Source organism: Streptomyces sp. NPDC047982, from assembly GCF_043204165.1.
Lineage (GTDB): Bacteria > Actinomycetota > Actinomycetes > Streptomycetales > Streptomycetaceae > Streptomyces.
This window is the reverse complement of sequence record NZ_JBIDBS010000028.1, coordinates 1-97,146: the sequence shown is the minus strand read 5'-3', so window position 1 is coordinate 97,146 and position 97,146 is coordinate 1. Positions and strand designations below refer to the sequence as shown.

The following is a 97,146-nucleotide window of genomic DNA, read 5'->3' as shown; positions in this document are numbered from 1 at the left end:
AAGCGGTACTTGAACGCCCGCTTCACACAGCTCACGGTCACGCTCACAAACTAATGCACCCACACGTGAAGATCAAACCTGCTGGTCAGAGCACTACGATCCCCCCTGGCGGCGAATCGCAGCCCTTGCCCTGCTCCGCAGGATTCCATTTCCTCTCCGCCCTGAAGGGCGGAGTATCCACGGAGGAATCAGATGAATCGAACGGATCGGGCCCCGGTGGTCACGGGACTGCTGCTGGCCGCCGGCGGCGGGCGGCGGCTCGGCGGACACCCCAAGGCGCTGCTCGAACACCGCGGCCGCCCACTGGTGGAGCGTGCGGTGCGGGTGCTTCGGGCGGGCGGCTGCGACCGCGTCCATGTGGTGCTGGGCGCCTCGGCCGACGAGGTACGTGAGCGGGCCGACCTCACTGGGTGCGCGGTGACCGTCAATCCCGGGTGGACGGAGGGCATGGGCTCGTCACTGCGCGCGGGGCTCGGGGCCCTCACCGCCACGGACGCGGACGCGGCCCTGGTATTCCTGGTCGACCAGCCGGGCATCGGCCCGGAGGCGGTGGCCCGGGTGCGGACCGCGTGCGGTTCGCGCGGCGCTCTCGTCGCGGCCTCGTACGGCCGCGAGCGCGGACATCCGGTGCTGATCGGGGCCGACCGGTGGGCGGATGTCGTGGCGGAGGCGGTGGGCGACCGGGGAGCGCGCTCGTACCTGCGGGCGCACCGCGACGCGATCACGCTCGTCGAGTGTGCGGACGTGGCCGAGGCGTACGACATCGACGCTCCGGAAGACCTCGAACACCTCGCATGAGGCGCGAGGCGTGGAACGTGATCCGCGCGAGACGTGAGACGCATGGGACGCGAGGCATGAGGCCCAGGACGACGGCGGCACTTCGCGCCATCGCCCGGCTCCTTCTGTCGCCCTGAGAATCTCGACATCAACGTTGAACTTCCACCATGGGAAAAGTAACATCCGCACATCAGAATCTCTCCGCATGTCAGACAGCACCCCGACCCGTGTCCCGCAGCCCTGGCACGCCGTGCCGTGCAGGCCGGCGGCCGTGAGCGCCCGTCCGCGCCGCCCGCTGAAGGAGTGACAGCTCATGTCCGCACCAGCGCCGTCCCCGCCGTCCATCGTCGATGCCGAGCCGCTGCCCCGGCAGGACGACGTCCTGACCGACGCGGCCCTCGCGTTCGTGGCCGAGCTGCACCGCCGGTTCACGCCCCGTCGTGACGAGCTGCTCGCGCGCCGCACCGAGCGCCGCGCGGAGATCGCCCGCACCCGCACGCTGGACTTCCTGCCCGAGACGGCGGCGATCCGTGAGGACGACACCTGGCGGGTCGCGCCGGCCCCGGCCGCGCTGGACGACCGCCGTGTGGAGATCACCGGTCCGACCGACCGCAAGATGACCATCAACGCCCTCAACTCCGGCGCCCGGGTCTGGCTCGCCGACTTCGAGGACGCGTCCGCCCCGACGTGGCAGAACGTGGTCCTCGGTCAGCTCAATCTGATCGACGCCCACACCCGTTCCATCGACTTCACGGACCCGAGGACCGGCAAGTCGTACGCGCTGAGGCCCGCCGACGAACTGGCCACGGTCGTCACCCGTCCGCGCGGCTGGCACCTGAACGAACGCCACCTCCAACTGGACGGCATCCCGGTGCCGGGCGCGCTGGTCGACTTCGGCCTCTACTTCTTCCACAACGCCCAGCGCCTCATCGGCCTCGGCAAGGGTCCGTACTTCTATCTCCCGAAGACGGAGTCGCATCTGGAGGCCCGCCTCTGGAACGACATCTTCGTCTTCGCGCAGGACTACGTCGGCATCCCGCAGGGAACGGTCCGCGCCACCGTCCTCATCGAGACGATCACCGCCGCGTACGAGATGGAGGAGATCCTGTACGAGCTGCGCGACCACGCCTCCGGGCTGAACGCGGGCCGATGGGACTACCTTTTCTCCCTCGTCAAGAACTTCCGTGACGCAGGCGCCGAGTTCGTCCTCCCCGACCGCAACGCGGTGACGATGACCGCCCCGTTCATGCGCGCCTACACCGAACTCCTCGTCCGCACCTGCCACAAGCGCGGTGCGCACGCCATCGGCGGCATGGCGGCGTTCATCCCGTCCCGCCGCGACGCGGAGGTCGACAAGGTGGCCTTCGAGAAGGTCAAGGCGGACAAGGACCGCGAGGCCCGCGACGGCTTCGACGGCTCCTGGGTCGCCCACCCGGACCTCGTCCCGATCGCCATGGCCTCCTTCGACGCGGTCCTCGGCGAGAGGCCGAACCAGAAGGACCGCCTGCGCGAGGACGTTTCGGTGACCGCGGGCGACCTGATCGCCATCGCCACCCTGGAAGCCAAGCCCACGTACGAGGGCCTGCGCAACGCCGTCGCGGTCGGCATCCGCTACATCGAGGCGTGGCTGCGCGGCCAGGGCGCGGTCGCCATCTTCGACCTGATGGAGGACGCGGCCACCGCGGAGATCTCACGCTCGCAGATCTGGCAGTGGATCAACGCGGACGTGGTCTTCGAGAACGGCGAGCACGCCACCGCGGACCTGGCCCGCAAGGTCGCCGCCGAGGAACTGGCCACGATCCGCGCCGGGATCGGCGACGAGGCGTTCGCGGCCGGGCAATGGCAGCAGGCCCACGACCTGCTGCTCCAGGTCGCCCTGGACCAGGACTACACGGACTTCCTGACCCTGCCCGCATACGAGCGGCTGCGCTGAACCGCGCCGCGCCACCGCGCGCGACTTCGACCGGGCCGCGAGGCCCGCACTCGGCCGCCGCCACGACCAAGCATGGGACAGGTGTGCGAATTCGGCTCGGCAGTGGCTATGATCACGCATGGCAAGGCTGTAGCGCAGAGGTCGTCGCGCCCTAGCATCGAGCTGGAGGACGTCGGTTCGAATCCGACCGGCCTTGCCACCTTTTCGTGGAGCGGAGTCGATGGCGTCGGTTCGTCCCGAGCGGGCGGAGAACGCTGTCGTCCCCTCCGGGCCGGGTACCGACGGGGACCTGGGAGTAGTGATGTTGCAGCCGATGCCCGTGCGCTGTCCCGCGATCGAGCACCCGGACATTCCGCTCGCCGACCCGGCCCTGCTGGATCCGTTGCTGGAACGGCTCGGCTCAGCGCGTCCGGTCGAGGCGGACGAGAGCTTCGCGCTCGGTTCGTTGCGGACGGACGGCCGGGTCGACCTGTGCAAGCAGGGGCTCGGGGTGGCGGGTGCGGTCCGGGTGATGCCCGTCGCCGCGAAGTCCCCGCACGCCGCGCACGTACTGCTCGGCACCAACTCGCTGGGGGACGAGGGAGCGCGGGCGGTCGCCGACGCGCTCGCGGCCGACGGGCACGGCCTGCGCACCGTCTACCTCGGCTGCAACCGGATCGGAGCCGACGGGGCCTCGGCACTCGCCGACGCGCTCGCAGGGGACGACACCGTGCGGGCGCTGTGGCTGAAGCGTAACCCCGTGGGCGACGCCGGTGTCCGGGCGCTCGCGACGATGCTGTGCCGCAACACCGCGCTGCGCACCCTCGACCTGGTGAACACCGGTCTCTCCACGGAGGGGCTCGGCGTGCTGCTCTCCGTGCTCGCCGAACGGTCCCGGCCGGTCGAGCGGTTGTTCCTCGGCGGCAACGGGCTCGGCCCCGACGCCGCCCCGCTGCTCGCCGCCCTGATCCGGGACGCGGGGGTACGGGAGCTGTACCTGCCGTCCAACCACCTCGGTGACGCCGGCACCACCGTGCTCGCGGCCGCCACCGACGCCGCCCGGCCGGTCCGGCTCGGCCTCGGCGGCAACGGGATCGGGCCCGACGGCGCACGCGCCCTGGCCGACGCGCTCGATGGGATCGAGGCGCTCGACCTGGGCCGCCCACTGTCCGAACGGACCCTCGGGGCCAGCCCCAACGTCACCGGTGACGCCGGCGCCGACGCGCTGGCCGGGGCGCTGCACAGCAGTCCGCTGCGGCGGCTGGAGCTGCGCCACACCGGGCTCACCGGTCGGGGCGCGAAGACCCTGCTGGCCGCCGTCGACTCCCGCTCGCGCCTGGAGTACGTGGGGTTGGGCCCCGGTCTGCCCCGCCGGGTGAAGCGTTCCTTCGCGGCGCGGCTGCGTCCGGACCGCGGCGCCCACGCGGACCTGCTCGCGGTCAGGAGCGTCTACCGGTGAGCCCGGACGCGGTGAACCCCGGCGCGGTGAACGCGGAGGCGGGGACGAGGCTCTTCGATCCGGAGGAGACGGCGAGTCTGCGGCAGGTCCGCCGGTACGCGGTGCCCCGCTGGATGATCGAGGCGTCCGCCGAGCGGCGCGCGGCCGGTGACTGGCGGGGGGCCTGCGCGGCGGCCCTGTTCGACGTGGCCTTCGACCTGCCCGGGATCGCCTCGGCGTACGGGCCGGACGTGGCCGGGGCGCTCGGCGAGGATCTGCGCCATCTGGTGCCGGATCTGGTGCGCTGGCATCTGCCGCGCGTGCTGGGCGGGCGCTCCACCCTCGCCGCCGACCTGACCGTGGTTCTGGCGGGCTACGGCGCCGTGGAGGGCGCGCTCGAATCGGACGTCCCGTGCCTGTACGTGCGCACTCCCCCGATGGTCGAGGGTCCGCAGCGGATCTCGCTGAGGTTCGGGTCGGTGCGGCTCGACGGCTCCTCGCACGCCTTCCATCCGGGGGCCATGGACTGGCGTGCCTGCCGGTACCTGTGGGACGCGCGGCACACCGGTGAGCTGCGCGCGCGTGTCGGCGGTGCGGACCGGTTGCCGTTCCTCCGCGCCGACGGCACACCGCTCGGGGCGGACGAACTGCCCGGCACGGATCCCGGAACCGACGACCCGGTGGCCCACGCGGAGTGGGTGACCCTGCTGCACCAACGGGGGAAGGTGGCCGACTCCCTGGCGGCGGCCGGGATCGAACTGGACCCGACCGAGCCGGACACCCCGTCGTGGCACTCGGCTGAGCCGGAGGCGGCCCTGGGGCGGCTGGCGCTCGACGTTCCCCGCCTGGAGGCGGAGGCCCGCCGGTTCGCGGATCTGTGCGCGACGGACCGCCTCCAGATCAGTGGGGACTGGTACGCGCGCATCCTGCTGGAGTTCACGGGCGACGGCGGCGACAGACGGCTGCGGATCAGGCTCGTCGGCCGGGAGGCGGCCGCGGACGTGGCCTTCCTTCCCCCCGCGTCCTGGCGGCGGCTGCCGGACGTGGACCTGCTGCGGATCGGCGCGCTGGCTCCGGCGCAGTTGCATCCGCTGGTCGCCGGGGCCCTGTTCCCCGGTACGCCGACGGCGTCCGGGCCGCCCGGGCCGACGCCTCCAACACCCGTACGCGTCAGGTGCCGTGGTGAATGGCACGAGGTCGTCTTCCGCGACGGGAGGCTCGCGACCCCGCACAGTGCGCAGGAGCAGCAGCGCGAGAACGCGCTGCGGGCCTTCGGTGGCGCGGTCACCGGGTGCTTCGCGGCGGAACACTCCTGCACCACGGGCACGGGCCGACTCCCCAAGGCGCTGCGGGCCCAGCGGCGGGAGCTCTTCCTGCGCGCCCAGCACGGCGACACCCCCGGGGTGCTGGAGCTGCTGGACGCGGGCGTGGATCCTCGGGTGCGGGACGCCGGACGGCGCAGCCTGCTCCACGTGCTGCATTACCTGGACCATGAGCCGCTGCTGTCCCGGCTGCTGGACGCCGGTCTCGATCTGGAGGCCCTGGACCACCGGGAGCGCACCCCGCTCTGCGTGGCGGTCGCCGACCGCGGTTCGACGACGTTGGTGAGGGCGCTGGTCGAGGCCGGGGCACGGATCGACGTCGTCGACCAGACGGAGCTCTCGCTGGCCCAGCTGATCCGCATGTACCGCCGGACGGACCTGCAGTTCCTCCGGGAACGGGTGGAGAAGGAGCACCCGGGCGTCGGCGCGGAGTGGTGGGAGGAGTGGCAGCAGGAGCGGGAGGAGTACGGAAGTGAGGACGAGGACGAGTGAGCACCGCCGCCCGTGACACCGCGGGGCAGCCGCCCGCGGCGCCGTCCCCCGACGCCTCACCGGGCCGGCAGCCGTCTGCGGCGCCGTCCGACGCCGCCCCGGTCCCCGCGCCGGCAATGCCGCCCGCCGTGACGCCGCCACCGGCCTCCTCACCCGTGGCCCCGGCCGCGCCGTCGGTCCCGGCCGCAGCGTCGGGGCCTCTGGACGCCGCCGACGAGCTCAACCGTCGGCTGCGCTCGTCCCGCACGGAAGTCGCGAGCAACCCCCAGCTCGAGGCGCTGGCACTGGCGGTGACGGCGAATCAGCCCGTCCTGCTGTGGGGCGAGCCCGGGATCGGCAAGTCGGCGGGGATGGAGCAGCTCGCGGCCGGGCTCGGTCTCGGGCTGGAGACGGTCATCGCCAGCGTGCACGAGCCGTCCGACTTCGCCGGACTGCCGGTCGTCGGTGACGACCCGGCCGTGACCGGGGTGCCGATGGCTCCGCCGGACTGGGCGGTGCGACTGGCGCGCGCGGGCCGGGGGCTGCTGTTCTTCGACGAGTTGTCGTCCGCTCCCCCGGCGGTGCAGGCGGCCTTGCTGCGCGTCGTGCTGGAACGGCGGGTGGGCAGCCTGACGTTGCCCGAGTCGGTGCGCATCGTGGCCGCGGCGAACCCGCCGTCGAGCGCGGCGGACGGGTGGCACCTCAGCCCGCCGCTCGCCAACCGCTTCGTGCATCTGCACTGGACGCACGACCCGCGCACGGTGGCGCGCGGCATGGCCGGTACGTGGCCCGAGGTGACGGTCCCCGTCGTCGACGCCGCCCGCGTGCCGGGTTCGGCGGCACGGGCCCGCGGCGCGGTCTCCGGCTTCCTCACCGCGCGCCCCGGCCTCGTCCACCACATCCCGGCCGACGCGGAGAGCCGGGGCCGGGCCTGGCCGTCGCCCCGCACCTGGGACATGGCACTGCGACTGCTCGCCACCGGGTACGCGACGGGCGCCGGGCGTGAGGCGCTCGCCGCCGCGCTGGCCGGGGCGGTGGGGGACGGCGCGGGCATCGAGCTGCTGTCGTACCTGGAGAACCTCGACCTGCCCGACCCGGACCGGGTGCTGGCGAACCCCGACGCGTTCGCCCTGCCGGAGCGCGGCGACCGCCAACTGGCGTTCCTCATCGCGATCGTGGCGGCCGTCCAGGGTGATCTCACCCGGCAGCGCTGGGAGGCGGGCTGGGCGGTGCTGGCGAAGGCCGTGGACGCGGGCGTGCCCGACGTGGCGGCCAGGGCGGCGGTCGACCTGGCGTCGATGCGGGACACCGACTGGCCGGTGCCCGAGGGCATCGACGCGTTCGTGGAACTGCTCCGGCTGTCCGGCGCGCTGCCGCAGAGCGGCTGAGGCGGGTACGGCGGTGCCGGAACCGGAAGCCGCCCCGGGGCGGGCCCAGTTGGACATGACCAAGCTACTCGCCGCCCGCTACCGCGCGGCGACCGACCGGCCGTATCTGGCGTCGGCGCTGTACGCGCTGTCGGTGGTGCCGAGCACCGGGGTGCCGACGATGGGCGTGGACCGGCACTGGCGCTGCTACGTGTCGCCCGCCTTCGTGGAGGCGACGCCGGTGGCGGAGCTGGCCGGGGTGTGGCTGCACGAGGTGGCGCATCTGCTGCGGGACCACCACGGCCGCGCGGAGCGGCTGCCCGCCGCCGACCAGCGCGACCACCACCGGCTCAACGTGGCGCAGGACTGCGAGATCAACGACGACCTGATCGCGGACGGGCTGCCGCTGCCGGCCGGCCGGATGGAGCCCCGGCTCTTCGGCCTGCCGACAGGAGGGCTCTTCGAGGAATACCTGCCGTCGATCCCGCCGGGGGCACCGGCGCACGACTGCGGTTCGGGCGCGCACGGGCAGCCCGTGCCGTGGGAACTGCCCGGGAACGAGGGTCCGACGAGCCTCGGCCCGGTGGAGGCGCAGGCGCTGCGGCGGCACACCGCGGAGGCCATGCGCGCCCACCGGCGCAGCCGGGGCACGCTCCCGGCGGGCTGGGAGCGCTGGGCGGACGAGATCCTGGAGCCCAGCATCGACTGGCGGCAGGCGCTCGCGGGCGCCGTCCGCGAGGCGGCGGCCTGGGCGGCTGGGGCGATGGACTACACCTACCGGCGCCCGTCCCGGCGCAGTGCGGCGCTGCCTGGCGTGGTCCTGCCCAGCCTGCGTCGTCCGCTGCCCCGGGTCGCCGTCGTCATCGACACCTCCGGGTCCATGGGGGACGAGGAACTGGGCGCGGCCCTGGGCGAGGTCACCGGTGTGCTGCGGGAGGTGGGCGTCCGGGGCAACCGGGTCACCGTGCTGGCCTGCGACGCGGACGTGCAGGCCGTGTCGCGGGTGACGTCCGCCGAGCAGGTCGCCCTGGGCGGGGGCGGCGGCACCGACATGCGGGTGGGCATCGCCGCCGCGCTCGCGGCCCGGGACCGGCCGAACATCGTCGTCGTCCTCACCGACGGCTTCACCCCCTGGCCGTACGAGGCCCCCTCGTGCCGGCTGATCGCCGCGCTCATCGGTGCGGACGCCCCGCTGCCCCCGCAGTGGGTGGAGACCGTGCGCGTCACCGACTGACCGGGCCGTCATATCGCCCTGTGCGCCGCCGGTACGGACCGGCTCCGCCCGGCGACGCTCTGGGTGCGGCCTCGGCCGGGGGGCGCCCACCGGGCGGGGCTCATTCGTCCAGGACGACCGGGCGCCGGGCGGAGAAGTCACCCCACTTCCCGTCCGCCGGATTGGCGCGGATCTTGGTGCGGCGGAGGAAGTGACGTACGGTCGGCTGATGTTGTGCATACGCGGAGTCGTGCTGCCGGAGCGCGAGGAGCGGGTCTTCCGGATCGACGGCGAGGTACTGCGCGAGGGTCCTCCGGCGGGCGGACTCGAGGGCCGGGACAAGGAGTTGGTCGTCGACGGCGGCTGGCTGCTGCCCGGGCTCGTCGATGTGCACACGCATCCGGGTGCGCCGACGCCGGACGCTCCGTTCGACGAGGAGCTGCTGCGCGGGCAGTTGGCCGAGCACCGCGACGCCGGGGTGCTGGCGGTACGCACCCCGGGCACCACGGCGCGGATGCCCGCGTGGGTCGACGAGGACCCGGAGCTGCCGCGTGTGACGTCGGCGGGGCGGTGGCTGGCCACGCCCGGCCGGTTCTTCCCCGGCCTGGGGCGCGATGTGACCGAGGACGAACTGGTGCGAGCGGCCGTGGAGGAGGCGACCGCCTCGTCCGGCTGGTGCAAGGTGATCGGCGACTGGGCGCAGGACGAACCGGCCGTGCCGCTGCCGCTGTTGACCGCGACCGTGAAGGCGGTGCACGCGGTCGGCGGGAAGGTCGCGGTGCACTGCCAGACGCCCGAGGGCTCACGCAACGCCGTGCTCGCGGGCGCGGACAGTCTGGAGCACGGGATGCACCTGGACCCGGCACTGCTCGACCGCATGGCCGCGCAGGGCACGGCGTTCGTCCCGACGCTGGCCGCCTTCGGGGCGCGGGCGGACGAGATGCGGGCGCGGGAGCCGGGCGTGCGCCGCGACCGGTGGCTGGCCGGCTGGGACAGCATGCTCGGCACGGTGCGCGCCGCCCACGAGGCGGGCGTCACGGTCCTGGCGGGCACCGACTCCTTCCCGTGCGGAACGGTCGCGGGCGAGATGTCCTGGCTGGTACGGGCCGGGCTGCCGACCACGGCGGCGCTCGGCGCGGCGTCGTGGACGGCGCGGGCCTGGCTGGGACTGCCGGCGCTCGTGGACGGGGCGCCCGCCGATGTGGTCGCGTACGCGGCCGACCCGACCCTGGACCCGGCCGCTCTGGAGCATCCGAGCCGGATCGTGCTGCGGGGGCGTGTAGTGCGGTGAGCGCGGGCCCGCCACCGGAGACCGGGGACGCAGGAAAGCGAGAGTGAAGTCCGCACCGCGTGAAGCGACCTGCGGAGTCCGCACCACGTGACGGTACGCGTGAGGGTACGTATGAAGCGGGCGCCGCATCAAGGGTGGCGTATGGAGTCGGCGCCGTGACCGGGCCGGTCCCGGTGCTGCCCGTGATCCCTGCCGCGCCCCCGGCAAGCCTCCGCCCCACCGGCGCGAGGAGCGTGCGCGCCGTCTGCCGCGTACGCCGGTGCGCACGGCGTATGACCTGCGCTTTCATTCCTTCCGCGGAGATCGTCCGAGCCCGTGACCCGGCGGTCCGCGGCTCCGTTGGGGCTGGCGAACGGCTCACGCGGAGTGGGCCGGAGAACGGAGGAGAGAACCGCATGATGAAGAAGATGATGCTGGCCGCGGCGGCCCTGACCGCCGGTCTGGGACTGGCCTTCAGTCCCGCCGCGCTGGCCGTGCAGAGCCCGGTCGCCGCGCAGGCGGCGAAGGCACCGGCCGCCGTCTGTACCGTCAACGACAACGGGGTGAACTTCCGCGGCGGACCGGGCACGGACTACCCGGTCCTGGGGCAGGTGAACAAGGGCCAGAACCTCGAGAAGCGCGGCACGCAGGGGAACTGGGTCATGGGCGACCTGTGGGGCGGGCGCACCGGTGTCTGGATTCACACGGCCTACCTCAACTGCTGAGGCCGTCGCCCCCAGGCCCTCGACCGCTGAGGTCCGAGCACCCCGTCCCGCCCCGGCCCCGTACCGCGCCCACCGCGCGGTACGGGGCCTCGTGACGGTACGGGGGTGTGCACGCGCCCCGCGCCGGTCGCCGTGGACCCGGATCGGGTGCGCGGCTGTCGCCCGGTACGGGGAGTTCCGGGGTGTCAGGCCCCGGCGGCGATCCGCGCGAGGCGGCGTGCCTCGTCGCGGGTGGTACGGGCGATGGTCTCCTCGTCCGCGGTGATCAGGCGGCCGTCCTCGACGACCGGTCGGCCGTCGACGAGGGAGAGGGTGACCGGGGCGGCTGCGCCGAGGACGAGTGCGGTGACCGGGTCCGCGATGGAGGCGTGGGCGAGGGTGTCCAGGTTCCAGAGCACCAGGTCGGCGAGCTTGCCGGGTTCCAGGGAGCCGATCTGGTCGGCGCGGCCCAGTACCCGGGCGCCACCGTGTGTTGCCAGGCGCAGGGCCTGACGCGCGTTCAGGGCCTTCTCGCGGTGGGCGCCGAGGCGGTTGAGGAGGAGGGCGTTGCGCAGTTCGGTGTGGAGTTCGCCGGACTCGTTGGAGGCGGTGCCGTCGACGCCGAGGCCGACCGGGACACCGGCCGCGAGCATGTCGGGGACGCGGGCGATGCCCGCGGCGAGCCGGGCGTTGGACGAGGGGCAGTGCGCGACGCCGGTGCCGGTGCGGGCGAAGGCGGCGATGTCGGAGTCGTTCATGTGGACGCAGTGCGCCATCCACACGTCGTCGCCGAGCCAGCCGGTCGACGCGAAGTAGTCGGTCGGTCCCATCCCGAAGAGTTCGTGGCAGAACTTCTCCTCCTCCACCGTCTCCGAACCGTGGGTGTGCAGACGCACTCCCTTGCGGCGGGCCAGCTCCGCGCCCTCCTGGAGGAGTCGGGTGGAGATGGAGAACGGGGAACAGGGTGCGACGGCGATCCGGGTCATCGCGTCGAACGAGGGGTCGTGGTGGGCGTCGACGGTCGCCTCGGTGGCGACGAGCGCGCCGTCGAGGGTCTCCACGGCGAAGTCCGGGGGCAGTCCCCCGTCCGTCTCGCCCCGGTCCATGGAGCCCCGGGCGAGGGTGAACCGTACGCCCATGTCACGGGCGGCCCCGATGATGGCGCCGGACAGGTCACCGGCGCCCCGCGGGTAGACGTAGTGGTGGTCCATGGCGGTGGTGACACCGCCCCGGGCCATCATGGCGAGCGAGCCCTGCGCCGCGGCGCGGACCATCGGCTCGTCGATGCGCGCCCACGTCGGGTACAGGGCGACCAGCCAGTCGAACAGGTTGTGGTCGGTGGCGAGGCCCCGGGTGATCCACTGGTAGAAGTGGTGGTGCGTGTTGACCAGGCCGGGGGTGACCAGGTGCCCGGTGCCGTCGACGCGGCGCACGACGTTCTCCAGGCCCGCGGGCGCCCGGCCGGCGCCGACGGACTCGATGCGGTTGCCCGCGACGACGACGTGCCCGGAGGCGTACTCGGTGTCGTCGGCGTCGACGGTCGCGATCGCGCAGTTCTCGATGGCGATGCGTTGCACGTGCTCGGGGGCTGCCGTTGCGGCCATGGCGCTTCCCTTTCTGTCCGGCGGTACGGGCACGGCCGGACCCTGGGGACTGCCGCCGTCCGGCGGGAGGCCACGGGTGCCGGCTGTGCCATGGGGTTTTCCCTCCGGTCCGGCCGGCCCCCGACCGGGTGTGCGGGCGGGGCAACGGCACGGCGACGCGTCGGAGATCGGCTCAGAGGTTGGTCAAGTCGACCGGGATCCGCGGCTCGGCGCCGTCCCGCAGTACGGTGGCCTCGATCAGACCGTACGGGCGGTCCGCCGCGAAGTAGACCTCGTTGTCGTTCTCGAGACCGAACGGTTCCAGGTCCACGAGGAAGTGGTGCTTGTTCGGCAGCGAGAAGCGGATCTCGTCGATCTCGCTGCGATGGTCGATGACGCGCGAACCCATGTGGTAGAGCGTCTGCTGGAGGGAGAGGGAGTACGTCTCGGCGAACGCCTGGAGCATGTGCTCGCGGGTCTGCTCGTAGGACCTCTCCCAGTGGGGCATCCGCGATGCGTCGTCCGTCCAGTTGAACCGCCACCGCGCAAAGACCTCGGTGGCGAGGATCCGGTCGTACGCCTCCTTGAGCGTGGTGTACTCGTCCTTGACGTAGCCCCAGAACTCGGAGTGGGTGGAGTTCATCACCACGAGGTCCTTGAGCCCCGAGATGATCTCCCACTTCTCGCCGTCGTAGGTGATCTGGGCGGTGCGCGTCTCCTGGCCCCTGCGCACGAAGGAGTGCTCGGCCTCGTCGGCTCCTGTGAACCGCGCGTCGGCCTCCGAGGCCGCGATGCGCTCCCAGGCGTACTCCTCGATCCGGATCCGGGCGACCTCGATCGGCTCCTGCGACGTCACGAAGTGGCGGGCGAGGTGGATGCCGAACTGCTCGGCGGATTCGATGCCGTGCTTCTTGGCGAACGCGTACACCGTGTTCTTGGTGGTGTCGGTCGGCAGGACGTGGGCGTTGGAACCGGAGTAGTGGACGTCCTCCATGTCGCCGGAGAGGGCGACGGAGACGTTCAGGTCCTTGACGTGGTGGGTGTCGCCGTCCCGGGTGATCCTGACGACGCGGTTCTCCGCCTTGCCGTACTGGTTCTGGCCGAGGATCACAGGGCGGTTGCGGAAGGAATCGGCGGTCATGTCGGTGCTAGCTCCCTCGGTAGACGGAGTAGCCGAACGGGTTGAGCAGCAGTGGTACGTGATAGTGCTCGCCCGGGGTGACGGCGAACGTGATCGCCACCTCGGGGAAGAACACGCCGCCGTCCCTTGCGCGGGGGGCGTCCTGCTGCGCCTCGGTCGGCCCCGTGCCGGCGAAGTACGCCTCGGTGTCGAAGTCGAGCCGTGCATGGGTGGTGCCCTCCGGAAGTGCCGGCAGATCCTTGCAGCGCCCGTCGGCTTCGGTGACGGATCCGCCGAGGGCGGTCCACGGGGCCTGCCTCCCGCCACGGGCGGCGAGCCGAACGGCGACGGCCGCGGCGGGGCGGCCGACGCTGGTGTCCAGGATGTGGGTGGACACCGATGCGGTGACGGAGGTGCTCAAGACCTTCCCTCTCTTTCCAGGACGGGGGGTTGCGTGTCTTCCGCGACGAGGCGGGTGAGCCGGATGCGATTGATCTTGCCGAGTTCGATGCGCACGTGTCCGCGTTCCTCCTCCGGCGAGTTGCCGATCCGGGACTTCACGGCGTCGCGCATCTGTTCACCGGTGGCTCCGGTGGCGCAGATCAGGAAGACGTGTCCGAACCGTTCCCGGTAGGCCAGGTTCAGTTCGAGCATCTCGGCCCTGAGCTCCTCCGAGGCCCCGGTCATCCCCCGCTGTTCGCGGGAGGAGACCGGATCGCCGGGCTCCGGGCGGCCGATCGGCGGGTGACCGGCCATCGCCTCGGCCAGATCCTGCGCGGTCAGCGCGGCCGTGGCGGCGTCGCCGGCGCGAAGGAGGGCTTCGGTGCTGGTGTAGGGGCGTCGGGAGAGGACCGCTCTCCCCCATGCCGTACTGGCACACACCTCGTGCAACACGGCGGTGGCCTCGTCGTCCGCCAGGGTGTTGAACCGGGACAGGCCCGGTGTGGAGCTCGGAGTCACGGGAGCCTCCGTGGCTGTCTCGCGGTGCGAATCGTCGTTCCGCGCCGGTCGGGCTGCGCACAGCTAACGCCCTCCACACCACAACGTCAACACTTTGTTGAAAGTGCGCGAAAGCGCGAGGCCGCCGTCCGACGCCCCGGACGGCGGCCTCGCGCGCGTCACCGGCGGCCTCACCCGCCGGTTTCCCCACTACCCTTCTCCGGCGGCCTTTTCCCTGTTCAGATAGTTGTAGACGGTGAAGCGGCTGACGCCCAGCGCGCTCGCGACCGTCTCCACGCCATGGCGCACGGAGAACGCGCCGCGGGCCTCCAGGCTGCGCACCACCGCCTGCTTGGCCCTGCGGTCCAGCCCCGCGAGCGGCATGCCGTACCGGCGTTCCATGGCGGTCAGAATGTGGTCGAGCGACTCCGAGAGCTGGGGCAGCCGGACGGCGAGGACGTCCTCGCCCTCCCAGGCCAGCACCACGTCGTCGGCCCGGGCCTGGCCCGGCCCCAGCAGTTCGGCGCCCATGGCGTCGACGAGCGGCTTGACCGCCGCGACGAGGGGGTGGTCCGCGGGGCCGGTCACTTGGCGTCCTGTCCAATGACGTTGACCTGGAGCGACACCCGGGTCGCGCCCGCGGCGATGACCCTGCGCAGAAGGGTGTCCACCGTGTCGAGCACCTGGTCGGCGCCGCCCTCCACGGTGTTGCCGAAGGGGCCGACGTCCACGGCGTCCAGCGCGGCCGTCCGGACGACCTCGCGGGCCACGACCGCGTGGGCGGGCGCCTCGTCGAGGTCGAAGGGCTCGGTGGTGAACTCCACTCTCAGGCGCACTGTGCCTCCCCTGTGCGTTCGCCGCGTCCGGGCGGACCGGCGGTCCGGGGCCCGACCCTAACGCGTCCCCGACGGCGTACCGCGTCGGGCCGTTGTGCACCGCTACGCTGCCGAGGCCGACGGTCCGGGGACGGCCTCGCCCGGACGCCGCCCGGCACACCCGCACCCAGGGCACCGACCGGCGCGCTCGTCACCCCGGGCGCCATACTGGGCGCATGCTCATCCGTACCGCCCGCCTCTGCGACCTGCCGCTGCTCCAGGACATGGAACGGGCCGCCGGCGAACCGTTCCGTTCGCTCGGCATGGCCGCCGTCGCGGACGACGAACCCCTGCCGCTCGATGTGCTGGAGGACTACCGACGGGCGGGGCGCGCCTGGGTGGCGGTGGACGGCGACGACCGGCCGGTCGGCTATCTGATCGCCGACGAGGTCGACGGCGCGGCCCACATCGAGCAGGTCACCGTCCACCCGTCCGCCGCCCGGCGCCGCCTGGGCAGCCGGCTCATCGACCACCTCGCCCAGTGGGCGGCCGGCCGGGGCCTGGACGCGCTCACGCTGACGACATTCCGCCAGGTGCCGTGGAACGCCCCGTACTACGCGCGGCTCGGATTCCGTTTCCTCGACGAAGCCGAACTCACCGACGGGCTGCGGAAGATCAGGGCGGCGGAGGCGGAACACGGCCTGGACCGGTGGGCGAGGGTGTGCATGCGGCGCGCAACGGGGCACACCGGACGGCCCTCCCGACCCGCCGGAGCCGGACGACAACACTGAGTGCAATCGGTCACGTTCGGGCCATGGGCCACACATGTTCGGGGGATTGTCGGTGGTGGGCCTTAAGGTGGGGCACATGGCATTAACTCCACGACACACACCGTCCACCGACCCCTCGCACCCGGCCTGCTCGTCCCGTACGTCCGCCGCCGAGGCGAACCAGGCGATACGGGCGCTGGTCGACGCGCGGGCCGGGCAGGAGTGGTCCCCCGTGGAGTCCGCCGCCTACGAGGTACTGCTGATCGAGTGGGCGGCCGCGACCCGGGGTACGGCCGGCGACATCATCGAGGCCGCCTGACCGTCCCCCGGTCCGGCCGGGACCGCTGCGGCTCCTACGCGCCGTAGCCCTCGCGCAGTTCGATCTTCCGGACCTTCCCGCTGACCGTCATCGGGAAGGACTCCAGGACCCGCAGCCTTCGCGGGATCTTGTAGTGCGCAAGCTGTTCGCGGCAGTGCTCCGTCACCTCGTCCAGGGTCGGCGGGTCCGCCGGGTCCCTCGGGATGACGCAGGCGAGGACCTCCTCGCCGTAGGTGTCGTCCGGCACCCCCACCACCTGCACGTCCGCGATCTTCGGGTGGCCGTGGAGGAACTCCTCGACCTCCCGCGGGTACACGTTCTCGCCGCCCCGGATGATCACGTCCTTGATCCGGCCGACGATCTCCACGTAGCCGTCCTCGCGCATCACCGCGAGGTCCCCGGTGTGCATCCACCGGCCGGGGTCGATGACCTCGGCGGTGCGTTCGGGGTCCTGCCAGTAGCCGAGCATCACGCTGTAGCCGCGGGTGCACAGTTCGCCCGCCGTGCCACGCTCCAGGGTCACGCCCGTCACCGGGTCGACGACCTTGACCTCCAGATGCGGCATGACCCGGCCGACCGTTCCCGTGCGGCGTTCCAGGTCGTCGTCCCGGCGGGTCTGGGTGGAGACCGGCGAGGTCTCCGTCATCCCGTAGCAGATCGACACCTCCTCCATGTGCATCTCGCTGACGACCCGCTTCATCACCTCGACCGGGCACGGCGATCCGGCCATGATCCCGGTGCGCAGCGAGGACAGGTCGTACGAGGCGAAGTCGGGGAGGTTCAGCTCCGCGATGAACATCGTGGGCACACCGTAGAGCGAGGTGCAGCGCTCCTGCTCCACGGCGGCGAGCACCGCCGCGGGCTCGAAGGCGGGCGCCGGGATCACGATGCAGGCGCCGTGCGAGGTGGCGGCGAGATTGCCCATCACCATGCCGAAGCAGTGGTAGAACGGCACCGGCAGGCAGATCCGGTCCTGTTCGGTGTAGGCGACCATCTCCCCCACGAAATAACCGTTGTTGAGGATGCTGTGGTGGGAGAGCGTGGCCCCCTTGGGGAAGCCGGTGGTGCCGGAGGTGTACTGGATGTTGATCGGGTCGTCGCAGGACAGCTCGGCCGCGCGGGCGTCGAGCCGGCCGTCCGTCACGGACGCGGCGACGGCAAGCAGTTCGTCCCACGAGGGGTCGCCGATGTAGTGCACCGCACGCAGGTCGGGGCAGGCGGCACGGACCCGGCCGACGAGGGCGCGGTAGTCGCTGGTGCGGTGCGAGAGCGAGGAGATCAGGAGGGATATGCCGGCCTGTTTGAGCACATACTCCAGCTCGTGCGCCCGGTAGGCCGGGTTGATGTTGACCATGACGGCGCCGATCCGGGCCGTGGCGTACTGCGTGAACACCCACTCGGGGCAGTTGACCGCCCAGATCCCAACCCGGTCGCCCTTGGCCACCCCCGCACCCATCAGTGCGCGGGCCAGCTCGTCGACGGCCGCGCCGAACTCGGCGTACGTCCAGCGTCGTCCGGAGGCGACGTCGACCAACGCCTCGCGGTCGCCGAACGCCTCGACGGCGCGGGCGAGATTGCGGCCGATGGTGTCGCCCAGCAGCGGCGTGGTGCCGGTGCCGTGCGCGTAGGACAGTTCACTCATTCCAGGTCCCCCTCGATGTGCTCGGTTCCGGTGGCGTGCGCGCGGGACGGCCCGCTCATCGGAAGTCCCCCTCGGCGTACTCGGTACCTGCGACGGCGCCGCGGGCCGTGCGCTCGCGCAGTTCGATGCGGCGGATCTTGCCGGAGACGGTCTTGGGCAGGTCGGCGAACTCCAGCCGGCGGACCCGCTTGTAGGGGGCGAGCACCGACCGGGAATGCTCGAACAGCGCCTTCGCGGTGTCCGGGCCGGGCTCCCAGCCCGCCGCGAGCACGATGTACGCCTTCGGCACGGCGAGCCGCACCGGGTCGGGGGCCGGGACGACCGCGGCCTCGGCGACCGCCTCGTGCTCCAGCAGCGCGCTCTCCAGCTCGAACGGCGAGATCTTGTAGTCGGACGCCTTGAAGACGTCGTCGGCCCGGCCGACGTAGGTGATGTAGCCGTCCAGGTCCCGGGATCCGATGTCCCCGGTGCGGTAGTAGCCGCCCGCCATGGCCTCCGCGGTCCGCTCCGGGTCCCCGTGGTAGCTGGTCATCAGGCCCACCGGACGGTCCGACAGGTCGAGGGAGATCTCGCCCTCGACCGCGCCGGGCTCACCGGTCACCGGGTCGAGGAGCTCGATCCGGAATCCCGGGCTCGGCCGCCCCATCGATCCGGCCTTCAGCAGCTGGCCGGGGGTGTTGGCGACTTGTACGGAGGTCTCGGTCTGGCCGAAGCCGTCCCGGATGGTGACGCCCCAGACGCGCCGCACCGTCTCGATGACCTCCGGGTTCAGCGGCTCCCCGGCCGCGACGACCTCGCGCGGCGGGTTCTTCAGCTCGGAGAGGTCGGCCTGGATCAGCATCCGCCAGACGGTGGGAGGGGCGCAGAAGCTGGTGACCCCGGAGCGGTCCATCTCGGCCATCAGCCGTGCCGCGTCGAAGCGGGTGTAGTTGAAGATGAAGACGGTCGCCTCGGCGGTCCAGGGCGCGAACAGGTTCGACCAGGCGTGCTTGGCCCAGCCCGGCGAGGAGATGTTGAGGTGGACGTCCCCGGGCTTGAGGCCGATCCAGTACATCGTCGACAAGTGGCCCACGGGGTAGGAGGCGTGGGTGTGCTCGACGAGCTTGGGGCTGGCGGTCGTGCCGGAGGTGAAGTAGAGCATCAGCGGCTCGTCCGCGTCCGTCTCCCGGTCCGCCCGGAACGTCTCCGGCCGGTCGTCGGCGCCCGCGTACGACAGCCAGCCCGGCACGTCCGCGCCGACGGCGATCCGGGTGTAGCCGCCGGGCACCTCGTCGAACTTGGGGGTGTCGGCGTCCCGCACCAGGACGTGCCGGACCCGCCCGCGCTCCACCCGGTCCCGCAGGTCCGCCGGACCGAGGAGCGGGGTGGCGGGGATGACGACGGCGCGCAGCTTCATCGCGGCGAGGGCCGTCTCCCACAGCTCGACCTGGTTGCCGAGCATGACGAGGATCCGGTCCCCGGCCCGGACGCCCTGGGCTCGCAGCCAGTTCGCGACCTGGTCGGACCGCGCGGACATCCGGGCGAAGGACACCTCGGTGCGGCCGCCGTCCTCCTCCACGATGTGCAGGGCGGTGCGGTCGTTGTTCTCCGCGATCACGTCGAACCAGTCGAGCGCCCAGTTGAAGTGATCGGTCCTGGGCCAGCGGAAACCCTCGTAGGCCGCCTCGTAGTCCTCGCGGTGCCGCAGCAGAAAGTCCCGGGCGGCCCGGAACGTCTCCGTCGCGCTGGTTGCCGACATGTGCCCTCCTCATTGCGGACCGGACCGGTCGTTTAACATCATGTAAACAGTGACCCAGATCTCACCACCCCCGAACGGGGGTGCGCCGGACGGGTCGCCTAGGCCGTGTCTTCGAACCGACGGTGTTCGGCCGTCGGCCGGGCCGTACGACGTCCGGCGCGCGCGATCGCGAGGCGGAGCATCGTCCTCGCGCGCGACGAATCCGACAACGCCGCGAGCGCGTTCCGGACGCGGCACAGCAGTCGCCGGTTCGACGACACCGCCTAGCCCCTCCGGACAGAGAGGCGCCAGCGTGCCGGGAACCGACAACGCGGTCGACATGGGAGCAGCCCTGCTGCGGCTGCGCCGGACCAGTGGAATGCCCGTGGCCTTCGGCGGGCTGCTCTCCGACGCCCGCCATGCGCGGATCGCGGAGCTGAACGGGGCGCAGACCGGGGCCCTGCGCGGGCTCGTCATCTCGGCGGGCAGTGGTCTGGGCGGGAAGTCGATCGCCCTGTCCCGGCCGTGCGCGGTCACCGACTACCACGCCTCCCGCCACATCAGCCACGAGTACGACACGGCGGTCGCGGCGGAGGGACTGCGCTCCGTGGTCGCGGTGCCCGTCGTCGTACGGCGCAAGGTGCGCGGTCTGCTCTACGGGGCGCTGCGCGAGCCGGTCACCCTCGGGGACCGGGCGTTCGACGCGGCGGTGGCGGCGGCCCGCGACGTGGAGCAGGCCCTGGTCGTCCGGGACGAGGTACAGCGGCTCCTGGCCGTCACGCGGGAACAGCTCACCGCCCCCGGGGCCACGGCCCCGGGGGCGTGGGAGGACGTCCGCGAGGCCCATCGCGAACTGCGCACCCTGATCCCGAAGGTCGTCGACCCCGCGCTGCGCGACGAGTTGCTCGCGGTGTGCGGGCGGCTCGCCTCTGCGGCGGGGTCCGGGGCGGAGTCGTGGGCCCGGAAGCCGGGGCGGTGCGAGGTGCGGCTGGCGCCGCGCGAGCTGGACGTACTGGCCTGTGTGGCCGCGGGCACGACGAACGCGGTGGCTGCGGAGCGGCTGGGGCTGCGGCCGGAGACGGTGAAGGGGTATCTGCGTTCGGCGATGCGCAAGCTGGGGGCGCACACCCGGCTGGAGGCGGTGGTGGCGGCGCGTCGCGCGGGGCTGCTGCCGTGAGGCGCTCGCGGCCCGCGTGACCGGGCGGCATGTCGTCGGACGGCGCAGGACGGCCCCGGCCCGCGTGACCGGGCGGCACGTCGTCGCACGGGCTGAGGACCGCCCCGGCGCCGACAGGACGGCCCCGGCCCGCGTGACCGGGCGGCATGTCGTCGGACGGGCGCAGGACGGCCCCGGCGGACGCGGCGGGCGGTACGCCGTCGGAGCCGGGTGCGGGAGGCACGCCCGCGGCCGGGGGGCGCGGTCCCTGCGGCCCGCCGCGCCCCAGGGGCGTGGGACAGGGGATCGCGGGCCGCCCGCCCGCATCATGAGCGGGTGATCAGTGTCCTGTTCGCCGTCCTGACCGCGCTCACCAACGGCGCGGCCTCCGTCCTGCAGCGTCGGGCCGCGCGTACCGTCCCCGACAGCGAGGCGATGCGGCTGTCGCTGATCGGGCACCTGCTGCGTCGCCGGAGCTGGCTCGCCGGGATCGGGCTGGTGATCGTCGCGGCCGTCTGCCAGGCCGTGGCCCTGGCCACTGGGCCGATCTCCGTGGTCCAGCCGATCTTCGTGATCGAGCTGCCTGCCGCACTGCTGATGGCCGGGTTCGCCATGCGGGTCCGGCTGCCCGCCTCGCTCTGGTACGCGGTGGCGGGCATGACTCTGGGGCTGGCCCTGGGCATGGTCTCGGCGGCCCCGGAGGGCGACGGCGCCGCCGTGCGGGGCGCGGTCTGGATCCCGGCACTGATCCTGACGGGGGTCTTCGAGGCGGCGCTGATCGGCGCGGCGCTCGGCGTCCGCGGCAATGCCCGGGGCGCGTTGCTCGGTCTCGCCTCGGCGTGCGGGTACGCCCTCACGGCCGCGCTCATGAAGGACGCCATGGCGCGGCTCCAGGGCGGTGGCGCAGCGGTGGCGCTGCTGACGTCCTGGCAGCTGTACGCCACCGCCGCGGCGGGGGTGGGCGCGCTGTTCCTGCTCCAGAACGCCCTCCAGGCGGGCATGCTGGTCGCGGTCCAGCCGCCGCTGACCCTGGGAGACGCGCTGATCAGCGTGCTGTACGGGGTGACGCTGTTCGACGAGCGGCTGCGCACCGGGTGGTGGGTGCTGCCGGAACTGGTCGCGCTCGGTCTGATCACGGTGGGCAGCGTCGTGCTGGCCCGCTCCCCGCTGGCCTCCGGGACCGCGCCACCGCCCCCGCGCCGGCTCCGGTGAGCGGGCACGATTCCCGGACCGGGTCGCGCCGCGCCACGGCCGGGGCTATCCTCCGGTCGAGCCATGTGTGGCGACGGGCGAGGGGCCCGGTACTTTCTTGGGGGTTGGTGTGGTTTCTGGTCGTGTGGTGCGATTCGACAGCGCACGGGGATACGGTTTCATCGCGCCGGATCACGGCGGTGAGGACGTCTTCCTCCATGTGAACGACATGTTGATCCCGGAGTCCTATGTGCACACGGGCACCATGGTCGAGTTCGAGATCGAGGACGGCGACCGCGGGCTGAAGGCGTCGTCCGTCAGGCTCGCGGAAGGCCCTGACGGCAAGCCGCTGACTCCTCCGAGGCCCGCAGCCGCTCACGCGGCGTCGGCGGACGACGACGCCCTGTGCGATGTGCTCAGCTCGGCCGCGTACACCAGGGAGGTGACCGACATCCTGCTGGAGTCGGCACCGTCACTGACGGGCACTCAGATCCTTCAGATCCGGGGTGCTCTGCTGCAGTTCGCCAAGAACCACGGCTGGACCGAGGGCTGACCGGGAGGCTCACGCCGGTCCCGGCCCACGGCCGGTGACCCGTCCCGTAGCGACCGGGCGGGGCCCGTGCCGATGACGGGCCGCGCGACCGGGATCCCGTACGGGTAAGGCCCGCACGGAGACCGTTTCTCCGGGCGGGCCCCGGCGCGTCAGGTGCTCGGTTCGCGCACCACCAGCGGCGTGCCGAGGACCTGGTGTCCGCCACTGGCCAGCATGCGCACCTCTCCCCGGTCGCTGATCTCCGCGCGTATGATCCCGGTCTCGTCCTCGTAGATCGGGTACCCGCCCGCGCCCGAGTGCTCGGTGCGCCGGACGGTCACCGCGTCGTCCTCCACGGCGGACGACTGAAACACCAGCTCGTAGCTCTCCGGGTAATCCATGGCGGCTCTCCCGATACCGATGGGGCAGGACACGGCCCGCCTGCCACACCCCCATCGTCCCTCGGAGCGTCCGTCCGCGCCCAGGGGCGAACGGCTGCGGACTCCTGCCGGGGCCACTTATCCTGTACCCGTAAGGATGTTTCTACCCATAAGGACGCTTCAGCGATCTTGAGGCGCTTATCGCGCCTACGCCACAAGCGCGCACATTTCTGCGCGCACGACCTGTTTCGCCCGAGTCATGTGTCCGGCGCGCAGGGCCGGGGTCCCGAGAACCGGGAAGGGACAGACCATGAAGGACGCCGAGATGGGGGACGATGTCTACCAGCCCCAGCAGCCGGAGGCATCCGATCTCGTCGAGCAGCTCGACATCGAGGACACCCTCGACAATCGCGGGCTGACCGACCTGCTCGACGAGGGCTACTCCCCGCCCGAACGCCCGTGGGCGGTGGAGGACCGCGGCACCACGGCCGCCGAGCAGCACAGCGGCGAGTCCCTGGAGAGCCGTCTGGCACGGGAGCTCCCCGACATCACCGAGGTCGCCGGCGACGGTATGGGGGACCTCTCCGACAGTGACGGCGAGCTCTGGGACGGGGAGGTCGGCTCGGTACGCGCCGGGCGCCTGACCCGGGAGCTGGACATCGACGAGCCGGACACCCTGGCGGCGGAGGACGTCGGAATCGACGGGGCCGGGGCATCGGCCGAGGAGGCGGCCGTGCACGTGGTCCCGGACAGCCGGGTGTGAACGGGCGGCTCCCCGCCCCTCACGACAGGGCGGTGGTGGCCGCCTTCACCGAGAACGTCACGTACACCGCCTGCCGGCGGTGCACTCCGCGCCCGCCGTATGACGGCGCCGGGCCCGATCCCGACCTGCGTCCGCGACTGCGTCAGGCCGGTTCGTCGAGGAACCTCCCGCCCTCCAGCAGGGTCTTGAGCGTCGAGAGGATCATGGTCCAGCCGCTGCTGACGCCCTCCAGCATCTTGCTGTCCGGACTCTCGAAGCCGTCGTGGGTGAGCGTCAGCTTGATGCCCATCTCGGGCTCCTCGGCCGGCTCGATGTCGAAGGCGACCTTCGACCGTTCACGGACGGCCTTCTCCCACTCCTCGTCCGAGGCGAAGTCGAACATCTGGCGGTGCATGGGCTGCAGAGTGTGCCAGGTGTAGGCAAGTCGCCTGCCGGGCTCCGCCTCCAGGACGCACTGCCCCACCTCCTCGAACTCGCCGTCCGGGTCCATCTTCCAGCGGACCGGCGCGCCGGCCTCCCAGATCGAGTCCGGGCCGTACCCGCCCATGTAGATCTTGATGGACTCGGGGTCGGTCAGCGCCTGGTAGAGCTTCTCCGCCGTGGTCTGGATGTAGATGACGTAGACGAACTCGGGCTTGTCCATAACTGGTTCCTTCCGGGCCTGTTCCTTCCGGGCCTGTTCCTTCCGGGGTGCGTTCAGGGGGCGGCGCGGTCGGGCGGCGTTCGTAGTGGCCGTTCCGGCGGTCGGTGATCTCCTGGACCGGGGCCCGGGTCGAGGTGGCGCCGCGTCCGCCGCCCCGGCGCACGTCGGTGGCCGGCCGCGCCGCCCTCCGGCACCGCCTTGTGCTCGCCCCCGGGCCCGTCGGGGCGCGCCCCGGCCCACGGCACCTGCGCGGCCCGCCGACCGTTCGGAGTGCGCGCCGGGCGGGATCCGCGAGCCTTGCATGTCGCGTCCACCGCCCTCGTCGCACCCACAGTCGCCCGCCCGCGTTCCCGCCCACTCCCCTCCCACCGTAGGCAACCATCCGGCCGCACGCCGGGCGCGACCCGCCCCTGCGCCCTCAAGATCCGCGAACTGCCCGACCTCGTCGACCTGGACAGGGCCGCGTGAACCGCGTCGGCCAGCCGCCCGAGCGGGCCAGCCCCGCTCCGGACCGACTCCGTACCGCCGTGATCCCCGGCAAGGGCGTGTAGTCGCCAAACCCTCGCCCCTTCCGGGGCTTCCCTCCCATACCCGTCCACGGCACACGTGTGTGCCGCAGTGCACAGAGGTCCCGTCAGCATGCCACCGCACGACCCCACCACCACAATCCCCCGCCTCGAACCGACCACGGCCGCGCTGCCTACGTTCACCGGCTATCGGGACCTGCTCGGCCAACCCCAACGACCCACCAGCCGCACCCGTCGTCCGTTGATGTTGCCGTCAGCGTTGCCGTCAAACGACTCAGAAGCCCCACCGAAACTACTCTCGGCGGGGCTTCTGATATATCCCAGGACATTCCGTTTTGCTGTTGCTGAAATAGACGGATCAGAGCAGAGCTCTATCTATCAGTCCAGTTGATTCAGTTCCGCACGGATTCTTTCTGCTTCGGCGCGAGCAGCGGCCGCTTCGGCGGCGGCTCTCTGGCGATCTTCCGGATAGATGAGAACGCCGGCCAGTGAATCCAAAGCGTCTGCAATCCTTTCCCGCCACGCGGCAAAAGATTCAGTTTCACGCCCACCCGGAGGCCTTTCGGATCGCACTTCTCTCAATCTTTGAAGTGCGGCGCGCAACTCTGGAGAGACGGGCATGAGACTCACCCACGTCCACCGATTAGAGGCAAGAACCGCTGGCAGGCAGGGCATGGCGCGATCAGCTCGCCATGATTCTCAATTGGGAACGAATTCCCTCTACCGCCACCACCGATCATGACGGACTGAAATGTCGACCTTTCCAGTGGGATGCCAGCATTCTCGAACTGGATGGCACAGCCAACTTCCCCACATCCGCCATGGCGTCCGGAGTTGGCTACTGCCCTCGCTGTCTGCGGAGGCATTGCACCGCTACGCGTATCCGTCGCATAGGTGAAACGGACATGCTCTCCATCCGCAGAAGTAATCTTCGTCGCAACATTGGGTCGCGATTCCGGGCTCATACTCAGCGCCTCGTCTGCGAAGTCGAGCAAGTCATCATCGGCCTCACCACAGTTGTGAACGAGTACCGGCGTGGCCCCCGCGAGCACATAGTACGTGTGCTACGCGGCACCTCTCTACCTGCTTCTTTGCTGGTCAGCGCGGGTTTTGCGTTCCGCTGGCGTCCGTGGTTGTGCGGGGAAATCCGTGGATGTTGCCGTCGCTACTGCCGTCAGGGGGCGCGGGCGGCGGGCGCGGCGTGAGGACCTGCTACTGCCATGCGCCGGGTTCGGCGCGGAGGGTGGCGCGGGTGGTGCGGTGGTAGAAGTCGTGGCCGGTTTGGGCGCAGTGTTCGGCGATCCAGCGGGTCAGTCCGTCCTCGGTGTGCACTTCGCCGGAGGTGGCGCCGCAGTCGTGGTCTTCTCCGGTGACGCAGATGGCCTCGAAGGTGGGCAGGGTCATGGGGTCCACGACGGTGGTCACGTGGTACTCGCGGAAGCGGTAGTGCTTCCGGGCTGCCGTGCCGGTGTCAGGCATGCTCGGCCGCCTCTTCCTGCGGGTCCGGGATGCGCTGTCCGCGTGACTCGGCAACCCGGAGCGCGTCGGTAAGGGCTTCGGCCAGTCGGGAGGCGAGCCAGCGGTACTCGGTTGCCGACAGAGCTCGCGCGCCGGGGGCCAGGACCTCGCGGGCATGTTCCAGCAGTTGTTCGCCCATGCCGAGTTGGACAGCTTCGATGCTGTCGGCGAGTGTGGACAGGTAGCCCCTGCCGTCGGTGCTGAGGTAGCAGGGGTTCCCGTCCGGGGTGGTCCATGGGAGTAAGCGGGGGCCGGCCACGCCTGCCGCCGCGTCGTAAAGTTCCCGGCGCCGCATGCGGTCCGCGTCGCTCCTGGGTTTGGTCACCGTGCACCCCTGGCTGGGTAGCTGATAGGGACACGGTGACCATAGGAGCTGACTGGCCGTCACCCCATTTATGGACCAGGGCAGTTTGCGGCACAGAGTGCGCGAAGTGCTGCGCTGCGCGGTAGCTATCCGACGACGCCCAGGTAGGAGGCCATGTCGCGCATCTCGGCGGTGAGGGTCCGCTTGCGCTTCTTCAGGATCTCCTGCATGGTCTCGGCGGCCACGTGCTGGTGCCTGAGCCACTGTGGGGATGCTCGGCGTACTCCCGTCAGCTCGTCCATCGTCGCGGTCAGATCGCCGGTGCGGGCGTGGGCGCGTGCCACGTCCATGCGGTGGCGGTTCCAGTTGTCGTCACTCGGCCGCCCTGTGCTCTTCCATGCCTTGGGCGACAGGGCGTCCTCGCCAGCCTTGCGGACGACGGTACGCGCGTCCCCGACGACCATGGCGTCCTCCACGCCCTTCATACCGACGGTCAGCGGACCGAAGGTCGTCCAGTGCCGGAAGAACGACCCGGTGTGCTCACGCCTCACCGCCGATGCAGCTGTGGTGGCCACGCGGTGGTAGTGGCGGGCCTCCTGGGGGCGATTGTTGCGGCCTGCGGCAGCCGCAGCCCGAAGTGCCAGCCAGCCCCACGCCGCGCATTCGTCGGGGGTCGCCCTGGACAGCCTCGGCTCGATCATGTCGGCGGTCCGGGCGGCCAGGTGCTCGGCCTCGTCCAAGCGTCCCTGGCGCAGGAGCAGCCAGCACATGCCGATCACGCCGGACGCCGCGGTGAGGGTGCCTGCGGCACGGCGGGCGTCGGTGATCGCCCCGGCCAGGGCGGTGTAGCCGAGGTCGTACTGACGGACCTGCATCAGGTACCGCCCTGCCAGTTGCAGGGCTTCGGCTCGGGCCAGAAGCGCCTGGCGGTGTTCCTCACCGCTGTCGTAGGCATCCGAGCGCCGCATCGCGCTCCCGACCGAATGCATCCACTCCCTCAAGGAGCACAAGGAACAGCAGGACAAGGAGCGCGAGACGGCGCGGTCAGCCTGGAGAGACAGTGGACTCGTCTTCACCACGCCCACCGGCCGGCCTCTCGACCCGGCCAACCTCACCCGCCGCTTCCGCAGCTTCCTCGACCGGGCCGGCCTCCGACGCATCCGCTTCCACGACCTCCGCCACTCAACCGCCACCCTGCTCCTGGAACAAGGCGTCGACACTCTCGGCACCGCCCTCAGCCCGACGGACAACGCCCCCGACGACCCACGTGCCGCAGCCGTCGTCCGCTGACGTTGCCGTCAGCGTTGCCGTCAACACGGGAGAAGCCCCACCGGACTGACTCTCCGGTGGGACTTCTGCTCATTCATTCAGAAATACCTCGATGGCCCGAGCCGCCGACGCTGGGGTCGATTCATCACGTGGATCATCCATTCCGAGCATTGGTAGATCCAGCGCCACGCTTACCGACTCTCCGAATTCATCCCTCACTGCTCTGAGAGACTGGAGCACAGCATAGTAGGCAGGGCTGATTTGCTCGAAATCCTCCCTGATGGAGAATTCCCCGTCCCGTTCAACGATCGGACGAAACGGCGGGACGACAATCCACTCCGGCAAGCCGTCACCTCTCGAATTCGGCAAGACCTGTGCCGTCTCTCTGTTCGGCCTACCGCCGTAGCGGTCGAATGCCCAAACTCCAGACATCACAAGCACGTCAGCCCGAACCGAGCGGCTACTTTCGTTGACGAACTCGATCGCCATCGAATCAGGCAGCAGCCTCGACCAGCGGTCCAGGGTCGACTGCTGGAGGGACGTCACGTAGATCTTCATCGATTCACCTAAGGGATCGGCATGGAGGGAAGGATTCGAACTCGGCCGATCGTACTCATTGAATCCTCCCAGAGCGCGAAGGCATCAATTCCGCCACCCCCGTCCGCTAGATGCTCAATCCTGCTCTCCGCAGGAATGTGTTCAGTTCTAATCACGCCACGCACCAGCGTGTAAGCGCCTTCGTCCGGGAACTTCGCATGGGCGGACCTGGCGTAGAGAGCCGCACCCTCTGGAGTCGAAGAGAAGTACTTCGATTCGATACCCCGGGGATTCTGAAAGCGTCGAGTGTCCAAGAGTTGCTTCAACTCGTCGTCCTTCACGGCGCGGTAGACGTATTGCTCACCCTCTTTGAGCTTACTTCCCCCGCAATTGTGGACGAGGACGGGCGTGGCGCCTGCCAGCACATAGTACGCGTGGACGTCATCGATGGTCAGGTCGTGTGTGCGCTGACGCTCTGTGAAGAACCGCAGGCTCTTCACGGGGTAGGTTTTGCCCTCCGGGGTCTGAAGCAGCATGCCTGGCTTCAGATCGCCGGCGTCTACGAAACGATGCTCGTTCGCCACCCAGAAGGGGTGGGTGACCGTCGCGACAAGCGAGGAGTCGCCGTCGGGTGTGGCGACAGTGAGGTCGACGAACTCCTTGTCGTCCTCGGTGACGATGGTGCCGACGACCTTGCGGGTGAGCTTCTTACCGGTCTTCGGGTCTGTCGTGACGACTGTGTCGCCCAGTGCGACGTCTTCGATGTTCTTGCGTTTGCCGTCGGCCAGCTCCACTTGCGTGCCTGGAAGGAAGCTGTGACAGTCGCCCGCGAGTTTCGACTTCGCCGCGGCCCAGGCACCCTTGGCCTTGTCGTACGCCTTGGATGCCTTCCACATCTCTTGGGCGCTGTCGACCAAGTCGCCGACCAGACCGGTGACCCGCTTGATCAGCTTGTATGCCTTGTTCCAATTCCATGGTGCGCCGTACTTCGCGAGGAACTTGCCGGCGAGGCCGCCTGCGAAGCTGCCGGCGACATTCAGCGCCGTTTCGCCGCAGGCGCCCAGGTCGCCGCTGGAGAAGCAGTCCAGGGCCGCGGTGATGCCCAGCTCGTCCATGACGATCTTGGTGATCGCCTTGGCGGTCTGCTTGATGCGGTGCTTGGAACCGCTGAGGTTGCTCTCCGCCCTGTCCAGGTTGTCCTTGGCGTCATTGGCCTGCTGCTGATGTTTCGTTTCGCCGGTCTTGACGCGAAGGCCAGTGCAACTGCTGGGGTGCTGCTGGCAGTACGCCCGCTCGTCCGGGTCGTACAGACCCGTGGGGTCACTCGCCGAGACGGGACGGTTGTGCGCGTACGCGTACGCGTTCAGCTGCTGGGGATCGCTGGTGTCCACCACCGGGTCGGGCGAGATGAACTTGCCGAGGAAGGAGTCGTACTCCCGCGCCCCGATCGTCGTCAGGCCCGTGGAGGCATCGATCGTGCCGCCCACGAAGCCCTTCTCGCCCGGCCAAGCGCCTTGCCCGGGCTGGATGCCGCGGTTGTTTCCGTACGGGTCGAAGCGGCGCTGGGTGATCGCCCCTGTCGTCGCGTCGATCGACAGCTCGCCCGTGCCGTGGTGGTCCGCGGCGAGGAAGAAGAGCTTCTTGGTGTTGTCACGGACCGCGATCGTGGAGTCGCCGTACCCGTAGTAGCGGGTGGCCTTGACCGTCGACGTACCGGCGTCGAGGCGGAGTTCGGCGCCGGGCAGGTAGATCGTGGTGCCCGAGGGGTCCTTGCGCTGGATCCGGGCACCGTCGGCGTCGTAGAGATAACTGGTCTGCGATGCCTCGTTCTTGTCGGGGGTCGTGACGTCGTCGGGCCGGCTGTTCTTGATCACCTTGCCCGTGGCGTCGTACTCCAGGGTCTGGGTGTCGCCTCCGATGGTGCGGGTTTCGGTGTTGCCCGCGGCGTCGTAGGTGTACGCGTACTCACGGTCTCCGGTCGGAGCGTTCTCGACGACCTTGGACACCTGGTGCGTGCCCGGCTTGTAGGTCAGGTTGCGCTTGATGTCCTTGGCGGCGTCCAGGCCGGTGTCATGCACCGTCTCGGACAGCCGGTCGCCGACCTCGTCGAAGGTGTACGAGGTCCAGTAGGCCGCCGGGCCGCCGAGCGGGGAGCTGCCGGGCGTGCCGCCGCATGCGGCCGGGCGCGCGCCGTCGAGCGGGGTCTGGCTTCCGACGGTGCCGGATGCCTTGGCGGCGTCCTTGGTGGTCGCCGGGGTCCATGCCTCCGTCATCCGGTACTGGTAGTCATGGGCGAAGCACTGCAGGTCGGGAGTCCCGGTGCCCGCGGTGTCCGCGACCGACAGGATGTTGCCGATCTGGTCGTAGGAGTAGGTCGACTCCTTGGCCGGACCGGTGGTGGAACCCGCGACATCGACCACGGACCGGATGAGCCGGTCGGTGCCCGTCTCGTAGTCGAAGGTCTGCCAGGTCTTCTTTCCGCCGTTCGACAGCTCCAGCTGCTGGAGGAGGCTGCGTCCCGACCAGATGGTGTTGGTGACGTACGGCGTGGCGCCCCTCATCGTCCTCATGCGCTGCAGGTCGTCGTACCCGTAGCCGAGTACCTCGGCGTCAAGACCGCCGACCGCGGGGACTCCGTCGCTCTGCTTGGTGCCGTCCGGGTTGTACGTGGCGGTGTAGGTGTAGATACCGGCCAGCGCGTCTTGGGAGGCGGGGACCGAGTAGGCCGTCTGGAGCGGACGGTAGAAGTCGTCCATGGACTGCACGACCGTGGCGAAGTACTCGGTGCTGCTGATGTAGCGCAGCGAGGCGTATTCCTTGCCCAGCCACTTGGCCTTGTCGTAGCGCCGCTCGGTGAGCTTGGTGCCGGTGGTCGGCGCGCCGTCCCAGGTCGTCGTGACGCGGCCGAGCTTGTCGTAGACCGTGGAAATGATCTCGTTGCGGCTGTCTGTGGACGAGAGAACCCGGTCCGCGTCGTCGTAGGTGGTCTTCGTCGTTCCGGTGTCCGGGTCCTGCGCCTCGGTCCGCCGGCCTCGCTGGTCGTACGTGTATGTCCAGATGTTGCCCTTGGCGTCGGTCAGCTGCTTCAGCTGGCCCGCTGCCGTGTACGCGTACGTGGTGGTGTCGTAGCCCGAGGGCGGGCCTCCCGTGACAGGCGAGGCGCCCTTGTAGTGACGCATTTCCGTGGTCTGGCCACGGGCGTTCGTCAGGGTCGTCGTCGGCGTGCCGCCGACCGGCGGGTCGATGTGGGTGCGGTCGCCGCCGTGGGTGTAGGTGGTACGCCACTGCTCGGCGCCCGCGACCGCGAAGATCTCGGCGGTGGTGCGGCCCAGACCGTCGTACTCGTACTGGGTCTGCGCACCGACCTCGCCGTTGCGCACGATCAGCAGTTCGTCCGAGGGCCCCCCGGACGCGTTGTACGTGGCGTTGGTCTTGAGGATCTTGCCGGTGGCGTCGTAGAAGGTGTCGGCGACCATGCGGGTGCCACCGGGTCCTTCGGTCTGCTTCTGGCGGGGCCTCAGCAGTCCGTCGTACAGCTCGTACTCACTGCCGTACGAACCGCCCTCCTCGATCTTCTCCGTCTTGACCGCGACGACCTTGTCGCGGCGTACGTTGTACGCGTACTTGATGCTCGGGGTCTGGGTCTTGCCGCGATCCGGCAGCCAGACCGAGGTCAGCCGGCCCAGGCCGTCGAAGGCGAGGTCGGTGCGCTTGCCGTTCGCATCGGTCTGGCCGGTGGACTGGCCCCAGGCCGGGGCGAAGTCACTGGTCGTGACGTGCCCGAGCGCGTTGGTCACCTTCGTCTGCGAGATGAGGCCGTTGACATCGGTGTACGCGGTCTTGGTCTCCGCGCCGACGGCATCGGTCTGCGAGGTGGGTCGGCCGAAGGCGTCGTATGCCGTGGTGCCCGTCACCTGATAGGTCGCGGTGGTGCCGTCGTGCGACTTGAGGCGCTCGGTTTTCGTCGCGTTGCCCTTGGTGGGCGCGGCGCCGAAGGCTCCGCCGTCGTACGAGGTGCGCTCGTCGGAAATGACCTGACTCGTGCGGTCGGGCGTCACGGAGCACTTGACGGCGACCGTCTCGATCCGTGACGTCAGCTCCATCATGTTCGCCGCGGTGTTGTCCGCGTAGTAGGTACGGGTGCATGTGTCGTCGGCGGCGGTGGAGAGGTCACCGAGGTCCTCGGACTCGATCACGCGACCGGTGCCGTTGGACGTGTCGTACTTGGTGTTCTGCTCGGTCTCGCGGCGGCCGTCACCGCCCTCGGTGACGGTGTAGCCGCGCACCTTGGTCGTCTTGGTGATCGACGCCTTGGTGGTGCCCCAGGTGTTGGTGTCCGTCGCGGTGAAGTACCGCGCGGGGGTGTTGATCGACTTGGACACGAGCTTGTCGCCGTCGTAGGTCGCGGCCTCCAGCTCCTGACCGGTGAACTCCTTGTGGTCCGGGTACTTGGTGCCTTCGGAGTCGGTCACCTCCGCACTGCGCGTACCGCCTGCGGGGTCCTTGTCCCCGTCCATTCCCTGGAAGTACGTGTAGTCGACACGGGTGGACTGCTTGTTCTCGGTGCCACTGGTCACCTTGACCTTGCCGTAGCCCTGCCAGCCGCCCCACGTGAGGTACTTGTCCTCGGTGATCCCGTCCGGCTCGGCCTTCCGCCAGGCGGCCGGGCCCTGGTAGTCGTACCGCGTCACCAGCTTGTCGCCGCCGCCGGTGCGGTCGGTCTCGATGACCTCCGCGACGACGTACTTGTGGAACCAGTCCGTGATCGGGTCGATGTAGCCCGGCGGGGACCACTTGACCGGGTAGCAGCGCTTGGTCGACTCACCCGGCTTCGGCAGCGCGGCCTTGTTGCAATTGGTGGGCGCGTAGTTGACGTCCACCTGGGCGCCCGTCTCGCTCAGAACCGCGGCGAGCCGGAAGCGGTGGAAGGGGGCGATGTTGTCGCCGATCGCGTCCACGCGGTTGGCGAGCTGTATGCCGTAGAGCTCCAGCGAGGGAAGCTTGGCGACGGTGCCGACGCGGCCCTCGTGGTCGATCTTGGACAGCCACAGCGTCTTGGAGTCGTCGCCGTTGTCGGTGAACAGGTGGGTGAAGGTCCAGGCGTCCACGTCCTGGTACGTCGTGGCGTCCTTGCGGATCTGCGTGGTGACGCCGGCCAGCCGCTTGCGGGTCCAGAACGACGGCGCCACCTGCGAGGCGGTGCACTTGGTGTTCGCCGCGCAGTACCGGTCCATCGGGACGTCCGGCCAGTGAGCGGCGTTCGCCTTCTTGAAGTCGGCCGCCGCGCAGGTGAAGGTGTCGGTCGGCAGGCAGCGCTCTTGGGTGTTGAAGACGACCCGGGCGGGTGCCTTGGCGGCGTACACCTGGCCGTCGCGCTGGCCGTAGTCGATGCGCTTCAGGTAGCCGCCGGAGTGGTAGGCGGTGCCGTTGACGTCCGTCTTGCCGTTCAGCGCGTAGTGGTTGGTCTCCCGCTCGTAGAAGTACGAAAGGGCGTTGCCCTGCGGGTCCTTGACGTAGTCGAGGCTCCAACGCCAGGCCTGGTTGCAGTGGGCGCTGGTGAAGGTGGCGTTGTAGCAGGGCTCGCCGGAGTCGTCGCCGAAGACCGGGGTGGTCCAGACGGAGGCGCCGTCCGGCGGTAGGACACCTGCCGGCGCCGCCCCGGCGGTGGGTGCGCGTGGACCGGGACCGGGGCCGTCCGGCCCCTCCCGCCGCGGTGACCGCGACCATAGACTCCGCGATCATGACAACAGATGCGAGCATTCCGGACAGCGTGACCATTTCAGCCGACGCGATCACGACGGCCGACGGCATCACCGCCGACGGCGCCGTCACGGCGAGCGATGCGCCGAAGGACGCGGCCGGGGCCGGCGGACCGGCACTGTTCACCGTCATGTCCACCATGCGCGCCATGCGCCGCCTCAAGCCGGACCCGGTGCCCGACGAGATGCTGGAGCGGCTCGTGCAGGCCGCGGTCTGGGGGCCGAGCGGCGGCAACATGCAGTGCTACGAGTACGTGGTGGTGACGGATCGTGAGGTGATGGCCCGTCTCGCGCCCTTGTGGAAGCGGTGCGTGGACGCGTATCTGGCGACGACCGGGAAGCACGCGCCGAAGGGCATGGACGAGGCGGCGTACGGGCGGATGGTCGCCGCGATCGCGTACCAGCGCGACCACTTCGCGGACACTCCCGCGCTGATCATTCCGTGCTACCGGTTCCCGGAGCCGCGGGTCGACGAGGAGGGGCTGCGGGAGTCCGCGCGGGCGCTCGGCCCGGCCGCGACCGAGCACATGATGAACATCCAGGACCGGTTCCAGGCGCTCGCCGAAGGCTCGTGCGTCTACCCGGGGGTGCAGAACCTGCTGCTGGCCGCGCGGGCGCTGGGGCTCGCGGCGAACATCACCGTCTGGCACCTGATGCTGGAGCAGGAATGGAAGGCGGTGCTCGGCATCCCCGAGGACATGCACACCTTCGCGGTGATCCCGGTCGGCCTGCCGCTGGGCTCCTTCGGTCCGGTCCGGCGGCGTCCGGTGGCGGACGTCGTCCACCGCGACCGCTGGTAGCGGTGCCCGCCCGGCCCCATTCGTTCAGCAGGGGCCGGGCCTGCGGGCGTCCACGGCCCGGCCTCGAACCGCGCACCGCCCCGGCTCGGGCTTCGGGTTTCTCAGTGCGCGTCAGCTCCGTCGGAGTGAACGGGAGTGGGACACGCGGGCGCGATGATTGTCATGACCTGAACACATCATTACCCTGAGCGGCTCCGCGCCCCTCCCGCCCACCCGGGCCCGGAACGCACGCCTTCCCCCCACACAGAGCAGGAGCAGGTATGTCACGACGAGCCGCCTCCCACGCCAGGGTCCGTACCTCCGCTCTGGCGGCCCTCACCGCCACCGTCCTGGCCGCGGCGGGCGCCCCGGCCCTCGCCGCACCCGACGGCGGCCGGCCCATGAACCGGGCGTTCGCGCGGGCGGCCGAGGAGTTCGGCGTACCGCGCGACCTGCTCACCGCCGTCGGTTACGGCGAGACCCGTCTCGACGGCCATGCCGGGCGGCCCAGCCAGGCGGGCGGGTACGGGGTGATGCACCTGGTGAGCAACCCCGTGAACCGGACGCTGGAGCGGGCCGCCGCGCTCACCGGCGCCTCCCCGGCCGAGCTGCGCACCGACACCGCGGCCAACGTCCTGGGCGGCGCCGCGGTACTGCGGGCGTACGCCGACACGCTCGGCCTCGACGCCCGGGACCGCGACGACATCGACGCCTGGTACCCGGTCGTCGCCCGGTACGCCGGTACGGACGGACCGGCCGCGGCCCTGTACGCCGATGCCGTCTACGACATCCTGGCCGACGGCCTCGACGCCGTCGTCCCCGGCGGCGAGCGGGTCTCGGTGACGGGCCGTCGGGTCGCCCCGCGGAAGGGCTCGACGGCCTCCGCTCACGTACGGACGCAGAGCCCCGACTACCCGTCGGCGCTGTGGGTCCCGGCCCACGCCGACAACTTCGCCGGCGGACGCAGCGCGGAAATCGACAAGGTGATCATCCATGTCACGCAGGGCTCGTACGCGGGCTCGATCAACTGGTTCCGGGACCCGGCGTCGGGGGTGAGCGCGCACTACGTGGTGCGCTCCTCGGACGGCGAGATCACCCAGATGGTCCGCGACGCCGACACCGCGTACCACGCACGCAGCGCCAACGCCTCGACGCTCGGCGTCGAGCACGAGGGTTTCATCGACGACCCGTCCTGGTTCACGGACACGATGTACCGCTCGTCCGCCGCCCTGACCAGGCACCTGTGCGACCGGCACGGCATCCCGAAGGACCGGGCGCACATCATCGGGCACAGCGAGGCCCCCGGCAACGACCACACCGACCCCGGCCCGCACTGGGACTGGGAGCGGTACATGGAGCTGGTCGGCGCGGACTCCGGCACCCCGGCCGACGGGCTGAGCTTCGCCACGTACGACACCCTGCGCAGCGGTTCGACCGGTCCGCAGGTCGCGGCGGCGCAGCGGCTGCTGGGCGAGCGGGGCCACCCCGCGGGGGCGGAGGACGGCTCCTTCGGACCGGCCACGCTGAGCGCGGTCCGGGCGTACCAGACGGCCCTGGGACTGGACGCCGACGGCGTCGTGGGGGCGAGGACCTGGACCGCGCTGTTGTCGGGCGGCGCGACGCCGACGATCGGGCAGGGTGCCTCGGGCGACGCGGTGAAGCGGCTCCAGCGTGCGCTGACCGCGGCGCTGGGCTCGCCGCTCGCCGTCGACGGGAGCTTCGGCCCGGCGACGGCGACGGCGGTGCGCGCGTACCAGACGAGCCGGGGCCTGGCGGCCGACGGCGTCGTGGGCGCCGCCACCTGGGCGGCGCTGCAGGCCGGGCGCTGACCTGGTCCGCGCGGCCGGTTCCCGGTGCGCCCCCGGCCCGGTCCGGGTTCGGGGGCGCACCGGCCTCCGCTTCCGGCCACCGCCCGGACCACCGGCCACCGTCACTTTTCGGTAACCTGGCCGAAACCCTTGACGTTCCTCCCGGCGCGTTCTTAACCTCACTGCCTAGTAGCTAGTTCCAGCAGTTCACGTGCTGCGGCGCTTTCCGCAGTGTTTTGACAGGCACAGACACAGACCACCTGTCGGTGGCTTCGTCATGCCTGTTTCTGTGCTCCCCGTGCCGCCGACGGGTCTTCCTCGAAGGCGGACTCATGGCACAACGTCCGAGCGTCAGAGGCGTCGCCGACGTCGTTGCGCTCATCGATGGGCTGGGAAAGATCACCGGCCGGGCGCAGATCATCTGGTTCCTGGTGTTCGGCGGGCTCTTCCTCGACGCCTACTCCAACGCCGCGCTGAGCGCGGGCCTGGGGCCGATGACGTCCCAGATGGAGCTCACGAGCACCCAGGTCTCGATCCTCACGGCCACCGCTCCGGCCCTGGCGATCATCTTCAACCCGGTGGGCGGCTGGCTCGCCACCCGGATCGGCCGCGTCCCCCCGTTGCTCATCGCCAAGGTGTTCGCGATCGCGGGCGCCCTGATCGCCGCGTTCGCCGGTGACTTCACTGTCGTCTGGCTCGGCCGGGTCCTGGTGGGTGTCGCGTACGGCATCGACTTCGCGGTGGCCATGGCACTGCTCGCCGAGTACACGCCCGCGAAGCTGGGCGGCCGGCTCAACCTGTGGCAGGCCGTCTGGTACGTCGCCACCACCAGCAACCTCGCACTGGCCCTGTTCTTCTTCCACCTGGACGTCGGCGCGGACATCTGGCGCTGGTCGGTCGGCTCGGCCGCGGTCGTCGCCGCCGTGCTGCTGCTGGGCCAGGCGCTGATGCTCAAGGAGAGCCCCACCTGGCTGGCCAGCAAGGGGCGGCTGGAGGATTCCGTCGCCAACCTGGACCGGATCTACGGGATCAAGGCCGTCGCCGGTACGCCCGACGCGGCGACCCGCACCGCCGCCGAGGCGCCCGCCGTCGGGTTCCGCCAGGCCGGGCTGCTCTTCAAGGGCGCGTACCTGCCGCGCACGATCCTGTCCTCGGTGATCTCGCTCGGGCAGTCGATGCAGTACTTCGCGGTCGGCTGGTACCTGCCGCTGATCAGCCTGGCGATCTTCGGCGAGAGCTTCGAGAAGGCCACCATCGGGTCGATGGTGTTCAACGCCTTCGGCATCGCGGGCGGGCTGCTGTCCGCGTACTTCGGCCGACGCCTCGGGCTGCGGCTCAGCTCCGCCGCCGGTTTCGCCGGGGTCTTCGTGGCCCTGGTGGCGATGGGGCTGACCTTCGAGAAGGTGCCCACGGCCGTGGCGTTCCTGCTGCCGGTCCTGTTCATCCTGTGCCACTCGGCGGGTCCCGGCGCCAACGGCAAGTCCATCGCGGCGCTCTCGTACAGCAGCGACGTGCGTGCGCTGGGCACCGGTGTCACCGGCATGGTCGGCAGCTTCGGCAGTGTCGCCGGGCTGTATGTGTTCCCGCAGATCAAGGAATCGCTCGGGCTCGCCGACACCTTCCTGGCGCTGTCCGTCGTGCCGCTGCTCGGACTGATCACCTGTCTGCTGATCAAGTGGGACCCGATGAAGGCCGCCTCGCCCGACGAGGTCGCCGGTCAGGACCCCGACGCCGCCGCGCGGCCGGCCCGGTCCATGGCCGCTCGCTGATCCGCCGCATCCCACCACCGCTCCCCTCCCTTCCCCCGCTCCTTCCTTCTTCTCCGCACGGCTCGCTCGCGATGCCCGCAACGAAAGGGCTGCAATGACGCAGACGTTCCCCGGCGCCGCCCCACGGCGCGGAGTGCTGTCCATCGACGAGGGCACCACGGGCACCCGGGCCGGAGTCGTCCTCGACTCGGGCGCCGCCCACGAGGTGTTCTACCGGTCGATCGCGGTCGGCCACCCGGACGACCTCTCCGTCGAGCAGGACCCGATGGAGATCTGGACCGCCACCGTCGAGGTGGCGCGCCGGGCCGTCGACCGGGCCCGTGAGGAGGGCATCGAGATCACCGCGGTCGCGCTGTCCACACAGCGGGCCACGGCGATGCTGTGGGACCGGGTCACCGGCCGGCCGCTGCTGCCCGCGGTGGTGTGGCAGGACCGGCGGTACGCGCAGGAACTCACCGCGTACGAGGCGGAGTGGGACGCCGCCCTGCTGGCCCGGCAGGGCCGGCCGGTCGGAGCCCGCTCCCCGTTCCTCTGGGCCGCCCGGCAGATCGCCGCGCACCCCGAGGTGGCCGAGGCGCACCGGGCGGGGCGGCTGCTCTTCGGCACCGTCGACACCTGGCTGATCTGGCGGCTGACCGGCGGCGCCGTGCACGCCACCACCCCGACCAACGCCGCGTCCACCGGTGGCTATCTGCTGGAGCGGCACGCCTGGGACGAGGAGTGGATCGGCCACCTCGGCTTCCCCCTCGACCTGCTGCCGGAACTCCGCTCCGACGACGCCGGTTTCGGCACCACCGCCCCGGCCGTCCTCGGCGTCGCCGTCCCGCTGGCCGCCTCCATGGGCGACCAGCACGCCGCACTCGTCGCGCTCGGCGGGCTCGCCGCCGGGCAGGGCATGTGCGTGTACGGGACCGGCGCGTTCGTCGACGCGGCGACCGGCACCACGCCCGCCCTGCCCCGGCCGGACATCTCCGGGGTGCTCGCCCAGCCCGGCCGGCGGCAGGGCGACACCAGCCACTACAGCCTGGAGGCGTACACCTCCACCGCGGGCTCGGCGCTGCGCTGGCTCTGCGACGACCTGGGCCTGTTCGCGTCGCCGAGGGAGCTCGGTGAGGAGGCGGGCCGGGTCCCCACCCGGCCGGGCCGCACCCCGCGTTTCGTCCCGGCGCTCGCCGGGGTCCGTACGCCGGTCTGGCACCCGGAGGCCACCGCCGCCCTCACCGGGCTCACCCTCGCCACCACCCGCGCCGATCTCGCCCGCGCCGTGCTCGACGGGATCGCGCACTCGGTCTGCGACCTGATCGACGGCGTCGCCGACACCATGGGCACCCCGTTCACCCGGCTCCGGGTCGGCGGCGGCGTCTCCGGCAGCGACCCGCTGATGCGGATCCAGGCGGACCTGACGGGTCTGCCGCTGGAGCGGGTCTGCGACTCCGCGACCGCCAGCCTGCGTGGCACCGCCTATCTGGCCGGGGTCGCCCGCGGCCTGTGGTCCTCGCTGGAGGAGGTCGTCGAGGCGCAGCCGCACGGCCACGTCTTCGAACCGTCGCTCCCGGCGGACGAGCGCGCCGAGCAGCGCGCCGCCTGGCGCGAGGTGCTGATCGCGCATCTCGGCGACCCGGCGCTGCGCCCCCTCAACACGTCCACCCCCCACTGACGGCCCCCGGCCGTCGCACCGGCGGTCCGTCCCCCGACGACGCGGCCGCCGTACCGAAACACCAGGAGTTGATGTCGTGATCACCATGCCCGCCCGGAAACCGCGGCGGAACGCCGCGGCGACCCGCCGAACGCCCCTGCTGCTCGACCGGGCGGCCCTCAAGCGCCGGCTGGCCGACGACACGTACGACGTGCTCGTCGTCGGCGGCGGCATCACCGGGGCGTACGCCGTGCTGGACGCGGTCTCGCGCGGACTGCGCGCGGCGCTGATCGAGAAGGACGACTTCGCCTCCGGCACGTCGTCGAAGTCGTCGAAGATGGTGCACGGCGGCCTGCGCTACATCGAGCAGGGCAACGTCAACCTGGTCCGCCACTCGCTCCTGGAGCGCCACCGCTTCCGGAAGAACGCCCCGCACCTGGTGCACCGGCTGCCGTTCCTCTTCCCGATCCTGGAGAAGGAGGGCATCTTCGACGCCCGCCTCGCCAAGGGCTTCGAGGGCCTGCTGTGGACGTACGACCTGGTCGGCGGCTGGCGGATCGGCAAGCTCCACCAGCGGCTGACCGTCCCCGAGGTCCTCGCACAGGCGCCGACGCTGCGCGCCGAGAACCTCAAGGGCGGGCTGATGTACTTCGACGCCCGCACCGACGACGCCCGTCTCGTCCTCACCATCGTCCGCACCGCCGCCGCACTCGGCGCGACGGTCCTCAACGGGGCGAAGGCCGAGGGCCTGCTGATGCAGACGGGCAAGGTGTCCGGCGCCCGGGTCTGGGCGGACGGCGACACCATCGACATCCGCGCCCGCGCCGTCGTCAACGCCACCGGTGTGTGGACCGACGAACTGGACGCGAAGGCGGACGACGGCCACAGGCCACAGGTGAGGCCCGCCAAGGGCGTCCACATCGTGGTGCCGTGGGACAAGGTGCGGATCAACTGCACGGTCACCGTGCCGATCCCCGGCCGGGCCCGCCGTGCGACCTGCACCCGCTGGGGCAACAGCGTCGTCCTGGGCACCACCGACGAGGACTACCAGGGCTCCCCGGACGACGTGCACTGCACCCGCGAGGAGATGCACTTCCTGCTGGAGGGCGCCAACACCGCCTTCGAGGGGAAGCTCACCCCGGACGACGTGGTCGGCTCGATCGGCGGTCTGCGTCCGCTGGTCGGCGGCAAGGAGGGCGCCACCCTCGACATGCGCCGCGACCACCACATCACCATCGGCCGCACCGGCATGGTGACGGTGACCGGGGGCAAGCTCACCACCAGCCGGCACATGGGCGAACTCGTCATCGACAAGGTGATGACGGTCCTCGGCCGCAAGGCGAGGAGCCGTACCACCGACCTCCCGCTGCTGGGCGGCGCCGGTTACGACTCCGAGGCCGTCGCCGCGTCCGGCGGCATCGCCGCGCACCTCGGCGAACGCTTCGGCACCGAGGCCCGGTTCGTCGGCGACCTCATCCAGGACGACCCGTCGCTGGCCGAGCCGGTCGTCGCGGGACTCCCGTACACCAGGGCGGAGGTCGTGTACGCGGCCCGCGCCGAGCTGGCCCGTTCGGTCGACGACGTCCTCTCGCGCCGCACCCGCGCCCGGCTGTTCGCCCGGGACGCGTCCGTCGACGCCGCCGAGGCCGTCGGCGCGATCCTCGGCCAGGAACTGAACCTCACGCAGGCGCAGGTCGAGCGCTCGGTCGCCGAGTACCTCGCAGCCGTCCGTCACGAAAAGTCCGTACTCCTCGAAGGGACAGCAGCATGATCAGCCGTCAGACCATCACCCACCCGTTCAACCGGGGCAACTACACCGTCGGTGCGCCCAGCTTCGCCAAGTGGGCGCAGAACACCCCGATCGGCGACGGCGAGGCCGCTCTCCAGGTGGACCCGGTCGAGGTCCCCGAGGCCGTGGTCGAGGCACTGCGCGAGGTCGCGCACGCGGTGCACACCTCGCGCGAGGAGGTCGTCACCCGGACCCGTGACTGGTGGGCCGGTTCGATGATCGGCGAGACCGAGGGCCGCCCGGCGACCCCCGACGCCGTGATCGTCGAGGCCGCCGACGCCGACCAGGTCGCGGCCGTGATGCGGATCTGCCACGAGGCCGGCGTCCCGGTCACCCCGTCGGCGGGCCGCTCCAACGTCACGGGCGCCGCACTCCCCGTCTTCGGCGGCGTCGTCCTCGACCTGTGCAGGCTCGACGGGATCATCGGCTTCGACGCCGAGTCGAACATCGTGGACGTCCAGCCCGGCATGTTCGGGGACCTCTTCGAGAAGCAGCTCCAGGAGGAGTACGGCGTCACCACCGGCCACTGGCCGTCCGCGTTCGCCGTCTCCACCGTCGGCGGCTGGATCGCCTGCCGCGGCGCCGGCCAGCTCTCCACCCGGTACGGCAAGATCGAGGACATGGTCGTCGGTGTCGACGTCGTGCACGCGGACGGCACGCGGGCCACCTACGGCGACTACGCCCGTGCCGCGGTCGGTCCGGACCTGCGCCAGCTGTTCGTCGGTTCCGAGGGCACCCTCGGCGTCATCGTCTCGGCCCGGCTGCGGGTCCACCCGCTGCCGGAGTACGCCTCCGCCGCCGCGTACGGCTTCGCGACCTTCGCCGAGGGCCTGGACGCCTGCCGCCGGATCATGCAGCGCGGCGCCACCCCGGCCGTCCTGCGCCTGTACGACACCCTGGAGTCGGGCACCCACTTCGGCCACCCGGGGACCAACCTCCTGCTGATCGCGGACGAGGGCGACCCGGCGATCGTCGACGCCTCGATCAAGGTCGCCAAGGAGGTCTGCGAGGAGTACGGCCCCGAGCTGGACAGCCAGGCCGTCTTCGAGCGCTGGCTGGACGAGCGGATGCTGGTCGGCAAGTCCGCCGACGGCTTCGAGCCCGGTCCGGGCTTCGTCGCCGACACCCTGGAGATGGCCGCGTCCTGGACCGACCTGCCGGTGATCTACGACGAGGTGGTCGCCGCGATCCAGGCGGTGGACGGCACCCTGGCCGCCTCCGCCCACCAGTCGCACGCGTACACCGACGGCGCCTGCGTCTACTTCTCGCTGCGCGGGAACGTGGCCCCCGAGGCGCGCCGCGACTGGTACCGCGCGGTGTGGGACGCCGCCAACGCCGTACTGATCAAGCACGCGGCGGCGCTCAGCCACCACCACGGCTGCGGTCTGCTGCGCGGCCCCTACGTGGCGGACTCCCTCGGCGCGGGCTTCGCGGCCTTCGTCGCGGTGAAGAACGCCCTGGACCCGAAGGGCATTCTCAACCCTGGCAAACTGGGCCTTCCCAGCCGATTCGGTACGTCTCCGCTGAGCTGAGCCCAGCCGCCACGAACCCTCCCTCCCAGGCAGGTCCTTGCCATGAATCCTTCCCCGTCCCGGTCCGGCGCCGCGCTCGACCCCCGGCTCGCCTCCGCCCTCGCCGAGGTCCCGGTCGTCGCATCGGTCGTCGGCACCCAGCCGCTGCGCCAGTTCCTGACCGCGCCGGCCCGGGTGTGCATCGTCGCGTCGCTCGCGGTGGGCCAACTGCCCCAGGTCGTACCGGCGCTGGGCCGGGCGGGGAAGACCGTGTTCGTGAACGTCGACAGCAGCCCCGGCCTGGCCCAGGACAGGGGCGCGCTGGAGTTCATCAAGAACATGGGCGCCCACGGCGTGGTCAGCACCCGGCTCTCCCTCATAGAGAAGGGCCGCCCGCTCGGCCTGCTGACGATGATGAAGGTGTTCGTCACCGACCGGTCCAACCTGCGCCGCTCCACGGACGCGATCTCGCGCGGGGCGCCGGACCTGGTCGAGATCATGCCCGCCCCGATCGTCGCCCGGATGAGCGCGCAGGCGCAGCGCGCGATGTCCCCGTCGGTCGCCGCGGGCTTCGTGGAGACCCCCGCGGACGTGGCGCTGGCACTGGCCCTGGGCTCCGTCGCCGCCGCCACGTCCGACCCCCGCCTCTGGAGCCTGCGCCGCGACCAGCTGCCGCCGGTCCCGCCCGCCGCGCCGAAGAGGCCCACCGCACCCCCCCAGGAGTGAACCCCATGACCTACGTCGTTGTCGCCCGCTACCGCACCAAGGAGGGCGAGCAGGACACCGTCCTCCCCCTCCTGGACTCCATGGCCGCCGCCTCCCGCCGGGAGCCCGGCAACCTCGCCTACCGGGTCCACCAGGGCACGGAGGACCCGCGGGCGATCGTGCTGTACGAGGAGTACGCCTCCGAGGCCGACTTCACCGCCCACTGCGCCACCCCGCACTTCCAGCGGATCGTGCTCGGCGAGGTCGTCCCGCTGCTGGAGAGCCGCGACGTGCTGCGCTGCGCCCCGCGCCCGGAGACCCAGGCATGAGGACCCGCGCGGCGGTACTGCGCGGGGTGTCGACGGCCCGCCCCTACGCCACGACCCGCCCGGTGGAGGTGGAGGAGCTGGAACTGGGCGCGCCGCGCGAGGGCGAGGTGCTGGTGCGGATCGCGGCCGCCTCGCTCTGCCACTCGGACCTCTCGGTGGTCAATGGCGACCGGGTGCGCCCGCTGCCGATGGCGCTCGGTCACGAGGCGGTCGGCGTCGTGGAGGAGACAGGTCCGGGCGTCGGCCGGGTCTCCCCCGGCGACCACGTGGCGCTGGTCTTCGTGCCGAGCTGCGGTTTCTGCGCCGACTGCGCGGCGGGGCGGCCCGCCCTGTGCGAGCGCGCGGCGGCGGCGAACGGGACAGGGGCGCTGCTGCACGGCCCGTCGCTGCTGACCGACGCCTCGGGCGCCCCCGTCCACCACCAGCTGGGCGTCTCCGCGTTCTCCGAACACGTGGTGGTGGCCCAGGAGTCGGTGGTGCCGATACCCCGGGACGTCCCGTTCACGGTGGCGTCGATGTTCGGCTGCGCGGTCCTGACCGGCGCCGGGGCCGTCATCAACACGGCGGCCCTGCGCCCCGGCCAGTCGACGGTCGTCTACGGCCTGGGCGGCGTGGGCCTGTCCGCCGTGCTGGGGGCCCGCGCGGCGGGCGCGTACCCGATCATCGCGGTCGACCCGGTCCTGGAGAAGCGCGAACTGGCCCTCCAGCTGGGCGCGACCCACGCGTACGCCCCCGCCGACGCCGTCGAGGCGATCCGCGAACTCACCTCCGGCGGCGCCGAGGTGGCGATCGAGGCGGTGGGCAGCCCGAAGGTGATGGCCGAGTGCCTGACGGTCGTGGCCCGGGGCGGCAGGGTCGTCTCGGTGGGCCTGCCGGCCCCCGACCGGGTGCTGGAGGTGCCGGCGCTGGCGTTCGCGGGCGAGGGCAAGTCCCTGATCGGTTCGTACATGGGCGACGCGGTCCCGCGTCGCGACATCCCGCGGTTCCTGGACCTTTGGCGGGCGGGCCTGATGCCGGTGGAGCGGATGCACACCGGCACGCTGCCGCTGACCGGCATCAACGAGGCGTTGGAGGAGCTCGCCTCGGGCCGGGCGATCCGCCAGGTCATCGACACGTCGAGAACGCCTGCCGCCTGACCGGGCGACACCGACGGCGCCCCTTCCGGTCACGGAGGGGGCGCCGTCGATCGTGGGGCGCGGCGGTGCGTGCGCGACGGCTCACTCGGTGCGCTCGTCGGACCCGGTGGACGGGCGCCGTCCCGTGACCTCGCGGCGGCTGATGCGCCACCCGTTCGGGCCGCGCACGACGAGGTCGTCGTAGGTCACGCTTGCGCAGCTGCCGTCCGCCCTGACCCCGATCCCCTTGGACCGGGCCCGCACCCGGTCGCCGTCGACCGCGGTGAGGACGATGTTGGTCACGTGATGACCGAGCGGCCCGTGGTCCCGCATCGCCCGTGCGGTCTCCCGGACGGCCGCCGTCCCGTGCATCGTGCCGTGCCCCATGGCCGTGGCGTCATAGACCACGTCGGCGGTGAACAGCTCGTCCAAGCGGTCGAGTTCACCGTTGTCGACCAGGTGCCCATGCAGGCCGATCAGCTCCGTGACGGCCATGCGGTCCTCGGCTCCGAGTGTCATCGCCCGCCCTTTCTCCGGCTGTTCCGTTCTCATGACGACGCGCCCGTTATAAGGGGCGTGCGGCGTGTGACGGCCGGTGGAGCGGCCGGGGGACACCTCGTCGGCGCACGCAGTTCATTCCGGTGGAGCAGCCCGGAGCGGGACAGGGCCGGGCACCGGACCGGCGGGGCCCCTCGCGGTCAGCCCCTGCCCGGACCGTCGCGCCACACCAGCGTGTACCGCCAGAACAGCCTGCGCCTCGCCTCCGCGCCGGGCAGCACGTCACGTGCCTCGCGAACGATCTCACGGAACGTCATCCGGGCCGGCCGGGTCACGGCGGTCATCGATACCGGGCGCGGCGCCCTGCGGCCCCTGTTCCTGACCCAGCCCATGGCGACGTTCAGCGGGCTGGAGACGAGGGCCAGCAGGTGGTCGCCCCTGGTCTCCTCGCGGGCGAGGCCGACCACCACCAGGGTTCCGCCGGGCGCCAGACGCTCCCGGAATCCGGCGAGGGCCTCGGTGAACGGAAGGTGGTGGACGGTGGCGACGCATGTGATCACGTCGTACGGGCCGGCCGGCATCCCGGTCGGCGCCTCGGCGACGGTGAAGGTCAACGGGGCTGCGGGGCCGGTGAGTTCACGGGCCCGGGCCACGATGTCCGGGTCGGCGTCGACGGCGTGCACCGTCCTCGCCCGGGTCGTCAGGAGCCTGGCCAGGTCCCCGCTGCCGCAGCCGACGTCCAGGGCGCTGTCGCACCGGCGGGGGAGCTGTCGCAGGATCCAGCGGTGGAAGTGCGCGTTGTGGTCCCAGGGATGGGCGGTGTTGAAACGGTCGAGTGCCTGGAGGATCCGGTGCGCCGGCGTCGTCATGGCCCGCACCGTACGGGGCCCGCCGTGGCCCGTCGAGCCGTCCGGGCCTTGCTGTGGCGGTGCCCGGACGAGGACGGCGGGGGCGGCGTACGGTCCGCGCCCCGCGGGCCGCCGCCGCACCGCCCTCCACCGCACACCGCTCCTCCTGGTACGTTGACGCGCATGTTCCTCCCCCGTGCGTAGGACCCCGTTCCGGCCGCGCCCCCGTCCCACCGGGTGCGGGCCTTTGGTGTCCCCGCATGCCCGCGGCGCCGTTCCGCGCGTCGCCCTCACGAGGAACGTCCTCATGCTCCGGCCCTCCCCCGCGCCTTCGCGCGCCCCTTCGTACGCCGCCGTCCTGCGCACCCCGCACGCCGCCCCGACCTTCGGTGCCGCCCTCGTGGGGCGGCTGTCGTACGGGATGATCTCGCTCTCCCTGATGCTGGCGGTGAAGGACGCCACCGGCTCCTTCTCCGCGGCCGGTGTGGTCATGGCCCTGTTCGGGGCCACCAGCGTCCTTCTCTCCCCCGCTCGTGCCGCGTTGGTCGACCGGTACGGGCCGCGCCGGGCCCTGCCGCCGATGGCCGGTGTGTACGCGGTCCTGCTCACCGTCCTGGCGTACGCCACCTGGCGCCCGGGCGCCCCGGCGCCGGTGCTGGGGGTGCTCGCCGCCGCGGCGGGCGCGTGCACGCCGCCGCTGGGTCCGGTGATGCGGACCCTGTGGAGCCGTCTCGTCCCGGACCGGGAGCTGCTGCGGCGTGCGTACAGTCTGGACGGCGTCGCCGAGGAACTGCTGTTCGTCACCGGGCCGTTGCTGGTGGGTGTGGTGATCGGTCACACCGTCCCCGCGGCGGGCGTCGCGATCAGCGCCGCGCTGGTGCTGGCGGGCACGGGGGCGCTGGTGTGCTCGCCCGCGGTGCGTGGGACGCGCCCGGGGCCTTCGGCCGGTCGGGGCGCCGCGCCGGAGGCGGGGAGCGGCCGGCGGCGGTCGCCGCTCGGGCTCGCCGGGCTGCGGCACGCCGCGCTCGTGGCCGCCGCGGTGGGGTTGTGTCTGGGCGGCCTGGACCTGCTGGTGGTGGCGTTCGCCGAGCAGCACCACAGGGGCGGGTCGGTGGCGTGGGTGCTGGCGGCGCTGTCGGCGGGCAGCGCGGTCGGCGGGCTCGCGTACGGTGCGGTCCCCTGGCGTGCCCCGAACCGGGTGCGGCTGCCGGTCCTGGTCGCCGGCCTGGGCGTGGCCCTGGTCGTGGCCGGTCTCTCGCCCGGCGTGCCGGTGCTGGTCGCGGTGGTGGCGGCGGCCGGGGTCTTCGTCGCCCCGGCCCTGACGACGGCGTATCTCGTCGCGGACGAGTCCGTGGACGCGGGTGCGCGCACCCGGGCGGGTGCGTGGGTCAACACGGCGGTCAATGCCGGGTCCGCGCTGGGCAGCGCTGGGGCGGGTCTCCTGGTGGACCGGCTGCCGCCGCCCGTCTGTTTCGCGCTCGCGGCGCTGCCCGCGCTGGTGTGCGCCGCCGTGATGGCGCGCGGCGCGCTCGGCCGCCGCTGATCCGGGCCGCCTCGCCCCGGACGGTGTCGTCGGCCTCCTCGCCGGGGGCGAAGCTCTTCGTGTCGGGGACGCGGCCCGGAACGATTCGCTGCGGTTCGCCCGTGACGCACCACCGTTCACCTGCCCGTACAGTCGCGGGTCCGCCCGCGATCCACCGGAGCGCACAGGAGGGTTCAGGCCACGGACGTCGTCATCCCGGTCGGCGGCGGGCCGCCCTCGTGGTGGATGGGGGTGTGCGCCCCCCTGAGAGGTACGCCGCTGCCGCCGCGCAGGTCGGCGACGATCTCGGCGGCGATGGAGAGCGCGGTCTCCTCGGGGGTGCGGGCACCGAGGTCGAGGCCGATCGGGGAACGCAGCCTGGCCAGTTCCGACTCGGTGACACCGACTTCGCGCAGCCGTTCGATGCGTTCCAGGTGGGTGCGGCGCGACCCCATCGCTCCGACGTACGCCACCGGCAGCCGCAGCGCCCGTTCGAGCAGCGGGATGTCGAACCTCGGGTCGTGGGTGAGGACGCACAGGACCGTGCGGGGGTCGATGTCGGTCGCCGCGAGATAGCGGTGCGGCCAGTCGACGACCAGTTCGTCGGCGTCCGGGAACCGGGCGCGGGTGGTGAACACGGGGCGCGCGTCGCAGACGGTGACGTGGTATCCGAGGAACGTGCCCGCCCGTACGAGAGCCGCGGCGAAGTCGACGGCGCCGAAGACGATCATCCGGGGCGGCGGGACGCTCGACTCGACGAGCAGGGTGAGCGGTTGCCCGCAGCGCGATCCCTCGGCGCCGATGGTGAGGGGGCCGGTGCGGCCGGTGTCCAGCATCGCGCGGGTCTCGGCCGCCGCCGTGCGGTCCAGCTCCGGGGGCCCGCCGAGTCCGCCCTCGTACGAGCCGTCGGGGCGCACGAGCAGGGGGCGGCCGAGGAGCTGCGCGGGGCCGTCCGTGATCCGGGCCACGGCCGCCGCCTCCCCGCGTGCGGCGGCGTCGAGCGCGGCGGCGAACACCGCCCGCGCGGGGTCGTCCGCGCGGATCGGGGTCACCAGGACGTCGATGACGCCGCCGCAGGTCAGGCCGACCGCGAAGGCGTCGTCATCGCTGTAGCCGAACCGCTCGCGAACGGTCGTGCCGTCGTCCAGCGCCCGCTCGCACAGTGCGTACACCGCGCCCTCGACGCACCCGCCGGAGACCGCCCCGATCGCCGTGCCGTCGCGGTCGACGGCGAGCGCGGCACCCGGACCGCGGGGCGCGCTGCCGCCGACCGCGACGACGGTGGCGACGGCGAAGTCGCGTCCCCGCCCTGCCCAGCGGCTCAGTTCCTCGGCGATGTCCAGCATGGCGTTTCTCCTTGGCTGCGGGGCGGTCGGAGGAGTTGCGGGAGTCCGGCGGACGCTCGGCGGCGACGCGGCGGGCCGACGGAAGCGTACGGCCGGCGCCGCGGGTAGCGGGGCCACTCTCGCCCGGTCCGGGCGTGACGTACACGACGAACACCCCGGTCCCGGCCCCGTGGCGGCACGGAGTCTGCCCCGGGCCCCCGGGCGTGGGCGGGGGGTGCGGCGGCTCAGGTGCCCGTGAGGTGTTCGGGGCGCACCGGGGTCCTGTCGAGCTCCAGGCCCGTCGCGTTCCGGATCGCCGCGAGGACGGCCGGGGTCGACGACAGGGTGGGGGCCTCGCCGACGCCGCGCAGCCCGTACGGGGCGTGGTCGTCGGCGAGTTCGAGCACGTCGACGGGGATGGCCGGGGTGTCCAGGATGGTGGGGATCAGATAGTCCGTGAAGGAGGGGTTGCGCACCTTCGCGGTCAGCGGGTCGACGACGATCTCCTCCATGACGGCGATGCCCAGGCCCTGGGTGGTGCCGCCCTGGATCTGTCCCTCGACGGACAGCGGGTTGAGCGCCTTGCCGACGTCCTGGGCGCAGGCCAGTTCGACGACCTTGACCAGGCCGAGTTCGGTGTCGACCTCGACGACCGCGCGGTGGGCGGCGAAGGAGTACTGGACGTGTCCGTCGCCCTGTCCGGTGCGCAGGTCGAACGGTTCGGTGGGGCGGTGGCGCCACTCGAGTTCGGCCTCGACGCTCTCGCCCTCCAGCACGTCCGCCAGCGCGGCCAGCGCCTCGCCGCCGTCGGTGACGACCTTGCCGTCCTCCAGGCGCAGTTCGGCGGTGGCCCAGGCGGGGTGGTACGGGCCGAACCTGCGGCGGCCCAGCTCCAGGATCTTCTCGCGGACGGCCTCGCAGGCGTGTTTCACGGCGCCCCCGGTGACGTATGTCTGCCGGGACGCGGAGGTGGAGCCCGCCGAGCCGACCCGGGTGTCGGCGGGCTGGATGGTGACCCGGGCGACGCCGAGTTCGGTGCGGGCGATCTGGGCGTGGACGGTGACGCCGCCCTGGCCGACCTCCGCCATGGCGGTGTGCACGGTCGCGACGGGTTCGCCGCCGATGACCTGCATGCGGACCCGGGCGGTGGAGTAGTCGTCGAAGCCCTCGGAGAAACCGACGTTCTTGATGCCGACCGCGTAGCCGACCCCGCGTACGACGCCTTCGCCATGGGTGGTGTTGGACAGTCCGCCGGGCAGGGCCCGCACGTCGGGCCGCTCGCCGGCGCTCTCCCACTGGCGCTCGGGCGGCAGCGGCCTGGCCTTGACCCGGCGCAGCAGTTCGGCGACGGGGGCGGGCGAGTCGACGACCTGTCCGGTGGGCAGCACGCTGCCCTGCTCCATGGCGTTGATCTGCCGGAAATCGACGGGGTCCATGCCGAGCGCGGCGGCCAGCTTGTCCATCTGGGCCTCGTAGGCGAAGCACGCCTGGACGGCGCCGAAGCCGCGCATGGCCCCGCACGGCGGGTTGTTGGTGTAGAGGGCGATCGCCTCGATGTCGACGTCGTCGACGACGTACGGGCCGACGCCGAGCGAGGCGGCGTTGCCGACGACCGCCGGGGAGGAGGAGGCGTAGGCCCCGCCGTCCAGCACGATGCGGCACCTCACGTGGGTCAGCCTGCCGTCGCGGGTGGCCCCGTGCTCGTACCGGAGCCTGGCGGGGTGCCGGTGGACGTGTCCGAAGAAGGACTCGAAGCGGTTGTAGACCATCTTGACGGGTCTGCCGGTGCGCAGGGCGAGGAGGCAGGCGTGGATCTGCATCGAGAGGTCCTCGCGTCCGCCGAAGGCCCCGCCGACGCCGGAGAGCGTCATGCGGACCTTGTCCTCGGGCAGGCCGAGGACGGGGGCGATCTGCCGCCGGTCGGCGTGGAGCCACTGGGTGGCGACGTACAGATCGACGCCGCCGTCCTCGGCGGGCACGGCCAGCCCGGACTCGGGCCCGAGGAATGCCTGGTCCTGCATGCCGAAGACGTACTCGCCGCCGACCACGACATCGGCGCGGGCCGCCGCCGCGTCCGCGTCGCCGCGGACGATGGGCTGGCGGTGGACGACGTTGGGGTGCGGTACGTGTCCGGCGTGGTGGTCGGTGCGGTGCTCGTGGACGAGCGGGGCATCGGGGGCGAGCGCGGACGCCTCGTCGGTGACGACGGGCAGTTCGCGGTAGTCGATCCTGATCCTCGCGGCGGCGCGGCGGGCCGTCTCGGGGTGGTCGGCGGCGACGAGCGCCACGGGTTCGCCGTGGTGGCGGACCTTGCCGAGGGCGAGGGCCGGGGTGTCCTGGATCTCCAGCCCGTAGTTCTTGACGGGGGCGGGCAGGTCGTCGTGGGTGAGCACGGCGTGGACGCCGGGGGTGGCGAGCGCCTCCGTGATGTCGAGGGAGACGATCTCGGCATGCGCGACCGTGGAGCGCAGGGTGTGGCCCCAGAGCATGTCCTCGTGCCACATGTCGGAGGAGTACGCGAACTCTCCGGTGACCTTCAGGACGCCGTCGGGGCGCGGGGTGGACTCGCCGATGCCGCCCCGGGTGCGGGCGCCCTGGTCGATGCCGGTGGGATCGCCGGTGACGCCCATCGTCAGACCTCCCCTTCCGTGCGGGCGGCCGCGAGGCGGACCGCGTCCAGGATCTTCTCGTAACCGGTGCAGCGGCAGAGGTTCCCGGAGAGTGCCTCGCGGATGTCCGCGTCGGAGGGCCGCGGGTCGTGTTCGAGCAGCGCGTCGGCGGCGACGAGCAGGCCGGGGGTGCAAAAGCCGCACTGGACGGCCCCGGCGTCGATGAACGCCTTTTGGATCGGGGCGAGTTCGCCGCCGTCCCGGGGCTCGGGCCCGGCCGGTGCGGGCTGTGGCCGGGTCGCGTCGAGTGCGCTGCCGTCGCCGTCGGCACGTGCCCGGGAGCGCCGGGCGCGGAAGTCGGCGAGGCCCTCCACGGTGAGGATCTCGCGCCCCTCGGCCTGCCCTGCGGCGACCAGGCAGGAGCAGACCGGCACTCCGTCCAGGCGGACCGTGCACGACCCGCATTCGCCCTGTTCGCAGGCGTTCTTCGAGCCGGGCAGGCCCATCCGCTCCCGCAGGACGTGGAGCAGGGACTCGCCCTCCCAGACGTCGTCCGCCTCGCAGCGGCGGCCGTTGACGGTGAATGCGACACGCATGATCAGGCGGCTCCTTCGCTGCTGCGGCCGTCGCCGCGGTACGAGTCCCAGGTCCAGCCGAGGGTACGGCGGGCCATGACCCCGACCGCGTGTCTGCGGTAGCGCGCGGTGCCTCGCACGTCGTCGATCGGGTTGCAGGCGCCGGCGGCGAGGTCGGCGAACCGTCGGACGAGGGACGGGGCGAGGGCCGTGCGGCTGTCCCAGAACCCGCCCTCGTCGAGCGCGGCGTTCAGGAACTCCTCGGCCTCCTTCGCCCGGACGGGTGTGGGCGCGGCGGAGCCGATGCCGGTGCGGACCGTGCGGGTCGCGGGGTGCAGGGCCAGTCCGAAGGCGCAGACGGCGATGACCATGGCGTTGCGGGTGCCGACCTTGGAGTACTGCTGCGGCCCGTCGGCCCTTGTGACGTGCACGGCCCGGATCAGCTCGTCCGGGGCGAGAGCGTTGCGCTTGACGCCGGTGTAGAAGGCGTCGATCGGGATCATCCTGGTCCCGCGCACGGACGCGGCCTCCACCTCGGCGCCCGCGGCGAGCAGTGCCGGGTGGGCGTCCCCGGCGGGCGAGGCGGTGCCCAGGTTGCCGCCGACGCCGCCGCGGTTGCGGATCTGCGGGGAGGCGACGGTGTGCGCGGCGAGCGCCAGGCCCGGCAGCTCGGCGCTCAGGTGTTCGATGATCCGGCTGTACGGCACGGACGCGCCGAGCCGTACGCTCTCCTCGCCCACCTCCCATGCGGACAGCTCGTCGACGCGGCCGAGGTCCATGAGGTACTCGGGTCGCCGGTGGTCGAAGTTGATCTCGACCATCACGTCGGTGCCGCCCGCGATGGGCACGGCCGTCGGGTGCGCGGCCTTGGCGGCGAGCGCCTCCTGCCAGTCGGCGGGGCGAAGGAAGTCCATGGGCGGCTCTCTCCTCGATCGGGGTCGTCGCCCTCCGGCCCCGGGGCGGGAGGGCGAGGGCCGGAGCCCGAGGGCGGGGCGGCCGGTCCTCGTCGGGTCTTCCCTGTGTGGTTATCGCGGCACGGGGCCCAGTACACAAGCGGTGCTCCACCCGGTGCAGTCACCGAAACCATGAAGGCGTTGGCCGGTCGTTCTCGTCGTCTTGTAGATTCGAACGAATGGCGGGTATCGGTGGTCTCACCGCATCACCCGGTTGTCACCCGCACCAACGGAAGAGATCGGCGGCGACGAGATGCGGCTGCGCGCACTGCTGGAGACCGACGCGCTGGGGCTGCGGCTGCTCGGCGGCGAGGACGAGCTGGACCGGGCCGTACGGGGTGTGATGACCACGGACCTGCGCGACCCCAGCCGCTATCTGTCGGGCGGTGAGCTGGTCCTGACGGGGCTGGCCTGGCGTCGCGACGCGGCGGATTCGGAGCCGTTCGTGCGCATCCTGGTGGGTTCGGGGGTCGCCGGGCTCGCGGCCGGCGAGGCGGAGCTGGGGGCCGTTCCCGGCGATCTGGTCGACGCCTGCGCCCGGCACCGGCTGCCGCTCTTCGCCGTCCACGAGACCGTGGCGTTCGCGACGATCACCGAGCACGTGGTGCGCCAGGTGTCGGGCGAGCGCGCGGGCGATCTGGCCGCGGTCGTGGACCGGCACCGCAGGCTGATGACGTCGGGGCCGGCCGGTGGCGGCCCGGACGTGGTCCTCGATCTGCTCGGCTCCGACCTCGACCTGCGCGCCTGGGTGCTCTCCCCCACCGGGCGGCAGGTGGCGGGGGCCGGTGCCGCCCCGCTGCCGAGGCCGGTCGGCGCGGCGCTCGCCGGGCACCACCTGGCCGCCGCCCGCGGCGGCCACCGGCCCCCGCACCGGGCCGTGGTCGACGGCACCACGTACGCTCTCCTCCCGATCCGGAACACCGGGCGGGGCGCGGCCTCGATCTCCGGGGACGTGCGCGCGTCGTGGCTGTCCGACTGGCTGCTCGCGGTCGAGGCGGACCCGGGCGACTGGCCCGCGGCCCGACTGGATCTCCTTCAGGGCGTCACCCAGCTGATCGCGGTCGAACGGGACCGGCGCGACGCGGCCCGTGCGGTACGCCGAAGGCTCGCCCAGGAAGTCGTGGAGCTGGTCCAGACGGGGGCGCCGCCCGCCGAGATCGCCGCCCGGTTGCGGGTCGCCGCCCCGGTGCTGCTGCCAGGTCTGGGGGCGGCGCCGCGGTGGCAGGTCGTGGTGGCGCGCGTCGAACGGGACGGAGCCGGGGGCGAGGCCGCGACTCTCGGCGGCCCCGGGGCCGCCCTCACGGGTGGCGCGATCGCGCAGGCGCTGCTGGAGGAGATCCTGGCCGACCCGGCGGTCACCGGCGCCGACTTTGCCGACCGGACGGCCGTCGCCGACACGGGCGACGAGGCCGTGGCCCTCGTGCCCCTGCCTGCTCCCGCCGTGCCCGCCCAGGGTGCCGGTGGCGGCCCCGAGCCCGACGGCGAGGACGTCTCGCTGAACGCCGAGGTCCTGCTCGCGGCCGTCCGCGAACCCCTCTCCGCGGGCCTGGCCGACGACGGCCGGCTCACCCTCGGCGTCAGCGCGGCCGTGCACTCGCCCGAGGGGCTGCGCGGCGCGCTGGAGGAGGCCCGGCACGCGCGCCGGGTGGCGGCGGCCCGCCCGGGCCGGGTCTGCGCGGCCGGGCACCACGAACTGGCCTCGCACGTCCTGCTGCTGCCGTTCGTCCCGGACGACGTGCGCCGCGCGTTCACCGCACGGCTGCTCGACCCGCTGCGCGACTACGACCGCCGCCACCGCGCGGAGCTGATTCCGACGCTGGAGGCGTTCCTGGACTGCGACGGCTCCTGGACCCGCTGCGCCTCCCGGCTCCACCTCCACGTCAACACGCTGCGCTACCGGGTCGGGCGAATCGAGCAGTTGACGGGGCGTGACCTCTCGCGTCTGGAGGACAAGCTCGACTTCTTCCTCGCCCTGCGTATGAGCTGAGTCCCGGCCCCCGCCGGTCCTCCCGCGCCGGTGCCGTCGTTTGTGAAATCTTTCACCTGACATGGCTACGACCTCTTGGCCCGGCGTGCCCATCCGTGCTGAGATGCCGCCCAGACTCAACTGCTCGATGGCGCGCTAGGGGAGGGCAATGTGGCGCATACCGCCATGTCTGGTTCCGGCACGACAGCAGATGACGATCCGCCGCTCCAGACCGCGGTATGGCGACTGCGGTCCCGCGCCTGCTGGACGGACGCCGCCGCACTGCTCGAACACGACGCCGCCACGGACCCGGCCGCGGCACTCCAGCGGACCGCGCTGCTGACCGAGCGCTGCCTGTACACGGGGCAGGGCTGGACCGAGGCCGAGGACGCCCTGCGCACCGCCGAGGCGCTGGCCCACGACGACGCCGAGCGCGGCGCCGCGGCCTGCGAGCGCGGCCACCTGGCGTACGCGTCGACACTCCTGGGCGAGCGGGACCGGGCGGACGAGGCCAGTGTCGCCCTGAGCCGGGCCGCCGCGCTCCTCTCCCCGACCGCTCCGGGCCGCCCGCTGCTGGACTTCCGCCGCGGTCTGATCGCGCACAACATCGCCGACTCGCCCCAGGCGGCACGTGCCGCGTACCGCAGGGCCCACGCCGGTGCCACCGCCCAGGGCGACGCGTTATTGCTCTCCTCCACCTGGCGCCATCTCGCCCTGCTCGCCCTGCGGGAGGGCGAGAGGGCAAAGGCGCGGCACGGTTTCGCCGAATCCCTGCGGCTGCGTGAGGAGCTGGGCTACCTGATCGGTACGGCTCCGGCCCTCATCGCCCTCGCCGACGCCGAGCCGGAGCCCGAGACGGCGACCCGGCTGCGTACCGAGGCGGGGCGGCTGTTCCGTCTGCTCGGGGGCGTGCCGACCTGGCTGGCCCCGCATCTGGACCCGCCGTCCCCGAGGAGCGCCGAGGCGAACTGAGCCGCGCGGCACCGCTCACGCGCGGACGGCTCCGGGCCGCGCGGCGCCGTCCGGGGGCCGGGGCGCACGGGCCGTAACGGCTCATGTCCGTACCGGTTCAGCCCGCGGCTCCGCCGAAGTGACCGCGTACCAGCGACTGCACGGCCGTGAGGTCCTGGGCGATGAGCGCGTCGAGCAGCGCCGTGTGTTCGGCCGCGTCGGCCAGGAGGCCGGCGCGGCGGGTGGCGGGGTTGTCCGCGGCCGGCCACCGAGCACGGCGGTGCAGGTCGTCGGCGACCATCACCAGCTGTTCGTTGCCGCAGAGCGCGAGGACCGCGCCGTGGAAGGCCCGGTCGGACTCGGCGTAGCCCGCCCGGTCCCCCAGGGCGGCGGCGGTCGCGGTGGCCTCGGCGAGCGGGCGCAGGGCGCGCCAGCGGGCGGGCGGGACGGTCCGTGCCAGCCGCAGCACGACGGGGACCTCGATCAGGGCCCGCACCTCGGCCAGTTGGGCGAGTTCGCGCGGGTCCCGCAGCGTCACCCGGAAGCCGCGGTTCGGCACGACCTCGACAGCGCCCTCGGCGGCCAGTCGCTGCATCGCCTCGCGCACCGGGGTCGCGGAAACCCCGAAGCGGGCACCGAGGACCGGGGCGGAGTACACCTCCCCCGGTACGAGCTGACCGTCGGCCAGGGCGGCCCGCAGGGCGTCCAGCACCTGTCCGCGCACCGAGTGGCGCCGCACCGCCGGGCGCGGCGACGGCTGGGTGGACGGCTGGGCGGACACAACGGCCGGGGCCGGCTCGACGGGCGGGTCGGGCGGGCGGGCCCGGGACGGCTCGACGTGGGTGTGCTCGCCGCGCGCCTGGTCCGGCACGCGGTCGGGGCGCGGCTGCGCCCCCCGCGCCTGCCCGGGCACCCGTACGGACACGGGCAGGGACGGCGGACGCGCCTGCCCACACGCTCCGACCTGCTCCACTCGGACCTCCTCGGCCTGCCGCGGGCGCGGCTCGCGTGCGCCATGCCCCCCCCGTGCACGATAGGCGCAGCGGGCCTCGGTTCACACCTCGATCCACTCGGGTAAGGTAAGCCTTACCTGCAAGTATCGTGATTCGGCGGTCCCGCATGACCCTCCCCGCTCTGCATCCCGGCACCTCCGCGTCCGCCGTGGCGGACGCGTACACGCGTCTGGCCGAGGTCTTCCCCGGGCTGCGCGCGGACGTGCTGCCGGACGGCGAGGACGCGCCCCGGGGGCACGGCTGGGTGCGTGCGGACGAACTCGCGGCGGGCGGCGACGCGCTCGACGCGTTCCTCTCCTGGGACCGCGCACAGATGGTGCGGGACTACGGGCAGCAGCCCCGCCCGGACGTGGTCGCCGGCTTCGGACTGCACCGCTACGCCTGGCCCGCCTGCCTGCTGGTGACGGTGCCGTGGTTCCTGCACCGCCGGGTGCCCCGGATCCCCGTCGAGGACGTGGCGTTCCAACGGGCACTGGGCCGCATGACCGTCCGCGTCACGGAATTCGCCTGCCTCGCGGGCGATCCGGCGGCCGTGCTGCCGGGCGCCCGGGTCGTCCCCGACGAGGCGGCACTGCGGGCCGAGGTCCTCGCCGCCGTGGCCGGGCACATCGGCCCGGTACTGGACGGTTTCCGGCCACGTATGCGGCGCGGCAACCGGGCGCTGTGGGGCATGGCGACGGACGAGGTCGTCGAGGGGCTCTGGTACGTCGCCTCCCTGCTCGGCGAGGAGCGGCGGGCGATGGCGGAACTGGAGGCGCTGCTTCCGGGCACCGCGAAACCGTACGTGGGCAGGCCGGGTTTCCGCGAACTGACGGGGCCGAACGGCGAACCGCTCCCCACCCGCGACCGCGTGAGCTGCTGCCTCTTCTACACGCTGCGCCCCGATGACACCTGCGTCACCTGCCCCCGTACCTGCGACGCCGACCGGCTACGGAAACTGACGCACACTCACTGATCAACCCCCCTCGAACGGGTAGTACTATTCGAACGCACTTCACAGGCCGCGTACGGGTATTCGATCAGATCCCGGCTATCCGTATGCGCTGCCAACCCAATGGCGTTCTCTTGTCCCGAAACCCCCTGCGTGTGATGTGGTTTCGGCAATCATGGCGCCCGAAATGCCCTACGTGACGCAAGGGACCGCGCATGAGACTGACCGACATATCGCTGAATTGGCTGCTTCCGGGCGCCGTGCTGCTCGTGGGAGTCCTGGCGGCGGTGGCGGTGGTCGTACGCGGCAAGCGCGCCGCCGACAAGTCCGCCGCCGACGACAGCTGGGAGCGCAGCGAGGAGCGCCGCAGGCGCAAGGAGGCGGTGTACGCCATCGCCTCGTACGTCCTGCTCTTCTGCTGCGCGGCGGTGGCCGCCGCCCTCTCCTTCCACGGGCTCGTGGGCTTCGGCAAGCAGAACCTCGGCCTCTCCGGAGGCTGGGAGTACCTCGTTCCGTTCGGCCTCGACGGGGCCGCGATGTTCTGTTCCGTCCTCGCGGTGCGCGAGGCCAGCCACGGTGACGCGGCGCTCGGTTCGCGGCTGCTCGTGTGGCTGTTCGCAGGTGCCGCGGCCTGGTTCAACTGGGTGCACGCCCCCCGGGGTGTGGACCACGCGGGCGCTCCGCAGTTCTTCGCGGGGATGTCCCTCTCGGCGGCCGTGCTCTTCGACCGCGCGCTGAAGCAGACCCGCCGGGCCGCGCTGCGCGAGCAGGGTCTGGTGCCCCGCCCGCTGCCGCAGATCCGGATCGTGCGGTGGCTGCGCGCTCCCCGGGAGACCTTCGGCGCCTGGTCGCTGATGCTGCTGGAGGGCGTGCGCACGCTGGACGAAGCGGTCGAGGACGTCCGCGAGGACCGGCGGGAGAAGGAGCAGGAGCGCCTCCGCAGGAAGGAACAGGCCAAGCTGGACCGGGCCCGCATCAAGGCGCTGAACCGGCAGCACCGGGCCTGGGGCCGACTCGGCCGGGGCGGCACCCAGGTGGAGGTCCAGCAGCTCCCTCCTACGACCGGAGCCGCCCCATCGACAGCGGAGCCGGCCATACCGGAACAAGGACAGCTCCCCTTGCGGCCGTCCCTGCAGTCCGTGGCGGGGGTGCCCCGGAGCGACCAGGACCGGAAGGCGGGTGACTCGGTCACCGTCGACCTCACGGCCGAGGACGACACCCAGGCGCTGCCCCGGCTCGACTCGCTGGAGCGCAAACTGAAGGACCTGGAGCAGCAGTTCGGCTGATGCTCCCATGCGAGAGGCCCTGACGGCCCGGACCCTTCCGGGCTCTCAGGGCCTCTCGCCGTCCAACTCGAACCAGACGACCTTGCCCAGGGCGCGTGCGTCGACTCCCCAGGCGTCCGCGAGGCTCCGGACCAGGACGAGTCCCCTGCCGTGCGTACCGTCGTCGGCGTTCGGTACGTACGCCAGGGCCGACAACGGCCCGAAGTCCCTCACTTCCACCCGGAGTCCGGCAGGACCCACGCTCGCCGTGACGACCGCCCCGTGTCTCGTATGGATCAGCGCGTTGGTCACCAGTTCGCTGAGCAGGAGCTCCGCCGTCCCGACCGGCTCGGCGCGCCATCGGTGACGGAGCAACTCGCGCAGTGCGCTGCGGACTTCGCTCACGGCCCCCAGATCGGTGTGCGCCAGCCGTCTCCGCATCCGGGCCGGCACGCGCCTTCTCGCCTCCGGTCGTAACACCACCCCTTCGTTCGTCGCACCGGTCATTTCCTGACGCTGTGTCTTCTCCCCCGCGCGCACGGTGGATCGCCCCCTGTTCGTCGTCTCGCCGGACGTCTTCTCGGAACACGTCACGGGGATGCATGCCCCCGGGTCGGGCCGTCACGCTTGCCGGACCCCCTATGTGAATGCACGCACGAGCGATCCGTGCGCCCCCCACCCCCCCCGGGCACCACGGCGTCACGTTTCCAACGCTGCGGTCGGCGACCCCTACGCCTCCTTCGACCTGATCGAGCGCGGCTCCTTGAAGCCCGGCCCGAACCGATCCGCGCCGAAGCCGCGGTCTGCCGGCGCGGATCACCGTCCGACGTGGCGCGACGCCCGTCACGCTGCGGCTGTCGTGAGCCCCGGGCCGGGTCCGGCGGACGCGTCCCGGGACGCTATCGGCCGGCCGAGCGGGAACATCACTCGGCCGGCCGGTACGACGGGGTCGTGGGGATCAGAACTCGGTGGTGACCTTGGCGCCGTCGAACTTCTCGTTGCCGTAGAGGCTGATGAAGTGGTAGCCCGGCGCCGGGTCGTTGACGGTCAGGGTGTGCTCGTTGCCCGCCCCGACGGACTTGTCGGTGTTGACCTGGGTGGTCGCCCATTCCTCCGAGCTGTAGTAGAGGTCGGCGTCACCCGTGCCGCCGGACGCGGTGATCTTCAGCTGCTTGATGCCGGCCGGGATGATGACGGCCAGGTAGGCGTAGTCGCCCTTGACGGCCTTCAGCCCACTGCGCATGCAGTTCCGGCCCAGCAGCCTGGTGTCGGTCGCCGTGCACTCGGTGATCTCGCCGGGCGGGTTGGTGGACCCGCCGCAGGCGCCATCCGCGCAGGCGGTCAGCCAGGTGTTCCAGTCGGCTTCGTAACGGTCGCCGATGGTCGATGTGAGCAGGGTGCGGGCACCGTCCCAGTCACCCTTGCGGTAGAGGCCGAGGAGGGTGTCGATGTCCCCGCGGTGGGACTCCAGCATGTAACGCACGGCCAGGTAACCCCAGTTGTAGACTCGGGTCTGGTCGGCGTTCTCGTAGGTGGTGTCGAACAGGGTCCGCAGGGTGTAGGTGTGGTTCGCGGCCTGGGCAATGGCGGCGTCGTAGTTGAGCTTTCGGTACGAGTAGGAGACGTACTCCGCAAAGCCCTCGACCCACCAGACGGTCGGCGTGGTCAGTCCGTCCTCGAAGTCGCCGTGCATGTTGAAGCGGCCGTCGAGGTAGTGCGTGTACTCGTGGTTCAGGTTCCAGATCTGGAAGTCGGGGCGGGCCCACTCGGCCTCGTAGGCGATGAACCGGGGCTGATTGCCTTCCGCGGCGGGGTCGCCTTCCAGGTACATGCCGCCGTTGTTCGTGCTGATGCCGTAGATCGCGCCGGCGTAGGTCTGGTAGTCGGTGCTGGAGTCGAAGGCCACGACCTCGATGGTCTTGTTGTTGTCGTCGGCGACCGGGCCGTTGTCCCGGGCCACCTCGTGGAAGTAGGCGTCCTGGTTGAGCAGGCTGGTGCAGCTGGCCTCGAGTTCCTCCGCGACCATGTCCTGCGCCCGGATGGTGATGCTGTCGCTACAGGTGTGCTTCACCGGCAGGGCGGCCTTCTCGAGACGCTCCGCGAGGTCACAGGTGCCGTAGTACGAGCAGTTCGCCTTGTCGTAAGCCTCGACCATCTGAGCCACGGCGACCCAGAGCGGGGCGGTGGGGCCCGTGATGGAGCTCTTGCTGAGCAGTCCGGCGGCCAACGGGCTCGCCTTGGCGCGCAGGGAGTCTTCCTTGAGGAAGCGGCCGAGCTCGAGTCCCGCGTTGGAAGCGAGGAACGACTGCTTGGTGCCCAGCAGGTCGAGATGGCGCGACGCGAAGTCGCTGAGGGCCTGCAGAACGCTGGGGTCGGCCTCCACCGCGGCGATGAACTCCGGCACCTGGTGACCGCGGAAGAACACCGTGTACACACTGTTCACGGCGTTGACCATGTACCAGAACTCGTTGTACGAGGAGTCGTAGTCGGCCAGCAGCCGCTTGACGACAGACAGGTAGCGGGCGTTCTCCACGGCGCTGTCGATCAATATGACAGCCTCGGACAGGGTCTGCCCGTTGGCGTCGGTGACGTCGAAGGCGTGCGAGGAGGCGAAGAACGCGTCGAGCGCGCCCTGGATGGCCGTACGCAGCTGTGGCCCGTAGCTGCCCACGGTGTCCGGGTCGTAGTACTGCACGTAGTAGCCGGCCCGGAGGTAGAGAACCAGCTGGGTCATGCCGGTGCTGCTGTCACCGGGATAGGAGGCCGATCCGTCGCGCAGGGCGTTGGCGATGGTGACCATCTGCTCCTCACGGAAGGCCAGATAGCCGTCATTGCCCTTGACCCGGAACAGCGTGTTGACGCAGTCGGTCGTCGACGACTTGACCTGCTCGACCAGGGCGCTTCCGGTGCGGCTGGTGAAGTCGCTGACGTTGCACTCGGCCGCGGCCTTGACCTTGGAGTCGGCCTTCATCGACGGCGCCAGGTGGCTCGGGAGCGTGGCTCCGGGGTCGTCGTAGTCCTGCCGCAGTGCGTCCTTGGATGCGGACAACGGCGGACGGTCGGCGGCCTTGAGGGCTTTGCGGTCGACGTGGTCGGCGTCGTCCGCGGGTGCGGTCGACGCCTCGGCGGAGGAGCCGACCGGCCCGCCGCCCGTACGGACCGGACCGGCGTCGCCGGCCCGGGTGTGATCGGCCACCGCAGATACGGTGGAGCGCTGCTCGACGGCCTGGCTCGGCGCGGAGAGCAGGCCCACGCCCAGGCATGCTGCCAGGACCGCAGTGGATAGTCCGGTGAATCGCCTTCGAACCATTCGGTTCTTCACGTGCCGCCTCCCAGCGGTGTGTCAACCGCGCGACTGCGCGGGTGGGGGGTTACGAGGGAGCGAACCGGGGATGACATGCGCACGTCCGTTCCCTCTCGCGCGCTGTACAATGGCACATGTCACATGTCCTTAGGAACCCCTCGCGCACACATTGCCCTGAGAACAATTCACGGCCCGCGCAAGGGACTTCGTCCGACCACCGGTACGCACCGGCCGCTGCCGTCGGACGTCTCATCGAGGAATCGCTGTCCGGGCCGGAGCCCGAGCCCCGCGCCCCGGCCTCCGGCCGAACGAGGGCAGCGCGAAGACACGGCCTGGCAGAGGTGGGCAGACGACGGGACGCTTGCGCCGCCCCTGCGCGGGATCGGCGTGCGGATCGAGGACGACCAGGTGATCACGCCCTACGGTGCCCGGCTGATGTCGTCCATGCCGCCGCGCACCGCCGACGGGATCGAAAAGGGGCCGGCCGCCCTGATGGACGGCCGACCCGGAGGAACGGCGCCTGCGGTCGAGGGGCGGGCCGCGGACGGGCCGCGGACGCCGCAGACCTGCGGCCGGTGATCAGCCCTCGGCCGCCGACCGGGACACCCTGCCGGTCCCGGCGCCTCGCGCGACCGCGCCTGCGCCCGGGTCGTCACCGTCGGCCCAGATCGATCTGACATGCGACATGTGCGTCAGCATGCGCTTCTCGGCACCCGGCGCGTCACCGGCGATCATGAGATCGAGCAGTTGGACGTGCTCCTCGGCGGATGCGGTCAACTGACCCAATTCCGACAGCCGGTTGAGACCGAAGAGCCGTGACCGCTTGCGCAGGTTGCCGACCTCCTCCACCAGCCTGCGGTTTCCCGCCAGACCGAGCAGTTCGAGATGGAAGCGACGGTCGGCCTCCAGGTACCCGATGATGTCGTGCTCGACGGCGGCCGCCACGATCGCCTCGGCGAGCGGCCGCAGCGCCCGCAGCTCTGCCGTCCTGCCCATCCTGGTGATCCGGCCGACGGTGGGGACCTCGATCATGGCGCGCAGTTCGGTGAAGTCGTCGAGGTCCTGCTCGGTCAGCTCCGTCACACGGAAGCCCTTGTTGCGGACCGCTTCGACCAGCCCCTCCCGTGCCAGATCGAGCATCGCTTCTCGGACCGGTGTGGCGGACACGCCGAACTGGGCGGCGAGAGTCGGAGCGGAGTAGATCACACCCGGCCGCAGGTCGCCGGCGATCAGAGCCGCCCTGAGCGCGCTCGCCACCCGGTCGCGCAAGTGCTCCTTCGCCGAAAGGGCGTTGAGCATCGTCAGGGGGGCCATATGCATTCCTCCAGCGCCGTACGGGCCTTCAGAATACAATGTCACGTTTTTCCACGGCCTCGGTCGTCCACGTCCTGAGTCCCGGTCGGTGGACGAGTCCGCGGGCGCCTCCGAAACGGCCCGGGACACCGCACCGCACGGCCGCCCCGAGCCGCGGCCTCACAGCGCGAATCCCTCGGGGAAGGGATCGGTGGGATCGAGGAAGAACTGCGCGGTGCCGGTGATCCAGGCACGGCCCGTGATCGTCGGGACGAGAGCGGGCAGCCCGCCGACCGCGGTCTCCTCGACCAGCCGCCCGGTGAACGACGTTCCGAGAAAGGACTCGTTCACGAAGTCGGTGTGCAGGGGCAGTTCACCACGCGCGTGCAACTGGGCCATCCGGGCCGAGGTGCCCGTCCCGCACGGCGACCGGTCGAACCAGCCCGGGTGGATCGCCATCGCGTGCCGGGAGTGCCGTGCGTCGGATCCGGGTGCGATGAACTGCACGTGCTTGAGGCCGTTGATGTCCGGGTCCTCGGGGTGGACGGGGCGGTCGGCGGTGTTGACGGCGTCCATCAGGGCGAGTCCCGCCGCCAGGATGTCGTCCTTGCGTTCGCGCTCGAACGGCAGGCCCAGCTCGGACAGTTGGACCATGGCGTAGAAGTTCCCGCCGTAGGCCAGGTCGTAGCGCACCGTCCCGTGTCCGGGCACGTCCACCTTACGGTCGAGGGCGACGCTGAACGCAGGGACGTTGGTCAGCGTGACGGCGGTGGCCGCGCCGTCACGTACCTGGACGTCGACGCTCACGAGTCCCGCCGGTGTGTCCAGCCGCACGGTGGTGACGGGTTCGGTGACCTCGACCATGCCGGTCTCGACCAGAACGGTCGCGACGCCGATGGTGCCGTGGCCGCACATGGGCAACAGCCCCGAGACCTCGATGTAGAGCACGCCGAAGTCCGCGTCGGGCCGGGTAGGCGGCTGGAGGATGGCGCCGCTCATGGCGGCGTGGCCACGTGGTTCGCACATGAGCAGAGTGCGCACGGCGTCCCGGTGCCGCTGGAAGTAGGTCCGTCGCTCGGCCATCGTGGCACCGGGGACGGTGCCGACACCGCCGGTGATGACCCGGGTGGGCATGCCTTCGGTGTGCGAGTCGACCGCGTGGAAGACGTGACGTGTCCGCACGACTCCTCCTTGTTCGTCACGGGTGGAACGGGAAACGCCCGGAAGGGCGGGCGGAAACGGATGTCGTGGAACGCACCCGGCCGGGACGGCCGTGGCCGCACCCGGCCGGGTCGCCGGTGAACCGGGCACGGTCGGGACCGCGATGACCGGACCCTGGGGGTACGGCGACGGCCCGGCCCGTGCCCGGGTGGTACGACGGTGCTCAGCTGTGCCCTGCGGCCAGGGCCTTCTCCGTCGCCGAACGCACGGCCGCCTCGTCGTCCGCGGGGAGCGGGAGGCGCGGCGGACGGGTGCGGCCGCCGTGGCGCCCGGCCACGTCCATGGACGCCTTGATGGCCTGGACGAACTCGGGCTTGGAGTCCCACCGCAGGAGCGAGTGCAGTTCCCGGTACAGCGGCAGCGCCGTCTCCATATCGCCCGCCACGGCGGCGTGGTAGAGCGCGGCGCAACTGGACGGCAGCATGTTCGGGCACCCGGCGATCCAGCCGGTCGCCCCGGCGAGGACCAGTTCCAGCAGCACGTCGTCGGCGCCCACGAGCACGTCGAGCTCCGGCGCCCGTTCGCGGATCTCGTACGCCCTGCGGACGTCGCCGGTGAACTCCTTGACGGCGACGATGCTGCCCTCCTGGTGGATCTCGGCGAGCAGGCGCGGTGTCATGTCCACCTTGGTGTCGTACGGGTTGTTGTACGCGACGATCGGAATCCCCACCTCGGCCACGTGGGCGTAGTGGGCGCGGACGCCCGCCTCCTCGCACCGGTATCCGATGGGCGGCAGGAGCAGTACGGAACCGGCACCCGCCTCGGCCGCCTGCTGCGCCCAGCGCCGTGCCTCCGCGCTGCCGTAGGCGGAGACGCCCGGCATGACCCGGTCGCCGTCGCCCGCCGCCTCCACCGCGACCCGGACCATCCGCTCGCGTTCCTCGTCGGTCAGGGTCTGGTACTCGCCCAGCGATCCGTTGGGCACCACTCCGTCGCAGCCCGCCTCGATCAGCTGACGCACGTGCGTGGCGTAGGCGTCGTAGTCGATCGTGCCGTCGTCGTGCAGGGGAAGCGGGGTGGCGACCATGATCCCCTGCCAGGGGCGGATACGGGCGTGCGGGCGGGTGTTCTGCTGCATCGTGGCTCCTTGGGAGTGGTGACAGGACATGGCAGGCGCGGTGTTACGAAGTGCGTACGGCGGGTGCCGTACGCGGCGCGGGTGCATACCCGCGACGTGCCGGGTTCGGACCGGGCACGTCGGAGCCCGGCCGGGGTGTGCCGGACGCCGCGCGCGCCGGTGGCCGGGAGTTCGCAGGGCCACCTGGTGCTGTGGCCGGAAAGGTGTGCCGGGAGGCTCCATGTCTCCGGCGCGGTGTATCGCAAGGCGGAGGACCGCCCTCGTGCGGACGTACTCGGGGATGCGACACCGCGGCGAGGTGCCGGGCATCGCGAGCCGGCGAACCCTCGCCGGTCGTGGTGCCAGTCCCCACGCGGCCGACGTACGCCCGTCAAGGAGCGCGTCCGGTGCGTGCTCTCGGTGTGCCGGCCGGAAGCCCTCGTACTGAACGTAGGTGGCTTTTCGGCCGGTGCCGCAAGAGGGCGTGCCGGACGACGCTCCTTCCGGGCAAACCTTGCCGGTCACGGCACTAGCCGGGATCGGCCGGTTCGGCGGCGAGTTCGGACAGCTTCACGGGGCAGGCCAGCGGGCGGCGGTCGGGCCCCTCCGGGCATCGACCGGTGACCGGCAGGGCGCTGTGCGCCGCCGCCAGCTCGCGGACGGCGAAGCCGCACGTCCGGCCCTGGCACCAGCCCATTCCGGCACGGGTGAGCAGTTTGACGGTCCGGCCGTCACCGGCGCCGAGTTGCTCGCAGGCGCTACGGATCCGGCCCGCGTCGACCTCCTCGCAACGGCAGACTTCCGTGTCGTCGGTCAGCCACGCGCCCCAGTCCGTTCCCGGCCGGTGCACGGCCCCCATCAGCGCCGCGAAGGCACGCAGGCGCCGCCGGGAGCGGCTCAGAGCGACCGCTTTGCGGGCCTCTTCCCTCCGCATCCCCCCGCGTACTGCGCGAACGACCGACAGGGCGGCCAACTCTCCCTCGGCCAGGGCGAGTTCCACTCCGCCCACTCCGCCGGTCTCGCCTGCGGCCCAGATCCCCGGCACGGTGGTCCGCAGCTGCTCGTCCTGGGCGACCGCGTGCGTGCCGTCGGTGCACACCCGCGTCTCGCAGCCGGTCGCCAGGGCGAGATCCAACTGGGGTACGAGTCCGTGACCCACCGCGAGCGCGTCACAGGCGATGGTGCGGTCGGTTCCGGGTACGGGCCGCCATCGCCGGTCCAAGCGGCTCACGGTCACTTCTTCCACCCGACCCTCGCCGCGTACGCCGGTGACCGCCCGACGGGTCCGCACCGGGACTCCCGCACGGGCCAGCGCCGCCCCGTAGCGGATGCCCTCCGCCAGCTTGCCGGGGTTGGCGGCCACGGCGCGGGGAGCGCGCGCATACGCCACGTACGCCGATGCCTCGATCAGCGCCGGAACGCTCGCACCGGCACGGGTCAGCGACAGGGCAACGGCCTGGAGCAGCGGCCCGCTCCCCGCGACCACGATCCGGCGGCCCGGCAGCACGCCACCGGACTTCAGCATGGCCTGGGCTCCGGCCGCGCCCACCACACCGGGAAGTGTCCAGCCGGGAAAGGGGAGTTGGCGTTCGTACGCACCGGTCGCGAGTACCAGCCGACGGGCCCGGACGGCACGGCGCCGCTCCCCCTCGGCACCGGTGACGGCGTGCAGGATCCAGTCGCCGTCGTCCGCCCGCTCGGCCGTCCACACCTGATGGTCGCAGAGGTGGTCGATCGCCCCGGCGTCCCGGTGCGCCGCGAGCCGTGCGGACAGATCGGTGAACGCGTCCCGTCCGCCGTGGAGTTCTTCGGCGTGGACGGTGCCGGGCCCGCCCTCCCGGCCACGGTAGTACTGCCCGCCGGGCGAGGAGCCCGCGTCCAGGAGGACCACGTCGAGCCCGTGGTCGGCCGCCGTGACGGCCGCGGCGAGACCCGCGGGTCCGGCACCCACCACGGCGAGTTCGGCACGTCCGCCGTCCGGGTACCGGAGGTCACGCGTCGAGTGCGGCATGCCCGTCGCCCTCCTGTGTGGTGATCGCGTCGCCGGGGCGGGCGGGAAGCAGGCACGCGCGCTGGTTGGGCCGCCCGTTGACGGTGGCCAGGCACTCGTAGCAGGCGCCGATGCCGCAGAACGCCCCGCGTGGACGGCCGTTGACCCGGGTGGTGCGCCAGGCGAGGATGCCCGCCGCCCAGAGCGCGGCGGCGATGCTCTGGCCGGGCAGTCCTCGGATCGGCCGCCCGTCGAAGGTCAGCCGGAAGGACGGTCCGGGCTCGGCACCGACGCGTGCGGCCGGTGTACGTGCACGGGTGCGTCTCACTGTTTCCTCCCCTGGGGCACATGGTCCTGATGTGGTGGCACAAAGCTTTCCGGCAAGGTCGCGCGGTGTCCGAGGGGTGCCGGAGCCCGCCCTCCCCCGGACACGGCACACCCCCTCGGACGACGCGTCGTCACGCGGCATCGCACGTGGTGTCGAACCGGTCGGGTGCGAACGGTCCGGGATCGATCGCGGGCCGACGCCCCAGGATCGCGTCGGCGATCAGCGATCCGGTGGCCGGGGCCAGCCCGATTCCGGCTCCCTCGTGGCCGCAGGCGTGGAAGAGTCCCGGCACCCGGGGGTCCGGACCGATGGCCGGCAGATGATCGGGCAGATAGGGGCGAAATCCGTGGTACGCGCGCAGCACCCTGACGTCCGCCAGTACGGGGAACAGCTCGGCCGCCTGGGCGGCCAGCCGGGCGACCACCGGAACGGACAGCGTCCGGTCGAATCCGACACGTTCGCGGCTCGCCCCGATCAGGACGGGCCCCGAGGGCGTTCCCTCGACCACGGGCGAGGTCTGCAAGTCCGCCGACCCGCTCGACACGTCGGCCACGTACTCCGCCGCGTAGACCTTGTGCCGGATCAGCCTCGGCAGCGGTTCGGTGACGAGCACGAAGCCCCTGCGCGGCATGACCGGCAGCTCGACCCCGGCCAGCGCGGCCAGCTCGCCGCCCCAGGTTCCGGCCGCGTTGACGACGACGGGCGCCCGCAGTTCACGTCGCGCGGTGCGCACTCCGCGTACCGCGCCCTCCCGGTCGGCGAGTATCGCGACGACCTCTTCCCCCGGCCACAGAGACGCCCCGGAGCGGGCCGCTTCTCGCATCAACTCCGCCGCTGCGAGGGCTGGTTGGACCTGGGCGTCCTGCGGATAGAGGCAGCCTCCGGCGAGCCCCGGCGCGAGGTGGGGCTCGACCTCGCCGAGCCGGTCGGCCGTGATGTCGTGCGCCTCGACACCGCTGCGCCGCTGCCCGACGGCCGTGGCGGACAGGCCGGCCAAGGAGTCCTCGGACGCCGCGACGACCAGGCCGCCCTTGCGCTCGTACTCGATCGACGGAGGCAGTTCCTGCCCCAGGGTCTGCCACAACCCCGCCGAGTACAGCGCGAGGTCGAGTTCGGGGCCGGGAACCTTGTCGGACACCAGGAGATTGCCCTCGCCGGCTCCGGTGGTGCCTCCGGCGACCGGACCACGGTCGACGACGGCCACCGCCAGTCCGGCGCGGGAGACGTAGTAGGCGCAGGCGGCACCGACCACGCCGGCACCGACGATGACGACATCCAAAGGCTTCCTCGTGAACACGTCAGTAATATGTCACATTGCTTAAGGGGTGCCAAGGGTGCTCACCAAGGCAGTTGATGTCCCGTCGGCCGCCATGACGCGCAGGGCCGCCGAGGGGCACGCTCAAGGGCGAGGGACGTGCCGCAGGTTGGAGCGTGCCATCTGGAGCATCCGGCCGACGCCGCCGTCCAGCACGATCTTGCTGGCGGAGAGCGCGAAGCCGGTCACCATCTCGGCGCTGATCTTCGGCGGGATGGAGAGGGCGTTGGGGTCGGTGACGACGTCGACGAGCGCCGGGCCCTTGTGCTTGAAGGCGTCCTTGAGGGCGCTCTCCAGCTGCCTGGGCTTCTCCACTCGGATGCCGTAGGCCCCGGCCGCGCGGGCGACGGCCGCGAAGTCGGGGTTCTTGTTGTTCGTACCGAACGAGGGCAGGCCGGCGACCAGCATCTCCAGTTCGACCATGCTCAGTGACGAGTTGTTGAACAGGACGACCTTGACCGGCAGGTCGTACTGCACCAGGGTGAGGAAGTCACCCATCAGCATGGCGAACCCGCCGTCGCCTGACATGGACACCACCTGCCGGTTCCGGTCGGTGAACTGGGCCCCGATGGCCTGCGGCAGCGCGTTGGCCATCGAGCCGTGGCTGAACGAACCGATGACGCGGCGCTTGCCGTTGGGCGACAGATAGCGTGCGGCCCAGACGTTGCACATGCCGGTGTCGACGGTGAACACGGCGTCCTCGTCGGCCAGTTCGTCCAGCACCGAGGCGACGTACTCGGGGTGGATCGGCACGTGCTTCTCGACCTTGCGGGTGTACGCCTTGACCACGCCCTCCAGCGCGTCCGCGTGCTTCTTCAGCATCTGGTCGAGGAACTTGCGGTCGGTCTTGGGCTTCACCCTCGGGGTCAGACAGCGCAGCGTCTCGCGCACATCGCCCCAGACCGCGAGGTCCAGCTTGGAACGGCGGCCGAGGTGCTCGGGGCGCACGTCGACCTGGACGATCTTCACATCGTCGGGGAGGAACGCTTGGTACGGGAAGTCGGTGCCGAGCAGGATGAGGAGGTCGCACTCGTTGGTCGCCTCGTAGGCCGCGCCGTAACCGAGCAGCCCGCTCATCCCGACGTCGTACGGGTTGTCGTACTGGATCCACTCCTTGCCGCGCAGCGCGTGCCCGACCGGGGCCTTCACCCGCTCGGCGAACTCCATCACCTCGGCGTGGGCGCCCGCCGTGCCGCTGCCGCAGAACAGCGTCACGCGTTTGGCCTCGTCGACCATGCGGCAGAGCTTCTCGACCTCCTCGTCCCCGGGACGCACCGTCGGCCGCGAGGTGACCAGTGCGTGTTCCACGGTCTTGTCCGGGGCGGGCTGGGAGGCGATGTCCCCCGGCATCGTGACGACGCTGACCCCGCCCCGGCCGATCGCGTGCTGGATGGCCGTCTGGAGCAGCCGCGGCATCTGCCGGGGATTGGAGATCATCTCGTTGTAGTGACTGCACTCCCGGAACAGGAGGTCAGGGTGGGTCTCCTGGAAATAGCCGAGCCCGATCTCGCTCGACGGGATGTGCGAGGCGAGGGCGAGGACGGGGGCCATCGAGCGGTGGGCGTCGTACAGGCCGTTGATGAGGTGCAGGTTGCCGGGGCCGCACGATCCGGCGCAGGCCGCCAGCGAGCCGGTGATCTGGGCCTCCGCACCCGCGGCGAACGCGGCGGTCTCCTCGTGCCGGACCTGGATCCAGTCGATGGCCGAGTTGCGGCGGATGGCGTCGACGACCGGGTTGAGGCTGTCGCCGACGACGCCGTACATATGCCTCACGCCCGCCCGGGCGAGGATGTCGACGAACTGCTCCGCCACGTTCTGCTTCGCCATGGGTACGTACCCTTTCCGCGCTTCGGCTTCCGGACTCCGCATCCATCAACCCATGGCGTGCGCGGTTACGCCTCCCAGACGGCGGCGCTCGTGCGGTCGTCGGAGTAGCCCTTCGCCCTGAGCTGCATGTCCGTGAGGAAGGCCGCGAGCCCCGGTGCCTCGCCACCGGTCCAACGTTCGGCGAGCTTCCCGGCCAGTGCCGGTGCGCCGCGCAGCGGTGCGGCGAGCCCGGGGCTGCACAGCAGCAGCATGTCACCCGATCGGGCTGCCAAGGCCCTGAAGCGGAAGGGCTCGGCGGGGCGGTCGCCGTCGGCGAAAGCCGCTTCCGGGTGGGACGGGTCCCCGCTTGCGGAACTGGCCTGCCCGGCCTCCCTGGTGTTCCCGCCGCGCCCGCTGTTCTCTCCGCTCCCGTTGTTCACGCCGTTATCCCCGAGAGGGCTGTTGTCTGCGCCCTCGAAGTCCCTGCCAAGAACCCCCGCCCGGCCCAGAACCCCCGGTTCGAGGTCCTGCCAGCCGCCGTCGCGCAGCAGGAAGAGCCCACCGGCGCCGACGCCGAAGAAGATCCTCGTACGGCAGTCGGGGTCCGCGGACAGCAGCAGACAGCGCAGCCCCGCCGTGTACTGCTCCGATTCGAGTCCCAGCTCGGCGGCACGGGCGCGCAGCCTGCCGAACCCGCGGTCGGTGAGCCGGCGCAGACCGGATTTCAGCTCGCCGCGCCGTCCGCCCCTTATGTCCTCGGACAGCCGGAGATGGCTGCGGCCGATCGCGCCGCCGATCCAGCGACAGGCGTCGGCCGCCGCCAGGTGCGCCTGATCACAAGCGCGGGCCCCGGTGGCGACGGCCACCAGGACGAGCGCTTCCCGGCCGGTGCCGAAGCGCGCGGTGAGCAGCGCGTCGCGCCGGTGCTCGCCCCGGAACCGCGCAGAGTCCCCGCGCACCGAGGCTGCGCGCAGGGTGTACGTGCCGTACCGGGCCCCGTCGAGCACCGTGTCGGCGGCGACGAGACCGTCCAGTTCCTGAGGGACGGTGAGGGGCAGCGCGGTGGGTTCGGCGTCGTACGTGGGCGGCCGGTCGCTCACGCGGGTACGCGCGGGACGCGGCGCGGCGGGAGCGGGCGCACGCTCGCACTCGGCCTCGCGCCCCCGTTCCTCCGCGTCGGCCCGGGCCTGCGCCGTGAGCCTGCTGCCGGTGTCGACGGACCGGTCGGTGACCGGTCGCCTCGGCAGGGGTGGCGTCGGCGGGGCGAAGGCCGCCGGCGGTTCGGCGGGCGGTGGCGGGGTGGCGGCAGGCGTCGACGGGGTGAGGGCCGCCGGTGGTCCGGTGGGTGTCGGCGGGGTGGTGAACGCGATGAAGGTCCGGGGGCTCGGCGGGCGGGCCGGGGCGGCCCCCGGGGCCGGTGCGTCCTCCTCGGGGGGCTCCCAGGGGGCACGCGCCCGTAACGTCAGAGGCGGCTCCGGCTCCGGCTCCGGCTCCGGCTCCGGCTCCGGGAAGAGCGTCCCGTCGCTCCCTCCGCTCCTCACCGGACCGACCGTCTTCGCCACCGAGTCGAAACGGTCGTCGAGGCTGTCGCCCACGTCTCCTGCGTCACCCGCACCACTCGGGCCGCCCTCGTCGCCCGCGCGGCTCGCCCCGGTGTCCCGTGCGGTCTCGTCGTACAGCCTGCCCCACCAGTCGTCCTCACTGGTGGGCCTCTCCCCCTGCTGGCTCATACCCTTGATTGTCCACCGCACGGGCCGCGCGGCAACGGCGCATCGCGATCACGGCGCATGGCGAAGACGATGCGTCCGGGAACCCATGGCCATGGAAAAGGTCCGCCGGACGGCCCCACCCCCCACGGGAAGGACGCCCGGCGGACCGGTCAGGACGTGATCAGCGCACGGCGTACGCGTCGTTCACGGTCTGGATGACGGAGTTGCCGTTGGCGTCCGTCAGTTCGGTCTTCAGGGTGACCGGCTTGCCGTCCGCGCCCGCGTGGTTCACGGTCGCGGTCCACCGGCCGTCCTGCTGTGCGGTGGTGGCCGCGGTCCAGGTCTCGCCCCCGTCGTACGAGTAGGAGACCTTGGCGGCGACCAGCTTGCCGGGGGCGTAGCCGGCGTGGCCGGTGACGCTCAGGCCGATCGTCTGACCGTCCTTCGCCGGAAGGGACTTGAGCCCGTCGGCGTCGAGGCCGTAGTCCGGGAAGAGCAGCGGGATCCCCTGGGAGTAGACGCTCTCGTCCCGCTCCGAGCGGAACTTCCAGGTGGTCTCGATGCGGGTGGACCGCTTCCACACGGCGGCGGGCTGACCGACCTTCTCGGTGTTCATGGTGAGTTCGTACGCGGCGTCCTCGGCAGGGACGGTGAACACGCCGAACGGATAGTAGGACGTGCCCAGCACCTCACCGCCGCTGGTCAGTCGCATGTTGCCGAGGTCCCCGAAGGACCCCTGGAAACCGGCGTGTTCGCTGTCGCTCCAGAAGCCCGGCGCGACGCCGATCAGGTTGTCCTGCCGCTCGGCGGCGAGCTGGAGCTTGCCCTCGAGGTCACGCGCGGCGGCCGGGACCGGGATTCCCCGGTACCAGTTCTCCGTGCGCTTCATGCCCTTCGTGTAGGTACGGAAGTGGTCGACCATGAACTCGCCCCAGGGGAAGCTGGACGAGAGGAAATGCCTCCAAGCGGTGTCGCCCGCGGAGTAGTACTCGGTGCGCTTGCCGGGAACGGCGACGGTGTCGAAGCCGTTCGTGTAGAGCGCGCCGTACGGCCGGGTGATGTTCATCAGGTCGATGTAGTCGGCCGCGACACCCATCGCCTCGTACGTGGCGGTGGACTTGCCGAGCCTGCTGTCACGGACCTTGTAGGTGCGGTCCGAGGTGACCGGGCCGGTCTCGGGGAAGGCCAGGTTGTAGACGAACGGGCTGGCGGCAGTGGCCTTCCAGCTCAGCTTCACCGGGCCGTCGGCCAGCGCTGCCTTCAGGGCGTCCGCCTCGCTCGCCTCGATGCCGAGCGAGGGCAGCGGCGCCCCACCGGCGCCGACGCGCGGCTGCCAGATGCCCGCGGACGGCCGGTGCGCGATAATCGCCTTCGCACCGGCGGCCTTGGCGTTCAGCGCCTGGGTATGCACGTAGCCGTCGTCGGCGACCTCGACGAGGGCGATCTTGCCCGAGACGTCGGCGGCCTTCAGCTCGTCGGGAGTGCCGGTGCCCGCGTCGACGAGTGCGGCCTCGCCCGTACCGTCGAGGTTGACGGCACCGGTGCTGGCCGTCGTCGGGTGCAGCTCGGTGCCGCCGACGACCGAGAGCTTCTCGATCTGGGGGGCCAGCGCACGCCAGAAGCTGGCGAACTCGAAGTCGCCGTCACTCGCCCTGCCCTGCACGTCGGCCAGGTAGTTCTTGATGAGACCGCTGGCGGTGAGGGAGCCCGAGTGCAGCCAAGTGTCGTCCCAGCTGCGGCCGAAAGACAGCGTCGTGGAGCGGTTCTCGGACTTCCGGTCCTCCGTCTTCACCCGGATCCGGTGGGCCTTGCGTGCGTCCAGGATCAAAGTGGTGTCCTTGGTGACGTTCAGCTGCGGCCTCGCGAGGTAGCCCACGGACTCCAGCATCCTGCCAGTGGCGTCCTTCGTGTCGGGCGTCGTGATGAAGCTGGAGACGAAGTACGCACCGGGGCGCACCCGGTAGACCTGGTCGGTGGCGCCGTTGTTGAAACGGCGTTCGCCGCCGGAGGTGTCGGTGCCGATGAGGTCGACCGAGGAGGGTCCCTTGGCGGGCTTGCCGGCGCGGTCGACGAGCTTGACGCGCAGGGTGACGGTCTCCGGTTCGACGTACATCGAGAAGGGAGTCGAAACCTTCACACCGTCGGGCCCGGTGGCCAGCACGCGCCCGGTGACATCGCCGTACTGGGCGGCCTTCAGCTTCGCGGTCGGGTCGATCTCCAGCGGAACCTCGACGGTGGCTCCGGCCGGAACGGTGACGGTGCTCGCGTCGAGCTCGGCGACGGAAGAACGGACGGCCGAGCCGTCGTTGCCGGTGACACCCTCGACCTTCAGCGACAACTTCACCGGCTTGGGGCCGGAGTTGGTGTAGGGGACGTCGACCGTGGTGCGGTCGGACGTGTGCTGCGGCCAGTTGAATGCGCCGCCCTGGACGGCGGGCGCGCCGACGACGCTGGTGTCGATGGCGGCCTTCACCTCGAGGCGGCCACCGCCGGTCTCTCGTACGTCGCCGGGGATGTCGCTCTTCGCGGACGACACGAGGGACGCCTTGATCTGCTGGGCGGTCCACTCCGGATGACGCTGCTTCACGAGGGCCGCCGCGCCCGCGACATGCGGGGTGGCCATCGACGTACCGGACATCGTCTGGTACGCGTACAGTCCGCGGCCACCGGCCGCTGCCGCCGAGATGGCGACGCCGGGAGCGGCGATCTCGGGCTTGAGGGTGTGCGATCCGGTCACGGGTCCGCGGCTGGAGAACTGCGCCGTGGAGTCGTCGCGGTCGACGGCACCGACGGTCAGCGCGCTCGGGGCGCATCCCGGCGAGGAGACGGTGTTCTGCGCCGGGCCCAGGTTGCCCGCCGCGATGACGAACAAGGTGTCCTTGCTCCGGGAGAGTTCCTCGGCGGCGAGGCTCATCGGGTCGGTGCAGTCGCCGGGCGTCGCGCCGCCGAGGCTCATGGAGACGACATCGGCCTTCTGATCGACGGCCCACTGCATACCGGCGATGACCCAGGACTCGGCACCGGAGCCCGAGTCGTTGAGGACCTTGCCGGCCAGCAGGTCGGCGCCGGGGGCGACGCCCTTCTTCTTGCCGCCGCTGGCCGCGCCGCTGCCGCCCACGGTGGACATGGTGTGGGTGCCGTGACCCTGCCAGTCGTGGGTGGTGTCGGAGTCGGTGAAGTTCTTCGACGCGGCGATCCGGCCCTTGAGGTCGGGGTGTTCGGCGTCGGCACCGGTGTCGAGGACGGCGACCTTGGTGCCCTTGCCGTCGTATCCGGCAGCCCAGGCGAGGTCTGCGCCCACCTGCTTGGTCGACTTGTCAAGGGTGGTCCGAACCTTGCGGTCGAGCCAGAGCTTCTTCAGACCGGAGGCCGATCGGGTGCGGGTGACGTCCGACCAGAAGTCGGCGGCCTTCGCCTTGTCCGCCTTGAGCGCGACGCCGTCGATGGCGTCGAGAGCGATGTGGCGCTTGGCACCGCGCGGGGTGGCGGGCACGGAGCGGGCAGCGTCCTTGCCGTAGACGGCGATCAGTGGCAGCGACTTGGTGCTCGCGTCGTCGTAACCCTGGCGGATCAGCCCGGTGACGTTGAAGAGTTCCTCGTCGACCCTGTCCGAGGCGAGCGCCTTGGTGGCGGTGTCGGGGTAGACGTAGAGATCCTTGCCGGACTGCCTGGTCTGTACGAGCGGCACGGTGCCGTCCTCGCGAGGCAGCGCGGTGGCCGATGCGGCCCCCGAACTGTCCGTGGTCACCAGGACCTTGTCGCCGGTGACCAGGGTTACGGTGACCGGTTTGCCCGCCTTGGCCTCGGCGGCCGCACTGCCGGTCAGCGGTCTCTTCGCAATCGCGTCGTCCTGCGGCGCTGCCGTGGACGGTGCGATCGCGGTGACAGCCAGGACGGCGGCGGTGGCCGCCCCCAGCGCCGTACGCGATATCGGACGCATCGCTCTCCCCAAGTAGAACCGGAACACTTCTGAGCAAACCGCAGCATTCCGGAGGCTGTTGGTACTGCGGTGGCGCCACATTGGCAGAGCGACGGGCGTTGAAGGGATGATGTACACGGCGGGTTTACGCCGTGGCCGCTTTCCGCCACGACCGGGCGCCCGAAGACAGCGACATTGTGCGGAATCGACGCCTCCGGGAGGGGAGCAGGATGCTGGGAGCCATAGGTCTCGACGAGAGACAGGAGTCGACGTACCGCGCGCTCGTGGCGATGGGAGCAGCGGAGGTCTCCGATCTCGCACACCGACTGGCACTTCCCGAGCCGGACACCGAACGGGCGCTGCGCAGGCTGGAGCAACAGGGCCTCGCCGCGCAGTCGTCCGCCCGCACCGGGCGGTGGGTGGCAGCGCCGCCGGGGGTCGCCCTGGGCGCTCTGCTGACCCAGCAGCGCCACGAACTGGAGCAGGCGGAGCTGGCCGCGGCGCTGCTCGCCGAGGAGTACCGGGCGGATGCGGCCGAGCCCGCCGTGCACGATCTGGTCGAGGTGGTGACGGGTGCGAGCGCGGTGGCGCACCGCTTCCACCAGTTGCAGCTGGGCGCGACGAGCGAGGTCTGCGTCCTGGTCACCGGGAATCCGGTCGCCGTCAGCGGCTTGGAGAACAAGTCCGAGGAGCAGGTGGCGACCCGCGGAGTGTCCTACCGGGTGGTGCTCGAACGGGAGGTGCTCGCGCTGCCGTCCGGGATGCTGGAGCTGTCGGCGGCCCTGGGCCGTGACGAGCAGTGCCGGGTCGTCGACCGGGTGCCCACGAAGCTGGTCGTCACCGACGCGACCCTGGCGATGGTGCCGCTGACCGGCCTCGGCGCGGAACCCGCGGCGCTGGTCGTCCACGCCTCCGGGCTGCTGGAGTCGCTGATGGGGCTGTTCGAGGCGGTGTGGCGGGAGGCGATGCCGCTCCGGCTCGGCGGGGGCGGGCGCCCGGAGGAGGTGTCCACCGGGCCCGACGAGACGGACCTGGAGATCCTGTCGCTGCTGCTGGCCGGGCTGACGGACGCGAGCGTGGCGAAGCAGTTGGATCTGGGTTTGCGGACCGTGCAGCGGCGGGTGAAGGGCCTGATGGAACTGACCGGGGTGTCGACCCGGCTCCAGCTTGGCTGGCACGCGTACGAGCGGGGCTGGGTGGCCCGGGAACCCCGGCCCTGACAGGGCCGTGGACGGGCGGGACCGGCCGGACTCCGTCAGGCTGGTCGGATGGGTGTGTGGCAACTCGTCGCCGTCGGCCTGGTCATGTTCCTGGGCCTGGTCGGTGTGCTGGTGCCGGGGGTGCCCGGACAGGCGATCGTCTGGGCCGCGGTGCTGTGGTGGGCGCTGACCGACAGGACGTCGGCGGCCTGGTCCGTGCTCATGGGAGCCACCGCGCTGCTGCTGGTGGACCAGGCCCTGAAACCGTTGCTGCCACCGCGTCGCCCGCACGAGTCGGGTGCACCGCGCAGGACGCTGGTGCTCGGCGGTGTCGGCGCGATCGTGGGTTTCTTCGTCGTGCCGGTGCTGGGCGCGTTCGTGGGCTACGTGGGAACCGTCTACGGGGTGGAGCGGCTGCGGCTCGGCAGTCGTGGCTCGGGGTGGGCGTCGATCCGCTCGGTGATGCGGGCCACGGGCTGGTCCGTGCTCGTCGAACTCTTCGCGTGCCTGCTGGTGACGGGCGCCTGGCTCGGCGTGCTGATCTGGGCATGATCACCCCGACCGCCCCGACCGCCCCGACCGCCCCGACCGCCCCGACCGCCCCGACCGCCCCGACCGCCCCGACGACAACGTCTCCGGCGCCCATCCGGCACGTGCCGCCCCGACTCCGACTCCGACTCCCGGCTCCCGTGCCCCGGGCTCCCTGCTCGGCTCAGGCCACGCCGAGGAGCTCCAGACGACGCACCCCGTACGAACGCCAGGGGCGCCATCCCTCCGCCCCGGGCCCACCGCCCGGGTCCACGTCGGGGTCGCCCAGTGCCCGCATACGGACGAGCGCCGCGGTCCGCGGGCCGATCCCCGGCAACCTCAGCAGCGCCCGCTCCGCCTCCTCGCGCTCGGCCCCGGCGTCGAGCCGTACCTCCCCGTCGGCGAGCGCGGCGGCCAGCGCCCGCAGCGCCGGTTCGTCCACCGCGTCGACCAGCGCGCCCGGCTCGGGAAACACATGGGTGAGCCCGCCGGAGGGAACGTCGAGGACCTTCCCGTACGCCTCCACGAGCCGCTCCGCCCCCGCCACGCCGACCAGCGCCCGGACGGCGAACTCCTCCGGGTCCGCCGCGCCCGGCGAACGCAGCCCCGGACGCGCGGCGACATGTGCCGCGAGCCGCGGATCGGCGCCGAGCCGCTCGTCGACGGCGTACGGATCGGCGTCCAGGTCGAACAGCCGCCGCAGCCGCTGCACCGCCGTCGTCAGGTCGCGCAGGTCCGTGAGATGGATGCGGGCGTCCAGCCAGGGCCCCGCCGACCGCTCGTCGACGCCGACGACGGCCGTGCCGTAGGGCAGACGCAGGGTGCGCCGGTAGGTCCGGGCACCGGGCGCCCCCACGACCTCCTCGATCCGGGCGACCGCCTCGCCGGCCAGGAGGTCGAAGACCTCGCGGGCCGCGTACGGACCCCGGTGCGCGAGCCGCAACGGGATGCCGGTGGTACGCGCCGCCCGTCCCGTCGCCCCGTGCCCCGTCCCGGCCTCGGACCGCAGCGCGCTCGGCGTGCGGGCGTAGATCCGCCGGATCGTGTCGTTGAACTGACGGACGCTGGCGAAGCCGGACGCGAAGGCGATCTCCGTCACGGGAAGCCCGGTCGTCTGGAGCAGCACCCGCGCGGTGTGGGCGCGCTGGGCCCGGGCCAGCGCCTCGGGGCCGGCGCCCAGTTCCGCGTTGAGTTGCCGCTGCACCTGGCGCGCGCTGTAGCCGAGCCGGTGCGCCAGCCCGGGCACGCCCTCCCGGTCGACCACGCCGTCCCCGATCATCCGCATGGCGCGAGCGACGGCGTCGGCCCGTACGTTCCACTCCGCCGAGCCGGGCACGGCGTCCGGGCGACAGCGTCGGCACGCTCGGAAGCCGTGGCCCTGGGCGGCGGCCGCGGTCGGGAAGAAGCGGACGTTCTTCCGTTTCGGGGTGACGGCGGGGCAGCTCGGCCGGCAGTAGATGCCGGTCGTCTCGACGGCGAAGAAGAACTCCCCGTCGAACCGGGCGTCGCGGCTGCTGACCGCCTCGTACCTGGTCGTTTCGTCCATCACACCGCCCAGTGTGCGGCACCTCCCGGCACCGCACCGGCGGTTTTCGGACATGGGACCCGGCGTCGCGCCCTACCGCGTCCTGCCGCGCTTCGCCTGCATGGCAGCCCGCCCCTCGGCCCCTCTGCGCTTCCATTCGCGCAGCATCTCGGACCGCACCCGGGCATCGGTCCTGGCGACGATGCGCCGGTTCTCACGGAGCAGTTTGCGGAAACTGTCGAGGCGTCGGTGGGACAGTGAGCCGTCCTCCAGCGCGGCGAGCACCGCGCAGCCCGGTTCGGACTGGTGGGCGCAGTCGTGGAACCGGCACCGCTCGGCCAGTTCCTCGATCTCGGAGAAGACCTGGCCGACACCGGTCTCCGCGTCCCAGAGCCCGACCCCGCGCAGCCCGGGGGTGTCGATGAGCACGCCACCGAAGGGCAGCACCAGCAGATTGCGCGTCGTGGTGGTGTGCCGGCCCTTGCCGTCGACCTCGCGAGCGGCCTGCACCTCCATCACGTCGCGGCCGAGCAGGGTGTTGGCGAGGGTCGACTTGCCCGCGCCGGACACGCCGAGCAGCACACTCGTGCCGCCCGACACGATCGCGGAGAACACGTCCAGCCCCTCTCCCGTGGTGGAGCTGACGGGAAGCACCTGCACACCGGGCGCGGCGGCCTCGACGTCCTGGACGAGGTGCGACAGCGTCGCGGCGTCCGGCACCAGGTCCGCCTTGGTCAGCACCACGACAGGTTCGACGGCACCGTCCGCGGCGCCCACCCCATCGCGGAGCAGCGCGGTGCCGTCGGTACTGGACATGGCGAGCGCGAGGAAGCGCTCCATCCGCCCCAGGTCGAGTTCCACGGCGAGCGAGACACAGATGGCGATGTGGTCCACGTTGGTGGCGAGCACCTGCCCCTCGGAACGCTGCGACGACGTCGAGCGGACGAAGGCCGTACGCCGCGGCAGCAGCGTCCGTACGAACCGCGGGTCCCCGTCGGCGTCGACGGCGACCCAATCGCCGGTGCAGACGATGCGCATCGGATCACGCGGGACGACGAAGGCGGTGTCGGCCCTGAACGTGCCCTGCGGAGTGACGACGTCGCACTGCCCGCGGTCGACCCGCACCACACGCCCGGGCAGCAGCCCCTGCGCCGCGTACGGGGCGAACGCGGCGGCCCAGCCGTCGTCCCAGCCGTACGGGGACAGCGGATGCGCGGCGGGCCCGTCCGGGGAGGAAGAGGAGGAGAAGGAAGAAGAATCGGAGAACTGGAGGGACAAGGGAAACCCTTCGAAGGGTGGCCCCGGCAACGCGCTCACAGGCGCGCGATGTTGTCGTACGAAGAGGTCAGCCGGCGACCACGGGGGTGGGAACGATGCTTCTGTGGTGGGCAACGCCCATCTCGGCGACAGTCATCAATGTCCTCACCTCCTGGTTCACGCACAAGACCGGCACCGGCGGCGGTCCGCCGCCCGGCGACGCCGCACACGATAGCCCGCGACCACGAGGCGCCGTCAACACGTTTTTCCACCCCGCCCCGTCCTCCCGGAGCCATGACGCAGCTCTGACGGCATTTGTCAGGGATATCCATCGATATCCCTCCATCAGGTGATACACATGCACATCGAACGCTCGTCGGCCGTTATGGTGCCGAGCATGACCTCACCCCAGACGGCCACCCATACGTTCACACAAGCCCAGTTGGGCACGATCTCGCTGATCGGGTGGAGCGGCGAGCACCCCGACGGGGGCCCCGACGCCGCCTTCCTTCTCGTCTATTCACTGGGCGACGGCACGGACGGCCCGGTCACCGGTGAGGCGGCCATGCGAGCGTGCCTGGAGCGCGACGGACTGCCGGTGGGCACCGGACCGGTGTACGCCGCCGAGACGCCGGGGCTTCCGGTGAAGCTGCTCGTCCAGGCCGGCCAGGCGGTCCTGACGCTCCCCCACTTCACCGCGCAGTACCCCGCACCGGCCGAGTGGCTGACGGCGGCCGAGGAGCGCGGCGAAGTGAACGTCATGTTCGCCACCCGCCCGTGGCCCCAGGGGGCGCCGGGCCGGCCGGTCGGCGAGGACGTGCTGCGGTCGTTCGCGGGGGATCCGGACGTCATCATGACCTCGGCCCACTGCGTCCTTCCGGTACGGAGCCTCGGCTGAACCACCCCTGCGTGCGAGATGCCCACCGCCCCCGTGGAGCGGTGGGCATCGTCATGAGCGGAGCCCGGGGCGTCAGTTGTTGGCGACACCGTTGCCGGCGAGAACCGGGATGTTGCTCGGGGTCTGCGACAGCGGCTCGTCTCCCTTGCCCTCGGTGGAGTTGCCGATGCACTGCTGGTCCTGCGGCGAGGACAGCGCGTCGACGCCGTGGGCCGCGACCGGTACGGGCACGCCGGCGAGCGAACCGGCGTCGGCCTTCACCGGCACACCGAGGCAGAGGTTGTTCAGCGAGCCCTGGGCAAGCTGCGTCTGGCGGCTCCAGTCACCGCGGGGCACGGCGTTGCCGAACGCATCCGTGGCGCCATTGCCGCCCACCGACGTGGTGCCCTCGTCATTGCCGACCGCCACGGCCGCAGGGGCAACCGCGGCAGACAGGCCCATGAGGGACACGGCCACGGCTGCGCCGGCCATCATCTTCTTCATCACGCTTCACCTTTCGGAGCGTCCCGTCGTCGAACGCACTGATCGACCCGCTACGGGAGCGGCGGTTCCGCATGAACACCCAAAGGGGATCCATCCTACGTGAGTTCGGGCCTCACAGCTCGCCCGTCGGTGGTTCCTCGGGGGTACGGGCGGCGGGAACGCGGCACCCCGCGCGGGGCCGCGTCCGCCACCCGGGCTGCACCGGCTCCGAACCGCCGCGGGCCGCCCGCCATTCGGCGAGCAACCGGTCGTAGATGGGTGTGGCGTCCTGCGCGTGCCTCTGGCCGCCGTGGGGACGTTGACTGTCGTACTGTTCCATGTCCGGGTCCCTACCCGCTTAGTCGGACGACGTCCGCCGCGGCTACGGCAACCGGACCAGTCCGCCCGCCCGTTCGAGGGTCGTCGAGGTCCCGGACGCACGACATGGGGCCGACACCTCCGGCCCGCCGAAGAACGGCTGCGGCCTGGATGCGTCGACCCCACGGGTTTCGCACACTACGGGCAGGCGACTCAAAGCCACACGCGGCACCGGGCCGTACGCATGGGAAGCGTCAGGAACGGATATCGGGGGGCTTGAGCCTTGTGGTTCCGGAGCCCTACGGCCCTAGGTGTTTCGAAAGTCCCGTCCGGCCCGCGACGCCCGGCACGGCGGCTCGCCACGTTGTCGGGCGCCGCGAGCGTGCGTGCGGGACGACGCGACGGGGCGAACGTTGCCGGGAGGGGCACTAGTTGTTGCCGACGCCGTTGCCGGAGAGGACCGGGACGTTGCTCAGGAGGTGCGACAGCGCCTCGTCGCCCTTGTTCTGTGTCGAGTTCTCCGTGCACTGCTGGTTCTGCGACGACGCGAGGACGTTGATGTCCTGGACGGCACCGGCGAGCGAACCGGCGTTGGCCTTGGCCGGAAGGGCGATGCAGGGCTTGTTGAGCGAGCCCTGGATGAGCGCGAACTGCGGACTCCAGTCGCCGTGGGTGGCGGAGTTGCCGTACGACTGGACGGCCCCGTTGCCGTTGACCGAGGCCGTACCGCCGTCATTCCCCACAGCCATGGCCTGCGGGACCATCGCGGCGGAGATACCGGCGATGGAAGCGGCGACGACTGCCGAAGCCATCATCTTCTTGATCACGAAACAGCCCTTCTGATTCTTCTTGACTTGCTCACCTGACCGGAGCGCCCTGATCAACTCACGGTGAAGAGGATGGTTGTGGCGTTTCACTCGAACGACTCTCCCTCGAACAGTCTGTTCGACGTGCCCGACGGTGCCGAAGGAGACCCGATGCACCGGATCAACCGCCGACCGGAAGACCCCCAAGCAGAGGGGCCGCATCCTTGACCACGCCGGTGGCCCGGCCGGCCAGCTCGGTGACGGTGCCGTTCTTGTGCATCGATTCTGCGGCGCCGCCCAACGTGTCGACAATCGGGTCGACGGCCTGCGGCGCACTGGCCGACACCTGGTTGATGCCGCCGTCGAGGCTGAAGTGGGGGGACGTGGCGTCGGTGACGGCGAAGGCGGGAGCAGCCGTACCCAGAGCGACCACGGAACCGGCGACGAACGCAGCGGACTTCACGTACTTCATTTTCGGGTTCCCTTCTGCAGCGGCGTCACTTCGGTCGCGCACCCGCGCCCGTACCAGCCTCTTTGGCTGTGACTTCAACCGCTTTCCTCCTGGGTAACGAGGCGATTGCGACAGGGCAACTGGAAAGGACCGGATTTCTGACGGCCTCACCCACCATTGGCAGCCGGAGAGGGAGCGGTGTCACATACATCCGCTATACGGATGCACCTCCGCCTTGCGAGGCAACACATCCGATGCCGCACACTGATCCACCACGGATGACGGGACAGCCCTCGGGCGGCAACCGGTTCGGCCACCAGAAAAGGAAAGGAGAGGGCCCCGGAACGCAGTGGGATGCACTCCGGGGCCTTTGCGTCACGGACGTTCGTCCCGGCCGACCGAAGGTCAGCGGTGGATGCAGAATTTGGTGTACTTCACCTCTTTCCCTTTCTTCGACGGAGTCCGGTGCGGCCACTGCTGTCGTGCCGCGCGAGCGCGGCCCTGATCACTCGTGACTCCGTCACCGCGATGCGTAACGATGTAGGACCGTGGGCGAAACCCTTCAAACAGAAAGGTCTCGAAAATCGCCCGAACGAATGAGCATCCGATGCGCCGCCATTCGGTCGACCGTACGGATGGCGCCATCGGGCGTTCCGCACGCCGCCACCGGAACGAACGGATGGGACGGCGCTGGAACGAGCAGCAGCAGGCCCGGACCGCGCGGAGGAGGAACGCCGACGGCCCGGGCCCTGTCACTGCGGTTGGCCGGATCAGCCGTTGCCGGCGCCGTTGCCCGAGAGCACCGGGATGTCGCTCAGGATGTGCGACAGCGGCTCGTCGCCCTTGTCCTGTGTCGAGTTCTCGGTGCACAGCTGGTTCTGCGACGAGGACAGCACGCTGGTTTCCTGGACCGCGACCGGGACCAGACCGGCGGGCGAGCCCGCGTTGGCCTTGAGCGGCAGACCGACGCACGGCTTGTTCAGGCTGCCCTGGACCAGGCCGACCTGCGGGCTGCCGTCGCCGCGGGTCACCGCGGTACCGAACCACTGCAAGGCTCCGTTGCCATTGACCGAGGCCGTACCGCCGTCGTCACCGACCGCCATGGCCTGCGTCGCGCCGAGACCGAGGATGGAGGCGGCCACGGCGCCCGTGGCCAGAACCTTCTTGATCACGATTAACCCTTCTCGTACCGGATGCCCCGCACCGGAGCTTCCTGCCCAACTCGTGGACGGATTCTTGGTTCTTTCCATTCACTCGAACGCCAAAGACACGCGGACAGCAGTGCGAAAGTGCGCAAGCAGTGCCGCAGAAGCACCCCTTCACCGTTCAATTCCTTCAGTGCGTCAACTCGCCTTTTTTCACCGCTGGTTGAGCGCACACGAAGAGCGAGGACAGCCATTGACGGTCACCTGACATGTAATCCGTTCGGGTGGTCACAAAAATTCCATGAAATGCGAGTTTCCTCGACAATTCCTCCTCGTTATGGGTATCACCAGGCGTGCGGCCCTGGCGTGCTCCCGGCAGGAGGTGGATTCACCGCGTGAAGAACCGTGAAGAACGCTGCGACGCGTTCTCCCCGCTCCGCGGTGACCATCATCGAAAGGCCCACGCATCGAGGAAGCCAGGGGCCTCGCCCCCGGCGAAAGTCGCACCGCCTGATGAACGAGCCGCGAGCCCCCACGCTCGCGCGACATGTCCTAAGAAAGAGCAACCCATGCGAAAATCCTTGAGCAAAAGCGTGCTCGTGATGGCGGCGGCGTCAGGCATCCTGGCCGCCACCGGCGGGAACGCGTTCGCGGACGCCTCCGTCGAAGCCTCCGCCGTCGGTTCACCGGGCGTCGGCTCGGGCAACGCCGTGCAGGCGCCTGTGCACGCTCCCGTCGGCCTGTGCGGCAACACGGTCAATGCGATCGGCCTGCTGAACCCGGCATTCGGAAACGAGTGCCAGAGCGAGGGCGGCCAGGAAAGCGGAACGGCCGGCCAGCGCGCGAGCGCCGAGGGCGTCACGGCCGGCTCCGCCGGTGTGCTCTCCGGCAACAGCGTCCAGGCCCCGGTGGACGTTCCGATCAACGTGTGCGGCAACACGGTCGACGTCGGCGGCGTGCTCAGCCCCGCGGTCGGCAACGAGTGCGGGAACGAGTCGGGGAATGTGACGACGCCGGTCGACCCGCCCGTGGACACGCCGCACAAGCCGCCCGTGGACACGCCGCACAAACCCCCCGTGGACACGCCGCACAAACCCCCCGTGGACACGCCGCACAAGCCCCCGGCCCACCAGCCGCACAAGCCGCCGGTCGTCCACCACCACCATCATCACCACCACCACGACTGCCCTCCGGGACACCACCACAACCCGCCCAAGCCCCCCACCCACCACTGGCAGCACAAGCCGGTCCACCACAAGCCGCACTGGCAGCACCACCACAAGCCGCAGCTGGCGCGCACCGGCTCTGACACCAACCTGGGTCTGGCCGGCGGTGCGAGCGCCGCGATGGTGCTCGGTGGCGCCCTGCTGGTGCGCCGCACCCGCGCCTCGAAAGGCTGACGCGCACAGCCGACAGCCGTCAGGCACGTAGCGGACGGGTCCGTCGGTGCAGCCGGGGCTGCACCGACGGACCTTTTCCATGCCCGAGGCGGGACATCAGATGACCCGACGCCTTGGTGGCGTGGCCCGACGAGCGGGAAGGCCGCGAGGCGGAGGGTCGGGGGAGTTCACCGCACGCCGGCGCCTCAGGAACGGATGCGCTCGAAGACCGCGGCGAGGCCCTGTCCGCCGCCGATGCACATGGTCTCCAGGCCGTAGCGGGCCTCCCGGCGTTGCAGTTCGCGGGCCAGGGTGGCGAGGATGCGGGCGCCGGTCGCGCCGACCGGGTGGCCGAGCGAGATGCCGGAGCCGTCGACGTTGATCCGCTGCTCGTGATCGGTCTCGCCGAGCCCCAGCTCACGGGTGCATGCGAGCACCTGGGCGGCGAACGCTTCGTTGATCTCGATCAGGTCGAGGTCGCCGAGCGTCAGTCCGGCGCGGTCGAGGGCGGCCCGGGTCGCGGGCACGGGACCCAGGCCCATGGTCGCGGCGGGCACCCCGGCGCGGGCGAAGGAGACGAGCCGGACCAGCGGGGTGAGGCCGAGCCGTTCGGCGGTGGCGGCACTGGTCACCAGGCACGCGGCAGCCGCGTCGTTCTGACCGCTGGCGTTGCCCGCGGTCACGGTGGCTTCGGGGTCGGACGCGGCCATGACCGGTCGCAGCGCGGCGAGTTGTTCGGCGGTGGTGTCGGGGCGGGGATGCTCGTCGGAGGTGACGACCGTCTCGCCCTTGCGGGTCCGCACGGTCACGGGGACGATCTCGGCGTCGTACCGTCCCTCCGCCGCCGCCCGGGCGGCCCGCTGCTGCGAGCGCAGGGCGAGGGCGTCCTGGTCGGCTCGGCCGATGCCGTACGCGCGGCGCAGGTTCTCCGCGGTCTCGATCATGCCGCCCGGTACGGGGTGGTGGACGCCGCCCGCGGTGACCCTGCCCCGGGCCAGCGCGTCGTGGAGTTGGAGGCCGGGTCCCTTGATGCCCCAGCGGCCCTCGTGCGTGTAGTAGGGGGCGGCGCTCATCACGTCGACGCCGCCCGCGACGACGACCTCGCTGAAGCCGGCCCGGATCTGCATCGCCGCATCGAGGACGGCCTGGAGCCCGGAGCCGCAACGGCGGTCGATCTGGGTGCCGGTGACCGTCGCGGGCAGTCCGGCGTCGAGCGCGACGACCCGGCCGATGGCGGGGGCCTCGGCGGAGGGGTAGGCGTGTCCGAGGATCACCTCGTCGACCGCCTCCGGGTCGATCCCGGTGCGGGCGACGAGCTCCGTGACGACGCGTGCGGCGAGGGCCGCCGGGGTCTGCCGGGCGAACACTCCCCCGAAACGTCCGATGGGGGTGCGCAGCGGTTCGCAGATGACGACATCGGGCTGCTGGTCGGGCACGGCGTGACCTTTCGGTGGTGAAGATCGTGCGGCCGGGTGGGCGGGCGCCCTTCCCGACGGGCGGGTCCCTCCGTCCCGGTTCACCGGCCGGTAGTCCGACGCGACTCTAATTTCGTGGGCAACGGCGATCAATAGCCCGTGATCCTCGGGAAGCCGGTGGGGCAGGACGATGTCACGGGATCGTCCGGCAGCCGGACCGGGCGCCGCGATCGCGTCTATCGTCGCTGGGTCGGATCACATGTCACCCCGAGAGGACCTCAACCGCCATGCGCATCAGGATCGTCGGCGCCGGGGCCATGGGCCGCGGCATCGCCCAGTGGGCGGCGACCGCAGGACACACCGTCGAGTTGTGCGACGCGCGTACGGAAGCGGTGACGGCCGCCGTGGACTTCGTACGGTCCATGCTCGAACGGGCCGTGGAGAAGGGCCGGTTGTCCGCCGAGGAGTCCGCAGCCGCCCTGGACCGGCTGGTCCCGCTGGACGAGCCGTGGGCACCGGGCCCCGATGTCGAACTGGTCGTCGAGGCCGTCCGGGAGGATCTCGGCACCAAGACCGAGGTCTTCGGCCGGCTCGAACAGGTGCTGCCCGCGACGGCCGTCTTCACGACCAACACCTCCTCCCTGTCGGTCACCCGCATCGCCGCCACGCTGAAGGACCCGGCCCGGCTGGCCGGGCTGCACTTCTTCAACCCGGTGCCGCTGATGCGGATTGTCGAGATCGTGCCGGGCGCCGCCACCCGCCCGGAGATCCCGCCCGCCCTCACCGCGTTCGTCGAGGGCTGCGGGCACCGTGCCGTCACCGTGGCCGACACTCCCGGCTTCCTCGTCAATCACGCCGGTCGCGGCCTGGTGACGGAGGCCCTCGCGCTGCTGGAGGAGTCGGTCGCGCCGCCGGCCGACATCGACCGGATCGCCCGTGACGTGCTCGGCCTGCGCATGGGCCCCTTCGAGCTGATGGACCTCACCGGTCTGGACGTGACGGCCGCGGTGATCGACTCGATCTGGCAGGGGTTCCGGTACGCGGACCGGCTCCGCCCCTCCTACCTCACCCCGAACCGGGTGGCCGCCGGGCTGCACGGCCGCAAGACCGGGCGCGGCTGGTTCGCGTACGGCCCCGACGCCCCCGCCCCGGCCCCCGAACCGCCGGTCACGGGCGACGCGGAGCGTCCCGTGTTCGTCCACGGCGCCGGTCCCCGGAACGGCGACGCGGCGGCGCTGCGCGAGGTGCTGACGGCTGCGGGCGCCGCCGTCGAGACGGGCACCGGGCCGACGTCCCGGGCGGTCGTGCTGGTTCCGGTGTGGGGTACGTCGGTGGCCTCGGCCGTCGCGGAGCACGGGCTGCCCGCGACCCGCGCCTTCGGTGTCGACCCGTTGCCCGCGACCGGGCGGCGCCGGGTGCTGGCCGTGACCCCGGCGTCGGATCCGGCCGCCGCACGGGACGCCCGGGCGGTGCTGGCCCGGGCGGGCGACGGCGGCGGCCCGTACGCGGTCTCGGTGGTGCGGGACACGGCGGGCACAGTGGCGCAGCGGCTGCTCGCCTCGATCGTGTCGGTGGCGTCGTCGATCGCGGAACGCGCCATCGCCTCACCCGCCGACATCGACCTGGCCGTCACGGCCGGGCTCGGCTACCCCGTCGGCCCACTGGCCTGGGGCGACCGGATCGGTGCCGTCCGGATGCTCGAACTGCACCGGGCGCTGCACCGCACGACGGGCGACCCGCGCCACCGTCCGAGCCGCTGGGTCACCGAGCGCGCCCAGCTCGGTCTCGCGCTGGCGGAGCCGGGGACGTCGCCCGCCGACTGCGTGGCCGGCGCCGACCGCGGGGACGGTGCGGATCACGGGGAAGGTTCCAACGCCCCGTAGCCAGGCGTGGAGGCCACCGGCCCCGGTGGCTCCACGCCGGCCCGGGCGCGGCGGGTTCCGCCGGGCCCGGGCCGTGTCCGATTCGTACAAGACCGGGTGCGGCGCCCCGGTCTACGGTCGGGGGCATGACTCCACGTATGGACGCGATCGGCATCATCGCCGCGGATCTGGCCGCATCGCTCGCCTTCTACCGCCGGCTCGGGCTCGACATCCCCGCCGACGCGGATTGCGCACCCCATGTCGAAGTGACGCTCCCGGGCGGGCGGCGCCTGTTGTGGGACACCGAGGACGTCATCCGGTCGTTCGATCCCGGATGGACGGCGCCTCGCGGCGGGGAACGCCTCGGGCTCGCCTTTCGCTGCGACGGCGCGGCCGAGGTGGACGCGGTGTACGAGGACCTGACGGGCGCCGGGTACCAGGGGCATCTGAAGCCGTGGGACGCGGTGTGGGGTCAGCGGTACGCGATGGTCCTCGACCCGGACGGCTGCGCGGTGTCGTTGTTCGCCGACCGCGGCTGAGACCGGGCGGGGCGGGCGGCGGGGCGCCGGTCGTCCCTCACGCCCGGGCGAGGTGGGCGGTCAGGGTCGTGCCGGTCAGGTCGCGCATCTCCCGTGCGAGGTGGGCCTGGTCGGTGCAGCCGGCGACGACCGCCGCCTCGGCGTAGGGGGTCCCGGAGCGGACGAGGGCGAGGGCGCGCCGCAGCCGCAGGATCCGCGCGAGTGTCTTGGGTCCGTAGCCGAAGGCCGCGAGTGATCGGCGGTGCAGCCGGCGGGCGCCGAGTCCGGCGGCCCGCGCGGTGTCCGCGACGGACCGGCCCTCGCCCAGGTGCGCCGCGACGGATCGCATGAGGGGATCCGGGGGCGCGGTGCCGACGGCCCGGCGCAGAGCGATCGCCTCCAGCGCGGCGGCCGGATCGGGGGCTTCGGCCACGCGCTCGGTGAGCTCGCGGACCAGCGCGCCCGGCCACAGGTCCGCGAGGCCGACCCGGCGGTCGCGCAGTTCGTGGGCCGGGACGCCGAGGAGCGCGGGGGCCGTGCCGGGCGCGAAGCGGATTCCGGTGTACCGGCCGCCCGCCCCGGTGTCGGGTGCCTGGGCGTGGGTGTCGGGGCCCGCGACGAGCAGCCGACCGCCGATCCAGAGCAGGTCCATGCATCCGTCGGGCAGCACCGGATGCATGGAGCCCTGCGGCACGCGCAGGGTCCAGAGTGTCGCGCCGTCGAACCGCGACGCCCTTTCCTCGTACAACGTCCTCGCCTCCGTACGACGTCCTGCGCGCCGCGGCCTTCCCGAAGGGGCGGCGCGAGGGGGCGGTGGCCCGCCTCAGCCCTCGATCGGTCCGGCCGGCTGGTCCGGCTCCTTGTCGCGGCTCGGTTGCAGCCGGGACTTCACGTCCTGGGGTGGCAGGAACCGTGACCAGCGTTCCGGGAACTCGGACGGCATGAAGACGCAGTCGACGTCCTCCTCGTCGTCGGCCCCCTCCCCGCCCCGGCTCTCCGCCCGCGCCCGTGCGACCAGTTCCGCCGCCTGGGCCGCCCGGAGGCGGTCGTTGGCCGCGCGCGCGGCGGCCGTCGCCAGCGAGGGCCACACCCGGTCGATGGCGGCGTTGACCGCCGCCCCGACCAGTACCGCGAACGCGGAGACGCCGATCCACAGCAGGACCGCGATCGGCGCCGCCAGTGACCCGTAGATCGTGGGTCCCTCGACCGTGCCGGTGAGGTAGATCCGCAGCAGGAAGCTGCCGAGCACCCACATCACGAACGCGACCAGCGCGCCCGGCACGTCCTCCTTCCACGGCGAGCGGACCGGCACGGACACGTGGTAGAGCGTCGTGAGGAAGGCGATCGACAGCAGGACCACCAGGGGCCAGTACAGGATGCTTATGAGTTCGGTGCCCCACGGCACCAGTTCCACGACCCGGTCCGGGCCGACCACGAGCAGCGGCAGCACGACGGCACCCAGCAGCAGCGCGATCACGTAGAGCAGGAAGGCGAGCAGCCGGGTCTTGACGATGCCGCGCTGGCCGTCGAGGCCGTACATCACCGTGATCGTGTCGATGAAGACGTTGACCGCGCGGGAGCCGGACCAGAGCGCGATCGCGAAGCCGATCGAGATGACGTCGGGCCGGGCGCCGGTGGTGACGTCCGCCAGCAGCGGCTTGGCGAATTCGTTCACGCCCCGCTCACTGAGCACCGTGTGCGCGGCGTTGAGGATGTTGCGCTCGATCGAGGCGACCGTCGTGGTGCTGGTCCACTCGTCGACGTAGCCGAGCAGTCCGATCAGGCCGAGGAGCAGCGGGGGCAGGGAGAGCAGGGTGAAGAACGCCGCCTCCGCCGCGAGTCCCAGGATCCGGTACTCCATGCACGAGTTGACCGTGTCCTTGAGCAGGTGCCAGACCATCTGCCGCTTGGACACGTTGCGGTAGAGGGCTCGGACCCGGTGGAGCCGCCCCGCCGGCCGTTCAGCTGTTTCATTCGCTGCCTGCACGTCTTTACCGTAGCGGCATGGCACCCATCACCCACACCGTGTCCAATCAGGTACCGCCGCTGGCCGGCTATGACGTCTTCGCGGCGGATCTCGCGCTGACCGAGGCGGTACGGCGGCATCTGCCGCCCGAACCGTCCGCCGCGGCCCTGGCCGAACTCGGCGAGCTGGGCAGGGCCGCGGGTTCCGCGCAGGCGCAGGCGTGGGGCACGCAGGCGAACGGGAATCCGCCGGTTCTGCGCTCCCACGACCGGTACGGCAATCGTGTCGACGAGGTGGAGTTCCACCCGGCCTGGCACCGGCTGCTGGGGCACGCGGTCGGCGCCGGTCTGACCGACGCGTGGGGCAGGCCCGGCGGTCATGTGCGGCGGGCGGCCGGCTTCCTGGTGTGGACGCAGGCCGAGGCGGGCCACGGCTGTCCCCTGTCGATGACGCACGCGGCGGTTCCCGCGCTGCGCACCGATCCGGCGCTGGCCCGGGAGTGGGAGCCGCTGCTGACGTCGCCGGTGTACGAGGAGGGGCTGCGGCCGCCCGGGGAGAAGGCCGGGGTGCTCTTCGGGATGGGCATGACGGAGAAGCAGGGCGGCACGGATGTGCGCTCCAACACGACCCGGGCGCAGCCCCTGTCCGAGGCGGGCGCGTATCTGCTCACCGGACACAAGTGGTTCTGCTCGGCGCCGATGTCCGACGCCTTCCTGGTGCTGGCGCAGGCGCCGGGCGGCCTGACGTGCTTCCTGCTGCCCCGGGTGCTGCCCGACGGCAGCCGCAACCCGTTCGCGATCCAGCGGCTGAAGGACAAGCTGGGCAACCGGTCGAACGCGTCGGCCGAGGTCGAGTTCGACGGGACGTGGGCGCGCCGGGTCGGCGAGGAGGGGCAGGGGGTGCACACCATCATGGGGATGGTGGCGGCGACCCGGCTGGACTGCGTGACCGGTTCGGCGGCGCTGATGCGGCAGGCGGCGGCGCAGGCGATCCACCACTGTGCGTACCGCCGCGCGTTCGGCGGGCCGCTGATCGAGAAGCCGCTGATGCGCAACGTGCTGGCCGATCTGGCGCTGGAATCGGAGGCGGCGACGGTGCTGGCGCTGCGCCTGGCCGCCGCGTACGACGCGGACACCGAGGACGAGCGGGCGTTCCTGCGGATCGCCGTGCCCGCGGCGAAGTACTGGGTGACGAAGCGGTGCACGCCGATGGTGGCCGAGGCGCTGGAGTGTCTGGGTGGCAACGGGTACGTGGAGGAGTCCGGGATGCCCCGGCTGCTGCGGGAGGCGCCGCTCAACTCGATCTGGGAGGGCTCGGGGAACGTCCAGGCGCTCGATGTGCTGCGGGCGCTGCGGCGCGAGCCGTCGGCGCTGAACGCGTTCCTCCAGGAGGTCGGCCGGGCGCGCGGCGCGGATCACCGGCTGGACGGGGCGATCAGGGACATGCTGACGGAGCTGGCCGACCTGGAGGGGATCGAGGCGCGGGCCCGTCGGCTGGTGGAGCGGATGGCGACGGTGCTCCAGGGGTCGCTGCTGGTGCGCTGGGCGCCGCCGGAGGTCGCCGACGCGTACTGTGCGTCCCGGCTGGGCGCTGACCGGGGCGCGGCGTTCGGAACGCTGCCGCACACTCTCGATCTGGCCGCGGTGGTGGAACGGGCCCGGCCGGTCGAGCGGTGACCGCCGGGGCGGGGGGCGACGGAGGTCGTACGCGGCTGCCCCGGCGACGGGGCTGATACGTGCGGGCGCGGGCGTCCGGTCCGGTCCGGTCCGGGTACGCGCAAGGGGTGATGCGTGCGGGCGCAGCGACGGGGGGTGGTGCTGCGCCGACACGGCACCACCCCCCATGCTGTGCACACCGATCGGCGGCGCACAGGCGCCGCCGCACAGTGTTCCGTCACTCTCGTACGGACCCGCACCCTCTCGCCAGAGTTGCAAAGGGTTGCAACCATTGTGTGGAGTACGCCTCTCGGGGCCCGGTCGGGGCAGGATGGGCCGGCGGGCCATCGGGTCGGCCCTGGCGACTGGGGGAATGAGAGTGGAGACTGGTCCTGCCGAGGTGACGCGGTCGGCGGCCTTGCGGCCGCCCCGTGCTCCGCGCCGCATCCGCCGGTCCGGCGAGACGATCTCCGGGGACGACCGCCCGTCGGCCGCGCTCCGCGCCGAGATCGGCGCCTCGTGGGACCGGATGCTGCGCAGAGGTCTCGATCCGGACCAGTCCACGGAGAGCGTGCTGCTGGAGATGGACGAGGTCGAGCGCAGGCGCCGGACGTCGGCGCTGAACGAGGTGATGCCGCTGCTGAACGAGAGCCTGGGGTCGCTCGCGGACGCCGCCCAGCAGATCGTGGTGGTCACCGACATGGAGGGCCGGGTGCTGTGGCGCCGGGGCAACACGGAAGTGCTGCGCCGGGCGGACGGAATCTGTCTGGCGGAGGGCGCCGCCTGGGCGGAGGAGAGCACGGGGACGAACGCGATCGGTACGGCGCTCGTCTCGCGCGCACCGGTCCAGGTCCATTCCTCGGAGCACTTCGTGCGCCGCCTGCGCAACTGGACGTGCGCGGCGGCCCCGGTCCGTGATCCGAGGGACGGTCGGCTGATGGGGATCGTCGACATGAGCGGCCCGGCGTCCAGCTTCCATCCGACCTCGCTGGCCCTGGTCGGTTCGGTGGCCAGGCTGGCCGAGAGCGAGCTCAGGAACCGGCATCTGCGGGCGATCGACCGGCTGCGCTCGGTGGCGGCGCCGCTGCTGTGCCGGCTGGGCGGCCGGGCCGTGGCGGTGGACACCCACGGGTGGCTGGCGGCGGTGACCGGGATGCCTCCGGTCGAGCGGCTGCCGCTGCCGAAGTCGATGCGGCCGGGGCGGGTCTGGCTGCCGTCGCTCGGTATGTGCGAGGCGGAGCCGCTGCCCGGTGGCTGGCTCGTGCGGGTGACGGAAGGGCCGGGGGACGGGCCGCGCCGACGGGTGGTACTGGACCTGAGCAGGCCGCACGGGCTCTCGGTCAGCGTGGCGGGCGTCGTGGACACCTGGACGCAGCGGCTGTCGCCGCGCCACGCGGAGCTGCTGTACGCGCTGGCGTTGCACCGCGAGGGGCGTACGGCGTCCGAGCTGGCGGAGGACATCTTCGGCGACGCGACGCGGACGGTGACGGTACGGGCGGAGATCTCCCGGATCCGCCGCCATCTCGCGGAGGTCCTGGCGCACCGCCCGTACCGCTTCGGCGAGGGAGTCGAGGTGGAGGTGATCCGTCCGGAACAGCCGGCCGATCTGCTGCCGCGCTCGACGGCGCCGGTGGTGGTCAGGACCCGCACGACGGAACGGGGCGGGCCGTAGGCCCGGCCCGGGCGAGGCGGTCGGTACGGCCCGGGTCGGGGGGCCTGTGGCCCGGGCGCGCGTCGTACGGCCTGAGCGGAAGCGGTACGACCTGAGCGGGAGCGGACATACGCCCGCCGGCACGGGGCGGGACCGTACGCTCCGGGCGAGGGCGGGACCGGCTTGGGCGCGGGGTGCCCGGCATGGTTCCCTGGCAGCCTTGACGCTCTCCCTCCTGAAGGAGGGAGATTCTTACGGCTCGCGCCGTGAGACTTCCTGTTTCATCGCCGACTGCCCGCCCGGAGTTCTCCGTT

General features: G+C 71.8%; 80 protein-coding genes, 1 tRNA gene and 1 pseudogene. 39 read left to right on the top strand and 43 right to left on the bottom strand.

Annotation, left to right across the window (positions count from 1 at the left end):
• The first annotated feature begins 192 nt into the window (after positions 1–192).
• The 9 genes from ACGF2V_RS28170 to ACGF2V_RS28130 all read left to right on the top strand — a co-directional run bounded on the left by ACGF2V_RS28170 (position 193) and on the right by ACGF2V_RS28130 (position 10,495).
• Complete coding sequence (locus tag ACGF2V_RS28170; protein ID WP_362709865.1) at positions 193–798, top strand: nucleotidyltransferase family protein; 606 nt, start codon at positions 193–195, stop codon at positions 796–798.
• Positions 799–1,090: 292 nt separating this feature from the next.
• Complete coding sequence (aceB, locus tag ACGF2V_RS28165) at positions 1,091–2,710, top strand: malate synthase A (protein ID WP_362709863.1); 1,620 nt, start codon at positions 1,091–1,093, stop codon at positions 2,708–2,710.
• A gap of 123 nt (positions 2,711–2,833) precedes the next feature.
• Positions 2,834–2,909 (top strand) — tRNA-Arg (locus ACGF2V_RS28160).
• A 102-nt stretch (positions 2,910–3,011) separates the two neighbouring features.
• Complete coding sequence (locus ACGF2V_RS28155; RefSeq protein WP_362624121.1) at positions 3,012–4,148, top strand: gala protein; 1,137 nt, start codon at positions 3,012–3,014, stop codon at positions 4,146–4,148.
• A complete protein-coding gene (locus tag ACGF2V_RS28150) occupies positions 4,145–5,941 on the top strand; it encodes an ankyrin repeat domain-containing protein (protein ID WP_362709860.1) in 1,797 nt (598 codons plus the stop codon). Before ACGF2V_RS28155 ends, ACGF2V_RS28150 begins: the two co-directional genes overlap by 4 nt.
• Positions 5,942–6,057: 116 nt before the next feature.
• Positions 6,058–7,308 (top strand): sigma 54-interacting transcriptional regulator, encoded by a 1,251-nt coding sequence (locus tag ACGF2V_RS28145; protein ID WP_389047992.1) that lies wholly within the window; start codon positions 6,058–6,060, stop codon positions 7,306–7,308.
• Between the two features lie 55 nt (positions 7,309–7,363).
• Positions 7,364–8,521, top strand: coding sequence for a VWA-like domain-containing protein (locus tag ACGF2V_RS28140; protein WP_362709857.1), 1,158 nt, complete (start codon positions 7,364–7,366; stop codon positions 8,519–8,521).
• A 208-nt stretch (positions 8,522–8,729) separates the two neighbouring features.
• A complete protein-coding gene (locus tag ACGF2V_RS28135; protein WP_362623929.1) occupies positions 8,730–9,791 on the top strand; it encodes an amidohydrolase family protein in 1,062 nt (353 codons plus the stop codon).
• Positions 9,792–10,186: 395 nt separating this feature from the next.
• Entirely contained in the window at positions 10,187–10,495 is a 309-nt protein-coding gene (locus ACGF2V_RS28130) for an SH3 domain-containing protein (protein WP_362623932.1), read from the top strand.
• A gap of 185 nt (positions 10,496–10,680) precedes the next feature.
• Here ACGF2V_RS28130 and ACGF2V_RS28125 read toward each other — a convergent pair whose 3' ends face one another.
• The 6 genes from ACGF2V_RS28125 to ACGF2V_RS28100 all read right to left on the bottom strand — a co-directional run bounded on the left by ACGF2V_RS28125 (position 10,681) and on the right by ACGF2V_RS28100 (position 14,940).
• Positions 10,681–12,078 carry an 8-oxoguanine deaminase gene (locus ACGF2V_RS28125; protein WP_362709854.1) on the bottom strand — a complete coding sequence of 466 codons (1,398 nt, stop codon included), beginning with the start codon at positions 12,076–12,078 and terminating at the stop codon, positions 10,681–10,683.
• Positions 12,079–12,250: 172 nt separating this feature from the next.
• A complete protein-coding gene (gene pucL / locus ACGF2V_RS28120; protein ID WP_362623938.1) occupies positions 12,251–13,198 on the bottom strand; it encodes a factor-independent urate hydroxylase in 948 nt (315 codons plus the stop codon).
• Between the two features lie 7 nt (positions 13,199–13,205).
• Entirely contained in the window at positions 13,206–13,598 is a 393-nt protein-coding gene (uraH, locus tag ACGF2V_RS28115; RefSeq protein ID WP_362623941.1) for a hydroxyisourate hydrolase, read from the bottom strand.
• The gene (gene uraD, locus ACGF2V_RS28110) at positions 13,595–14,137 is read right to left on the bottom strand and encodes a 2-oxo-4-hydroxy-4-carboxy-5-ureidoimidazoline decarboxylase (protein ID WP_362623944.1); all 543 of its coding nucleotides are present in this window, start codon (positions 14,135–14,137) and stop codon (positions 13,595–13,597) included. Before uraD ends, uraH begins: the two co-directional genes overlap by 4 nt.
• 189 nt (positions 14,138–14,326) lie before the next feature.
• Positions 14,327–14,704 (bottom strand): helix-turn-helix domain-containing protein, encoded by a 378-nt coding sequence (locus tag ACGF2V_RS28105; protein ID WP_362623947.1) that lies wholly within the window; start codon positions 14,702–14,704, stop codon positions 14,327–14,329.
• Entirely contained in the window at positions 14,701–14,940 is a 240-nt protein-coding gene (locus tag ACGF2V_RS28100; RefSeq protein ID WP_362709850.1) for a thiamine-binding protein, read from the bottom strand. Before ACGF2V_RS28100 ends, ACGF2V_RS28105 begins: the two co-directional genes overlap by 4 nt.
• Before the next feature lie 227 nt (positions 14,941–15,167).
• Here ACGF2V_RS28100 and ACGF2V_RS28095 point away from each other — a divergent pair, with 227 nt between their 5' ends.
• Entirely contained in the window at positions 15,168–15,722 is a 555-nt protein-coding gene (locus ACGF2V_RS28095; protein WP_362709847.1) for a GNAT family N-acetyltransferase, read from the top strand.
• Positions 15,723–15,798: 76 nt separating this feature from the next.
• On the top strand, positions 15,799–16,020 hold the full coding sequence (locus ACGF2V_RS28090; RefSeq protein ID WP_362623956.1) for a hypothetical protein: 222 nt from the start codon (positions 15,799–15,801) through the stop codon (positions 16,018–16,020).
• A gap of 34 nt (positions 16,021–16,054) precedes the next feature.
• Here ACGF2V_RS28090 and ACGF2V_RS28085 read toward each other — a convergent pair whose 3' ends face one another.
• Together ACGF2V_RS28085 and ACGF2V_RS28080 are read right to left on the bottom strand one after the other, a co-directional pair.
• Positions 16,055–17,662: an AMP-binding protein gene (locus ACGF2V_RS28085; protein WP_362623959.1), complete on the bottom strand. Its 1,608-nt coding sequence runs from the start codon at positions 17,660–17,662 to the stop codon at positions 16,055–16,057.
• A 55-nt stretch (positions 17,663–17,717) separates the two neighbouring features.
• On the bottom strand, positions 17,718–19,400 hold the full coding sequence (locus ACGF2V_RS28080; protein WP_362623962.1) for an AMP-binding protein: 1,683 nt from the start codon (positions 19,398–19,400) through the stop codon (positions 17,718–17,720).
• Positions 19,401–19,719: 319 nt separating this feature from the next.
• On the opposite strand from ACGF2V_RS28080, the gene ACGF2V_RS28075 reads away from it, so the two are divergent.
• The 3 genes from ACGF2V_RS28075 to ACGF2V_RS28065 all read left to right on the top strand — a co-directional run bounded on the left by ACGF2V_RS28075 (position 19,720) and on the right by ACGF2V_RS28065 (position 22,279).
• Positions 19,720–20,556: a helix-turn-helix transcriptional regulator gene (locus ACGF2V_RS28075; RefSeq protein WP_362624129.1), complete on the top strand. Its 837-nt coding sequence runs from the start codon at positions 19,720–19,722 to the stop codon at positions 20,554–20,556.
• Between the two features lie 315 nt (positions 20,557–20,871).
• Positions 20,872–21,747, top strand: coding sequence for a DMT family transporter (locus ACGF2V_RS28070; protein ID WP_362709844.1), 876 nt, complete (start codon positions 20,872–20,874; stop codon positions 21,745–21,747).
• Between the two features lie 109 nt (positions 21,748–21,856).
• On the top strand, positions 21,857–22,279 hold the full coding sequence (locus ACGF2V_RS28065) for a cold shock domain-containing protein (RefSeq protein ID WP_362623967.1): 423 nt from the start codon (positions 21,857–21,859) through the stop codon (positions 22,277–22,279).
• Positions 22,280–22,428: 149 nt separating this feature from the next.
• On the opposite strand, the gene ACGF2V_RS28060 is transcribed toward ACGF2V_RS28065, so the two are convergent.
• Positions 22,429–22,659, bottom strand: a complete 231-nt coding sequence (locus ACGF2V_RS28060; protein ID WP_362709842.1) for a DUF6296 family protein — start codon at positions 22,657–22,659, stop codon at positions 22,429–22,431.
• Between the two features lie 289 nt (positions 22,660–22,948).
• Between ACGF2V_RS28060 and ACGF2V_RS28055 the strand changes: the two genes are divergently transcribed.
• On the top strand, positions 22,949–23,401 hold the full coding sequence (locus ACGF2V_RS28055) for a DUF5709 domain-containing protein (RefSeq protein WP_362709839.1): 453 nt from the start codon (positions 22,949–22,951) through the stop codon (positions 23,399–23,401).
• Between the two features lie 142 nt (positions 23,402–23,543).
• Here the strand turns inward: ACGF2V_RS28055 and ACGF2V_RS28050 are convergent, their stop codons facing one another.
• From ACGF2V_RS28050 to ACGF2V_RS28035, 4 genes are all read right to left on the bottom strand, one after another.
• Positions 23,544–24,044 (bottom strand): SRPBCC family protein, encoded by a 501-nt coding sequence (locus ACGF2V_RS28050; RefSeq protein ID WP_362709836.1) that lies wholly within the window; start codon positions 24,042–24,044, stop codon positions 23,544–23,546.
• Between the two features lie 1,739 nt (positions 24,045–25,783).
• Entirely contained in the window at positions 25,784–26,050 is a 267-nt protein-coding gene (locus ACGF2V_RS28045; protein ID WP_362709833.1) for a hypothetical protein, read from the bottom strand.
• Positions 26,043–26,414 carry a hypothetical protein gene (locus ACGF2V_RS28040; RefSeq protein ID WP_362709831.1) on the bottom strand — a complete coding sequence of 124 codons (372 nt, stop codon included), beginning with the start codon at positions 26,412–26,414 and terminating at the stop codon, positions 26,043–26,045. The genes ACGF2V_RS28045 and ACGF2V_RS28040 overlap by 8 nt, the downstream gene beginning before the upstream one ends.
• A 125-nt stretch (positions 26,415–26,539) precedes the next feature.
• Positions 26,540–27,382, bottom strand: coding sequence for a hypothetical protein (locus ACGF2V_RS28035; protein ID WP_362709828.1), 843 nt, complete (start codon positions 27,380–27,382; stop codon positions 26,540–26,542).
• Between ACGF2V_RS28035 and ACGF2V_RS28030 the strand changes: the two are divergent.
• Positions 27,345–27,683 (top strand): annotated as a pseudogene (locus ACGF2V_RS28030) (tyrosine-type recombinase/integrase); the annotation flags it as partial. The gene ACGF2V_RS28035 and the pseudogene ACGF2V_RS28030 sit on opposite strands and share 38 nt — an antisense overlap.
• 69 nt (positions 27,684–27,752) lie before the next feature.
• On the opposite strand, the gene ACGF2V_RS28025 reads toward ACGF2V_RS28030, so the two are convergent.
• Complete coding sequence (locus tag ACGF2V_RS28025) at positions 27,753–28,220, bottom strand: hypothetical protein (RefSeq protein ID WP_362709826.1); 468 nt, start codon at positions 28,218–28,220, stop codon at positions 27,753–27,755.
• A gap of 8 nt (positions 28,221–28,228) precedes the next feature.
• Positions 28,229–33,562, bottom strand: coding sequence for an RHS repeat-associated core domain-containing protein (locus ACGF2V_RS28020; RefSeq protein WP_362709824.1), 5,334 nt, complete (start codon positions 33,560–33,562; stop codon positions 28,229–28,231).
• Between the two features lie 527 nt (positions 33,563–34,089).
• Here ACGF2V_RS28020 and ACGF2V_RS28015 point away from each other — a divergent pair.
• The 9 genes from ACGF2V_RS28015 (at position 34,090) to ACGF2V_RS27975 (ending at position 45,420) form a co-directional block, all read left to right on the top strand.
• Positions 34,090–34,758 carry a nitroreductase family protein gene (locus ACGF2V_RS28015; protein ID WP_362624135.1) on the top strand — a complete coding sequence of 223 codons (669 nt, stop codon included), beginning with the start codon at positions 34,090–34,092 and terminating at the stop codon, positions 34,756–34,758.
• A gap of 260 nt (positions 34,759–35,018) precedes the next feature.
• Complete coding sequence (locus ACGF2V_RS28010) at positions 35,019–36,566, top strand: N-acetylmuramoyl-L-alanine amidase (RefSeq protein WP_362709821.1); 1,548 nt, start codon at positions 35,019–35,021, stop codon at positions 36,564–36,566.
• Between the two features lie 311 nt (positions 36,567–36,877).
• Positions 36,878–38,314 carry an MFS transporter gene (locus ACGF2V_RS28005; protein ID WP_362624020.1) on the top strand — a complete coding sequence of 479 codons (1,437 nt, stop codon included), beginning with the start codon at positions 36,878–36,880 and terminating at the stop codon, positions 38,312–38,314.
• A gap of 94 nt (positions 38,315–38,408) precedes the next feature.
• Complete coding sequence (locus ACGF2V_RS28000; RefSeq protein ID WP_362709819.1) at positions 38,409–39,971, top strand: FGGY family carbohydrate kinase; 1,563 nt, start codon at positions 38,409–38,411, stop codon at positions 39,969–39,971.
• Between the two features lie 76 nt (positions 39,972–40,047).
• Entirely contained in the window at positions 40,048–41,721 is a 1,674-nt protein-coding gene (locus ACGF2V_RS27995) for a glycerol-3-phosphate dehydrogenase/oxidase (RefSeq protein ID WP_362624026.1), read from the top strand.
• Complete coding sequence (locus ACGF2V_RS27990) at positions 41,718–43,271, top strand: FAD-binding oxidoreductase (protein ID WP_362709816.1); 1,554 nt, start codon at positions 41,718–41,720, stop codon at positions 43,269–43,271. Before ACGF2V_RS27995 ends, ACGF2V_RS27990 begins: the two co-directional genes overlap by 4 nt.
• Positions 43,272–43,313: 42 nt before the next feature.
• Positions 43,314–43,976: a glycerol-3-phosphate responsive antiterminator gene (locus ACGF2V_RS27985; RefSeq protein ID WP_362624032.1), complete on the top strand. Its 663-nt coding sequence runs from the start codon at positions 43,314–43,316 to the stop codon at positions 43,974–43,976.
• A gap of 5 nt (positions 43,977–43,981) precedes the next feature.
• The gene (locus ACGF2V_RS27980; protein WP_362709813.1) at positions 43,982–44,284 is read left to right on the top strand and encodes a putative quinol monooxygenase; all 303 of its coding nucleotides are present in this window, start codon (positions 43,982–43,984) and stop codon (positions 44,282–44,284) included.
• Complete coding sequence (locus tag ACGF2V_RS27975) at positions 44,281–45,420, top strand: zinc-binding dehydrogenase (RefSeq protein ID WP_362709811.1); 1,140 nt, start codon at positions 44,281–44,283, stop codon at positions 45,418–45,420. The genes ACGF2V_RS27980 and ACGF2V_RS27975 overlap by 4 nt, the downstream gene beginning before the upstream one ends.
• An 81-nt stretch (positions 45,421–45,501) precedes the next feature.
• Here the strand turns inward: ACGF2V_RS27975 and ACGF2V_RS27970 are convergent, their stop codons facing one another.
• Positions 45,502–45,918 (bottom strand): nuclear transport factor 2 family protein, encoded by a 417-nt coding sequence (locus ACGF2V_RS27970; protein WP_362624041.1) that lies wholly within the window; start codon positions 45,916–45,918, stop codon positions 45,502–45,504.
• 179 nt (positions 45,919–46,097) lie between these two features.
• Positions 46,098–46,766 carry a class I SAM-dependent methyltransferase gene (locus tag ACGF2V_RS27965; RefSeq protein ID WP_362709808.1) on the bottom strand — a complete coding sequence of 223 codons (669 nt, stop codon included), beginning with the start codon at positions 46,764–46,766 and terminating at the stop codon, positions 46,098–46,100.
• A gap of 286 nt (positions 46,767–47,052) precedes the next feature.
• Between ACGF2V_RS27965 and ACGF2V_RS27960 the strand changes: the two genes are divergently transcribed.
• Positions 47,053–48,288 (top strand): MFS transporter, encoded by a 1,236-nt coding sequence (locus ACGF2V_RS27960; RefSeq protein ID WP_362709806.1) that lies wholly within the window; start codon positions 47,053–47,055, stop codon positions 48,286–48,288.
• Positions 48,289–48,461: 173 nt separating this feature from the next.
• Here the strand turns inward: ACGF2V_RS27960 and ACGF2V_RS27955 are convergent, their stop codons facing one another.
• The 4 genes from ACGF2V_RS27955 to ACGF2V_RS27940 form a co-directional block, all read right to left on the bottom strand.
• Positions 48,462–49,613, bottom strand: a complete 1,152-nt coding sequence (locus ACGF2V_RS27955; protein ID WP_362709803.1) for an XdhC/CoxI family protein — start codon at positions 49,611–49,613, stop codon at positions 48,462–48,464.
• A gap of 224 nt (positions 49,614–49,837) precedes the next feature.
• Complete coding sequence (pucD, locus tag ACGF2V_RS27950) at positions 49,838–52,222, bottom strand: xanthine dehydrogenase subunit D (RefSeq protein WP_362624049.1); 2,385 nt, start codon at positions 52,220–52,222, stop codon at positions 49,838–49,840.
• Between the two features lie 2 nt (positions 52,223–52,224).
• Complete coding sequence (locus tag ACGF2V_RS27945) at positions 52,225–52,797, bottom strand: (2Fe-2S)-binding protein (protein WP_362624052.1); 573 nt, start codon at positions 52,795–52,797, stop codon at positions 52,225–52,227.
• A 2-nt stretch (positions 52,798–52,799) separates the two neighbouring features.
• Positions 52,800–53,690 (bottom strand): FAD binding domain-containing protein, encoded by an 891-nt coding sequence (locus ACGF2V_RS27940; RefSeq protein WP_362624055.1) that lies wholly within the window; start codon positions 53,688–53,690, stop codon positions 52,800–52,802.
• Positions 53,691–53,982: 292 nt separating this feature from the next.
• Between ACGF2V_RS27940 and ACGF2V_RS27935 the strand changes: the two genes are divergently transcribed.
• Positions 53,983–55,716, top strand: coding sequence for a PucR family transcriptional regulator ligand-binding domain-containing protein (locus ACGF2V_RS27935; RefSeq protein WP_362709869.1), 1,734 nt, complete (start codon positions 53,983–53,985; stop codon positions 55,714–55,716).
• 165 nt (positions 55,717–55,881) lie between these two features.
• A complete protein-coding gene (locus ACGF2V_RS27930) occupies positions 55,882–56,667 on the top strand; it encodes a hypothetical protein (RefSeq protein ID WP_362709800.1) in 786 nt (261 codons plus the stop codon).
• 97 nt (positions 56,668–56,764) lie between these two features.
• Here ACGF2V_RS27930 and ACGF2V_RS27925 read toward each other — a convergent pair whose 3' ends face one another.
• Complete coding sequence (locus ACGF2V_RS27925; RefSeq protein ID WP_392913495.1) at positions 56,765–57,619, bottom strand: GntR family transcriptional regulator; 855 nt, start codon at positions 57,617–57,619, stop codon at positions 56,765–56,767.
• Between the two features lie 146 nt (positions 57,620–57,765).
• Here ACGF2V_RS27925 and ACGF2V_RS27920 point away from each other — a divergent pair, with 146 nt between their 5' ends.
• Together ACGF2V_RS27920 and ACGF2V_RS27915 are read left to right on the top strand one after the other, a co-directional pair.
• Positions 57,766–58,614, top strand: coding sequence for a (2Fe-2S)-binding protein (locus tag ACGF2V_RS27920; protein WP_362709798.1), 849 nt, complete (start codon positions 57,766–57,768; stop codon positions 58,612–58,614).
• Between the two features lie 191 nt (positions 58,615–58,805).
• Entirely contained in the window at positions 58,806–59,876 is a 1,071-nt protein-coding gene (locus tag ACGF2V_RS27915; protein WP_362624064.1) for a DUF2637 domain-containing protein, read from the top strand.
• Between the two features lie 45 nt (positions 59,877–59,921).
• Here the strand turns inward: ACGF2V_RS27915 and ACGF2V_RS27910 are convergent, their stop codons facing one another.
• Both ACGF2V_RS27910 and ACGF2V_RS27905 read right to left on the bottom strand, forming a co-directional pair.
• A complete protein-coding gene (locus ACGF2V_RS27910) occupies positions 59,922–60,296 on the bottom strand; it encodes an ATP-binding protein (RefSeq protein WP_389047984.1) in 375 nt (124 codons plus the stop codon).
• Positions 60,297–60,813: 517 nt separating this feature from the next.
• Entirely contained in the window at positions 60,814–63,177 is a 2,364-nt protein-coding gene (locus ACGF2V_RS27905) for a M9 family metallopeptidase (RefSeq protein ID WP_392913491.1), read from the bottom strand.
• 369 nt (positions 63,178–63,546) lie between these two features.
• On the opposite strand from ACGF2V_RS27905, the gene ACGF2V_RS27900 reads away from it, so the two are divergent.
• Positions 63,547–63,738, top strand: a complete 192-nt coding sequence (locus ACGF2V_RS27900) for a hypothetical protein (RefSeq protein WP_389047915.1) — start codon at positions 63,547–63,549, stop codon at positions 63,736–63,738.
• On the opposite strand, the gene ACGF2V_RS27895 is transcribed toward ACGF2V_RS27900, so the two are convergent.
• From ACGF2V_RS27895 to ACGF2V_RS27855, 9 genes are all read right to left on the bottom strand, one after another.
• A complete protein-coding gene (locus ACGF2V_RS27895; RefSeq protein WP_362624069.1) occupies positions 63,739–64,473 on the bottom strand; it encodes a GntR family transcriptional regulator in 735 nt (244 codons plus the stop codon).
• A gap of 159 nt (positions 64,474–64,632) precedes the next feature.
• Positions 64,633–65,634, bottom strand: coding sequence for a proline racemase family protein (locus ACGF2V_RS27890; protein ID WP_362709793.1), 1,002 nt, complete (start codon positions 65,632–65,634; stop codon positions 64,633–64,635).
• Positions 65,635–65,836: 202 nt separating this feature from the next.
• Positions 65,837–66,751, bottom strand: a complete 915-nt coding sequence (locus ACGF2V_RS27885) for a dihydrodipicolinate synthase family protein (RefSeq protein ID WP_362624075.1) — start codon at positions 66,749–66,751, stop codon at positions 65,837–65,839.
• 508 nt (positions 66,752–67,259) lie between these two features.
• Positions 67,260–68,741, bottom strand: coding sequence for an NAD(P)/FAD-dependent oxidoreductase (locus ACGF2V_RS27880; protein WP_362709790.1), 1,482 nt, complete (start codon positions 68,739–68,741; stop codon positions 67,260–67,262).
• Entirely contained in the window at positions 68,722–69,048 is a 327-nt protein-coding gene (locus ACGF2V_RS27875; protein ID WP_362624081.1) for a (2Fe-2S)-binding protein, read from the bottom strand. Before ACGF2V_RS27875 ends, ACGF2V_RS27880 begins: the two co-directional genes overlap by 20 nt.
• A gap of 130 nt (positions 69,049–69,178) precedes the next feature.
• Positions 69,179–70,345, bottom strand: a complete 1,167-nt coding sequence (locus tag ACGF2V_RS27870) for an FAD-binding oxidoreductase (protein WP_362624084.1) — start codon at positions 70,343–70,345, stop codon at positions 69,179–69,181.
• A gap of 102 nt (positions 70,346–70,447) precedes the next feature.
• A complete protein-coding gene (locus tag ACGF2V_RS27865) occupies positions 70,448–72,190 on the bottom strand; it encodes a pyruvate dehydrogenase (RefSeq protein WP_362709787.1) in 1,743 nt (580 codons plus the stop codon).
• Positions 72,191–72,255: 65 nt separating this feature from the next.
• Positions 72,256–73,899 (bottom strand): protein phosphatase 2C domain-containing protein, encoded by a 1,644-nt coding sequence (locus ACGF2V_RS27860; protein ID WP_362709784.1) that lies wholly within the window; start codon positions 73,897–73,899, stop codon positions 72,256–72,258.
• A 160-nt stretch (positions 73,900–74,059) separates the two neighbouring features.
• The gene (locus ACGF2V_RS27855) at positions 74,060–77,818 is read right to left on the bottom strand and encodes a S8 family serine peptidase (protein ID WP_362709782.1); all 3,759 of its coding nucleotides are present in this window, start codon (positions 77,816–77,818) and stop codon (positions 74,060–74,062) included.
• Between the two features lie 209 nt (positions 77,819–78,027).
• Here ACGF2V_RS27855 and ACGF2V_RS27850 point away from each other — a divergent pair, with 209 nt between their 5' ends.
• Entirely contained in the window at positions 78,028–79,017 is a 990-nt protein-coding gene (locus ACGF2V_RS27850) for a helix-turn-helix domain-containing protein (protein WP_362624095.1), read from the top strand.
• Between the two features lie 48 nt (positions 79,018–79,065).
• A complete protein-coding gene (locus ACGF2V_RS27845; protein ID WP_362624097.1) occupies positions 79,066–79,548 on the top strand; it encodes a DUF456 domain-containing protein in 483 nt (160 codons plus the stop codon).
• Positions 79,549–79,708: 160 nt separating this feature from the next.
• Here the strand turns inward: ACGF2V_RS27845 and ACGF2V_RS27840 are convergent, their stop codons facing one another.
• Together ACGF2V_RS27840 and rsgA are read right to left on the bottom strand one after the other, a co-directional pair.
• Positions 79,709–81,070, bottom strand: coding sequence for an AlkA N-terminal domain-containing protein (locus tag ACGF2V_RS27840; RefSeq protein WP_362709779.1), 1,362 nt, complete (start codon positions 81,068–81,070; stop codon positions 79,709–79,711).
• 72 nt (positions 81,071–81,142) lie between these two features.
• Positions 81,143–82,327, bottom strand: coding sequence for a ribosome small subunit-dependent GTPase A (gene rsgA / locus ACGF2V_RS27835; protein WP_362624100.1), 1,185 nt, complete (start codon positions 82,325–82,327; stop codon positions 81,143–81,145).
• A gap of 376 nt (positions 82,328–82,703) precedes the next feature.
• Between rsgA and ACGF2V_RS27830 the strand changes: the two genes are divergently transcribed.
• Positions 82,704–83,204 carry a DUF5949 family protein gene (locus tag ACGF2V_RS27830; RefSeq protein ID WP_362624103.1) on the top strand — a complete coding sequence of 167 codons (501 nt, stop codon included), beginning with the start codon at positions 82,704–82,706 and terminating at the stop codon, positions 83,202–83,204.
• 72 nt (positions 83,205–83,276) lie between these two features.
• On the opposite strand, the gene ACGF2V_RS27825 is transcribed toward ACGF2V_RS27830, so the two are convergent.
• The 5 genes from ACGF2V_RS27825 to ACGF2V_RS27805 all read right to left on the bottom strand — a co-directional run bounded on the left by ACGF2V_RS27825 (position 83,277) and on the right by ACGF2V_RS27805 (position 86,413).
• A complete protein-coding gene (locus tag ACGF2V_RS27825; RefSeq protein WP_362624106.1) occupies positions 83,277–83,687 on the bottom strand; it encodes a rodlin in 411 nt (136 codons plus the stop codon).
• A gap of 112 nt (positions 83,688–83,799) precedes the next feature.
• On the bottom strand, positions 83,800–84,006 hold the full coding sequence (locus ACGF2V_RS27820; protein WP_362624108.1) for a hypothetical protein: 207 nt from the start codon (positions 84,004–84,006) through the stop codon (positions 83,800–83,802).
• Between the two features lie 406 nt (positions 84,007–84,412).
• Positions 84,413–84,811 carry a rodlin gene (locus ACGF2V_RS27815; protein WP_362624111.1) on the bottom strand — a complete coding sequence of 133 codons (399 nt, stop codon included), beginning with the start codon at positions 84,809–84,811 and terminating at the stop codon, positions 84,413–84,415.
• Between the two features lie 160 nt (positions 84,812–84,971).
• Positions 84,972–85,262: a hypothetical protein gene (locus ACGF2V_RS27810; protein WP_362624114.1), complete on the bottom strand. Its 291-nt coding sequence runs from the start codon at positions 85,260–85,262 to the stop codon at positions 84,972–84,974.
• A gap of 749 nt (positions 85,263–86,011) precedes the next feature.
• A complete protein-coding gene (locus ACGF2V_RS27805) occupies positions 86,012–86,413 on the bottom strand; it encodes a rodlin (RefSeq protein WP_362709776.1) in 402 nt (133 codons plus the stop codon).
• Positions 86,414–86,955: 542 nt separating this feature from the next.
• Here ACGF2V_RS27805 and ACGF2V_RS27800 point away from each other — a divergent pair.
• Positions 86,956–87,786, top strand: coding sequence for a chaplin (locus ACGF2V_RS27800; protein ID WP_362709773.1), 831 nt, complete (start codon positions 86,956–86,958; stop codon positions 87,784–87,786).
• A 185-nt stretch (positions 87,787–87,971) separates the two neighbouring features.
• Here ACGF2V_RS27800 and ACGF2V_RS27795 read toward each other — a convergent pair whose 3' ends face one another.
• Complete coding sequence (locus ACGF2V_RS27795) at positions 87,972–89,201, bottom strand: acetyl-CoA C-acetyltransferase (RefSeq protein ID WP_362709770.1); 1,230 nt, start codon at positions 89,199–89,201, stop codon at positions 87,972–87,974.
• Between the two features lie 266 nt (positions 89,202–89,467).
• Here ACGF2V_RS27795 and ACGF2V_RS27790 point away from each other — a divergent pair, with 266 nt between their 5' ends.
• Together ACGF2V_RS27790 and ACGF2V_RS27785 are read left to right on the top strand one after the other, a co-directional pair.
• Positions 89,468–91,063 carry a 3-hydroxyacyl-CoA dehydrogenase gene (locus ACGF2V_RS27790; protein ID WP_362709768.1) on the top strand — a complete coding sequence of 532 codons (1,596 nt, stop codon included), beginning with the start codon at positions 89,468–89,470 and terminating at the stop codon, positions 91,061–91,063.
• A gap of 125 nt (positions 91,064–91,188) precedes the next feature.
• Positions 91,189–91,581, top strand: a complete 393-nt coding sequence (locus ACGF2V_RS27785; protein WP_362709766.1) for a VOC family protein — start codon at positions 91,189–91,191, stop codon at positions 91,579–91,581.
• A gap of 37 nt (positions 91,582–91,618) precedes the next feature.
• Here ACGF2V_RS27785 and ACGF2V_RS27780 read toward each other — a convergent pair whose 3' ends face one another.
• The gene (locus ACGF2V_RS27780) at positions 91,619–92,308 is read right to left on the bottom strand and encodes an AraC family transcriptional regulator (protein ID WP_362709763.1); all 690 of its coding nucleotides are present in this window, start codon (positions 92,306–92,308) and stop codon (positions 91,619–91,621) included.
• Between the two features lie 75 nt (positions 92,309–92,383).
• Positions 92,384–93,547 (bottom strand): YihY/virulence factor BrkB family protein, encoded by a 1,164-nt coding sequence (locus ACGF2V_RS27775; protein WP_362630778.1) that lies wholly within the window; start codon positions 93,545–93,547, stop codon positions 92,384–92,386.
• A 17-nt stretch (positions 93,548–93,564) separates the two neighbouring features.
• Between ACGF2V_RS27775 and ACGF2V_RS27770 the strand changes: the two genes are divergently transcribed.
• Together ACGF2V_RS27770 and ACGF2V_RS27765 are read left to right on the top strand one after the other, a co-directional pair.
• The gene (locus ACGF2V_RS27770; protein WP_362630781.1) at positions 93,565–95,202 is read left to right on the top strand and encodes an acyl-CoA dehydrogenase family protein; all 1,638 of its coding nucleotides are present in this window, start codon (positions 93,565–93,567) and stop codon (positions 95,200–95,202) included.
• A gap of 352 nt (positions 95,203–95,554) precedes the next feature.
• Complete coding sequence (locus ACGF2V_RS27765; protein ID WP_389047885.1) at positions 95,555–96,853, top strand: GAF domain-containing protein; 1,299 nt, start codon at positions 95,555–95,557, stop codon at positions 96,851–96,853.
• Positions 96,854–97,146: the final 293 nt, after the last annotated feature.

Excerpts from the sequence above, each read along its gene's own strand:
- ACGF2V_RS28170 (WP_362709865.1), top strand. The coding sequence starts at position 193 with ATGAATCGAACGGATCGGGCCCCGGTGGTCACGGGACTGCTGCTGGCC.
- aceB (WP_362709863.1), top strand. The coding sequence starts at position 1,091 with ATGTCCGCACCAGCGCCGTCCCCGCCGTCCATCGTCGATGCCGAGCCG.
- ACGF2V_RS28155 (WP_362624121.1), top strand. The coding sequence starts at position 3,012 with ATGTTGCAGCCGATGCCCGTGCGCTGTCCCGCGATCGAGCACCCGGAC.
- ACGF2V_RS28145 (WP_389047992.1), top strand. The coding sequence starts at position 6,058 with ATGCCGCCCGCCGTGACGCCGCCACCGGCCTCCTCACCCGTGGCCCCG.
- ACGF2V_RS28140 (WP_362709857.1), top strand. The coding sequence starts at position 7,364 with ATGACCAAGCTACTCGCCGCCCGCTACCGCGCGGCGACCGACCGGCCG.
- ACGF2V_RS28135 (WP_362623929.1), top strand. The coding sequence starts at position 8,730 with ATGTTGTGCATACGCGGAGTCGTGCTGCCGGAGCGCGAGGAGCGGGTC.
- ACGF2V_RS28130 (WP_362623932.1), top strand. The coding sequence starts at position 10,187 with ATGATGAAGAAGATGATGCTGGCCGCGGCGGCCCTGACCGCCGGTCTG.
- ACGF2V_RS28125 (WP_362709854.1), bottom strand. The coding sequence starts at position 12,078 with ATGGCCGCAACGGCAGCCCCCGAGCACGTGCAACGCATCGCCATCGAG.
- pucL (WP_362623938.1), bottom strand. The coding sequence starts at position 13,198 with ATGACCGCCGATTCCTTCCGCAACCGCCCTGTGATCCTCGGCCAGAAC.
- ACGF2V_RS28095 (WP_362709847.1), top strand. The coding sequence starts at position 15,168 with ATGCTCATCCGTACCGCCCGCCTCTGCGACCTGCCGCTGCTCCAGGAC.
- ACGF2V_RS28090 (WP_362623956.1), top strand. The coding sequence starts at position 15,799 with ATGGCATTAACTCCACGACACACACCGTCCACCGACCCCTCGCACCCG.
- ACGF2V_RS28085 (WP_362623959.1), bottom strand. The coding sequence starts at position 17,662 with ATGAGTGAACTGTCCTACGCGCACGGCACCGGCACCACGCCGCTGCTG.
- ACGF2V_RS28080 (WP_362623962.1), bottom strand. The coding sequence starts at position 19,400 with ATGTCGGCAACCAGCGCGACGGAGACGTTCCGGGCCGCCCGGGACTTT.
- ACGF2V_RS28075 (WP_362624129.1), top strand. The coding sequence starts at position 19,720 with ATGGGAGCAGCCCTGCTGCGGCTGCGCCGGACCAGTGGAATGCCCGTG.
- ACGF2V_RS28060 (WP_362709842.1), bottom strand. The coding sequence starts at position 22,659 with ATGGATTACCCGGAGAGCTACGAGCTGGTGTTTCAGTCGTCCGCCGTG.
- ACGF2V_RS28055 (WP_362709839.1), top strand. The coding sequence starts at position 22,949 with ATGAAGGACGCCGAGATGGGGGACGATGTCTACCAGCCCCAGCAGCCG.
- ACGF2V_RS28050 (WP_362709836.1), bottom strand. The coding sequence starts at position 24,044 with ATGGACAAGCCCGAGTTCGTCTACGTCATCTACATCCAGACCACGGCG.
- ACGF2V_RS28045 (WP_362709833.1), bottom strand. The coding sequence starts at position 26,050 with ATGCCTGACACCGGCACGGCAGCCCGGAAGCACTACCGCTTCCGCGAG.
- ACGF2V_RS28035 (WP_362709828.1), bottom strand. The coding sequence starts at position 27,382 with ATGCATTCGGTCGGGAGCGCGATGCGGCGCTCGGATGCCTACGACAGC.
- ACGF2V_RS28025 (WP_362709826.1), bottom strand. The coding sequence starts at position 28,220 with ATGAAGATCTACGTGACGTCCCTCCAGCAGTCGACCCTGGACCGCTGG.
- ACGF2V_RS28015 (WP_362624135.1), top strand. The coding sequence starts at position 34,090 with ATGTCCACCATGCGCGCCATGCGCCGCCTCAAGCCGGACCCGGTGCCC.
- ACGF2V_RS28010 (WP_362709821.1), top strand. The coding sequence starts at position 35,019 with ATGTCACGACGAGCCGCCTCCCACGCCAGGGTCCGTACCTCCGCTCTG.
- ACGF2V_RS28005 (WP_362624020.1), top strand. The coding sequence starts at position 36,878 with ATGGCACAACGTCCGAGCGTCAGAGGCGTCGCCGACGTCGTTGCGCTC.
- ACGF2V_RS28000 (WP_362709819.1), top strand. The coding sequence starts at position 38,409 with ATGACGCAGACGTTCCCCGGCGCCGCCCCACGGCGCGGAGTGCTGTCC.
- ACGF2V_RS27990 (WP_362709816.1), top strand. The coding sequence starts at position 41,718 with ATGATCAGCCGTCAGACCATCACCCACCCGTTCAACCGGGGCAACTAC.
- ACGF2V_RS27985 (WP_362624032.1), top strand. The coding sequence starts at position 43,314 with ATGAATCCTTCCCCGTCCCGGTCCGGCGCCGCGCTCGACCCCCGGCTC.
- ACGF2V_RS27980 (WP_362709813.1), top strand. The coding sequence starts at position 43,982 with ATGACCTACGTCGTTGTCGCCCGCTACCGCACCAAGGAGGGCGAGCAG.
- ACGF2V_RS27975 (WP_362709811.1), top strand. The coding sequence starts at position 44,281 with ATGAGGACCCGCGCGGCGGTACTGCGCGGGGTGTCGACGGCCCGCCCC.
- ACGF2V_RS27970 (WP_362624041.1), bottom strand. The coding sequence starts at position 45,918 with ATGACACTCGGAGCCGAGGACCGCATGGCCGTCACGGAGCTGATCGGC.
- ACGF2V_RS27965 (WP_362709808.1), bottom strand. The coding sequence starts at position 46,766 with ATGACGACGCCGGCGCACCGGATCCTCCAGGCACTCGACCGTTTCAAC.
- ACGF2V_RS27960 (WP_362709806.1), top strand. The coding sequence starts at position 47,053 with ATGCTCCGGCCCTCCCCCGCGCCTTCGCGCGCCCCTTCGTACGCCGCC.
- ACGF2V_RS27955 (WP_362709803.1), bottom strand. The coding sequence starts at position 49,613 with ATGCTGGACATCGCCGAGGAACTGAGCCGCTGGGCAGGGCGGGGACGC.
- pucD (WP_362624049.1), bottom strand. The coding sequence starts at position 52,222 with ATGGGCGTCACCGGCGATCCCACCGGCATCGACCAGGGCGCCCGCACC.
- ACGF2V_RS27945 (WP_362624052.1), bottom strand. The coding sequence starts at position 52,797 with ATGCGTGTCGCATTCACCGTCAACGGCCGCCGCTGCGAGGCGGACGAC.
- ACGF2V_RS27940 (WP_362624055.1), bottom strand. The coding sequence starts at position 53,690 with ATGGACTTCCTTCGCCCCGCCGACTGGCAGGAGGCGCTCGCCGCCAAG.
- ACGF2V_RS27935 (WP_362709869.1), top strand. The coding sequence starts at position 53,983 with ATGCGGCTGCGCGCACTGCTGGAGACCGACGCGCTGGGGCTGCGGCTG.
- ACGF2V_RS27930 (WP_362709800.1), top strand. The coding sequence starts at position 55,882 with ATGTCTGGTTCCGGCACGACAGCAGATGACGATCCGCCGCTCCAGACC.
- ACGF2V_RS27920 (WP_362709798.1), top strand. The coding sequence starts at position 57,766 with ATGACCCTCCCCGCTCTGCATCCCGGCACCTCCGCGTCCGCCGTGGCG.
- ACGF2V_RS27915 (WP_362624064.1), top strand. The coding sequence starts at position 58,806 with ATGAGACTGACCGACATATCGCTGAATTGGCTGCTTCCGGGCGCCGTG.
- ACGF2V_RS27910 (WP_389047984.1), bottom strand. The coding sequence starts at position 60,296 with ATGCGGAGACGGCTGGCGCACACCGATCTGGGGGCCGTGAGCGAAGTC.
- ACGF2V_RS27895 (WP_362624069.1), bottom strand. The coding sequence starts at position 64,473 with ATGGCCCCCCTGACGATGCTCAACGCCCTTTCGGCGAAGGAGCACTTG.
- ACGF2V_RS27885 (WP_362624075.1), bottom strand. The coding sequence starts at position 66,751 with ATGCAGCAGAACACCCGCCCGCACGCCCGTATCCGCCCCTGGCAGGGG.
- ACGF2V_RS27880 (WP_362709790.1), bottom strand. The coding sequence starts at position 68,741 with ATGCCGCACTCGACGCGTGACCTCCGGTACCCGGACGGCGGACGTGCC.
- ACGF2V_RS27865 (WP_362709787.1), bottom strand. The coding sequence starts at position 72,190 with ATGGCGAAGCAGAACGTGGCGGAGCAGTTCGTCGACATCCTCGCCCGG.
- ACGF2V_RS27860 (WP_362709784.1), bottom strand. The coding sequence starts at position 73,899 with ATGAGCCAGCAGGGGGAGAGGCCCACCAGTGAGGACGACTGGTGGGGC.
- ACGF2V_RS27855 (WP_362709782.1), bottom strand. The coding sequence starts at position 77,818 with ATGCGTCCGATATCGCGTACGGCGCTGGGGGCGGCCACCGCCGCCGTC.
- ACGF2V_RS27850 (WP_362624095.1), top strand. The coding sequence starts at position 78,028 with ATGCTGGGAGCCATAGGTCTCGACGAGAGACAGGAGTCGACGTACCGC.
- ACGF2V_RS27845 (WP_362624097.1), top strand. The coding sequence starts at position 79,066 with ATGGGTGTGTGGCAACTCGTCGCCGTCGGCCTGGTCATGTTCCTGGGC.
- ACGF2V_RS27840 (WP_362709779.1), bottom strand. The coding sequence starts at position 81,070 with ATGGACGAAACGACCAGGTACGAGGCGGTCAGCAGCCGCGACGCCCGG.
- ACGF2V_RS27830 (WP_362624103.1), top strand. The coding sequence starts at position 82,704 with ATGACCTCACCCCAGACGGCCACCCATACGTTCACACAAGCCCAGTTG.
- ACGF2V_RS27825 (WP_362624106.1), bottom strand. The coding sequence starts at position 83,687 with ATGAAGAAGATGATGGCCGGCGCAGCCGTGGCCGTGTCCCTCATGGGC.
- ACGF2V_RS27820 (WP_362624108.1), bottom strand. The coding sequence starts at position 84,006 with ATGGAACAGTACGACAGTCAACGTCCCCACGGCGGCCAGAGGCACGCG.
- ACGF2V_RS27810 (WP_362624114.1), bottom strand. The coding sequence starts at position 85,262 with ATGAAGTACGTGAAGTCCGCTGCGTTCGTCGCCGGTTCCGTGGTCGCT.
- ACGF2V_RS27800 (WP_362709773.1), top strand. The coding sequence starts at position 86,956 with ATGCGAAAATCCTTGAGCAAAAGCGTGCTCGTGATGGCGGCGGCGTCA.
- ACGF2V_RS27790 (WP_362709768.1), top strand. The coding sequence starts at position 89,468 with ATGCGCATCAGGATCGTCGGCGCCGGGGCCATGGGCCGCGGCATCGCC.
- ACGF2V_RS27785 (WP_362709766.1), top strand. The coding sequence starts at position 91,189 with ATGACTCCACGTATGGACGCGATCGGCATCATCGCCGCGGATCTGGCC.
- ACGF2V_RS27770 (WP_362630781.1), top strand. The coding sequence starts at position 93,565 with ATGGCACCCATCACCCACACCGTGTCCAATCAGGTACCGCCGCTGGCC.
- ACGF2V_RS27765 (WP_389047885.1), top strand. The coding sequence starts at position 95,555 with ATGAGAGTGGAGACTGGTCCTGCCGAGGTGACGCGGTCGGCGGCCTTG.